109 protein-coding genes and 1 other RNA gene (1 of these 110 running past the window's edge) are annotated in these 112,854 nt (G+C 64.6%); 70 read left to right on the top strand and 40 right to left on the bottom strand.

What is annotated here, in order from left to right; all coding sequences use genetic code 11:
* The 9 genes from IVA75_RS31540 to IVA75_RS31500 form a co-directional block, all read right to left on the bottom strand.
* Window positions 1-254, bottom strand: partial view of a sorbosone dehydrogenase family protein gene (locus tag IVA75_RS31540; protein ID WP_247288035.1) — the 5' portion only. It extends 1,051 nt beyond the left edge of the window; the window shows 254 of its 1,305 coding nt (coding positions 1-254); the start codon lies at window positions 252-254; its stop codon lies off the left edge, out of view.
* Window positions 255-396: 142 nt separating this feature from the next.
* A complete protein-coding gene (locus IVA75_RS31535) occupies window positions 397-606 on the bottom strand; it encodes a hypothetical protein (RefSeq protein WP_247288036.1) in 210 nt (69 codons plus the stop codon).
* A 277-nt stretch (window positions 607-883) separates the two neighbouring features.
* Complete coding sequence (locus IVA75_RS31530) at window positions 884-1,510, bottom strand: isoprenylcysteine carboxylmethyltransferase family protein (protein ID WP_027570745.1); 627 nt, start codon at window positions 1,508-1,510, stop codon at window positions 884-886.
* A 30-nt stretch (window positions 1,511-1,540) separates the two neighbouring features.
* A complete protein-coding gene (locus IVA75_RS31525) occupies window positions 1,541-2,572 on the bottom strand; it encodes an NAD-dependent epimerase/dehydratase family protein (RefSeq protein WP_247288037.1) in 1,032 nt (343 codons plus the stop codon).
* Window positions 2,573-2,601: 29 nt separating this feature from the next.
* Window positions 2,602-3,138 (bottom strand): Mpo1-like protein, encoded by a 537-nt coding sequence (locus IVA75_RS31520; protein WP_051462979.1) that lies wholly within the window; start codon window positions 3,136-3,138, stop codon window positions 2,602-2,604.
* A gap of 154 nt (window positions 3,139-3,292) precedes the next feature.
* Window positions 3,293-3,964: an OmpA family protein gene (locus tag IVA75_RS31515; RefSeq protein ID WP_027570748.1), complete on the bottom strand. Its 672-nt coding sequence runs from the start codon at window positions 3,962-3,964 to the stop codon at window positions 3,293-3,295.
* The gene (locus IVA75_RS31510) at window positions 3,964-4,380 is read right to left on the bottom strand and encodes a hypothetical protein (RefSeq protein ID WP_027570749.1); all 417 of its coding nucleotides are present in this window, start codon (window positions 4,378-4,380) and stop codon (window positions 3,964-3,966) included. Before IVA75_RS31510 ends, IVA75_RS31515 begins: the two co-directional genes overlap by 1 nt.
* An 88-nt stretch (window positions 4,381-4,468) precedes the next feature.
* Complete coding sequence (locus IVA75_RS31505; RefSeq protein ID WP_247288038.1) at window positions 4,469-4,759, bottom strand: type II toxin-antitoxin system HicB family antitoxin; 291 nt, start codon at window positions 4,757-4,759, stop codon at window positions 4,469-4,471.
* Between the two features lie 7 nt (window positions 4,760-4,766).
* Window positions 4,767-7,358: a UvrD-helicase domain-containing protein gene (locus IVA75_RS31500; RefSeq protein ID WP_247359593.1), complete on the bottom strand. Its 2,592-nt coding sequence runs from the start codon at window positions 7,356-7,358 to the stop codon at window positions 4,767-4,769.
* Between the two features lie 241 nt (window positions 7,359-7,599).
* Between IVA75_RS31500 and IVA75_RS31495 the strand changes: the two genes are divergently transcribed.
* On the top strand, window positions 7,600-7,773 hold the full coding sequence (locus IVA75_RS31495) for a DUF1328 domain-containing protein (protein ID WP_007613448.1): 174 nt from the start codon (window positions 7,600-7,602) through the stop codon (window positions 7,771-7,773).
* A 5-nt stretch (window positions 7,774-7,778) separates the two neighbouring features.
* Here IVA75_RS31495 and IVA75_RS31490 read toward each other — a convergent pair whose 3' ends face one another.
* Window positions 7,779-8,285 (bottom strand): thioesterase family protein, encoded by a 507-nt coding sequence (locus tag IVA75_RS31490; RefSeq protein WP_247288040.1) that lies wholly within the window; start codon window positions 8,283-8,285, stop codon window positions 7,779-7,781.
* 87 nt (window positions 8,286-8,372) lie between these two features.
* Between IVA75_RS31490 and IVA75_RS31485 the strand changes: the two genes are divergently transcribed.
* Window positions 8,373-9,797, top strand: a complete 1,425-nt coding sequence (locus tag IVA75_RS31485; protein WP_063995261.1) for an FAD-linked oxidase C-terminal domain-containing protein — start codon at window positions 8,373-8,375, stop codon at window positions 9,795-9,797.
* Between the two features lie 50 nt (window positions 9,798-9,847).
* Window positions 9,848-10,210 carry a hypothetical protein gene (locus IVA75_RS31480; RefSeq protein WP_247288041.1) on the top strand — a complete coding sequence of 121 codons (363 nt, stop codon included), beginning with the start codon at window positions 9,848-9,850 and terminating at the stop codon, window positions 10,208-10,210.
* Window positions 10,211-10,216: 6 nt separating this feature from the next.
* On the opposite strand, the gene IVA75_RS31475 is transcribed toward IVA75_RS31480, so the two are convergent.
* Together IVA75_RS31475 and IVA75_RS31470 are read right to left on the bottom strand one after the other, a co-directional pair.
* The gene (locus IVA75_RS31475) at window positions 10,217-11,884 is read right to left on the bottom strand and encodes a SulP family inorganic anion transporter (RefSeq protein ID WP_247288042.1); all 1,668 of its coding nucleotides are present in this window, start codon (window positions 11,882-11,884) and stop codon (window positions 10,217-10,219) included.
* A gap of 246 nt (window positions 11,885-12,130) precedes the next feature.
* The gene (locus IVA75_RS31470) at window positions 12,131-13,618 is read right to left on the bottom strand and encodes a caspase family protein (protein ID WP_247288043.1); all 1,488 of its coding nucleotides are present in this window, start codon (window positions 13,616-13,618) and stop codon (window positions 12,131-12,133) included.
* A 428-nt stretch (window positions 13,619-14,046) separates the two neighbouring features.
* Between IVA75_RS31470 and IVA75_RS31465 the strand changes: the two genes are divergently transcribed.
* Genes IVA75_RS31465 through IVA75_RS31455 form a run of 3 tightly spaced genes read left to right on the top strand, consistent with a single transcriptional unit; the run spans window position 14,047 to window position 17,941 of the window.
* A complete protein-coding gene (locus IVA75_RS31465) occupies window positions 14,047-15,078 on the top strand; it encodes a TRAP transporter substrate-binding protein (protein WP_247288044.1) in 1,032 nt (343 codons plus the stop codon).
* A 7-nt stretch (window positions 15,079-15,085) separates the two neighbouring features.
* Entirely contained in the window at window positions 15,086-16,951 is a 1,866-nt protein-coding gene (locus tag IVA75_RS31460) for a TRAP transporter large permease subunit (protein WP_247288045.1), read from the top strand.
* Window positions 16,952-16,963: 12 nt separating this feature from the next.
* Window positions 16,964-17,941, top strand: coding sequence for a hydroxyacid dehydrogenase (locus tag IVA75_RS31455; protein WP_247288046.1), 978 nt, complete (start codon window positions 16,964-16,966; stop codon window positions 17,939-17,941).
* Between the two features lie 7 nt (window positions 17,942-17,948).
* Here the strand turns inward: IVA75_RS31455 and IVA75_RS31450 are convergent, their stop codons facing one another.
* Window positions 17,949-19,115 (bottom strand): ABC transporter substrate-binding protein, encoded by a 1,167-nt coding sequence (locus IVA75_RS31450; protein ID WP_247288047.1) that lies wholly within the window; start codon window positions 19,113-19,115, stop codon window positions 17,949-17,951.
* Between the two features lie 314 nt (window positions 19,116-19,429).
* Here IVA75_RS31450 and IVA75_RS31445 point away from each other — a divergent pair, with 314 nt between their 5' ends.
* The 3 genes from IVA75_RS31445 to IVA75_RS31435 all read left to right on the top strand — a co-directional run bounded on the left by IVA75_RS31445 (window position 19,430) and on the right by IVA75_RS31435 (window position 25,951).
* Window positions 19,430-21,820: an EAL domain-containing protein gene (locus tag IVA75_RS31445; protein WP_247288048.1), complete on the top strand. Its 2,391-nt coding sequence runs from the start codon at window positions 19,430-19,432 to the stop codon at window positions 21,818-21,820.
* 100 nt (window positions 21,821-21,920) lie between these two features.
* Entirely contained in the window at window positions 21,921-23,213 is a 1,293-nt protein-coding gene (locus IVA75_RS31440; protein ID WP_247288298.1) for an MFS transporter, read from the top strand.
* Between the two features lie 152 nt (window positions 23,214-23,365).
* Entirely contained in the window at window positions 23,366-25,951 is a 2,586-nt protein-coding gene (locus IVA75_RS31435; RefSeq protein ID WP_247288049.1) for an EAL domain-containing protein, read from the top strand.
* A 29-nt stretch (window positions 25,952-25,980) separates the two neighbouring features.
* On the opposite strand, the gene IVA75_RS31430 is transcribed toward IVA75_RS31435, so the two are convergent.
* A complete protein-coding gene (locus IVA75_RS31430; RefSeq protein WP_247288050.1) occupies window positions 25,981-26,784 on the bottom strand; it encodes an isocitrate lyase/phosphoenolpyruvate mutase family protein in 804 nt (267 codons plus the stop codon).
* 57 nt (window positions 26,785-26,841) lie between these two features.
* Window positions 26,842-27,675, bottom strand: a complete 834-nt coding sequence (locus IVA75_RS31425) for an alpha/beta hydrolase (RefSeq protein WP_247288299.1) — start codon at window positions 27,673-27,675, stop codon at window positions 26,842-26,844.
* 19 nt (window positions 27,676-27,694) lie between these two features.
* Between IVA75_RS31425 and IVA75_RS31420 the strand changes: the two genes are divergently transcribed.
* A complete protein-coding gene (locus IVA75_RS31420; RefSeq protein ID WP_247288051.1) occupies window positions 27,695-28,360 on the top strand; it encodes a MarR family winged helix-turn-helix transcriptional regulator in 666 nt (221 codons plus the stop codon).
* A 114-nt stretch (window positions 28,361-28,474) separates the two neighbouring features.
* Window positions 28,475-28,930, top strand: coding sequence for a hypothetical protein (locus tag IVA75_RS31415; RefSeq protein WP_247288052.1), 456 nt, complete (start codon window positions 28,475-28,477; stop codon window positions 28,928-28,930).
* A gap of 77 nt (window positions 28,931-29,007) precedes the next feature.
* Here the strand turns inward: IVA75_RS31415 and IVA75_RS31410 are convergent, their stop codons facing one another.
* The 4 genes from IVA75_RS31410 to IVA75_RS31395 all read right to left on the bottom strand — a co-directional run bounded on the left by IVA75_RS31410 (window position 29,008) and on the right by IVA75_RS31395 (window position 31,209).
* On the bottom strand, window positions 29,008-29,436 hold the full coding sequence (locus tag IVA75_RS31410) for a hypothetical protein (RefSeq protein ID WP_247288053.1): 429 nt from the start codon (window positions 29,434-29,436) through the stop codon (window positions 29,008-29,010).
* A gap of 16 nt (window positions 29,437-29,452) precedes the next feature.
* Window positions 29,453-29,806 (bottom strand): hypothetical protein, encoded by a 354-nt coding sequence (locus tag IVA75_RS31405; protein ID WP_081747982.1) that lies wholly within the window; start codon window positions 29,804-29,806, stop codon window positions 29,453-29,455.
* A gap of 60 nt (window positions 29,807-29,866) precedes the next feature.
* A complete protein-coding gene (locus tag IVA75_RS31400; RefSeq protein WP_247288054.1) occupies window positions 29,867-30,403 on the bottom strand; it encodes a hypothetical protein in 537 nt (178 codons plus the stop codon).
* 194 nt (window positions 30,404-30,597) lie between these two features.
* Window positions 30,598-31,209, bottom strand: a complete 612-nt coding sequence (locus IVA75_RS31395) for a TetR/AcrR family transcriptional regulator (protein ID WP_247288055.1) — start codon at window positions 31,207-31,209, stop codon at window positions 30,598-30,600.
* 129 nt (window positions 31,210-31,338) lie between these two features.
* Between IVA75_RS31395 and IVA75_RS31390 the strand changes: the two genes are divergently transcribed.
* The 4 genes from IVA75_RS31390 to IVA75_RS31375 all read left to right on the top strand — a co-directional run bounded on the left by IVA75_RS31390 (window position 31,339) and on the right by IVA75_RS31375 (window position 38,018).
* The gene (locus tag IVA75_RS31390; RefSeq protein ID WP_247288056.1) at window positions 31,339-32,568 is read left to right on the top strand and encodes a cytochrome P450; all 1,230 of its coding nucleotides are present in this window, start codon (window positions 31,339-31,341) and stop codon (window positions 32,566-32,568) included.
* A 139-nt stretch (window positions 32,569-32,707) separates the two neighbouring features.
* Entirely contained in the window at window positions 32,708-36,367 is a 3,660-nt protein-coding gene (locus IVA75_RS31385; RefSeq protein WP_247288057.1) for an AsmA-like C-terminal region-containing protein, read from the top strand.
* 273 nt (window positions 36,368-36,640) lie between these two features.
* Window positions 36,641-37,756: a DUF2336 domain-containing protein gene (locus tag IVA75_RS31380; protein ID WP_247288058.1), complete on the top strand. Its 1,116-nt coding sequence runs from the start codon at window positions 36,641-36,643 to the stop codon at window positions 37,754-37,756.
* Between the two features lie 19 nt (window positions 37,757-37,775).
* Window positions 37,776-38,018: a hypothetical protein gene (locus tag IVA75_RS31375; RefSeq protein ID WP_247288059.1), complete on the top strand. Its 243-nt coding sequence runs from the start codon at window positions 37,776-37,778 to the stop codon at window positions 38,016-38,018.
* A 49-nt stretch (window positions 38,019-38,067) separates the two neighbouring features.
* Here IVA75_RS31375 and IVA75_RS31370 read toward each other — a convergent pair whose 3' ends face one another.
* On the bottom strand, window positions 38,068-38,967 hold the full coding sequence (locus IVA75_RS31370) for a LysR substrate-binding domain-containing protein (protein WP_027570775.1): 900 nt from the start codon (window positions 38,965-38,967) through the stop codon (window positions 38,068-38,070).
* Between the two features lie 229 nt (window positions 38,968-39,196).
* Here IVA75_RS31370 and IVA75_RS31365 point away from each other — a divergent pair, with 229 nt between their 5' ends.
* The 4 genes from IVA75_RS31365 (at window position 39,197) to IVA75_RS31350 (ending at window position 42,433) form a co-directional block, all read left to right on the top strand.
* Window positions 39,197-39,982 (top strand): carboxymuconolactone decarboxylase family protein, encoded by a 786-nt coding sequence (locus tag IVA75_RS31365; protein WP_027570776.1) that lies wholly within the window; start codon window positions 39,197-39,199, stop codon window positions 39,980-39,982.
* A 169-nt stretch (window positions 39,983-40,151) separates the two neighbouring features.
* The gene (locus IVA75_RS31360) at window positions 40,152-40,547 is read left to right on the top strand and encodes a cupin domain-containing protein (protein WP_027570777.1); all 396 of its coding nucleotides are present in this window, start codon (window positions 40,152-40,154) and stop codon (window positions 40,545-40,547) included.
* Window positions 40,548-40,611: 64 nt separating this feature from the next.
* Entirely contained in the window at window positions 40,612-41,817 is a 1,206-nt protein-coding gene (locus IVA75_RS31355) for an MFS transporter (RefSeq protein WP_247288060.1), read from the top strand.
* A 130-nt stretch (window positions 41,818-41,947) separates the two neighbouring features.
* Window positions 41,948-42,433 carry a DUF417 family protein gene (locus IVA75_RS31350; protein ID WP_247288061.1) on the top strand — a complete coding sequence of 162 codons (486 nt, stop codon included), beginning with the start codon at window positions 41,948-41,950 and terminating at the stop codon, window positions 42,431-42,433.
* Window positions 42,434-42,448: 15 nt separating this feature from the next.
* Here IVA75_RS31350 and IVA75_RS31345 read toward each other — a convergent pair whose 3' ends face one another.
* Window positions 42,449-42,946, bottom strand: a complete 498-nt coding sequence (locus IVA75_RS31345) for a GNAT family N-acetyltransferase (protein WP_247288062.1) — start codon at window positions 42,944-42,946, stop codon at window positions 42,449-42,451.
* Between the two features lie 162 nt (window positions 42,947-43,108).
* Between IVA75_RS31345 and soxC the strand changes: the two genes are divergently transcribed.
* Genes soxC through IVA75_RS31325 form a run of 4 tightly spaced genes read left to right on the top strand, consistent with a single transcriptional unit; the run spans window position 43,109 to window position 45,795 of the window.
* A complete protein-coding gene (soxC, locus tag IVA75_RS31340; RefSeq protein ID WP_247288064.1) occupies window positions 43,109-44,380 on the top strand; it encodes a sulfite dehydrogenase in 1,272 nt (423 codons plus the stop codon).
* Window positions 44,367-44,915: a cytochrome c gene (locus tag IVA75_RS31335; protein ID WP_247288065.1), complete on the top strand. Its 549-nt coding sequence runs from the start codon at window positions 44,367-44,369 to the stop codon at window positions 44,913-44,915. The genes soxC and IVA75_RS31335 overlap by 14 nt, the downstream gene beginning before the upstream one ends.
* 10 nt (window positions 44,916-44,925) lie before the next feature.
* Window positions 44,926-45,396 carry a DUF302 domain-containing protein gene (locus IVA75_RS31330; protein ID WP_247288067.1) on the top strand — a complete coding sequence of 157 codons (471 nt, stop codon included), beginning with the start codon at window positions 44,926-44,928 and terminating at the stop codon, window positions 45,394-45,396.
* A 45-nt stretch (window positions 45,397-45,441) separates the two neighbouring features.
* On the top strand, window positions 45,442-45,795 hold the full coding sequence (locus IVA75_RS31325) for a hypothetical protein (RefSeq protein ID WP_247288069.1): 354 nt from the start codon (window positions 45,442-45,444) through the stop codon (window positions 45,793-45,795).
* 89 nt (window positions 45,796-45,884) lie between these two features.
* Here IVA75_RS31325 and IVA75_RS31320 read toward each other — a convergent pair whose 3' ends face one another.
* Window positions 45,885-46,862, bottom strand: a complete 978-nt coding sequence (locus IVA75_RS31320) for an alpha/beta hydrolase (RefSeq protein ID WP_247288071.1) — start codon at window positions 46,860-46,862, stop codon at window positions 45,885-45,887.
* 261 nt (window positions 46,863-47,123) lie between these two features.
* On the opposite strand from IVA75_RS31320, the gene IVA75_RS31315 reads away from it, so the two are divergent.
* Window positions 47,124-47,738 carry a TetR/AcrR family transcriptional regulator gene (locus IVA75_RS31315; RefSeq protein WP_247288300.1) on the top strand — a complete coding sequence of 205 codons (615 nt, stop codon included), beginning with the start codon at window positions 47,124-47,126 and terminating at the stop codon, window positions 47,736-47,738.
* Between the two features lie 181 nt (window positions 47,739-47,919).
* On the top strand, window positions 47,920-49,095 hold the full coding sequence (locus IVA75_RS31310) for a GAF domain-containing sensor histidine kinase (protein ID WP_247288072.1): 1,176 nt from the start codon (window positions 47,920-47,922) through the stop codon (window positions 49,093-49,095).
* Window positions 49,096-49,324: 229 nt separating this feature from the next.
* Here IVA75_RS31310 and IVA75_RS31305 read toward each other — a convergent pair whose 3' ends face one another.
* The 7 genes from IVA75_RS31305 to ssrA all read right to left on the bottom strand — a co-directional run bounded on the left by IVA75_RS31305 (window position 49,325) and on the right by ssrA (window position 54,907).
* Window positions 49,325-51,196 (bottom strand): ferrous iron transporter B, encoded by a 1,872-nt coding sequence (locus IVA75_RS31305; RefSeq protein ID WP_247288074.1) that lies wholly within the window; start codon window positions 51,194-51,196, stop codon window positions 49,325-49,327.
* Window positions 51,197-51,216: 20 nt separating this feature from the next.
* On the bottom strand, window positions 51,217-51,492 hold the full coding sequence (locus IVA75_RS31300) for a FeoA family protein (RefSeq protein ID WP_007600961.1): 276 nt from the start codon (window positions 51,490-51,492) through the stop codon (window positions 51,217-51,219).
* A 140-nt stretch (window positions 51,493-51,632) separates the two neighbouring features.
* Window positions 51,633-51,887, bottom strand: coding sequence for a ribbon-helix-helix domain-containing protein (locus tag IVA75_RS31295; protein WP_007600962.1), 255 nt, complete (start codon window positions 51,885-51,887; stop codon window positions 51,633-51,635).
* On the bottom strand, window positions 51,884-52,072 hold the full coding sequence (locus tag IVA75_RS31290; protein ID WP_027570789.1) for a DUF4169 family protein: 189 nt from the start codon (window positions 52,070-52,072) through the stop codon (window positions 51,884-51,886). The genes IVA75_RS31295 and IVA75_RS31290 overlap by 4 nt, the downstream gene beginning before the upstream one ends.
* A gap of 275 nt (window positions 52,073-52,347) precedes the next feature.
* Window positions 52,348-53,820 (bottom strand): class II fumarate hydratase, encoded by a 1,473-nt coding sequence (gene fumC, locus IVA75_RS31285; protein ID WP_247288301.1) that lies wholly within the window; start codon window positions 53,818-53,820, stop codon window positions 52,348-52,350.
* Window positions 53,821-53,907: 87 nt separating this feature from the next.
* Window positions 53,908-54,426 carry a ClpXP protease specificity-enhancing factor SspB gene (locus tag IVA75_RS31280; protein ID WP_247288075.1) on the bottom strand — a complete coding sequence of 173 codons (519 nt, stop codon included), beginning with the start codon at window positions 54,424-54,426 and terminating at the stop codon, window positions 53,908-53,910.
* Between the two features lie 114 nt (window positions 54,427-54,540).
* Window positions 54,541-54,907: a transfer-messenger RNA gene (gene ssrA, locus IVA75_RS31275) on the bottom strand.
* 83 nt (window positions 54,908-54,990) lie between these two features.
* Between ssrA and IVA75_RS31270 the strand changes: the two genes are divergently transcribed.
* The 11 genes from IVA75_RS31270 (at window position 54,991) to IVA75_RS31220 (ending at window position 64,688) form a co-directional block, all read left to right on the top strand.
* The gene (locus IVA75_RS31270; protein WP_247288076.1) at window positions 54,991-55,608 is read left to right on the top strand and encodes a chromate transporter; all 618 of its coding nucleotides are present in this window, start codon (window positions 54,991-54,993) and stop codon (window positions 55,606-55,608) included.
* Entirely contained in the window at window positions 55,605-56,135 is a 531-nt protein-coding gene (locus IVA75_RS31265) for a chromate transporter (RefSeq protein ID WP_027519544.1), read from the top strand. The genes IVA75_RS31270 and IVA75_RS31265 overlap by 4 nt, the downstream gene beginning before the upstream one ends.
* 95 nt (window positions 56,136-56,230) lie before the next feature.
* Window positions 56,231-56,992, top strand: coding sequence for a tripartite tricarboxylate transporter TctB family protein (locus IVA75_RS31260; protein ID WP_247288077.1), 762 nt, complete (start codon window positions 56,231-56,233; stop codon window positions 56,990-56,992).
* Window positions 56,993-56,999: 7 nt separating this feature from the next.
* Window positions 57,000-58,565, top strand: a complete 1,566-nt coding sequence (locus tag IVA75_RS31255) for a tripartite tricarboxylate transporter permease (RefSeq protein ID WP_007600973.1) — start codon at window positions 57,000-57,002, stop codon at window positions 58,563-58,565.
* Between the two features lie 222 nt (window positions 58,566-58,787).
* Window positions 58,788-59,582, top strand: coding sequence for a thymidylate synthase (locus tag IVA75_RS31250; RefSeq protein ID WP_247288078.1), 795 nt, complete (start codon window positions 58,788-58,790; stop codon window positions 59,580-59,582).
* A 5-nt stretch (window positions 59,583-59,587) separates the two neighbouring features.
* Window positions 59,588-60,073, top strand: coding sequence for a GNAT family N-acetyltransferase (locus tag IVA75_RS31245; RefSeq protein ID WP_247288079.1), 486 nt, complete (start codon window positions 59,588-59,590; stop codon window positions 60,071-60,073).
* Window positions 60,073-60,582, top strand: coding sequence for a dihydrofolate reductase (locus IVA75_RS31240; RefSeq protein WP_247288080.1), 510 nt, complete (start codon window positions 60,073-60,075; stop codon window positions 60,580-60,582). Before IVA75_RS31245 ends, IVA75_RS31240 begins: the two co-directional genes overlap by 1 nt.
* Window positions 60,583-60,736: 154 nt before the next feature.
* Window positions 60,737-61,873, top strand: coding sequence for an FtsH protease activity modulator HflK (hflK, locus tag IVA75_RS31235; RefSeq protein ID WP_027570796.1), 1,137 nt, complete (start codon window positions 60,737-60,739; stop codon window positions 61,871-61,873).
* Complete coding sequence (locus tag IVA75_RS31230; protein ID WP_018454336.1) at window positions 61,870-62,766, top strand: protease modulator HflC; 897 nt, start codon at window positions 61,870-61,872, stop codon at window positions 62,764-62,766. The genes hflK and IVA75_RS31230 overlap by 4 nt, the downstream gene beginning before the upstream one ends.
* A 71-nt stretch (window positions 62,767-62,837) precedes the next feature.
* A complete protein-coding gene (locus tag IVA75_RS31225) occupies window positions 62,838-63,044 on the top strand; it encodes a DUF2065 domain-containing protein (protein WP_007600979.1) in 207 nt (68 codons plus the stop codon).
* 144 nt (window positions 63,045-63,188) lie between these two features.
* A complete protein-coding gene (locus tag IVA75_RS31220; RefSeq protein ID WP_247288081.1) occupies window positions 63,189-64,688 on the top strand; it encodes a Do family serine endopeptidase in 1,500 nt (499 codons plus the stop codon).
* Between the two features lie 131 nt (window positions 64,689-64,819).
* Here the strand turns inward: IVA75_RS31220 and serB are convergent, their stop codons facing one another.
* Complete coding sequence (gene serB, locus IVA75_RS31215; RefSeq protein ID WP_027570798.1) at window positions 64,820-65,725, bottom strand: phosphoserine phosphatase SerB; 906 nt, start codon at window positions 65,723-65,725, stop codon at window positions 64,820-64,822.
* Between the two features lie 11 nt (window positions 65,726-65,736).
* On the opposite strand from serB, the gene miaA reads away from it, so the two are divergent.
* From miaA to IVA75_RS31160, 11 genes are all read left to right on the top strand, one after another.
* Window positions 65,737-66,693, top strand: a complete 957-nt coding sequence (gene miaA, locus IVA75_RS31210; protein WP_247288082.1) for a tRNA (adenosine(37)-N6)-dimethylallyltransferase MiaA — start codon at window positions 65,737-65,739, stop codon at window positions 66,691-66,693.
* Window positions 66,694-67,023: 330 nt separating this feature from the next.
* Window positions 67,024-68,799, top strand: a complete 1,776-nt coding sequence (locus tag IVA75_RS31205; RefSeq protein ID WP_027570800.1) for an acetolactate synthase 3 large subunit — start codon at window positions 67,024-67,026, stop codon at window positions 68,797-68,799.
* A gap of 4 nt (window positions 68,800-68,803) precedes the next feature.
* On the top strand, window positions 68,804-69,787 hold the full coding sequence (locus tag IVA75_RS31200; protein ID WP_247288084.1) for a threonine dehydratase: 984 nt from the start codon (window positions 68,804-68,806) through the stop codon (window positions 69,785-69,787).
* Between the two features lie 23 nt (window positions 69,788-69,810).
* Window positions 69,811-70,353 carry an acetolactate synthase small subunit gene (gene ilvN, locus IVA75_RS31195; RefSeq protein WP_027519532.1) on the top strand — a complete coding sequence of 181 codons (543 nt, stop codon included), beginning with the start codon at window positions 69,811-69,813 and terminating at the stop codon, window positions 70,351-70,353.
* Between the two features lie 3 nt (window positions 70,354-70,356).
* The gene (locus tag IVA75_RS31190) at window positions 70,357-71,046 is read left to right on the top strand and encodes a class I SAM-dependent methyltransferase (protein ID WP_247288085.1); all 690 of its coding nucleotides are present in this window, start codon (window positions 70,357-70,359) and stop codon (window positions 71,044-71,046) included.
* A 69-nt stretch (window positions 71,047-71,115) separates the two neighbouring features.
* Window positions 71,116-72,012: an EamA family transporter gene (locus IVA75_RS31185; RefSeq protein ID WP_247288086.1), complete on the top strand. Its 897-nt coding sequence runs from the start codon at window positions 71,116-71,118 to the stop codon at window positions 72,010-72,012.
* Between the two features lie 2 nt (window positions 72,013-72,014).
* Complete coding sequence (locus IVA75_RS31180; protein WP_027570804.1) at window positions 72,015-72,617, top strand: LysE family translocator; 603 nt, start codon at window positions 72,015-72,017, stop codon at window positions 72,615-72,617.
* Window positions 72,618-72,764: 147 nt separating this feature from the next.
* Complete coding sequence (gene ilvC / locus IVA75_RS31175) at window positions 72,765-73,784, top strand: ketol-acid reductoisomerase (RefSeq protein WP_247288087.1); 1,020 nt, start codon at window positions 72,765-72,767, stop codon at window positions 73,782-73,784.
* Window positions 73,785-74,261: 477 nt separating this feature from the next.
* On the top strand, window positions 74,262-75,113 hold the full coding sequence (locus tag IVA75_RS31170; protein WP_247288088.1) for an SDR family oxidoreductase: 852 nt from the start codon (window positions 74,262-74,264) through the stop codon (window positions 75,111-75,113).
* A gap of 62 nt (window positions 75,114-75,175) precedes the next feature.
* Complete coding sequence (locus IVA75_RS31165; protein WP_247288089.1) at window positions 75,176-75,466, top strand: DUF1330 domain-containing protein; 291 nt, start codon at window positions 75,176-75,178, stop codon at window positions 75,464-75,466.
* Window positions 75,467-75,698: 232 nt separating this feature from the next.
* Window positions 75,699-77,411 carry a sulfatase-like hydrolase/transferase gene (locus tag IVA75_RS31160; RefSeq protein ID WP_247288090.1) on the top strand — a complete coding sequence of 571 codons (1,713 nt, stop codon included), beginning with the start codon at window positions 75,699-75,701 and terminating at the stop codon, window positions 77,409-77,411.
* A 5-nt stretch (window positions 77,412-77,416) separates the two neighbouring features.
* Here IVA75_RS31160 and IVA75_RS31155 read toward each other — a convergent pair whose 3' ends face one another.
* Window positions 77,417-78,976, bottom strand: a complete 1,560-nt coding sequence (locus tag IVA75_RS31155; RefSeq protein WP_247288092.1) for a glycine betaine ABC transporter substrate-binding protein — start codon at window positions 78,974-78,976, stop codon at window positions 77,417-77,419.
* The gene (locus tag IVA75_RS31150) at window positions 78,973-79,755 is read right to left on the bottom strand and encodes an ABC transporter ATP-binding protein (protein WP_247288094.1); all 783 of its coding nucleotides are present in this window, start codon (window positions 79,753-79,755) and stop codon (window positions 78,973-78,975) included. Before IVA75_RS31150 ends, IVA75_RS31155 begins: the two co-directional genes overlap by 4 nt.
* A gap of 132 nt (window positions 79,756-79,887) precedes the next feature.
* On the opposite strand from IVA75_RS31150, the gene IVA75_RS31145 reads away from it, so the two are divergent.
* Window positions 79,888-80,706, top strand: a complete 819-nt coding sequence (locus IVA75_RS31145) for an ABC transporter ATP-binding protein (RefSeq protein WP_027570810.1) — start codon at window positions 79,888-79,890, stop codon at window positions 80,704-80,706.
* The gene (locus IVA75_RS31140) at window positions 80,706-81,491 is read left to right on the top strand and encodes an ABC transporter permease (protein ID WP_247288095.1); all 786 of its coding nucleotides are present in this window, start codon (window positions 80,706-80,708) and stop codon (window positions 81,489-81,491) included. The genes IVA75_RS31145 and IVA75_RS31140 overlap by 1 nt, the downstream gene beginning before the upstream one ends.
* A gap of 39 nt (window positions 81,492-81,530) precedes the next feature.
* Here the strand turns inward: IVA75_RS31140 and IVA75_RS31135 are convergent, their stop codons facing one another.
* Window positions 81,531-81,980 carry a cupin domain-containing protein gene (locus IVA75_RS31135; protein ID WP_247288096.1) on the bottom strand — a complete coding sequence of 150 codons (450 nt, stop codon included), beginning with the start codon at window positions 81,978-81,980 and terminating at the stop codon, window positions 81,531-81,533.
* A gap of 137 nt (window positions 81,981-82,117) precedes the next feature.
* Here IVA75_RS31135 and IVA75_RS31130 point away from each other — a divergent pair, with 137 nt between their 5' ends.
* The 18 genes from IVA75_RS31130 to IVA75_RS31045 all read left to right on the top strand — a co-directional run bounded on the left by IVA75_RS31130 (window position 82,118) and on the right by IVA75_RS31045 (window position 103,076).
* Window positions 82,118-83,143, top strand: coding sequence for an ABC transporter substrate-binding protein (locus IVA75_RS31130; protein ID WP_027570813.1), 1,026 nt, complete (start codon window positions 82,118-82,120; stop codon window positions 83,141-83,143).
* A gap of 29 nt (window positions 83,144-83,172) precedes the next feature.
* The gene (locus tag IVA75_RS31125; RefSeq protein ID WP_247288097.1) at window positions 83,173-83,877 is read left to right on the top strand and encodes an NUDIX hydrolase; all 705 of its coding nucleotides are present in this window, start codon (window positions 83,173-83,175) and stop codon (window positions 83,875-83,877) included.
* A 95-nt stretch (window positions 83,878-83,972) separates the two neighbouring features.
* Window positions 83,973-85,295 carry an ABC transporter substrate-binding protein gene (locus IVA75_RS31120; RefSeq protein ID WP_247288098.1) on the top strand — a complete coding sequence of 441 codons (1,323 nt, stop codon included), beginning with the start codon at window positions 83,973-83,975 and terminating at the stop codon, window positions 85,293-85,295.
* A gap of 31 nt (window positions 85,296-85,326) precedes the next feature.
* Entirely contained in the window at window positions 85,327-86,097 is a 771-nt protein-coding gene (locus IVA75_RS31115) for an ABC transporter ATP-binding protein (protein ID WP_247288099.1), read from the top strand.
* Window positions 86,097-86,801, top strand: coding sequence for an ABC transporter ATP-binding protein (locus IVA75_RS31110; protein ID WP_027519516.1), 705 nt, complete (start codon window positions 86,097-86,099; stop codon window positions 86,799-86,801). Before IVA75_RS31115 ends, IVA75_RS31110 begins: the two co-directional genes overlap by 1 nt.
* Window positions 86,802-86,814: 13 nt before the next feature.
* Window positions 86,815-87,696 (top strand): branched-chain amino acid ABC transporter permease, encoded by an 882-nt coding sequence (locus tag IVA75_RS31105; protein ID WP_027519515.1) that lies wholly within the window; start codon window positions 86,815-86,817, stop codon window positions 87,694-87,696.
* Window positions 87,693-88,712 carry a branched-chain amino acid ABC transporter permease gene (locus tag IVA75_RS31100; protein WP_247288100.1) on the top strand — a complete coding sequence of 340 codons (1,020 nt, stop codon included), beginning with the start codon at window positions 87,693-87,695 and terminating at the stop codon, window positions 88,710-88,712. Before IVA75_RS31105 ends, IVA75_RS31100 begins: the two co-directional genes overlap by 4 nt.
* A complete protein-coding gene (locus IVA75_RS31095) occupies window positions 88,672-89,622 on the top strand; it encodes a polyphosphate kinase 2 family protein (RefSeq protein WP_247288101.1) in 951 nt (316 codons plus the stop codon). Before IVA75_RS31100 ends, IVA75_RS31095 begins: the two co-directional genes overlap by 41 nt.
* Window positions 89,623-90,591: 969 nt before the next feature.
* Window positions 90,592-92,922 carry a mechanosensitive ion channel domain-containing protein gene (locus IVA75_RS31090; protein WP_247288102.1) on the top strand — a complete coding sequence of 777 codons (2,331 nt, stop codon included), beginning with the start codon at window positions 90,592-90,594 and terminating at the stop codon, window positions 92,920-92,922.
* A 98-nt stretch (window positions 92,923-93,020) separates the two neighbouring features.
* Window positions 93,021-94,019: a tripartite tricarboxylate transporter substrate-binding protein gene (locus IVA75_RS31085; RefSeq protein ID WP_247288103.1), complete on the top strand. Its 999-nt coding sequence runs from the start codon at window positions 93,021-93,023 to the stop codon at window positions 94,017-94,019.
* Between the two features lie 321 nt (window positions 94,020-94,340).
* Window positions 94,341-95,993 carry an NAD-dependent malic enzyme gene (locus IVA75_RS31080; RefSeq protein WP_256469496.1) on the top strand — a complete coding sequence of 551 codons (1,653 nt, stop codon included), beginning with the start codon at window positions 94,341-94,343 and terminating at the stop codon, window positions 95,991-95,993.
* Window positions 95,994-96,165: 172 nt separating this feature from the next.
* A complete protein-coding gene (locus IVA75_RS31075; protein ID WP_027570822.1) occupies window positions 96,166-96,558 on the top strand; it encodes a BlaI/MecI/CopY family transcriptional regulator in 393 nt (130 codons plus the stop codon).
* A complete protein-coding gene (locus IVA75_RS31070) occupies window positions 96,555-99,074 on the top strand; it encodes a M56 family metallopeptidase (RefSeq protein ID WP_247288104.1) in 2,520 nt (839 codons plus the stop codon). The genes IVA75_RS31075 and IVA75_RS31070 overlap by 4 nt, the downstream gene beginning before the upstream one ends.
* A gap of 167 nt (window positions 99,075-99,241) precedes the next feature.
* Window positions 99,242-100,693 (top strand): DUF1800 family protein, encoded by a 1,452-nt coding sequence (locus IVA75_RS31065; protein WP_247288105.1) that lies wholly within the window; start codon window positions 99,242-99,244, stop codon window positions 100,691-100,693.
* A gap of 2 nt (window positions 100,694-100,695) precedes the next feature.
* Window positions 100,696-101,946, top strand: a complete 1,251-nt coding sequence (locus IVA75_RS31060; RefSeq protein WP_247288106.1) for a DUF1501 domain-containing protein — start codon at window positions 100,696-100,698, stop codon at window positions 101,944-101,946.
* A gap of 29 nt (window positions 101,947-101,975) precedes the next feature.
* Window positions 101,976-102,197, top strand: coding sequence for a hypothetical protein (locus IVA75_RS31055; RefSeq protein ID WP_247288107.1), 222 nt, complete (start codon window positions 101,976-101,978; stop codon window positions 102,195-102,197).
* Window positions 102,198-102,291: 94 nt separating this feature from the next.
* Entirely contained in the window at window positions 102,292-102,807 is a 516-nt protein-coding gene (locus tag IVA75_RS31050) for a septal ring lytic transglycosylase RlpA family protein (RefSeq protein WP_247288108.1), read from the top strand.
* Window positions 102,808-102,920: 113 nt separating this feature from the next.
* On the top strand, window positions 102,921-103,076 hold the full coding sequence (locus IVA75_RS31045) for a hypothetical protein (RefSeq protein ID WP_247288109.1): 156 nt from the start codon (window positions 102,921-102,923) through the stop codon (window positions 103,074-103,076).
* A 21-nt stretch (window positions 103,077-103,097) separates the two neighbouring features.
* On the opposite strand, the gene IVA75_RS31040 is transcribed toward IVA75_RS31045, so the two are convergent.
* The 3 genes from IVA75_RS31040 to IVA75_RS31030 all read right to left on the bottom strand — a co-directional run bounded on the left by IVA75_RS31040 (window position 103,098) and on the right by IVA75_RS31030 (window position 106,583).
* Window positions 103,098-103,403 carry a hypothetical protein gene (locus IVA75_RS31040; RefSeq protein ID WP_247288110.1) on the bottom strand — a complete coding sequence of 102 codons (306 nt, stop codon included), beginning with the start codon at window positions 103,401-103,403 and terminating at the stop codon, window positions 103,098-103,100.
* 87 nt (window positions 103,404-103,490) lie between these two features.
* Entirely contained in the window at window positions 103,491-103,763 is a 273-nt protein-coding gene (locus IVA75_RS31035; RefSeq protein WP_018457466.1) for a hypothetical protein, read from the bottom strand.
* Between the two features lie 129 nt (window positions 103,764-103,892).
* Complete coding sequence (locus IVA75_RS31030; RefSeq protein ID WP_247288112.1) at window positions 103,893-106,583, bottom strand: alpha/beta hydrolase fold domain-containing protein; 2,691 nt, start codon at window positions 106,581-106,583, stop codon at window positions 103,893-103,895.
* 226 nt (window positions 106,584-106,809) lie between these two features.
* On the opposite strand from IVA75_RS31030, the gene IVA75_RS31025 reads away from it, so the two are divergent.
* Both IVA75_RS31025 and IVA75_RS31020 read left to right on the top strand, forming a co-directional pair.
* A complete protein-coding gene (locus IVA75_RS31025; RefSeq protein WP_027519501.1) occupies window positions 106,810-107,019 on the top strand; it encodes a hypothetical protein in 210 nt (69 codons plus the stop codon).
* A gap of 80 nt (window positions 107,020-107,099) precedes the next feature.
* A complete protein-coding gene (locus tag IVA75_RS31020; protein ID WP_247288114.1) occupies window positions 107,100-108,560 on the top strand; it encodes a carboxylesterase family protein in 1,461 nt (486 codons plus the stop codon).
* Window positions 108,561-108,577: 17 nt separating this feature from the next.
* Here IVA75_RS31020 and IVA75_RS31015 read toward each other — a convergent pair whose 3' ends face one another.
* The gene (locus tag IVA75_RS31015) at window positions 108,578-108,757 is read right to left on the bottom strand and encodes a hypothetical protein (protein ID WP_247288116.1); all 180 of its coding nucleotides are present in this window, start codon (window positions 108,755-108,757) and stop codon (window positions 108,578-108,580) included.
* Window positions 108,758-108,913: 156 nt separating this feature from the next.
* On the opposite strand from IVA75_RS31015, the gene IVA75_RS31010 reads away from it, so the two are divergent.
* Window positions 108,914-109,711, top strand: coding sequence for a class III extradiol ring-cleavage dioxygenase (locus IVA75_RS31010; protein WP_247288117.1), 798 nt, complete (start codon window positions 108,914-108,916; stop codon window positions 109,709-109,711).
* Window positions 109,712-109,755: 44 nt separating this feature from the next.
* Here IVA75_RS31010 and IVA75_RS31005 read toward each other — a convergent pair whose 3' ends face one another.
* The 3 genes from IVA75_RS31005 to glgC are packed head-to-tail and all read right to left on the bottom strand — an operon-like array spanning window position 109,756 to window position 112,766.
* Window positions 109,756-110,016 (bottom strand): SemiSWEET transporter, encoded by a 261-nt coding sequence (locus IVA75_RS31005; RefSeq protein ID WP_007601071.1) that lies wholly within the window; start codon window positions 110,014-110,016, stop codon window positions 109,756-109,758.
* A gap of 36 nt (window positions 110,017-110,052) precedes the next feature.
* Entirely contained in the window at window positions 110,053-111,507 is a 1,455-nt protein-coding gene (glgA, locus tag IVA75_RS31000) for a glycogen synthase GlgA (RefSeq protein ID WP_027570832.1), read from the bottom strand.
* Window positions 111,504-112,766, bottom strand: a complete 1,263-nt coding sequence (gene glgC, locus IVA75_RS30995; RefSeq protein ID WP_027570833.1) for a glucose-1-phosphate adenylyltransferase — start codon at window positions 112,764-112,766, stop codon at window positions 111,504-111,506. The genes glgA and glgC overlap by 4 nt, the downstream gene beginning before the upstream one ends.
* Window positions 112,767-112,854: the final 88 nt, after the last annotated feature.

The following is a 112,854-nucleotide window of genomic DNA, read 5'->3' as shown; positions in this document are numbered from 1 at the left end:
CAGCGCGGATGGTCGAGACCGGTCGCGAACGCATTGACCTTGAGCCCGGGTGCGACCGTCGGCTTCTGTCCCTCGCTCCAGCCCCGCGCCGTCGGCATCTTCAGTGTCGGGATGGCGCCTTGCGGCTTTGCTTCGGGAATGGCGGGCGACTGGCCCCAGGCCGGCGCAGGCACGGTGCCCGACAGCTTTCGCCATTGCAGCGCGATGCCGCCGAGAAGCGCAACGAACTGCGCAAAGATGCTGGAAAAAGTCATGAGAGGCCCCTGTTTGCGCGCGCATCCAACGGGCTGACGGGGCAGACGTCAACCTGTGTGGAGCGCCGCGGGGCTCTATTCCCGTGGAATGGCAGCCGCTCGAATTTGCATGGGACGAATGCCGCCAGGATGGGCCCGGAGATCAGCGGCCGATCTGCCGCTCTGCCCGGCGCGCCGCGCGAAAACCATCCAGATGATGGATGTTCGGCGCGAGCGCCGCCTCCCTGGAGAGGAGATGATAAACGCGCGCCACCGTGCGCTGCTTCTGCTTCGGCCGCCCGGGCGGCAGCGCCCGCGCCTTGCGGACGGCGGCGATCGCGTGCTCGCGAAAATAATCGTAGGCGTCGGACATGGCTCGATGCTCTGCGGTCACTGCAGGTGTCAAGGGGCTAACGGCCGCAGGCAGCAGGGGTTCCTGACAGCAGGTGTGTTGCGCACACAGCTTCCTCAGCGTCGTCCTGGCGAAAGCCAGGACCCATACCGCGGAATCCATCGACTGTGTGCGGCCTCAGTTCCGGCAGTCCCCGCCAAACCGCTCCCTGGGGTAATGGGTCCTGGCTTTCGCCAGGACGACTCCGGAGGTGCAGCCGCGCTACGCTTGTGATGACAGCGTTGAAGCGATACTCGCCTCAGCGCGGCGACAGGAACGGGATGATCATCGGGACGCGGCGGCAATAGGCGCCGTAGGCGTCTTCGCCGAGCTCCTTGGACAGGAACACCTCTTCCATCCGGCCCTTCTGCCACATGCCGAGCGAGATCAGGATGGCGCCGAGCATCGCAGTTACGGTGCCGACCGCGATGCCGGTCACCAGCATGCCGAGGATCAGCCCGGTGTAGATCGGATGGCGCACGATGCCGTACGGGCCGGTGTCGATGACGCGGTGGTCTTGCTTGTGAGTGATGGTGTTGGACCAGAACTGTCCAAGATGCAGCCGTCCCCACCAGGTGAAGGAGATGCCGGCCAGCACGATCAGCGCCACGACGTAGACAGCATTATTGCTGAACACCCAGAGCGGCTTCTCGCCGAGCACCTCGGCGGTCCAGGGCGTGAACAGGATGCCGCCGACCAGGATCGGAATGCGATAGCGGCCGGACTCCAGCGTCATCACCTGCTTCTGGGTACGGCCTTGCCAGAACGAGGCGCCGACCCAGCTTGCGAGCCAGGCGAGCCAGATCAGGGCGAGCAGTTGCGTCGGCCAGGTCGTGGTCCAACCACCCCAGGCGACAGAGAGAAGCTTGCTGAAATCGAAGGACATGCGGAAAGGTTCTTTGGGTTGGGCGGCAGCTCAGCTGGCGCGCGAGGAGAGCGCGTGATGCTCGATGGCGCCGGAGGCAAGCGCGCCGCCGCGGGCGAGAAGATGGGTGATGGTTTCGCGCAGGACCGGCTCGATCGGGCGCGGCGCGTAGCCGAGTTCGGTGCGCGCCTTGTCGATCGAGAGGTCGCTCGCGGCGAGCGCGATGCGCACGCCCTCGGCGGTGCCGTTGGGCGGCCGGCGCGTGATACGATCGGAGAGATATTCGAGCATGATGCCCGACAGTTCGGCCATCTTGCCGGGAACGACGACCGGGAATTGCCGGCGGCCGCTCATCGCGGACATCATCCGCAGAATCTGGCCGAGCCTGACGCAGTCGCCGCCGAGGATGTAGCGCTGGCCGTTACGTCCGCGTTCCATGGTCAGCACGAGGCCCATGGCGACGTCGCGGACGTCGACGAGATTGACTAGGAAGTCGAGATGCGGCTGCACTTTCTTCTGCAGGAAGTACCACAGCATCGCGGTCGGCGGCGTCAGATTATGGTCGGCGGCACCGATCGGCATGGTCGGGGTGCCGATCACCAGCGGAAAACCTTCAGCTGCGGCCTTCGCGGCGCAATGCTCGGCCAGCGATTTCGACCGCGTGTAGGCGCCCGGCATCGCATCGGCCGGCTGCAGCGCCTCTTCGGCGGGAACACCGTTGAGGTCGGAATAGGGGAACAGGATCGATTCCGTCGAGCAGTGCAGGAAGCGCGAGACGCCGCGCTTCATCGCGGCCGCGAGCACGATCTCGGTGCCGCGACAATTGACGTCGTGAAAGGCCTGCTTGTCGGCGACCCACATGCCGGGCAGGCCGGCGAGATGATAGACCTGATCGACACCCGCAATTGCGGCATCGACCGCGGCGCCGTCCAGCACCGAGCCACGGGCATATTCAACGTCGGCATACGGCGTGGCCGGCGCACGAACATCGAGAACACGCACCCGCTGCCCACGGGCGCGGAGCGCTTCTACGAGATGATGTCCGATGAAGCCGCTGCCACCGGTAACCAGTACGAGAGCCATGCAGAAGGTTTGCTGTTTCGCGTCTAGAACTATCGGGTTGAAAGGGAATTGGTCGGAACAGGCGCCAGAATCGCGGCAAGGTCGCGACGGAAGCCCAATGCGATGAATAATTTTGCCATGACAAACATCGGTCCAAGCAGAAAATGCGTGGGGTGGTCGACCATCGACGGCTGCCGCTCCTCGAAAACCTTGTGGCCGACGATTTGCGACGCGACGCCGAGCCCGATCAGCACCGCAAAAATCGACCACATCATGACGATCGAGACCTGATTGCCGATCGCGGTTGCGACCGAAAGCAGCACGATCATCGCGGCGAGGATGCCCAGCCCGATCCCGGCGTCCAGCATCAGCCAGTAGACCAGCACCGGCAGGGCCAGAATCACGGCCAGACTGACCTCGATCCCGAACACCGGGAAATGCACCAGCGTCAGCGGCAGCACGGCGCCGGTGAAGAGCAGGAGGATGCCGACCACGTGCATCGCGCAGTTCCAAGGATCGCGATGATATTCGACGTAGTCGGCCAGCTGGTGTCGAAAAGAACTGGCCATCTCGGTCTCGTGCAGCATGGGGTCGGGAAGGACGAAAAAAGCCTATAGCACCTGATAGGGCGGTGCACAAACCGGCGCTATTGTCGCGCAAGGCCACGCTGTCGCGCTGTGAGACAGGTCACAAAATGATCAAGACTTCAAAGGGTTCCGCCAGCCGCCGTGGCGCGTCTGCTCAGTGTTTCTTGGCGGGCTTTTTCGCCGCAGGCGCAGGTGTCGCAGCCGGATGCGCAGGCGCTTCCTCGGGTACCTTGGCGTAGGTCAGGATTTGCAACTGGGCGTTGGCGGCCGCGGTTGGCCTGGCCCGGTCGAGAAACTGCTCCTCGCCGAGGCCGATCGGATGCAGCCGCTTGGTCGAGATCTTGAACGTGTTCACCAGCACGTCGCGAATCGCGTCCGCCCGGCGCTGGCTCAGGATCGCGTTGGCCTCGCGCGTCTTCGCGTTGGATTCCACGTGGCCGACGATCAGGAACGTGTAGGGCAGCAGCGAGGCATGGACCAGCGCGTCAGCGAGGCGCCCGACGGTCTGGTAGGACGCCGGCTGGATGATCGGCGTGTCGGCGTCGAACTGGATCTGCGCGGTGAAGGTCGGCAAATTGACCAGATCCGGCGCGATCAGCGGCCGGTTCACCGGACCGGGATCGTTCTTGATCCTGGCCTTGGCCCGCTCCATCACCTGCAGCTTCAGCGCGGGAAGATCGATCTCGGCGGCTTGTTCGAAATGGTTGAGCTTGCCGACGATGTCGTCGCGGGTCGGCGGCGCCGTCTGCGCTTCTGCCGCGCCCGCAAGCAAGGTGAGGCCGAGCGCGATGGTTATTCCGACGATGGAAAGCCGGTTCGCTGGCATCACCGATACCCCGCGTCGTCGACGGCCTTCAGGCAGTTGTTGCTGATGCCCTTGGGCGTCGAGACCAGGCAGGGGACCGCCTTGCTGGTCTCCTTGGTCGAGCCGCCGCAGACCTTAACGATCTCGCGCTGGCAGACGTTCGCCACGGTGACACGGGCTGCGACGCGCTTCTGGATGGCGTCGAAGGCACCGAGATAGTCGCTCTGGCACTGTTGCGAGAGCACGTCGCGGTTGCGCGAGAGGCACTCCTTCAGGCGGGTCGAATCCGGGTTGACGCCGCGGCAATTGGCAACGATTTCCGCACCGCAACTTTTCGCAAGCATCCCGATCGCATCGCCAAAGCTCATGGTCTCCGCCGCCGCAAGCGACGGCATAACCAATGCCAGCAAGATCAGTGTGATGGAGCCCCGGACCATGGCCGCATCTGATACGGGGAAGTTCGCGGTGGTCAAGGGCTGTTCGGGCGAGAAGTGTCGAGAGTCCGACCAGTGCGGCGAACAGTCCTCACTCCGTGGCCTCAGTGAGGGGTGGCCATTCGATCAGGGCGACCGTGTGCTTCCCGAGCTCGTCGGCCACATCAGGGTCGGCCTTGAGCTCGTCCAATGTCCGCGGCGGGGGAAGCTGGCGGCCGTCCGCGATCAGTTCCTGTGCATAGAACGCGAGTGCCTCGGGCGCATTCTCCAGGGCCTCATCGACGTCGTCGCCGCCGGAAATGCAGCCGGGCAGGTCGGGAAACCACAGGCCGACGGCTTCGTCCGGGCCGGCGTCCTCGATGATGGCGATGTAGTGCGGCATGCAGGCCTCACGCCCGCTGCACAAAACTGTCCACGACCTTCTTTTCCCCCGCCTTGTCGAAGGCGATGGTGAGCTTGTTGCCGTCGATCTTGGTGATGCGGCCATAGCCGAATTTCTGGTGGAAGACGCGGTCGGAGAGGGAGAATTCCGAGGTCGTGCCGGTGGATTTGGCCACCAGCTCGCCCTCGATCGTCAGCGGCCCGCGGCGACGCGAGGAGAAGCTGCCGAAATCGGGCGAGGACGACTGGGACGAAAACGACGAGGCTTGTTCCTCGAAGCTGCCGCGGCCGCCATTGCCGCCCCCGCCGCCGCCACGATTGCGATTGGCCTGGGCGCGCTGCCAGCCGGGGGTCGAATAGGTGGAGCCGAACGCTTCCATGTCGTCGAAGCGGGAGGCGCCGTAGCCGCCGGTGCCGCCCCAGGCCGAACCGCCCTTGGATTCTGTGATCTCGACATTGGCGGCCGGCAGTTCGTCGAGGAAGCGCGACGGGATCGTGGTCGACCAGGTGCCGTGGATCCGGCGGTTGGTCGCAAAGTAGATTTTGGCGCGGCGGCGGGCCCGGGTCAGGCCGACATGGCCGAGCCGGCGCTCTTCCTCGAGACCGGCGCGGCCCTGTTCGTCCAGCGTGCGCTGGCTCGGAAACAGGCCTTCCTCCCAGCCGGGCAGGAACACGTTGTCGAATTCCAGCCCCTTGGCCGAATGCAAGGTCATCAGCGACACCGCGTCCTCATCGGCGCCGCTGTCGCGGTCCATCACCAGCGAGATGTGCTCCAAGAACCCTTGCAGGTTCTCGAACTCCTCCATCGAGCGCACCAGCTCCTTGAGGTTTTCGAGCCGGCCCGCGGCGTCCGCCGAACGGTCCTTCTGCCACATCTCGGTGTAGCCGCTCTCGTCGAGCACGATCTCGGCGAGCTCCGTGTGCGAGGTGACCTCGCGCTGGGCGCGCCAGCGGTCGAACTGGGCGACGACGTCGCGTAACGAGCCGCGCGCCTTCGGCTTCAGCTCGTCGGTCTCGACCACCGCGCGCGCCGCCTCGAACAGCGGAATGCGGCGCTTGCGGGCGTGGTCGTGCAACATCTGCACGGTGGCATCGCCCAGGCCGCGCTTGGGCGTGTTGACGATGCGCTCGAAGGCGAGATCATCGGCCGGCGAATTGATGACGCGCAGATAGGCCAGCGCGTCGCGGATTTCGGCGCGCTCGTAGAAGCGCGGGCCGCCGATGACGCGATAGGGCAGGCCGAGCGTGACGAAGCGGTCCTCGAACTCGCGCATCTGGTAGGACGCGCGAACGAGAATCGCGATCTCGTTGAGCTTGTCGCCCTGGCGCTGGATCTGCTCGATCTCCTCGCCGATGCCGCGGGCTTCCTCTTCCGAATCCCACGAGCCTGTCACCGTGACCTTCTCGCCGTCATGGTCTTCGGTGCGCAGCGTCTTACCGAGCCGGCCTTCATTGTGGGCGATCAGGTGCGAGGCGGCGGCGAGGATGTGGCCGGTCGAGCGGTAGTTGCGCTCGAGGCGGATGACCTTGGCGCCGGGAAAATCATGGTCGAAGCGCAGGATGTTGTCGACCTCCGCGCCGCGCCAGCCATAGATCGACTGGTCGTCGTCGCCGACGCAGCAGATATTTTTGACGTGGTTTTTTTCGTTCGCCGGATTCGGCGCCTCATCGTCATTCTCGGCATCACTCGGCCCACGCGAAGCGTCGAGCCCCGGTGATCCATCTCGCGAAGAATCGATGGCTTGCCGGGGCAAGCCGGGCAATGACGGATTGGACGATGGCGCCTGTGACAACAACCGCAGCCACAGATATTGCGCGACGTTGGTGTCTTGATACTCATCGACCAGGATGAATTTGAAGCGCTGCTGGTACTGCCGCAGGATATCCGGGTGCTCGCGGAAGATGCGGATGTCCTCGAGCAGCAGATCGCCGAAATCGGCGGCGTTCAGGATCTTCAGCCGCTCCTGGTAGCTCGCATAGAGCTTGCCGCCCTTACCGTTGGCGAACACGGCGGCTTCGCCCGACGGCACCTGCGACGGCGTCAGGCCGCGATTCTTCCAGCCGTCGATGAGGCCGGCGAGCATGCGCGCGGGCCAGCGCTTGTCGTCGATATTGTCGGCTTGCAGAAGCTGCTTGAGCAGTCGGACCTGATCGTCGACGTCGAGCACGGTGAAGTTCGACTTGAGCTGCGCCAGCTCGGCGTGGGTCCGCAGGATGCGCCCGCCGATGGAGTGGAAAGTGCCGAGCCACGGCATGCCTTCGACCGCATGGCCCAGCATCTGGCCGAGCCGGTGCTTCATCTCGCGCGCGGCCTTGTTGGTGAAGGTCACCGACAGGATCTCGGCGGGGCGGGCGCGGCCCTGGCTCAGGATATGGGCGATGCGCGTGGTCAGCACGCGGGTCTTGCCGGTGCCGGCGCCGGCCAGCACCAGAACCGGGCCGTCCAGCGTTTCCACAGCCTCGCGCTGCTCCGGATTGAGCCCGGACAGGTATTGCGGGCCCACCGAGGCCCGCGCACGCGCGGCGATGCCGCCGGCTGCGGGCTGGTGGTCGGGGACGCTCTGGGACGTGATCTTGCTCGGCTCGGTCATGCGAATCATTTGCCCCACGTTGGCACCGCGGGGTGGTGAAAGGGGAGCCTTCTTAACAGGGATTGGTCCCTATATGGGGCCGCGGGCGGAGGTTTTCCACGTGCGCGGAAAGCCAATTTGTTCCTGCGGGTCAGGCGAATTTCCGGCCCTAGCGGCTCGGAACCATTGTTCCGAATTGGCGATTGGTTCTGCAAGTGAGGCGCGTCAGCCGCGCCGATCGCAGACAGACATCGAAACAGAGGTTCGGATCATGCTTAGCTGGGTAGTGACGTTTCTGGTTATCGCCCTGATCGCCGGTATTCTGGGCTTTGGCGGCCTCGCCGGCGCGTCGATCGAAATCGCCAAGATCATCTTCTTCATCGCGGTCGTGTTGTTCCTGGTCTCGGCCGTTGTCGGTCTGGCCCGCGGCCGCACCAGGGTCTAGCGCGCTTACCGCTTCGAGGGCATCGCCACGTTCCGGCCGATGCCCTCGGGCCGTGGCACCGCGCTGTGGGTCTTGACCACCGCTGCGATGCGCTCGCTTATGTCTGGCGGAAAAGCCGCCACCTTTCGTGAGCCCATGTCGATGTGAAGCGACATGTTTTCGGAGGTCGCCGACAGCCAGCCCTCGGTGGCGTGTCGTAGCTCCTGGAAGGTGTGAAGCCGCTTTTCGTCGGCTTCCAGCAACCAGACCGAGACCTGCACGGGATCGCCGAGGTGGATTTCGCGCAGATACCGCACGTGGCACTCGGCAGTGAAGGTCGAGCCGCCGCGCTCCTTCATGTAGCCCGGCCCGATCCCGAGCGTCAGCCACATCTGGTCGATCGCGCGGTCGAACATCACGTTGTAATAGGCCATGTTGAGGTGGCCGTTGTAGTCGATCCATTGCGGCTCGATCTGCATGATCGAGGCGCGGAACGGTGCGCCCTCGATCGTTGTGGCAGCAGTCTCCGGCATGTGTCCTTCCCCAGCTATGCATCCGGTCGCTTGACTTGACCGGTGAGATGTCCTTTGCCACGGTTCGTCTCGTCGGGAGGAACGTCCGTGGGTACGACCATCACCAATAATCCGCCGCGGCCGGCGCCGAAAGCCCTCGCGAGCGCGCTGGAGCAGCTTGCCGCGCGGTTCGGCAACCGCCTCATCACCTCGCAGGCCGTCCGCGAGCAGCACGGCCATACCACCACATGGATCGTGAACCAGCCGCCGGACGGCGTGGTGATGGCGCAGGAGACCGCCGACATCCAGGACGTGGTGCGGATCTGCGCGAAAAACGGCGTGCCCGTCATCGCCTTCGGCACCGGCACCTCGCTCGAGGGCCAGGTCAACGCACCCGCCGGCGGAATCTGCATCGACCTGCGCGACATGAACAAGGTGCTCGCGGTGCATGCCGAGGACCTCGACTGCGTAATCCAGCCCGGGGTCACCCGCAAGGCGCTCAACGAGCATCTGCGCGACCAGGGCCTGTTCTTCCCGATCGACCCCGGCGCGGACGCCTCTCTCGGCGGCATGGCCTCGACCCGCGCCTCCGGCACCAACGCGGTGCGCTACGGCACCATGCGCGATAGTGTGCTGGCGCTGAAAGTGGTCCGCGGCGACGGCGAGATCATCACGACCGGCACGCGCGCGAAGAAATCATCCGCCGGCTATGACCTGACGCATCTGTTCGTCGGCGCCGAGGGCACGCTCGGCATCATCTCGGAACTGACCATCCGCCTGCGCGGCATCCCCGATACCATCGCGGCCGGCGCGGTGTCGTTCGAGACCGTGCACGGGGCGTGTCAGGCCGTGATCCTGGCGATCCAGACCGGCATTCCCGTGGCGCGCATCGAGCTGCTCAACGCCGCGCAGGTGCGGGCCTGCAACGCCTATTCGAAGCTGACGCTGCCGGAAACGCCGCTGCTGCTGATGGAATTCCACGGCAGCGAGATCGAGGTCGGCGAACAGTCCAAGGCCTTCGGCGAGATCGCAAAGGACTGCGGCGGCGGCGATTTCTCCTGGACCACCAAACCGGAGGATCGCACAAAACTGTGGCAGGCGCGGCACGACGCCTACTGGTCGGTGAAGGCGCTGCGGCCCGGTGACAGCATCGGCGTGGTCGCGACCGACGTCTGCGTGCCGATCTCGCGCCTTGCCGAATGTGTCGGCGAAACCGAGGAAGATCTCAAGCGGCTCAACCTGTTGTCGCCGATCGTGGGCCATGTCGGCGACGGCAATTTCCACTGCTCGCTGGTCTGCGACACCAACGATGCCGACGAGATGGCCCGCGGCGAGGAGTTCATGCATCGGCTGGTCGAACGCGCGCAGGCGATGGACGGCACCTGCACCGGCGAGCACGGCATCGGCCAGGGCAAGCAGAAATACCTCAAGGCGGAGCTCGGCCCCGAGGCGATCGATGCGATGCGGGCGCTAAAAAAGGCGCTCGATCCGCAGAACATCTTCAATCCCGGCAAGATCGTACCGGAGGCGTAGCGCGCAGGCTCACCGCCGTTTATGCTCGCTCCCTCACCACGGAGCAGGCAATGCAGTGGTTCGCGCGCAAGACGCGTCAAGACATCTGGGACGAGGCGATCGAACGGCCGCTCGGCGATATCGAGGCCGCCGAGCGCATCCGTGCGATCTGTGACGCCGCTGCGGCGAGCGCGGCAGGGTCTGCGCGCAGCGACAAGCGCGACAGCGAGCGCTACGAGCGCGCGGCGAAGGTCGCGATGGAAATCGCGATGAAGATCGCGGACGGACTGATGCGCGACGACGCAGTCCGTCGCATCGTCGATCTCTGCATGAAGGCGAACGACCTCAAGACGGCGCAAATCCTGTTTCGCGCGATCCATGCCAGCTGGATCCGCGAAACGATCCAGCGGGATCATCCGACATTGGCGCAGTGAGCGCAGTTATTTCGCCAGCCTGCGCACGGCCTCGTCGACACTGTGGAAGACGTTTTCCCGGGGCAGGGCCTCGAACAGTTTGAACCGCTCGAATGCGTCCTGCGCGCGCACCGATTCCAGCCGGGCCAGCGCGACCGTGACACCCTGTTCGCTGCACGCCCTGAACACATCGAGCAGGATCTGCGCGGCGGTGAAGTCGATCTCGACCATGCCGCTCGCCTCCAGCACCAGCAGCTGCGGAGGCGTCGCGCCGAGCACCTTGGTCACGTCGCTGCGAAAGCCGGGCGCGTTGAGGAACGACAGCGGCGCCTGCAGCCCGATCACGGCGACTCCGGCGATGCGCTCGCCGGCGATGTGCGGATGCGCCGGCCACCAGATCGTGGTGCCCGGCACGCGCTCGAACTCGACGAGCCGCGCGCGCGTCGTGCTCCAGATGCCGTGCAGCAGCGACAGCACGATGCCGAGGAACGCACCCTGCTGGATCGGCAGCACGATGATCAGCGCGGCGGTGGCGGCGATCAGCAGGAATTCGCTCGGGGATTGGCGATAGATCGTGACGATCTGCTTCACGCGGATGATGCGCAGCGCGACGAACAGCAGGATGCCGCCGAGGGCTGCGTCCGGAACGTGCTGCAGCAATCCCGTTCCAAACGCGAGCAGCGCCAGTACGATTGTCGCCGCGGCGAGACCCGCGAGCTGCGATTGTCCGCCGGTCTCGGCGACAATGCCCGTCCGCGGCGGGCTGGCATTGACCGGAAACGCGCCGAACAGGCCCGACAGCGCGCTGCCGGCACCCACGCCGAGAAAATCGCGATCGACATCGGCCGGCTTGTCGGGATCGGACGGGAACGAGCGCGTCGTCGCCGCGGTCTGCACCATCACCACGACCGTGATGACAAACGCGAGCGGCACGAGGCGGACCCATTGCTCCGGTGCAAGCTCGGGGAAGGTCGGCCGCGGCAGCGTGCCCGGCACGAGGCCTACGACATTGACGCCCTTGTTCTCGAGGCCGAGCGCGATCGTGGCCAGGGTCGCGGCGACGAGCCCGATCAGTGCGCCCGGAATTTTTGCGCTGATCTTCTCAGCGACGAAGACCACGGCAAGCACGCCGAAGCCGATGCACAACGTGAAGGGATTGCTGCGGCCGAGCTCGCTTGCGAGCACACCGATGCGATCGAGCGTCGGTCCGCCCGGCGAGTCCAGGCCCAGCACGCCCGGCAATTGCGACACGATGATGTGGACGGAGATGCCGGCGAGGAAGCCGACCATGACGGGCACGGACAAGAGATTGGCGATGCCGCCAAGGCGGAAGGCGCCGCCCGCCAGCATCATCGCACCGACCATCAACGCCAGCGCGATTGCGAGGCCCTGATACTCAGGCGAGCCGGCGGCAGCCAGCGCCGCCAGTCCGCCGGCGAAGATCGGCGTGATCGTGGAATCGGCGCCGCAGGACAGGAAGCGGTTGCGGCCGAGCATCGCAAAGCCGAGCGATCCCGCCATGAAGGCGAAGAAGCCGATCTGCGGCGCGAAGCCGCCGAGCCGCGCCGTGGCCATCTGCTCGGGAATCGCGATCGCCGCAAGCGTCAGCCCCGCCATCAGGTCGCCCGGGAGGGAATAGGACGCGAGTGAGCGAAACAGCGGCCAAGCTGGCTTGGCGTGAGCGTCGTGTGGCATCGATGTGGAGTCCCCGGAAAGCCTGGCGCCAGTCGGTTAGACTACAGCATTTCCGTATCGGGAAGCAGCAGACGCAGTTTATCTCCATCCGTCGTCACTGCGAGCGCAGCGAAGCAATCCAGCATCCCTCCGCGCAAAGACTCTGGATTGCTTCGCGGAGCCTGTCATCGGGCCGTGCTTCGCGCGGACCCGGTGGCTCGCAATGACGGAGGACAGATCTGTCCTCCGTATCTCGCGAGTGGGGTCTCAGTACCGGCCGCGGTCGTTGTGATAATCGCCGCCGCGGCCGCCGCCCATTCCTATGCCGATCCCGACACCGATGCCAATGCCTTGCATGATGGCGCCTGGCGGCGGGCCGCGATCCGGTGGCGGCGCGCGCTCGTAGATCACCTCATCAGGCGGCGGCCGGCGTTGCCTGGGCGGCGTGTCGACCACCTTGCGCTTCGGCGGGGTGTCGTCGACGCGCTTCTTGATCACGGGCGCGACCGCCGGGTTGACCGGCGAAGCCGGCGGTGTGGGCGTCGAGCACGGGCAGGTCGGGGCCATTGCGACGGCGACCGGGGCAGGAGCGGCCGCGACCACAGCAGGCAAGACGTAGTTGCGGTTCTGCACGCGGAGCAGCAGCCGGCGTGCGGTCGCAGCCAGATCGCTGTTGTCCCAGTTCGTCAGATAAGCCTCGAACGAGGCGCGGGTGTTGATCGCGGTGGCGCGCTCCCACGCCAGCATCTGGCGCCGGCGCTCCACGATCGTGCGCAGGCGCGGGGTACGGGTATCCTGGGCGTACAACTCGATATAGGCCTGATACGCCGGCACGGTGTCGTCGGTGATCACCATCTCATAGGCGACCATGGCCGGCTTGCCCTGCAAATCCTTGCGCCAGTCCTCGAGGCTGCGCGTGCCGCTCGCAAGTGCCATGGAGGATGCGCCAGGAAGCGCAGCCTGACTGCCGCTGCCGTCGCCGCCGAAGAACTTGAAGTCGGTCGTCAGCGACGAGCTTTCCCAGGGGATCTGGCGTCCGTCGGTCGATTGCGCCACGGCGACGCGAATGCGCTTGAACACTTCCTCGATCGGCAGATTGGGCTGCTTGGCGACGGTCAGCGCCGCGGTGGTGTAGGGGCTGTCGATGCCGGAGCCATCCTCGGCTTCGGAGCCCGGCGAGGTCGAATAGGAAATGAAGGAGCCCGGCGCGCCGGCCTTGGTGTCGACGATTGCAAGCCCGTGGCCGGCGCCGCTGAGCGCCGGGAACGGGTTGTTGCGGCAGGCATCGAGCATGAAGATGCGGGCTCGTGTCGGCAGCGCGCCGAGCGTGTTGAGCAAATCGTTGAGCCGCACACCCTGCAGCGGAATGTCGGCTTCGCGCTTGGGGTCGAGATCGACGGGAACGAGATAGTTCTCGCCGTCGATCTGGAGGCCGTGGCCGGCATAGAACACCAGCGCGACGGTGTCGGCGCCGCTGGCGCTGACCTTGCCGGCGAAATCCGAGATCGCCTGACGCATGTCGTTCTGCGCCAGATTGGATGCCGTGGTGACGGTGAAGCCGGCATTGCCGAGCAGCTCCGTCATGCCCTTGGCGTCGTTGGCTGCGTTGGGCAGTTCCGGCACGGTGCGATAGGCCGATTGACCGATCACGAGTGCGAGCCGCGCTTCGGCCGCGGCATCCGTGGGCGTCGTCAATTGCGTGAGCGCGAGAAGAGCGGATCCAAGAAACAAATTGCGAAGAACTGGACGGCGCATGGTGTCACCTCCATCGGCAATGCGCGCGATGATGTCACCTTTTCTAGGTGGCCGCCATGCGTCTGTCTGTGCAGTGGATCACGTTGAGCTGCGGCAAAATGGGGCAGGAGGTCTGCCAGAGCCAGTGCGGCATCGTTCTGGCGCCATCCATGTGAATTGCGCATTGATCCATGCGCCAATTGGATTGATTGCCGATGCCGCGCGAAAGCATCCTCTCGCACAATGGACCCGATGCCGGTCTAAGCGAGAATCCTGCAAAAAACACGGTTGTTTCGCCGCGCGCTGACGCCGTCGATCCTCGCGACACGCCGCTTTGCGACCACCGGCCGCAAGCCTTGCCTGCGCCGTCGCTTTGGCCATACAGTCCGCGCAACGGGCTGCGGCAACGACCGTCGCTCGAAAAATAATAATTGGGGAGAAACCGCATTATGTCCATCGTGCCCGTGAACCGTCGCGCGTTCATCAAGTCGTCGACGGGACTTGCCGCCGGCCTCGTGTTCTCCCCCGCACTCATCGGCCGCGCCGAAGCCGCGACCTTGAAGCTGAAATGCTCCTCCTCGCTGCCAAACGATCCCAAATTCGCCAACGGCCGCGTCTATTACGACAATCTCGTTAAGAACCTGAAGGCGAACGGCCTCGGTGAACAGGTCGAGGTCGCGTTCTTTCCCGACAACCAATTGGGTCAGGAAATCGACGTCATCAACTCGGTGAAGCTCGGCGTCATCGATCTCATGGTCTCTGGCTCGTCGATCTCGGCCAATCTGGTGCCGCTGGTCGGGACCTTCGATCTCGGCTTCCTGTTCTCGAGTTTCCCGCAGCAGACCAAAGCGTTCGATTCGGGCGCCGCCAAGCCGATCGAGGACGCGCTGCTCAAGGGCAGCAACATCCGCATCATCGCCTGGGCGTATAATTTCGGCTCGCGCAGCGTGCTGGCGCGGAAGCCGGTGAAGACGCCGGAAGATCTCGCCGGTCTCAAGATCCGCACCCTGCCGAATCCCGTCATCACGGAATGCCTGCGCCTGATGGGCGCCGCCGCGACGCCGCTGGCCTTTGGCGAAATCTACACGGCATTGCAGGCCGGCGTGCTCGATGGGCTGGAGCACGATCCGCCGACCATCCTGGCGAGCAAGTTCTTCGAAACGGCGAAATTCTATTCACTGACGCAGCACAATTTCTCGCCGCTCGCGATCTATTTCAGCGACGCGACCTACAATCGCATGGATCCGAAGCTGCGCGAGGGTTTCCTCGACGCCGCGAAGAAGGCTGCGGCCGACACGCGCACCCACGGGCTCGCGGTCGAGAAGGAGGCGCTGTCGGCTTTGACCGAGAAGGGCGTGACGGTGGCCGAATGCGACCGCGAGGCGTTCAAGAAGCGCGTCGCGCCGCAGATCGAGAACTTCATGAAGGCGCGGCCGGACTCCAAGGCCGTCATCGACATCATCCGCGCCACGCAGGCCTGACGTGGCAATGACAGCTGCCGTACCTCTCTCGGGCGGCCGCCACGGGAGCATCGCCCTGCTGCTTCGCGTCAGCGACGCGATCGCGGCCATTCTGCTGGCCGCGGATCTCGTCGTCGTCTGCGGTTCCGTGCTGCTGCGCTTCTGCTTCAACGCGCCGGTGGAGTGGTCCGACGACGTCGCGCGCGGCCTGATGGTCGGCTCGGCCTTCTTCGGCGCGGCGAGTGCGCTCGCGCGCGGCGAGAATGTCGGCGTCTCCTTCTTCCGCGACCTGGCTCCGGTACGGCTGCGCGCGCTGGTCGATGCCGCGAGTGCGCTGCTGGTGGTGCTGATCTCGGGCTACGTCGCCTACAACGCCATCAAGCTCGGCTCGCTGACGGCGGGCCAGACCACCGGATCCGGCTTGCCGCTGGAGCTGACCTTCTACCCGATGGGCGCCGGCGCGCTGTTCATGACGGTGTTCGCGATCGACCAGCTCTGCGCCAGGCCGCTCCCTGATATCGTCAGAGGCCTCGTCGCGATTGCCGTCGTGACCGGCCTCTATCTCGCCTGGGATTATCTGTCGCCGGCCACGGTGCCGTCAGCGGGCACGCTGATGCTGATCGGTTTCTTCGCGACGTTGGTCGGCGGCTTGCCGATCGGCTTTGCGCTGGCGCTGGCCGCGCTGATCTTCATCTGGGTGGAGGGCGCGCTGCCCGGCGTGATCTTCGCCCAGCAAATGGCGCGCGGCATCGACAATTTCGTGCTGCTCGCGATTCCGTTCTTTATTCTCGTCGGCTACCTCATGGAAGCTAACGGCATGTCGGTGCGGCTGATCGAGCTGTTGCAGCGTGGGGTCGGGCGCATGCGCGGCGGCCTCAACGTCGTGATGGTAGCCTCGATGGTGCTGTTCTCCGGCATCTCGGGTTCGAAGATGGCCGACGTCGCGGCGGTCGGCTCCGTGCTGATTCCGGCCGCGCGCCGCTCCAAGCAGAACCCGGGCGGTGCCGTGGCGCTGCTCGCGGCCTCCGCGGTGATGGCGGAGACCATTCCGCCCTGCATCAACCTGATCATCCTGGGTTTCGTCGCGAATTTGTCGATCGGTGGCCTGTTCGTCGCAGGGCTGCTACCGGCGGCGCTGATGGCGCTGGCCTTGATCGCGGTCTCCATCATCTTCGGCAAGACTCCAACTGAGACGCCAACTGATGCCGAGGACATCGCGCCGCAGATGCCGGTGTCGGGCCTGTGGAGCGGCGCGATCGCCTCGTTCGGCCTGATCTTCATGATCTTCTTCGGCTTTAAGAGCGGCTTTGCAACCGCCACGGAAATCTCGGCCTTTGCCGTGGCTTATGCACTCGTCGTCGGCAGTGTGGTGTTCCGCGAGCTCAGCTTCACATCGGCCGCGCACAGCTTCGTCCAGGGCGCGACGCGCGCGGGGCTCGTGCTGTTCATCGTTGCCGCAGCGCAATCGCTGGCGTTCACGCTGACCCTCCAGCAGGTGCCGCATGCGGTCGGCGATTTCATGCTGGGATTGTCCAAGACCAGCGGCACCTGGCTGTTCATCCTGCTCGCAATCGGCGTGTTGATCGTGATGGGCTCGGTGCTGGAGGGCGCGGCCGCGCTGATCATCTTCGGGCCGTTGCTGCTGCCGGTGGCCGTCCAGCTCGGCATTGATCCCCTGCATTTCGGCGTGGTGCTCGTGATCGCGATGGGCATCGGCCTGTTCGCGCCGCCGCTCGGGCTCGGGCTCTACGGCGCCTGCCTGATCGGCAATGTGCCGATCGAGCAGACGGTGAAGCCGATCATGGGCTATCTTGGCCTGTTGTTCCTTTGCCTGCTTGTGATCGCGTTCGTGCCATGGCTCAGCACGGCGTTGCCGCGCGCGTTCGGCTACTGAAGGAGTCTTGCCGTGAAAGTCCTGCTGGCCCACACGCCGGAGATGCGCCGCAATTACTATGGCGATCGCAGCCTGAACGGTTTGCGCGCGACCGCCGAGGTGATCCTGCACGAGAGCGATGAGACGCTGGTCTCAACCAGCCTCGTGCGTGCTGCGCAAGATGTCGACATCATCGTGGCCGATCGCATGACTGAGGGACGCGGCGAGATTTTTGCGCAACTGCCGCGCCTGCGCGCCTTCGTCCGCTGCGCCGTCGACATCCGCAACGTCGATGTCGAGGCCGCCTCGAAGGCCGGCGTGCTCGTGACCCGCGCCGGGCCTGGCTTCGTGCAAGCCGTTGCCGAGCTCGCGCTCGGCTTCATGGTCGATCTCTCCCGCGGCGTATCCCCGGCGACGGCCGACTACCAGGCAGGCCGCAAGCCGGAAGCGCGGATGGGACGGCAGCTCGCCGGCAGCAAGATCGGCATCATCGGCTATGGCAGCATCGGGCGCTATCTCGCCGACATTGCCAAGGTGATGCGCATGGAGGTGCTGGTCGCAGATCCCTTTGCGACCGTGAGCGACAGCGCCATCCGGCAGGTCAGCCTCGATGAGCTCCTCGCCGCGTCCGACTATGTCGTCTGCCTTGCCATCGCCAATGAGCAGACCGAGAACTTGATCGGGGGGGCGGCACTGGCGCGGATGCAGAAACATGCTGTTTTCATCAATCTCTCGCGCGGCAATCTCGTCGACGAGGCGGCGCTGGCGAAGGCGCTGCTCGAGAATCGTATCGCGGGTGCCGCGATGGATGTCGGCCGCGCGCCCGACCAGATGCCAAGCCCGGAGCTTGCGAAGCTTCCCGACGTCATCGCGACACCGCATGTCGGCGGCCTGACGCCGCAGGCGATCGAATACCAGTCGCTGGAAACCGTGCGCCAGGTCGAGGCGATCGTCAAAGGCGAGATCCCGCAAGGCGCCGTCAACGCCGACCGCTGGACGCGTCGGCCCTGATCCGGCTCTACAGCCGGTCCACTGCTTTGAACGTCCCGTCCTTCTGGATCACCGTCAAAAACACCGTCGGCGGCGCGTCGAGCATGCGCATGCCGACGGTGACGGTGCTGCCGCTGATGTCGAAGCGGCCGACATCGTTGATGGCGCGCAGCAGGTTCGCGCGCGTCGGTTGCGGCCCGGCTTGTTCCAGCGCCGCGGCGGCGAGGCGGCCGGTGAGATAGCCTTCGAGCGACACGAAGTCCGGTGTCAGCGCCGGGTCGAACGCCGTCTGCGCCGCCTGGTAGTCGGCGACCAGCTTGAGCGAGCGGTCCCAGGGAAACGGCACGACCTGGGTGACGACGACGCCTTCGCCCTCGGGGCCGAGCTCCCGGGCGAGCGCCACGGCGCCGACGAAGGAGATGTTGACGAAGGTCGGACGAGCACCGCTGCGGTGCGCGAGCTTGATGAACTCCGCGCAGGGACCGTAGGTCCCGACCATGACGATCGCCTCGGGTTCGACGCGCTTGATCGTGCGCCAAGCCGACGCGACGGCGCGGGTGTTGCGCTCGAAGGTGCCTTCGGCGGCGAGCTCGAGACCGCGTTTGGCAAGCGCGCGCTTCACGCCGGAAAGACCGTCGCGCCCGAAGGAATCGTCCTGGTAGAAAATGGCGATGCGGGTGAAATGGCGATCCTCCGTGAGGTGCTTGACCCACGCCTCGGCCTCGGCGGCATAGCTCGCACGGATGTTGACCACGTTCGCAAGCTCGAGGTCGCGCAAGAATTCGGCGCCGCTGAACGGACCGATGAAGGGCACGTTCCTGGCGCTGGTGATCGGTATCGTCGCCATCGCGGTCGGCGTGCCCACCGCGCCGATCAGCGCGAACACCTTGTCGTCCTCGATCAGCCGCAGCGTCTGCGCCACCGAGCGGTCGGGATCGTAGCCGTCGTCGCGGCTGATGAGCTGGAGCTTGCGGCCATGGACGCCGCCTTTGGCGTTGATCTCGGTGAAAGCTGCGACGATGCCCTGCCGCATCCGCTGTCCGAGTGTGGAGGAGGGACCCTCGAGGGCTGCGGCCTGGCCGAACAGGATCGCATCCTCGCTGACGCCGATCTCGTCGGCTTTTGCCGGCAGCATGGTTGCTGCCAGGAGCGCGACGGTGATCACGATGAATGTCGCAGATCGAGATCGATACATCAAAAAGTCTACGGGTGCGGGGAGTGGTTTCGGGTAAAGCTATCGCCGCAGGATGAATCGCCGATGTATCGGCGGCTCCGTACTACTCCGGGGAAAACCGGCAACTTATTTCGACAAAGCCCGCATCATCCTGCACTTCATTAACTAAGCCGGCTGATGCAGAAAAGCCGCGTTCCGAAATTGTGCAGTTCTTAACCGGGGTCCTGTTCCGATAGTGGCTCCGGCGGCTCAACCAGAGGTTCGGTTGGCCGGGAGAGGGGACGGCGGTTTCTGGAATGGGCGGTCGGGATCAGAACGATCAGGATCGGGGACGTATGACCGGATGGTGGCGTGCCGCGCCGCTGCTCGGGCTCTATCGCCCTGCACTCGTCGCAGTCGGCGTTGGTCTTCTGTTCTCGGTCGCGGGTGCGGCCGCTGTGGCGCGATGGGAAGGCCGCGTCAACAAGATCGAGTTCGAAAACGCGGCCGAGACCGAAGTGATCGTCATGCAGAACGGCATGGGCGAGTACATCTCCAGGCTCGTCGCGTTGCGCACGCTGTTCGAATCGACCAACCAGGAGATCACCCGCAGCGAATTCGAGACCTTCAGCGCCCGCCTGTTCGAGCGCCATCCCGGCATGCTGCGCATCTCCTGGGTGCCGCGCGTGAACCGCAAGGAGCGCGCCGAATACGAGGCCGCGGCGATCACGGACGGCGTGTCCGGCTATCGCATCAAGTCGCTCCAGGGCGATGCGTTCGCGACCGCGCCGCAGAGCGACGAATATTTTCCGGTGCTCTACTCGACCCAGCCGAAGACGTCTCCGGTCTACGGCATGGACTACGCGACCATTCCGGAGCGCCGCGAGATCCTCGAGCGCGCACGCGACACCGACCGCGTCTCGGCCATTCGCACCCGCCTCTACGAGCCGAAGGCGGGCGGCCGGTTGCCCGACGTACTCGTCGCCATTCCCGTCTACGCCAAGGGAACATCGCGCGACACCGTCGTGGACCGGCGCCGCAATCTCGCCGGCTTCGTCGTCGGCGTCTTCGACCTGCCGCTGCTGATCCAGTCCATTCGCGCGACCACCGGGGCAAGCCCCGCGGTCAGCGTGAACGTCTATCCGCCGTTTACGGCGCAGATCGTCGGCCTGGAGGCCATGCTGCCGGATTATTCGTCGGCCGCGACGGCGCCGCAGTCGATGCGGGACGTCGCGCGGACCCTGCACTGGTCGGGCAATCTCAAGATCGGCGGCATGGATTGGCAGGTGCGGGCGGTTCCGGCTGCCGGCGGTCCGCTGGAGACGACTTACGATCGCGCGGGCGCGGTGCTGATCGTCGGCATGCTGCTGACGCTGTCGCTTTCGACCTATCTCATGCTCGCGAGCCGCAATTCGCAGCGGCTGTCGCTGGCGAACCGGCGGGTGCTCGAACTCGCCCAGACCGACACCCTGACCGGATTGCCGAACCGCGCCTTCTTCCTCGCCCGGCTCGACGAGCTCAATGGCCGTTTGATGGACGCCGGTCCGACCTTCTCTATCCTGATGCTCGACCTCGATCGCTTCAAGAACGTCAACGACTCGCTCGGTCACGGTGCGGGCGATGCGTTGCTGCGTCAGGTCGCACAGCGGCTGAAATCCGCGCTGCGCGCCAGCGACGTGCTGGCCCGGCTCGGCGGTGACGAATTCGCCATCATTCAGGAAGCGTGCGAGGATCAGCGCGTCTGCTCGACCGAACTGGCGGGGCGGATTGCCAAGCTCGTCGCCGAGCCGTTCCTTCTTCCCGGACATCGCGTCGAGATCGGCACCAGCATCGGCATTGCGATCGCGCCCGATCACGGCACCGATCAGGAGCAGCTGCTGAAGAAGGCCGACCTTGCGCTGTACCGCTCGAAATCATCGGGCCGCAACTGCTTCACCATCTACGACAAGGCGATGTCGGCCGAGCTCGAGGCGCGCAGCACGCTGGAAGGCGATCTGCGCGACGCCATCGCCCGGTGCCAGCTCGAGGTGCACTACCAGCCGTTTGTCGACGCCCTCAGCGGCGCGCGGCGCGGCTTCGAGGCGTTGGTGCGCTGGCGGCATCCGACGCGCGGCTTGATTCCGCCGGACCAGTTCATCCCGCTTGCGGAGGAGACCGGGCTGATCGTGCCGCTCGGCGAGTTCGTGCTGCGACGCGCCTGCGCGGACGCGGCCGGCTGGCCGTCCGAGCTCGCGGTCGCCGTCAACCTGTCGCCGATCCAGTTCAAGGAGGCCGAGCTGTTCGAGATGATCAGCGCGGCGCTCGCAGATTCCGGGCTGCCGCCGCAGCGGCTGGAGATCGAGATCACGGAATCCGTGCTGCTGGAACGCGGCGTCGAGAACCACGCCTTCATGGAGCGGCTGAAGAGCATCGGCATCGCGCTCGCACTCGACGATTTCGGCACCGGCTATTCGTCGCTCAGCTATCTGACCGCGTTCCCGTTCGACAAGATCAAGATCGACAAGTCGTTCATCCGCAACCTCACGCATCAGCCGCGCAGCTCCGCCATCATCTCCTCGATCGTGACGCTGGCGCGCGGGCTGGACATGTCGGTGACCGCCGAAGGCGTCGAGACCCGCGAGGAATACGAACGGCTGAAGGCGCTCGGCGTCAATTTCGCGCAAGGCTATCTGTTCGGCCGCCCGCACCCAATCGAACGGATTCTGTTCGACGCGGCCGCCAAACCGCCCCAACGCGACGCCGCCTGAGGGCGGCCGCCCAAGGATCGCTCAATGGGGCATGCGCGAAAAGCGCTTGACCCGGGCAGCCCCGGATGGTCGGAAGGACCGTCCAGGGATGAAACACACAATGCGGCTTCCGTTCTTCTACGGCTGGGTCGTGGTCGCGGTGACCTTCGTCACCATGGCCATCGGCGTCAACGCTCGCACCGCCTTCTCGCTGTTCTTTCCTCCCATCATCTCTGAATTCGGCTGGGAGCGCGGCGTCACCGCGGGCGCATTTTCCTTCGGCTTCGTGGTGTCGGGCATGGTCAGCCCGCTGATCGGCCGGCTGATGGATCGCGCCGGCCCGCGCGCGGTGATGGAGCTCGGCGTGGTTCTGATGGGTGGCGGGCTGCTGCTCGCGCCGCTCACGAGCCAGCCATGGCATCTCTATGTCACCATCGGCGTCATGGTTGGCGCCGGCTCGGTGTGTCTCGGTTATTCCGGGCAGTCGCTGTTCCTGCCGAACTGGTTCATCCGCACCCGCGGCCTCGCCATCGGCATCGCCTTCGCCGGGGTCGGCATCGGCTCGGTGACGCTGCTGCCGTGGGTGCAGCACATGATCGAAGGGACCGGCTGGCGCACCGCCTGCACGGCGATGGGCCTGATGATCCTGATCGTGCTGGCGCCGATCAATCTGTTCCTGCACAGGCGCCCCGAGGATATCGGCCTGCGGCCCGACGGCGATGCGGCCCCGGCCGTGGGCGCCGCAAAACCCGTCTCCAACATCGTCGATCCCGTCTGGGCCGGGACTGAATGGACACTCCGGAAAGCGGTCGCCACGACGCGGTTCTGGTGGATCGCGCTCGGCTATTTCTGCGGCCTCTACATCTGGTACGCGGTGCAGGTGCACCAGACCAAATTCCTGCTCGACATCGGCTTCAGCCCGGGTGTCGCGGTGTGGGCACTCGGCATCGTCAGCCTGCTCGGCATTCCCGGCCAGATCCTGCTCGGCCATGTCTCCGACCGGATCGGGCGGGAATGGGTGTGGGCGATCAGCTGCGCGGGTTTTGCGATCTCTTTCGCGGCGCTGATGGCCCTGAAATTCCAACCGTCATTGTGGCTGGTCTATCTCATGGTGTTCACGCAAGGCGCGCTCGGCTACGGCCTGACCTCGATCATGGGCGCAGTGGTGTTCGAGATTTTTCAGGGCAAGCACCAGGGCAGCATTTTCGGCACGATCATGCTGGCGGCATTGGCCGGCGGCGCCGCCGGTCCCTGGGTCACCGGCTTGCTTTACGATCGGGTCGGCGACTACACGCTCGCCTTTGGCGTTGCCATCATCGTAAGCGGGCTGTCGGCGCTTTCGATCTGGCAAGCTGCGCCGCGCAAGGTGCGCGCCGTCGCCGGCAAGCTTCAGGTGGGCGCCGGCGCCGAATAGGTTCCGTACGCAGCGGATTACCCTCGCTTCTTTTGCGGAACATTAAGCATGTCGCGTCTTGGCGCGGCGCGACCGGGCTGCAAAAAGGTCTTGGACACCATCGCGGCACTAGCCTCGGTTGCTGTATCTTCCCGATGCCTCCGGGTCTAGCGATGTCCGCCTCCGATTGTGCCATGACAGAAACTCCGGAAGTGCTGTTGGCCGCGCTCGAACGCGCCGACGAGGGCATCGTCGTCGTCGACAGCGCGCGTCGCATCACGCATTTCAATGCCGGTGCAGAGCGGATCTGGAATCTCGCACGCGCTGATGTGCTCGGCCGCGACGCCGAAATTCTCACCCTCAAATGCCTTCAGGCCGAACCGTTTGCGGAGTTCCGGGACGAGATCAGCCTGGTGCGCCGTGACGGCAGCCGGATCCGCGCGGCCATCTCGCTTTCATCCATTGCAAGTGGCGGCATTGCCTATCGCATCGTCTTCGCGCGCGACGTCACAGCGGACGCCGAGCGCCGCATCAGGATCGGGCTTCTCCACGCCGTCTCCGACCAGACCAACCGTGCGGTGCTCATCACCGATACCGACCAGAACATTGTCTACGTCAATGCCGCCTTCACGACGCTGTTCGGCTACACCAGCGAGGAAGCCGAGGGCCGCCGCGCCAGGGGCCTGCTCGCGGGCCGCCACACCGATCGCAAGGCCGTTGCGAAGCTCGTCAAGCGCCTGATGGATGGCGGCCACCGCGGCGAGGTCGAGATGCTCGCCTATGACAAGGACGGCGAGGAGATCTGGGTCTGCGCCCGCATCGATGCCTTCCGCGACAAGAAGGGCCAGGTCAAGCACTTCTTCGCGCTGCTCGAGGACATCACCGAGACCAAGCAGCTGCGCTCGCTGCAGCAGCTCATCATGGGCGCGCTCGCCGACGAGGTTCCGATCGGCGAGATCGCCGACCGGCTGTGCCGCCGTGTCGAGCAGATGGCGCCCGACGTCGTCTGTTCGCTGCTGCACATCGATGCCGCGGGCCTGATCCATCCGCTCGGCGGCCCAAGCCTGCCCGAGGACTATTCCCGCGCGCTGGACGGCGTGGCCATCGGCCCCAATGTCGGCTCGTGTGGAACCGCGGCCTTCTACGGCGAGCCAGTGCTGGCGACCGATCTGGAGACCGACCCGCGCTGGCAGCCGTACAAGGCGATGCCGCTCGCGATTGGCCTGCGCGCATGCTGGTCGACGCCGGTCAAGGCCAAGGACGGACGGGTCATCGCCACCTTCGCCTTCTACTACCGGGAGCCGCGCGCGCCGAGCAATTGGCATCGGCGCATCGTCGAGGCCTGCGTCAATCTCGGCGCCTTCGCGATCGAGCGCAAGGAAGCGCGCGCCGAGATCGCACGGCTCGCCTATCACGATATCCTCACCGGCCTGCCGAACCGCGCGCAATTGCGGCGCCTGATCACCACCGCCATCGATGCCTGCCCGACCGGCAGCCACGTCGCGCTGGCCTTCCTCGACGTCGATCATTTCAAGGACGTCAACGACACGCTCGGTCATGCCGCCGGCGATGAGCTCCTGATCCAGCTGGCGCAGCGCCTGCGCGAGCAGATCGGACCCGAGGACATGCTGGGGCGACTCGGCGGCGACGAGTTCGTGATCCTGCTGCCGCGTCGCAACGCCGAGGGTGCCGAGCGCGTCGCGGCCGGAATCACCGAAGCGCTGGCCGCGCCGCTGCGGCTCGGCTCCAGGCAGTTGCAGATGTCGGCGAGCATCGGCGTCAGCCTCTATCCCGATCACGCCACCGACATCGACACCTTGATGCAGCAGGCGGACGCGGCCATGTACATGGCCAAGCAGGCCGGCCGCTCGACCCATCGCCTGTTCAGCGCCGAGATGAACGGGCTCACCGAGCAGCGGCTGGCCTTGATTGCGGCGCTGCGCCGCGCCATCGCCGAGGGCGAGCTGACCCTCAGCTATCAACCGCAGATTCGCAGCTGCGACGGCGCGATCCATGGCGTCGAGGCGCTGGCGCGCTGGCATGATGCCGAGCTCGGCGACGTCTCGCCGGCAAAATTCATCCCCCTCGCCGAAGAGTGCGGCCTGATCGAGCAGATCGGCCTGTGGTCGGTGCGCGAGGCCTGCCGGCAGATGGCGAGCTGGCGCCGCGCCGGGCTCGAGATTCCATCCGTGTCCGTGAACCTGTCGCCGATCAATTTTCGCAACGTCACGCTGGCCGCGCGGCTCAAGGACATCCTCGCTGAATACGATCTGCCGGCGGATGCGCTGATGCTCGAGATCACCGAGGGCGCGTTCATGCAGGACAGCGTCGCCGCGCTCGAGACGATGAACGCGATCCGGGAGCTCGGCGTCGGGCTTTCCGTGGACGATTTCGGCACCGGTTATTCCAGCCTGAGCCGGCTCGCCCATCTGCCGATCCGCGAGCTGAAGATCGACCGCAGCTTCATGCGCGACATCGAGCGTGACGCTGGCGCGCTCGCGATCGCCACCGCCGTGGTGCGCGTCGGCCAGGGCCTCGGCATGACCGTCGTCGGCGAAGGGGTCGAGACTGAGGCGCAGCGCAAGGTGCTGGCCGAACTCGGCTGCGACGTCGTGCAAGGCTTCCTCTACGCACCCGCACTCGCGCCTGTTGCCTTCGAGCGCTGGTTGATCGAGCACTGCGCCGAGCAGGCGCAGGCGATGCTGGCTCGTCTCGACATTGCACCGGCCGGCGCGACCGCAGTGAAGCGGTCAGCGTAGAAGCGACTTTCGGCGGGTGATGTCCGGGCTCAGGCATCCGGTTGCAGGAACGTGCCGTATTGCTTGGTCGCGGCGACCGCGGCCGCGGCCTGTCCGATCATCCGCATTGCTGCCATCATAGGCCACGGTCCAAGACTCACCCGCCGAACGCCGACGCGAGCCAGATCCGGAAGTGCGGGAACGCCTTGTGTCACCATGATGTTGACCGGCAGAGGCGTGAGCTGAACGAACCTTTCAATGAGCGCGAGGTCGGTGAGGCCGGGGACGAAAATTCCGTCGGCGCCGGCCTCGGCATAGACCTTCGCTCGCCCCGCCGCTTCGTTCATGCACTCGTCCGGCGATCCGAATTTCAGCAAGAACGGATCCGTTCTCGCATTGATGAACAGCTGAACTCCCAGATCTTTTGCAGCGTGCCGCACGGCCTTGATCTTGGCGGCATGGAGCTCGGGATTGACGAGTTGCCGCTTTCCCCCTGATAGCCCGTCCTCGATATTGATGCCGACGGCGCCGGCTTTCAAAATCTCGGTCGCCGATCTGGCGGCAGCCTCCGGGGTGTCGCCATATCCGGCCTCCAGATCGATTGAGACTGGAACAGACACGGCCGCAGTCATCCGCGACACCAGGCCGGTCACCATGTCGAGCGGGACATTTTCTCCGTCGGCGTATCCAAGTGCGGAGGCGACCGCCCCGCTGCTGGTCGCGATGGCCGGAGAGGTCTTCGCGATGGCTTTGGCGGTGGCGGCGTCCCAGGCGTTGAACAGGATGAGCGGATCGCCCTTCCTGTGAAGGGCATGAAAGGTCTCGGCATATTGCTGTTGTGTCTTGGCGTCCATTGCGCGTACTCCGGATTAGAGAACTCAAAGGATGTTGTGGGCGACCGCCCTCTGCGTTCAGTCAGGCGCGTGCGTCTTGAACCAGTCCATGATCAGGCCGGTGACTTCTTCCTCACGCTCGAGGTGCGGGAAGTGCCCGACATCGGGCAGGACAATCCGCTTGTGCGGCCCCTTGAACAGCGGCTCCTCCTTGACCGAGTACCTCGCTGTCGGATCGTTGCTGCCATAGATCGTCAGCGTCGGCGTGTGCATGTCATTGATCGGCAGCCGGCGCGCGAGCCCCGCATCGGTCAGGCCTCCGTAATATTTAAGCGCTGCGGCCATCGTGCCGGGCGAGCTGAGCGTCTCCTTGATTGAACGGATGTGCTCGGCATTGTTGAATGTCGGCGACCACAGCTTCCAGAGATAGTCGACGAAGGGAAGTCCCTCGGTACTGACCGCGGATTCGGCGCCGGGAAGCTGGAAGAAATAGACATGGAAGACGGCTCGAACGAGCTCCGGATCCCGTCTGATGCTCGAAATTGTAATTGGATGTGCGGTGTTCATGACTACGGCGGCCTTGATTGCCGATGGCGCCGTTGCCAGCGCCTGAAAGGTCGAGGTGCCGCCCCAATCCATGCCGACGACGCGCGCCTGTCCGTCGTCACTCAGCGCCGCGATGAGGGCTTCGAGATCCTTGCCCAGTGCGATCGGATCGAAAACTCCGTCCGCCGGAATCTCGGTCGGCGCATAGCCGCGCAGGAACGGCGCGACCGCACGATACCCTGCATCCGCGAAGACCTGCAGCTGCTTTCGATACGACCAGGCATTATCGGGAAAGCCGTGCAGGAACATGACAAGGGGGCCGTCGCCCTGCTCGAGATAGGCGAAGCGCACGCCGTTGGCCTGCACGTATTTCAAGGCGGGTTCAATGCCTCTGGTATTCGCTTGGGCATTCGCTTGTCGTGCCGCGCTCCCAGTATTCATCGTCATTCTCCATGTCATCGCGCCCCGCGATCGAAATATGTGCGGAGCGCACATATTCGTCAAGTTGTTTTTTGTGCGCTCCGCACATATTGTCCTGCTCATGGAAAACGGAATCGCAAATTTGCTAGGGGCGCTTTCGCTCGCCGTCATGGATCGGATCGAGCAGGGCGCGCGCGAGGTCATCGGCCGCGGAGGCGAGACGCCTGCGGCACTGGTCGTCATCGGCTATGGCCAGGGCATGACCAACGACAAGCTGCGGCGGATTCTTGGCCTGTCGCATTCGGGAACGGTCCGGCTGGTGGACCGTCTGGTGTCGGATCGGCTGGTCGAACGTCGGCCCGGACAGGACGGCCGCGAGGTTGCTCTGCACCTGACCGCGAAGGGCGCCGCAACCCGCAACGACTTGATGACCTCGCGAATATCGGCGGTCGCGTCGCTTCTGGATGTGCTGTCGCCGGCTGAAACGAAACGACTCGAAACGCTGCTCCATGAGTTGTTGTCTCGGCAGGATACGTCCGAGATGGATCGCTTCACGATCTGCCGCATGTGCGACGACAGCGTTTGCACGAATTGCCCCTTGCCCACGGACAAGGGCAAACGCGCTCGCTAGCGGGCGGGCTCGACACAATCATCCGGCTTGGGCCCAACGCGCGTTCACGTCGCGGAAAGGAACGTCCGGCGCTTCTCCACGTTATCGGCCGTCGAGCGCAAACCGGGCCACACGATGAAGAAGATCGCCACCATCCTTGTCATGCTCTGTAGCTTGCCGGTTGCCGCCGGTGCGGAGAGCTGGAGTGGCTATCGCATTCCCGAGACCGGGACCAACGTCGACATCCCGTCGTCGATCTTCACGGAGCAAGCCGGTCGACCCGACGGGTATGGCATGCAGTACCGGACCAGCGACGGCCGCGCGGATTTGACGGTGCAGGCCGTTCCGAACGACGGCAGCTCACCGGCCGCTTTCCTGGCGCGAAAGAATCCGCCGCCCGGCATCACCTACAAGCGCATCACGCCGCGCTTCTTCGTGGTGTCCAGCACCCGGGGCGGCAAGATCTGGTACGACCGCTGCAACTTTGGCCGTCGCTACGTGCATTGCGTGCTGATCAACTACCCCGCTTCCGAGAAGCGGCAGTGGGATGCGCTCGTGACCCGCGTCAGCCGTACGCTGAGCGGCGGTTGATCCGCTCACAAAGAAAAAACCTGCTCACAAAGAAAAAACTGCCCGCAAGTCGCGGGCAGCAGTCTCGTGAGGATGGTTCAGCGCACGTTCGTCGATGTTGTCGACATGGTCGGCTTGGAGCCTGGCACGTGCGACATGGTCTTGGTGGTGGACCCGACCTCCTCGCCCGCCTTCACTTTGGTGCGGGTGTGGGAGCGGCTGAACGTGCCACCCTCATGCGCCTGCGCGCGCGCATTGGAATTGAGCACCGGACCGTTGCCCTTGTTCATGCTGGTGCCGGACTGCGCCTTGCCGTTGGCAGACGCGGCGCTGCCGCCCGCTGCAATCGACGAGCCGGTCTGTCCGGAGCCCGAGGTCGACGTGCCGCCGGTGCCGAGCGTGCTGGCCGAGGTGCCGCCGGCGGCAGCCGAACCGCCGGTGCCACCGGTCATGCTGGTTTGTGCCGACAACGGCGCGGCGGCGGCGAGCAGGAGTGCGACCGACGAGGTCGCGATCAACATTCTCATCTGTCAAATCCTTTTGCTATGGCGACGATGTCGAGATGGTGCAGCCGTTGACTGTGACGGTGCTCGCGCTGGTCGAACCGGGGCCGCCGGCCGTCGAGGACGAACTCGACACGTTGCCGCCACCGGCCTGGACGTGCACCGACGATCCGCCGGCCGAGCTCGAGCTCGAGAGCGAGCCGCTCGATGAGGTCGAGCCGGTTGTGCCCGAACCCGATGACCCCAGCGCGGTGATGCTGCCGTCGGGATGTTTTTCCACCGTGACCCGGCAGGTCTCGCCGGATGCAGTCTTGCCGGTTTTCTGCATGGTTTCCCCCACAGCGGCGCTGCTTATCAAAGTCAAAACTGCGATCGCAACGATTGGTCTGTTCATGCCAGTCCTCCTCAGGAAGGACGAAGGAGCGGCATTGCTGCCGCTCCGCCGGCCGGGATGTCAGTCCTTGTCCTTCTTCATCTCGTCCTTGTGGTGGCCTTTGCCCTTTTCCATGCCCATGTCGCTGGAATGTCCCGCGGAGGAGCCGGCCGCTCCCACGGTCGAGCCGCTCTTGCCGCCGCCGGCCGAGGAGCCGCCGGTGCCGACTGTCGATGCCGAGTTGGAGCCGGAGCCTGCCGCAGAGCCGCCGGTGCCGACGCTGGACGAGCTCTTGCCGCCGCCGGCCGACGAACCGCCGGTGCCGAGCGTCGAGGCCGAGCCTGAGCCGCTGCCGGAGCCCGCGGCGGAGCCGCCGGTGCCGATCGACGAACTGCTGGTGCCGCCGCCGGCCGACGAGCCGCCGGTGCCAAGCGTCGAAGCCGAACCCGAGCCGCTGCCCGAACCCGCCGATGAACCGCCGGTGCCGACGGTCGAGTTGCTGGTGCCGCCGCCGGCTGACGAGCCACCCGTGCCGACCGTCGAGCTGGACTGCGCCATCGCGAGCGCCGTACCGGCCAGCAGCGCGGCTGCGGCCACAGACAATTTCAGAATCCTCATCGCTGTCTCCTCCAATGATCAAATTGCCAAAACAGGCTCGGGATAAAGTGGCAAGGTGAGGAAACGTTCCTTGGATGGGGTACGGTGATGTGGAAAATGCGCGCGTATAATCGCTGCCAGGTTCCAGCGGCGCAGCGCGGCGCGCCGATGTCGAGTGGGAACAGTGAAGCTCGACGATCTGAGGACAACAAGCGCTAGTCCGACGACAATCCCGTCCTGCGCCGCAGATCCGTGATCGCGCGCAGAAAGCTGTCGGCCGGCGTCGTCTCCGGATCGATCAGGCGGTGCAGGCGAAAGCCGTCTTCCAGCGCCAGCACGACGGAGGCCATCCATGGCGGATTGAGCGTGTCGCCCCTCGCGTTGCTCTTCAGCGTGGCCTCGACGATGTCGGCGACCAGCTTGCGCCGCGCGCGCAGGCGCTTTGCAAGCTCCGGTCGGCGCTTCTCCGCGCGCGCGACAAACAGGATCATCTCCATGTGGAGCAGCGGCGAGCGGCCGAGCGGGTCCTGCCTTGTGCGGTCCATCGCCTTCAGCGCCGCGATGAAGTCGTCGAGATTGTCGTGCTGCGCGAGGATGTCCTTGTTGCGCCGGATTGACTGCGCGACGTGGTCCTCGAGCATGGCGATGATCAGCTCGTCCTTGCTCTTGAAGTTGGAATAGAACGCTCCCCGGCTGAATCCGGCCGCCGCCGCGATCGCCTCGATGCTGGCGCCGCCGATGCCGTCCTCCTCGAACACGCGCGCGGCCGCCTCGAACAGCTTGTCGCGCGTGTCGTCCCTGGTCGGCCTGGTTCTCACCCTTGACATCGGAGCAGGTTAGGGCAGAATGCAACTCGATACAACAATGTATCGAGTTGATAATTCAGGGATGGTTACGCTGCGCAAGAGGGGCTGCCCGGCGTATGCGATTCATGCGGCAACCGACATGAGGTCACCATGAACGAGCACGTGCAGGGCGCCGGCGGTCCGCTGTTCAATCCGCTGTCGCCGGACTTCATCCGCGATCCCTATCCGCATTATGACCGGCTCCGCGCGATCTATCCGATTCACGTGACGCCGTTCGGCCAGTTCGTCACCAGCCGCCATGCCGATGTCAGCCTCGTGATGCGCGACAAGCGTTTCGGCAAGGATTTCGTCGAGCGCTCCAAGCGTCGCTATAGCGAGAAGATCATGGAGGAGCCGGTCTTCCGCAGCATGAGCCACTGGATGCTGCAGGCCGATCCGCCCGACCACAGCCGCCTGCGCGGCCTCGTCGTGAAGGCCTTCACCGCCCGCCGCGTCGAGGACATGCGGCCGCGGATCCAGGAGATCGTCGACCAGACCATCGATGCCGTGATCGACCGCGGCCATATGGACCTGATCGAGGATTTCGCCTTCCGCCTGCCTGTCACCATCATCTGCGACATGCTCGGCATCCCCGAGGACCATCGCGAGACTTTCTATAACAGCTCGCGCGACGGCGGACGGCTGCTCGACCCAGTGCCGCTCTCGCCGGAGGAGATCGCCAAGGGCAACGCCGGCAACATGATGGCGCAGATGTATTTCCAGCAGCTGTTCGAGCTGCGTCGCAAAAATCCCGGCGACGATCTCATCACTCAGCTGGTGCAGGCCGAGGAAGACGGCAACAAGCTCACCAACGAGGAGCTGACCGCCAACATCATCCTGTTGTTCGGCGCCGGCCACGAGACCACGGTCAATCTGATCGGCAACGGCCTGCTGGCGCTGCATCGCAATCCGGACCAGCTCGCGCTGTTGAGGGCGCGGCCGGAGCTGATGGTGGGCGCGATCGAGGAATTCTTGCGCTACGATTCCTCGGTGCAGATGACCGGGCGGGTCGCGCTGGAGGATATCGACGATCTCGGCGGCGCGAAGATCCCCAAGGGCGAGACCGTGCTCTGCCTGCTGGGGTCGGCCAACCGCGACCCGGCGGTCTATCCTGACCGGCCCGACCGGCTCGACGTCACCCGCCAGAATGTGAGGCCGCTGTCGTTCGGCGGCGGCATCCATTTCTGCCTGGGAGCCCAATTGGCCCGCCTCGAGGCCGAGATCGCCATCGCCACGCTGTTGCGGCGTCTGCCCGACCTGCGCATCGACGACGTCGAAAACCCGGAATGGCGGCCGACCTTCGTGCTGCGCGGCCTGAAGCGGCTGCCCGCGAGCTGGTGATAGCCGCCCGCGTTAACCTCCGCGCGCAACAGTCGCTGTGACTTCGCCACACTTCCCCCTATATAAGGGGCTGTTCCGGTACGTCTGAGGCCCTGCGGCTCAGGCAAGGCCCGCATCCGGTTTGGCCGAGGGGAGACCCGTGCAGACGACGCTGCTCGGATTGGCGATTGCCTTTATCTTAGCGCTGCTGGCCGCTCTGATCGGGCCTTACTTCGTCGACTGGAACCAGTTCAGGCCCCAGTTCGAAGCGGAGGCCGGCAGGATCATCGGCGTGCCGGTGCGGGTGGCGGGCGAGCTCGACGCGCGGCTGCTGCCGGCGCCGACGCTGCGGCTGCGCGGGGTCACCTTCGGCGGCAACAACGATCTCGGCCGCCTGCGCGCCGACAAGCTCGACGTCGAGTTCAGCCTGAGCTCGCTGATGCGCGGCGAATGGCGTGCCACCGAGCTTTCGGTCAACGGCATGGCGGTCGATCTCGGCCTCGACGCGCGCGGGCGGGTCGATTTGCCGTCCACCGCGAGCGGCAGTTTCAATCTGGCATCGCTGGCGATCGAGCGGCTGAACCTCACCGGCCGCATCGCCCTGCATGATGCCGCCAGCCGTTCGACACTGGAGCTCAACGACATCGCCTTCTCCGGCGACGTGCGCTCGCTGGCCGGCTCGGTCCGGGGCGACGGCAGTTTCACGGCCAGCGGCGTGCGCTATCCGTTCCGCGTCTCCTCCGGCCCGAGCGCCGACGGCAACGCCACCCGCCTCCACCTCAACATCGATCCCGGCGAGCGCGCCATCCTGGCCGATCTCGAAGGTGTGCTTGCCTTCGACAACCGCCTGCCGAAATTCGACGGCGCGCTGACGCTCGCCGTGCCGGCGCCGAAGAAGCCGGCCGAAGCGGGGCCGATGCCCTGGAAGCTCACCACGAAACTCAAGGCCGATCCGGCCGGCGCCAAGTTCGAGCAGGTCGATGCCAGCTTCGGGGCCGAAGACTCCGCGCTGAAGCTCGGCGGCGTCGGCGATATCAGGTTCGGAGCGTCGCCGCTGCTGCGCGCGGTGCTGTCGGCGCGCCAGGTTGATGCCGACAAGCTGACGGTCAAGAACGATGCCGAGCCGCAGCGCATCCTGCCGGCGCTGCGTGCTGGCCTCGCCGCAATCCCGCAGGCGCCGATCCCGGCACAGATCGAGTTCAACTCCGACCAGATCATGCTCGGCGGCCGTCCGCTCCAGAACATCACGGCCGAGCTTGCGACCGACGGACGATCCTGGACCTTCCAGCGGCTGGATCTGCGCGCGCCGGGCCAGACGCAGCTCTCGCTCAACGGCGCGACGCCCGGCGCCGACAGTTTCAGCGGCCGTCTCAGCGTCGATTCCTCCGATCCCGATACGCTGGTGGCCTGGCTCCAGGGCCGCAGCGAGGTCAACCGCCGCAGCACGCGGCCGCTGCGCCTTGCCGGCGACGTGACCATCGCGGCCAACCATTTCGCCATCGACAGGCTGAAGGCCGAGATCGAGGGCGGCGCGGTCGAAGGCCGCATCGCTTTCGTTCAGACCGGCGCGAGCAAGGGCTCGCGGATCGACGCGGAGCTCAAGGCCGACCGCCTCGACCTCGATGCCGCCGCAAGTTTTGTGCGCGCGCTTTCGGGGCCGCAGGGCGAATGGCCGGAGGAAGCGAAGCTGTCGCTCGATATCGGCCGCGCGATCTCGGCAGGCCAAGAGCTGCGGCCGTTCACCGCAAAACTCGGCTACGGCCCGGCATCGCTCTCGCTGGAGCAATTGCGGTTCGGCCAGGCCAGCGGCGTGACCACGGAAGCGAGCGGCAGCTTCGACCGCGCCAAGGCAACGGGCAAGCTCGCGCTGAAATCCTCCGCCAATTCGCTGCGCGATCTCACCGCGCTGCTCGAGCCGTTTGCGCCGTCGGTGCGCGCGCGCTTCGACGCCATCCCGTCGCTGCCAGGTGCGACCCGCCTCAAGCTCGACCTCAGCCTCGACAAGAACACCGAGCACGCCGATCGCAACGACGCGCGCGCGGTAATCGAGCTCGACTCGCCGCAGCTCAAGGCCAGCGCGACGCTGGCCGCGCAGACGCCGGTAGCCGCCGTCAACGGCATCGAAATCGAGCGCTTGCGCAACAGCGACTTCACGCTGGATTCGAAAGTCTCGACACCACAGGGAAGTCCGCTGCTGGCGTTGCTCGGGCTCGATCGCGTGGTCGCCGCAGGCGAGGGCGCTTCGCAGTTCGAAGGCCGCTTGAGCGGCGCGTGGCGTCATCAGCTGCAATTGAATGCAAAGCTCAGCGGCGGCGGGCTGGACGCGGACGCACAAGGCACCGTCGAATTGTCGGAGCCGAAAGGCAGCGTGAATTTACGCGTGCGCAACGCCAATCTGGCCCCGCTGTTCGGGACCAGCCCGGCCGATAAATCCGTGCAGAGCGTCAATCTGTCCTCGCGCGTCAGCCTTTCCGGCAACCGCCTGACCTTCAACGATCTCGACAGCACCTTGGCGGGCTCGCATCTGCGCGGTCATCTGGCGGTGACGCTCGATCAGGAGAAGACCGTCGACGGCGAAGTCGGCCTCGATTCGCTCGACCTCGTGCCGGCGCTCGCGATGGCCATCGGCGCGGCCGGACACGATGCCAATGCGCCGTTGAGTGCCGGGCTTCTCGGCGGCTGGCGCGGCCGCGTCGCCTTCCAGGCCTTGCACGGCACGTTGCCCGGCGGCATCGAGCTGCGCCCCTTCGGCGGTACGATCCGGAGCGACGGTCAGTCGCTCGCGCTCGACGCAATGAAGGGCGGCCTCGGCGGCGGCGAGCTGTCGGCGAGCCTTGATGCGCGCACTGGCGCCAACGGTCTGACGTTGAACGCGCGCATCGAGCTCGGCAATGTCGACGCGGCGGCGCTGCGCTATCGCGACCTCGCGCTGCCGAAGGGACGTGCCTCGGCGCAGATGGCGCTGACCAGCCAGGGCCGCAGCGTCGCGGCCCTCACCGGCGCGCTCGCCGGCAACGGCACGGTGACGCTTGATTCCGCGGAAATCTCCGGCCTCAATCCGCGCGCCTTCGAGATCGCCATCCGCGCCAGCGACGGCGGCCAGGTCGCCGACGACAATCGGCTGCGCCAGCTGGTCGAGCCCGCGCTGTCGGCGGGGCCGATTGCAGTGGCCTCGGCGCAGATCCCGTTCACGATCCGCGACGGGCGGCTGCGCGTCGGCGCAACGTCGTTGGAGGCGAAGAACGCGCGCGCCATCGTCTCCGGCGGCTACGACATTCCCGCCGACCAGGCCGACATCCGCGCCAGCCTGACGCCGATCATGACCGGGCTCTCCGGCGCGCCGCCGGAGATCCAGCTGTTCGCGGCCGGTCCCCCCGACAGGCTCAATCGCACCGTCGATCTCGGGCCGCTGTCGTCCTGGCTTGCGGTGCGCACGATCGATCGCGAGACGCGCCGGCTGGACGCCATCGAGCGCGGCGAGCCGCCGCCGGCGACCGCCGCGCTGCCGACCCTGGTGTCGCCCGAACCGACGCCGGAGCCGTCGCTGCTGGATGTGCCGATGCCCGGCCGCGATCCGCGCCGTGCGGCGCCGCCGAAGCCCAAGGCCGATATCAGGGTTGCGCCGACCCCGAAGGCGCCGCAGGCCGCTCCCGCAGCGCCAAGCCCTCCACTTACAAGCCCTCAACTCACAAGCCCGCCGCTTGCGAGCCACCAGATCGCGCCGTTGCCCCCGCCGATCGACGTGAGGCCGGCTCCCGGCCCGCCGCCCGCAAAGCCCAAGCCAAAGCCGCCGCTGGTGCTGACGCCACAGAATCCGTAGGCGACAGTCCGTCATGCCCGGGGCTTGTCCCGGCCATGACGCCGCAGAGGCATCAGTGCCCCAAGCCTTTTCAGCTAGCGGGAGAGAGGGGCGCAGCTTCCTCGCGACGCACCGGTAAACCCATTCCCTCGCTTTTTAACGAATTTTGCTCGGCAAAACTGATCTGCCGACTTTACCGGATTCTCGCGTTTGTTCCCTAGTCTCTATTCCCAGAGGAACTCGGCGTCCTGCCGGCACAAGCAGGATGGCTAGCCAAGAACTGGGGTCATCGGGATGAACGGCGCGACAACACTTCTGCAGGATCTGGACGACGCGATCGCACGCGGCACCGACGAAAGCCGGACCAAGGCGTTGTGGCACGCGACCGACATTCTGATCACCGGCCGCTACAGCGACGACGAGATCAGCACGTTCGGCGAAGTCATCGGCCGGCTCGCCGACGAGATTGAGGTCGCCGCACGGGTGCAGCTCTCCGAGGTCATGGCAGCCTGCGATCACGCACCGCTCAATGTCATTGCGCAACTCGCGACGGCCGACGAAATCGAGGTCGCCGGTCCCGTGCTGCGCGACTCCAATCGTATCGACGAGAAGCTGCTGGTCGAGAGCGCCATGACCAAAAGCCAGTCGCATCTGCTCGCGATCGCCCAGCGCAAGTCGATCGGCGAGGCCGTCACCGACGTGCTGGTCAAGCGCGGCGACCAGGAGGTCGTGACGTCGGTTGCCCGGAACGAGGGCGCGCGCTTCTCCGGCTCGGGCCTTCTGCACATGGTCCGCCGCGCCGAGGGAGACTCGATTCTTGCCGAGCAGCTTGGCCTGCGCAAGGACGTGCCGCGTCACATCTTCCAGCAGCTGATCTCGAAGGCGTCAGAAGACGTCCGCCGCCGGCTCGAGCACGAGCGCCCGGAAATGATGGCGCAGATCCAGAGCTCGGTAAGCGACGTCACCGGCGATCTGCACTCCAAGTTCGGCCCGTCCTCGCGCAGCTATTTCGTCGCCAAGCGCGTGGTGACGACGCAGTACCGGCAGGGCAACCTCAACCAGGACTCGATCTCGAACTATGCGCGTCAGCACCGCTTCGACGAGGTGCAGATCGGCCTGTCGCTGCTGTCGTCGCTGCCGGTCGACGTGATCGAGCGTGCGATGATGGACCGCAATCGCGAGATGATCCTGGTGCTGTGCAAGGCGCTCGATTTCTCCTGGGACACCACCATGTCGCTGCTGTTCCTCGGCGCCAAGGATCACCTGATCACGGCGCGCGAGCTCCACGATAACGAACGCGATTTCGGCAAGCTCAAGATCGAGACCTCGCGCAGCGTCTTGAAGTTCTACCAGTCGCGCAAGACCGCGGGTGCCGACGCGGGCCGTCAGCCCGAGCTCCAGGTACACTGAGCGAGAGGGAGTATCTGCAATGTTGCCTCAATTCGGCACCGCCGTTCGCAAGAAGAACCTCAACAAGGCCGCAGCCGGCGAGATCGGCGGCGGAGCCGCGGACCAGGCCTCGGTCGATGCCGCCTGGCTCGTGCTGGAAGCCGCCAACGACCTCGGTGACCATGCCGCTATCGAAGCCTGCCGCCGCGTCATCGACGCCGAGCTGAACGGCACGGCCGCCGGCAGCGCGGATGTCGATCTCGTGCTGGGGTATTTCAGGTAGCAGTCGTGCCCGGCCGAGGATTGTCGGGCACCGTGAGCGGCTGTGAGTTCTACTTGCCGCGATATCGAAGGGTCTCGACGAGCAGCGAGAATGCCGGTGAAGGTTGGCGCCGACTGGGATAATAAAGGTGGTAACCCGAGAACGGCGGACACCAATCCGACAGCACCCTGATCAGCCGGCCCTGCGAGATATATGGCTGCACGTGCCCTTCGGTGAGGTAGGCAAGTCCGAAGCCTTTGAGCGCGCCCTCCAGCAGAAGCCCTGCGCTGTTGAACACGAGCTGTCCTTCCACGCGCACGTTGAGCTCCCGACCGTTCTTCTCGAACTCCCAGGCGTAGAGGCTGCCGCCGTGAGTCGGTAGGCGCAGATTCAGGCAATTGTGCCCAGTTAGATCCTGAGGCGTCCTGGGTCGCTTGCGTTCAGCGAAGTAGGACGGCGATCCAACGACGGCCATTCGAAGATCGGGGCTTATTCGCACAGCGATCATGTCCTTGGCGACGAGCTCGCCCGGACGAATTCCCGCGTCGACCTGCTGCGCCACGATGTTGGTGAGCCCGTAGTCGATGATCACTTCGGCGTGGATGTCTGGATACTGGGGAAGAATCTTCCCCAGCGCCGGCAGCAGGATCTCGGCGGCGGCGTACTCCGTCGCGGTCAGCCGTACGGTTCCCGCGGGCTTTTCCCGGAGTTCGCTCAAGGCGGCGAGATCAGCATCCATCTCCGTGAATTTGGGCCCGAGGCTCAGGAACAGCCGTTCTCCGGCTTGGGTTGGTGTGACACTCCGGGTCGTTCGGTTGAGAAGACGGACGCCCAGGCGTTCCTCCAACTTTCGGACGATCTGGCTCAGCGCCGATTGCGTCATACCAAGCTTGGCTGCGGCACGCGTGAAGTTGCGCTCCCTCGCCACGGCGAGGAAGGCCAGGATATCGCTGGCGTCATCCCGGTTCATTGATAAGCCTGTCTTATGACTGCATTCGAATTTTATCACCTAATCGGACCGAGGCGGAAGCCTTACTTTCTCATCAACATGAGGGGCCACTTGATCTCGTCATCGCCCAAGGGCTCGCCAGCCCGCGATCGGATTGGTCGCAGCCGGGCGCGATCGACGTCCGAACTCTGCCCAGCACTCGTCGCCTTGTAGCTGATGGCGCACCGGCAAATCTGGAAGGATCCACGCGATGAGAATGCTCGCAGCGGCCTTGTTTTCATTCTGCCTGTTTGCTGACGGCCCGGTCGCGGCCAAAGACGCATCCAGCGACGGAGCAAAGACCATATCAAAGCCGGAAGACATCCGTGCGGTCGCGCCAGCCCTCGAAGGCTACGCGCAAAAATTTGTCGATGGCGATCTGTGGAAGCGACCGGGTCTCTCGCCTCGGGACCGCAGCATCGTCACCGTCGCAGCTCTCATCGCCCGTGGTCAGACGGTGGAGCTGCCATACTATCTGGGTCTCTCGCTGGAGAATGGCGTGAAGCCGTCGGAAATATCGGAGATCATCACGCATCTGGCCTTCTACACCGGCTGGGCCAACGCGATTGATGCGATCCCGGCTGCGAAGCAAGTGTTCGAGAGCCGCAACATCGGCGCCGATCAGCTCCCGCCCGCGATGGGACCGCAGCTGCCGCTCGATGAAGCGGCGGAGAAGCAGCGGGCAACGCGCGTCGGAGAGCAGTTCGGGCAGATCACGCCGAGCCTTGTCCAGTATACGACCGACGTGCTGTTCCGCGATCTCTGGCTCGGGCCGGCGCTGGCTCCGCGCGACCGCAGCCTGGTGACCGTGAGCGCGCTGATTGCCACGGGTCAGGTTGCGCAGATCACCTATCATCTGAACCGCGCAATGGACAACGGGCTGACGCGGGAGGAAGCCGGCGAGGTGCTCGGCCATCTCGCCTTCTACGCCGGATGGCCCAATGCTTTCTCCGCGGCACCTGTCGTCAAGGACGTCATCGAGAAGCGACCGCGCTGAAACAACGAAAATGCCTCGGTCGACAATCCCGCTCGCGATCCTCCACGAGCGGAGACATGCCATGGTGACGCGCAGAGACATACTCGTTGGCGGAAGCGCCTCCGCCCTCGTCGGAATCCGCCTGACCCCGGCGCGGGCGTCCGAAGCACTGAAGGAGACTGCAATGGACATCGACATCAAAAGAAACGGATCTCGCCCTTCCCAGAAGGGCCCTGAAGACTGGTTCACCGGGACAGTGCGCATTGACCCGTTGTTCGCGGCTCCCGAGCCTGCACGCGTGAGCGGCGCCCAGGTCACTTTCGAACCTGGCGCACGCACCGCCTGGCACACGCACCCGCTTGGGCAGACGCTGATCGTGACAGCAGGGCTCGGCTGGGTGCAGCGGGAAGGCGGTCCTGTCCAGGAGATCAGGCCCGGCGACGTCATCTGGTTCCCTCCAGGGTTGAAGCACTGGCACGGCGCCTCGGGCACCACAGCCATGACGCACATTGCCATCCAGGAATCGCAGGACGGCCGAGCGGTCGACTGGATGGAGAAGGTCGGCGACGAGCAGTACCGAATGTGAAGACACTTCATCGGGCGCATCATCTGACCCGAGCAAGCGCGCCCAGTCGATCGGAAGAGGTTTCATGAGCGTACAACTCGCCCCAAAAAACGAGACGCTGTCGCCCGGTCCGGCATGGAGCGCGGTCTTTGCGTTGACCCTCTGCGTCGGGACATTGATTGCGTCCGAGTTCATGCCAGTCAGCCTGCTGACCCCCATCGGGACCGGTCTCCACATGACCGAGGGGCAGGCGGGCCAGGCCATCGCAGTCTCCGGACTGTTCGCCGTCTTAGCCAGCCTTGCGATCTCCTCGGTGACGCGGGGCATTGATCGGCGCAGTCTTCTGCTGGGCCTCACCTCGCTAATGATCGTTTCGGGGCTGATGGTGGCGCTGGCGCCGAACGCGCTGGTGTTCATGGTAGGGCGCGCGCTGATCGGGGTCGTCATCGGTGGGTTCTGGTCGATGTCGGCGGCCACCGTGATGCGCCTTGTGCCGGAGCAGCAGGTCGCGGCCGCCCTTAGCCTCCTCAATGGTGGCAACGCGCTGGCGACAACGATCGCCGCGCCGGTCGGGAGCTTTCTAGGTCAGTTCATCGGCTGGCGAGGCGCCTTCTTCTGCGTCGTCCCGCTCGCGATCATCACCCTGGTCTGGCAATACGCGACATTGCCCTCGATGCCTTCGGAGCGCGACGCCGCGGGGAACGTATTCGGGTTGCTCCGCCAGCGCTCTGTCGGCATTGGGATGCTCTCGGTCGCTCTCCTGTTCATGGGCCAGTTCGCGCTTTTCACCTATTTGCGGCCATTTCTGGAGACCGTGACGCGCGTAGACGTCTCCACGCTCTCGGCCATCCTGCTCGTGCTCGGAGTCGCGGGCCTGCTGGGGACCTACCTCATCAGCTTCCTTCTGAGGCGGAGCCTGCAAGCACTTCTGATCGGGATGCCGCTTGCGATGGCGGCCCTTGCCCTCGGCTTGATCGCCTTCGGAAGTTCAACCATCGTTGTCACCGTGCTGCTGGCCGGTTGGGGCCTCATCGGCACGGCCGCACCGGTCGCCTGGTGGACCTGGATGAGCAGGGCGCTGCCTGAGGATGCGGAGGCGGGCGGCGGGCTGATGGTCGCGGTGATCCAACTCGCCATCACGGCGGGCGCCTCCCTCGGAGGATTCTTGTACGACAGCAGTGGATACCGGAGCGCCTTCATTGCCGCCGCCATCCTGCTCTGCGGCTCCGGACTTCTAGCTTTTGGGGTCAGCACGGTGCGAGATCGGGAGAAGGAACGACGGGCCGCCTGAAAGCATCGCACGCATCCGTGATCTCCGAAACCTGCCGACGCGGGTAACGACGGAAGCTCCGCTTCGTACAGCCTTCAGCGAGCGTATTCTCGCAGAGCTGATGGATGTGCAACCGGGGAGACATGGTCGGATGAAAGAGTTCAACGTCGCTGAGGTCGGGGGCGGTTCCTATCGTCCTCTCGCCATTCTCCGCTGGGTCATGGTGATCATATTCGTATCGTTTGGCATGCAGAAATTCACGCCGCAGTCCGCCCAGGGGATCGCGCAGTTCATCAGCAACAGCCCGTTCATCTCCTGGCTGTCGGTGTTCGGCCTGAGGGGAGAGGCCTATGTGCTCGGCGTCGCTGAATTCGTGATTGCAGCGCTGCTCGCGGCAGGCAGCTTCAGCCCGGTTTCGTCCGCGCTCGGTTCATTGATGGGCATGGTGACCTTTGCGATCACCTGGTCATTCTTCTTCACGACGCCCGGCGTCGTTAAATGGAGCCTTTCATCCGATCCGATGGCGTGGAATCTGACCGGCGAATTTCTGTTCAAGGACATCGTCCTGCTGTGCGTGTGCGCGGTGTTGTTTCTGGCCTCGCTGCCACGATCGGTTGTCCGGCTGCGCACGGAGTGATCGTCAGGCCGTCTCTCAGCGACGAATCCGGTAGAGAACGCCGTTCTCGCCGTGACGGAACGTGCTTCGCTCGAGGAGATAGTTGGCCTTCTCCAGAACGCGGCGCGATGCGCCATTGCCGACATAGACCAGGCCGATGAGGGACGGCAGCTCGTGGTGTAACAGTCCGATATCCGTCAGCGCGGTCGCGGTCTCGCTTGCCAGTCCATGGCCCCAAAATTCGCGCTTGAACGCGTAGGCAATCTCGACCTCGTCGATATCGTCCACCAGGATGTGCCGGATGCCCGCTCGCCCGGCGAATGCCCCGTCTTTCGTTCGCAGCACCCACAGCCCGAAGCCATACTGGTCCCAATGGGAGATATTTGCGTCCAGATAGGTCTTCGTCCTCTCCGCCGGGCGGACGCCGCCGAGATAGCGCGAAACGTCCGCATCGAGATGCAATGCGACGAGATCGGCGAGATGATTTTCGTTCAGCCTCTCGGCGGTCAGGTTCTCGGTGCTGAAATGATCCATGGACCCGGATAGCCGCTTTCGGAGCAGGGCAGGATGACGCGCCTTCGCCGCCCCTCATGATTTCTAACACATCCTAACGGGCAATTTCGGCGGCATCCGGTCAATGTATCCATGGAAAAGCGGTGGAATTTCCAAACAAGCACGAAGGTCGACGGAGATTGCATGACGTCCAAAACGCAAATCGAATCACTGCAACGGCCCGCGAGCGTCTCGCGCCGCGGTTTCGTGGGAGGCCTGTCGGCGGGCGTTCTGGGGGCGGTTGCGACCGAAGCGGCGGCGGCGCAAACCCTGGCCGAAATCCCTGATCGCGGGCCCGGCGCCGATCTCGGTGCGCACAGCGAACGATCGCGCTTCGTCAAGATCGATCGCATTCCCGAGGCAACACCAGGCAAGCGCAACGTCGACCCCAGTGATGCCATCAACTCCAAGACGCCGCATCAGAAGCTGGTGGGCAACATCACGCCAACCGATCTGCATTACGAGCGCAGCCATTCCGGGGTGCCGGACATCGATCCCGCGCAGCACCGTCTGCTCATCCATGGCCTGGTTCAGAAGCCGCTGGTGTTCAGCGTCGACGATCTCAAGCGGATGCCGTCCGTCACGCGCGTGGTCTTCATCGAATGCACCGGAAACGGATGGGAAAACTGGAAGAAGGCAGACCCTGACCTGACGGTGCAGAACACGCACGGCCTCGTCAGCACCAATGAGTGGACTGGCGTTCCGCTGAAGTTCCTCATTGGTCTCGCGGGCAAGGAGAAGAACTCGAACTGGATGCTCGCGGAGGGAGGCGACGGCGCGGGCGTCGACCGCAGCATTCCGTTGACCGACGAAATCGTGAACGAGGCCTTTGTCGCCTACGGTCAGAACGGCGAACCACTGCGCCCCGCGCACGGGTTTCCAATGCGACTGGTGATGCCGGGTTTCGAGGGCAACCTCAACATCAAATGGCTGCGCCGTCTCAAGTTCGGCACTGAGCCCTGGATGACCCGCTGGGAGACGGCGCGATACACGCAACTGCTCGCCAACGGCAAGGCCCGCCAGTTCCAGCTGAGGATGGAAACCAACTCCGTCATCACACAGCCCTCGGGCACGATGCAGATCCAGCCCGGCTACAACATTATCTCCGGTCTGGCCTGGAGCGGCCATGGCAAGATCGCCAAGGTCGAGATATCGACCGACGGTGCGAAAAGTTGGAAACAGGCGCAGCTGAATCAGCCGGTGCTGTCCAAGGCACAAGTTCGATTCCAGATGGACTGGGTCTGGGACGGCAAGCCGACAAGGATCGCGAGCCGCGCGACCGACGAGCAAGGCAACGTTCAGCCGGACCGGCAGTCTTTCATCGCCACGATGGGGAGCAATGCGCTGTTCCACTACAACGCCCAGCAGACCTGGAGCATCGACGAGGCCGGGAGGGTCCGCAATGTCCTCGCATGACAATCGGCTCGTCGCAGCGGCTCTCGCGCTCGGCCTGCTCGCGGCGCCCGCATTTGCATTCGATTTAGGCCGTCCCGCGACTCCGGAGGAGATCAAGCTATGGGACATCGACGTCACACCCGATGGCAAGGGGCTGCCTGTCGGCAGCGGCACGGTTGCGCAGGGTAAGCAGGTCTTCGCCGACAATTGCGCGGCCTGTCATGGCGACAACGGCCAGGGCGGGATCAAGGATCGTCTGGCCGGTGGGCAGGGCACACTCGCCTCCAGCGCGCCGGTCAAGACCGTCGGCAGCTTCTGGCCCTATGCGACGACCTTGTACGACTACATCCACCGCGCGATGCCATATCCCACACCGGGTTCGCTCAGCACCGACGACACGTATGCCGTCACCGCCTACATCCTGAGTCTGAATGGCATCGTTCCCCCCGACGGCAAGGTTGATAAGGACAGCTTGCCGAAGATCAAGATGCCCAACCGCGACGGCTTCATTCCGGACCCGGAATTCGATCCGGCAAAACTATTCCGCAAGAAATGAGCGTGTGATCATGAGGGTTTCGGCGCTGCTCAAGATCCTCGTCCTGGTTGCTGCGACATGTTTATGGGAGACCCAAGCAATGGCCGTCGATGGACTGATCACGATCAGGAGCAGTTTCGGGCCTGAAGAGACGATGAAGCGGCTGGAAGCCGAGGTGATGGCCAAGGGCCTCACAATATTCGCTCAAGTCGATCATGCCGCGGGCGCCGCCGCTGCCGGCCTGCCGTTGCGCCCGACCAATCTCATCATCTTCGGGAACGCCAGGGGTGGCACGCCCTTGATGCAGCAGTCGCAGACCAGCGGCATCGATCTGCCGCTGAAGGCGCTGGTCTGGCAGGACGAGCAAGGTGCGACGTGGGTGTCCTACAACGATCCGGCGAATCTCGCCGGGCGTCACGGCATCGGCGAGCCGGCCAAGGCTGCAATCGTCGCCATGACGGCGGCCCTGCATGCGATTGCGACCAAGGTCACCGCCCCCTAAATTGACGGGACGGCCGTGCGACGCGTGCTCCCTGAGGAGAGATCCATGAACAGCACAGACGGGCAACCGGAATCACCCGCTCCCGGAGACGGCAAGATCGCGAGATGGGCGGTCATAGCGGTGCTGTGCGCTTTCCTCGTCGGTGCCGGCGCGCTCGGCTATCTCGGCTGGTTCAGCACGACGACCGAGGTGCCGGCATCGGGTTATGTCGCACTGGTGCTCGGTGTCGTGTTCTCGCTGGTCGTGGGCATCGGCTTGATGGCGCTGGTGTTCTACAGCAGCCGCAAGGGTTACGACGAACCGGCGGTGCTGATCCGGGAGCCGGAGAATGATTCGGACGAAGACGGCGTCAGCGCAGGCTCCGGTCCACCGACCGAGCCCACTGAGCGAGCCCACTGAGCCGGATGCTCGCATCGAGATGCAGTGTGACGAGGTCGGCGAGGTGATCTTCGCGAAGCCTCGGTGCGCTTAGCCTCGCAAGTCCGGGCTCAGCTTTCTGAATCTTTCAACCAGGAGGCAATCGTCTGATTCAGGTAATCAGGCACTTCATGCTGAATGAAGTGGCCAACGTCAGGCACGATCTTGACCGTGAGATTGTCGGGATTTTCAATCCATGACTTTTCCAGATCAATCGTGCTTAGCAAAGCGTGGCTCTCCTCGATTCCGTGCAGATGCAAGACCGGGCATTTGATCACGGCACCGGTGAGCTTCTTCATGGTTGGGTCGAAAAGATTGAGCCCAAGCTGGGAAAACGCGTAGTTGGCTTTGTAATAATTCATCATGGACGAGATGGAAGATTTCGCGAAAGCCTCGACGTATCGACTCCTCACCTGTGGATCAACAACCCAGTATGCCAAATCCTGCGCAGTCAAATTGTCGCCTTTGCCTCGAGCGAAGAAGCGTGTGGCGTAGGCGCTGGCCTTGGCCTGCGCGATAGGATGGTTCCAAGGGAGCAATTCCCTCGTGATGGCGCCAGGATGAGGAACGCTGAGGACGACAAGTCTTTCGATCAGGTCCGGATTTTGCCCGGCTAATAGCCACGACAAAGCGGCGCCCCAGTCGTGCCCGATCAGGATGGCCTTGCGACCGTTTCTCTCTGCATTGATCACGGCACGGATGTCATCAAGGAGAACCGGAAACTTATAGTTCTCGACGCCTTCCGGCCGATCGCTCAAATCGTATCCGCGCAGATCGAGAGCGACCACCTGATAATCTGCTGAAAATGCCTGGATCTGATTTCGCCAGGAATACCAAAAGTCGGGAAATCCGTGCACGAACACCATCAGCGGTTTTTGATTGGAGCCCATGGTGACGTAGTGGATTTTCGTTCCTGCATTTTCCGCATATCTGTGCAGAAGGTTCGGATCCTTATCGATATCAACCGCCGGCTCGCTCAAAGCGACAGGGATTTTGTTGTGCCAGACGGCATCGCTTGACGTTTCTCCGCAAACGACGCGAGTGGACATCGCAGCTCCTAAAAGCATCATCGCGCAGGATCTAGAGGCCATCTCAGTGGTCCCGTTCGCTGGAACAGTTGCCGAAATCGAAGTTGCTTGAGCTCATTTTGAGTATGTCCTGCGCAGCAATCTATGGGGGCGTAGGCCAGATGTTGCAACTTCTGGAAGTGAACTTGATAGCCGTGACACGGCGGGCGCATTTACTATGGTGATCGCCATAATATGGCGATCACCATAGCGGTGTCAAGCCATGCGTGTTATGCTGACGGGATGCCCCGTAAGACTGACGCCCGCGATCGCGCGATTGCCACTGCCGAGCGACTGTTTCGCATCCAAGGCTACACTGCGACGGGATTGAGCCAGATCATCGAAGAAAGCGGCTCGCCCAAAGGATCGTTCTATTTTCATTTTCCGCGCGGTAAGGCCCAGCTCGCAGAAGAAGCAATCGATCATTACGTTGCGACTAGAATGGCTGTGTTGGGGGCGATCTCGGCGAATACGACGGGCGATGCCCTGAGTTTTGTTCGCCAGATTTTCGGCGCGTTCGCGGCCGAGATGGTCGCCTCTGATTTCCAGTATGGATGTCTCATGCAGAATCTGGCGAATGAGCTTCCTGCACTCGACGCTGAACTGACCAAACGGGTCGCGCGCGGATTTGCTGATTCAACCGAGATCGTCGCGGAGCATTTCAGAGGGTGCGGTTTCACGTCCGCGCGCGCATCTTCGACCGCTTCCGCATTGGTCGCTGCCGTCGAAGGCGCACGTACGATCGCCCGTCTGCAACGCACAGCGGCTATATTCGACGCGCTGGCGGATGTGAGTGTCCAGGGGTGGGCGGCCCCCGAGGGGAGACCCGAGGTCAGCTCCCGGCGGCGCGGACGGTAGCTGCAACGGCCGACTTCCTTGCCGTTGCAATTGGCATGAAACGATGTTCACCGCGTCGTTCCAGGCGAGCGGCATCGAATGACATTGACGCGGAATAACGGGCAGTGCTTCCTACCATTGCAAGGACGCGCTTTCGTTGGGGGTGACGGTCGTCCAGCGAATGTTCCGACGCGGAGTGGCAATGGATTTCGAGCGCGACATAGCCAAGGTCAGCGGAATCGCTGCGGTCTCGACCATCCTCGACGTGGTCAGCCGGACCACCGGCATGGGGTTTACGGCCGTTGCCCGCGTCACCGAGGACAGGTGGATCACCTGTGCCTCGCGTGATGAACTTGCGTTCGGGCTGAAACCCGGTGACGAGCTCAAGGTCGAAACCACGATCTGCCACGAGATCCGGCAGAGCCGTGAGGCTGTTGTCATCGACAACGTCAGCGAAGATGCCGCGTACTGCACGCATCACACGCCCACGCAATATGGCTTCCAAAGCTACATCTCCGTGCCGATCATCCTTCCCGACGGTTCATTCTTCGGAACTCTTTGCGCGATCGATCCGAAGCCGCGCAAGCTTCGGACCCCGGAAGTCATCGGCATGTTCAAGCTGTTTGCCGAGCTGATCGCGTCTCACCTCGACGCGGCCGAACGCGTCGAACTGATCGAGAACAGGCTCGCGCTGGAACAACGGAATGCCAAGCTGCGCGAGCAGTTCATCGCCGTGCTCGGGCACGACCTCCGAAATCCTCTCGCCTCGATTCAAGGCGGCCTGCGGCTTCTGAACAAGAAGGTCGATGAGGAGGGGCAGAACTGGATCAACCTTCTGCAAGGAAGCGTGGCCCGGATGGCGGGCCTGATCGACAATGTCATGGACTTCGCCCGCACGCGGCTCGGCGCTGGGATGCAGCTCAAGCTGAGAGAGCAGGCACTCGAGCCTGTCATCAAGCAGATCGTCGCGGAGTTCGAGAACGTGCATCCGGATCGGGTCATCGAAACGGTCATCAACGTCTCCGGGACTGTCAGAATCGACGCCGGCCGCATAGGCCAGATGCTGTCCAATCTTCTCGGCAACGCGATTTCCTATGGAGACGCCAACGAGCCGATCAGGGTCCTGGCGCAGGCGACCGGAGCTGGCTTCGACATCAGCGTTGTCAACAAAGGTGCGCCAATTCCGGCGGAAGCGATGCCGCGCCTTTTCACTGCGTTCGACCGCGGCGACGTTCAGCCGAACCAACAAGGGCTTGGACTCGGACTGTACATCGCCCAGGAGATTGCGCGCGCCCATGGCGGGTTGATTGTCGCGTCGTCGATGCGGGATGAAACGGTGTTCACGGTGTCGATCCCGGGAACACAGGCCAGCGGCTGAGGAGGCGCGCCATGCTTTGGTATCCTGCCGTCACCGCGCGTCTCACCAATTCTCCGACAATGCCATCATGCGCCTGTTTTGCCCGACGGTGCAACCGGCCTTGTGCGCCAGGCGTTGGTTCTGGCCAGCTGCGGTCAGCTGATTTTAGCACACGCGTAAGCCATTGATTTCACAACCTCCGTCTACTGTGCATGGGGTTGTTTTCGCGCTTTTTGGTTTCGAGACGTGGCTAGCCCGCTCCGAACGCGACCGCGACGTTGTAAGTCAGGAGGCTCGCGGCATAGGCCAGCACCAGCATGTAGAAGAAGGTGACGGCCATCCAGGTCCAGCTTCCGGTCTCGCGCCGGATCACGGCCAGCGTGGATGCGCATTGCGGGGCGAAGATGTACCACGCCAGCATCGACAGCGCGGTCGCGAGCGACCATTTCGTCGCCAGCACCTGGCCGATCTGCTCGGCCGCTTCCTTGCCGCCTTCGATCGCATAGACGGTGCCGAGTGCCGCGACCGCGACCTCGCGCGCCGCCATGCCCGGGATCAGCGCGACCGCGATCTGCCAGTTGAAGCCGACGGGGGCGAGCAGCGGCTCGAGCGCCTTGCCGATGATCGCGGCCAGGCTGAAGTCGATCGCCGGTTCGGTTGCCCCCGCGGGCGGCTGCGGGAACGAGGCCAGAAACCAGATCAGCACCATCATCGAGAAGATCGTGGTGCCGGCGCGGTGCAGGAACATCTTGGCCCGCGTATAGACGCCGATCGCGATCGATTTCAGCCGCGGCACCTTGTAGTCCGGCAGCTCCAGCATGAACGGCGCCGGCGCATAGTCGCGCAGCATGAAGAATTTGATGAGGAACGAGACGGCCAGCGCGCTGGCGATGCCGACCGCGTAGAGGCCGAACATCACGAGGCCCTGGAGGTTGATGAAGCCCCAGACGTCCTTGGCCGGAATGAAGGCGGAGATGATCAGCGTGTAGACGGGAATGCGCGCCGAGCAGGTCATCAGCGGCGCGATCAGGATCGTGGTCAGCCGGTCGCGCTTGTTGTCGATCACGCGCGTCGCCATGATGCCGGGGATGGCGCAGGCAAAGCTCGACAGCAGCGGAATGAAGGCGCGGCCGTGCAGGCCGGCGCCGCCCATGATGCGGTCCATCAGGAACGCGGCGCGCGCCATGTAGCCGAAATCTTCCAGCAGCAGGATGAACAGGAAGATGATGATGATCTGCGGCAGGAACACGATGACGCTGCCGACGCCTGAGATCACGCCGTTCTGAAGGAAGCTCTGCAGCAGGCCGGCGGGCAGGGTGGCGTGCACGAACTCGCCGAGGGAGTCGAAGCCCGAGTTGAGCAGCTCCATCAGCGGCTGCGCCCAGGCGAACACCGCCTGGAACATCACGAACAGGATAGCCGCGAGCACGATCAGGCCGCCGACGGGATGCAGCACGATCGCGTCGATCCGCGCGGTCCAGGTGTCGGGCCGGCTGGGCAGGCTGACGCAGTCGGCGATGATGCGGTCGGCTTCGCGCTGGGTGGCGCGCAAATCGGCCACGCTGAGCGCTCGCCAATTGTTCTCGCCCGGCTCGGCGGCGAGCTTCGCCGAAATCTCGTCGGTCAGCGACAGCAGGTCGGCCGTGCCGCCCTTGCGCACCGCGATCGAGGTGACCACGGGCACGCCGAGTTCCTTGGCGAGCCGCTCGACGTCGACAGTGATGCCGCGGCGGGTCGCGATGTCGAACATGTTGAGCACGAGGATCATCGGACGACCGGTGCGCTTGAGCTCCAGCAGCAGGCGGATGGTCAGGCGCAGATTGGTGGAATCCGCCACGCACAGCACGAGGTCGGGCAGGGCCTCGCCGGAAGCCTTGCCGAGCACGAAGTCGCGGGTGATCTCCTCGTCCGGGCTGCGGCCGCGGAGGGAATAGGTGCCGGGCAGGTCGACCACGGAGACCTGGCGGCCCATGGGCGTGACGAAGAAGCCTTCCTTGCGCTCGACGGTGACGCCGGGATAGTTCGCGACCTTCTGCCGGCTGCCGGTCAGCGCATTGAACAGCGAGGTCTTGCCGCTGTTTGGTGTGCCCACCAGGGCGAGATGAAGTAGGGGCAATTCCATGAAGTTGGGGTCCGGTCGCTTCAGGCGACGATGATGGCCATGGCTTCGCGACGGCGGACCGCGATGGTGATGCTGTCGACCCGCACGGCAATCGGGTCGCGCCCGACCAGCCCCTCGTGCAAGACCTCGACCCGGGCGCCCTCGACGAAGCCGAGCTCGATCAGCCGGCTCTCGAGCTCGATGTCCGAGAGCGCCGAGCCTGCGTCCTTGGGGGAAAGGTGCTGGATGACGCCGGTATAGCCGCGCTGGGCCAGGCCCAGCGGCATCTGCGGACGCGTATCATGGATGTCGGTCATGCCCTGTATTTTCAATGCAGGGCATCGAGGTCAAGCGCGCTCGGTCGCTGAAACTGCACCTTAGAGTGATTTTAAATTACCAGCTTCGTGACGGAGGCGATTGGCGCCAAGATCGGGCGCCAAGCTCGGCACCAAGACGGCTACTGGGCCGGGACCTTTTCCGCCTGGATGGCGGCCATGGCGCGGCTCTTGAAGTAGTCGAGCACGAACAGGCGGATCGCCGAGGACAGATTGCCCTGCTGGCGGTTGCCGTCGATCTCGCCGACCAGCTCGGACAGCGTCATGTTGCGCAGGCCCGAGATCTCCTTCATGCCGTTCCAGAACGCCTCTTCCAGGCTGACGCTGGTCTTGTGACCGGCGACGACGATCGACCGTTTCACGACGGGCGACTTCATGGCTGCTCCTCGCGATCGATCTGGTGCTGGTCCAGGTGCGCCTTCGCCTGGTCCGCGCGCGTCTCCTCCGCCGACCGCTCCGCCTTCGTGCGGCCGAACTTCGTTCGGTTGGCGTCCGCCTGCTTCGCCGTGGCTTGCCGCTCGGCGCGCTTCCGGAAACGATTCAGGTTGATGACGTTCCCCATGTCGCGTCTCCATCATCCGATCCTCCGTGGGCAGGATGAAACATTCAGAAACTGTGCGCCGCACTGCGCCCAATGAGACTTGATCGCCATTCGCTTGTCCTCGTCAATCGACCCTTGGGCCATCAAACGATGAATTCCGCCCCGTGGGGGCGGAGGGGCTGCGTAACACGCAATCCCGCCGCGACATTGACGGTAATCAAATCCCGTCCTTTAAGCCCTACATTTAATGGAGCTTGGGGCTCCGTATCATTACGGATGGCTATCGGAATTCGGAATTATCCCGGGCTGGTCATCTTCTCGGGGCGCACCAGGCGGTCGAACTCCTCCGCCGAGACGAAGCCGAGCCGCAGCGCCTCTTCCTTCAGGGTGGTGCCGTTGGCATGCGCCGTCTTGGCCACCTTGGCCGCGTTGTCGTAGCCGATCTTGGGGGCGAGCGCCGTCACCAGCATCAGCGAACGCTGCATCAGTTCCCTGATGCGCTTCTCGTCGGCGCGGATGCCGCTGACGCAATGCTCGGTGAAGGAGCGCGCCGCGTCCGCCATCAGCCGGATCGAGTGCAGCATGTTGTAGGCCAGCACGGGCTTGTAGACGTTGAGCTCGAAATGGCCCTGGCTGCCGGCAACCGTGATCGCGGTGTGATTGCCGAACACCTGGCAGCACACCATGGTCATCGCCTCGCACTGCGTCGGATTGACCTTGCCCGGCATGATCGAGGAGCCCGGCTCGTTCTCCGGCAGCATCAGTTCGCCGAGGCCCGAACGCGGGCCCGATCCAAGCAGGCGAATGTCGTTGGCGATCTTGAACAGGCCTGTCGCGACCGAGTTGATGGCGCCGTGCGCCAGCACATAGGCGTCGTTCGAAGCCAGCGCCTCGAATTTGTTGGCGGCGCTCGTGAAGGGCAGCTTGGTAATCCCGGCAACGTGCTTTGCGAACAGTTTTGCAAAGCGCGGCTTCGAATTGAGGCCGGTGCCGACGGCGGTGCCGCCCTGCGCCAGCGGATAGAGCTCCTTCACCGCGACCTTGAGCCGGGCGATGCCGCTTTCGACCTGTGCGGCATAGCCGGAAAATTCCTGGCCGAGCGTCAGCGGCGTCGCGTCCTGGGTGTGGGTGCGGCCGATCTTGACGATCTTTGCGAACTCCTTCTCCTTCTTGCGCAGCGCGCGCAGCAATTCGCCGAGGGCAGGGACGAGATCGGCGGTGATGCGGCTTGCCGCCGCGATATGCATCGCGGTCGGGAACGAGTCGTTCGACGACTGGCTCATGTTGACGTGATCGTTGGGATGCACCGGCTTCTTGGCACCGAGCTCGCCCCCCAGGAGCTCATTGGCGCGGTTGGCGATGACCTCGTTGAGATTCATGTTGCTCTGCGTGCCCGAGCCGGTCTGCCACACCACCAGCGGGAAATGATCGTCCAGCTTGCCCTCGATCACCTCGCGCGCGGCGCGGATGATGGCATTGGCGCGGCGCTGGTCGAGCAGGCCGAGCTCCTGGTTGGATTGCGCCGCGGCGAGCTTGACGATGCCGAGCGCATGCACGAGCGAGATCGGCATGCGATCGATGCCGATGCGGAAATTCTGGCGCGAGCGTTCGGTCTGCGCCCCCCAATAGCGATCGGCGAGGACCTCGATCGGGCCGAAGCTGTCGGTCTCGGTGCGGGTTGCCGGGCGCGAGGAGCGGTCGGTCTTCGCGCGAGAAGTTTTCGAGCGGGAAGTCTTCGAGAGGGAAGTTTTGGCCATGAGCACATCCATTCCGCCGCGCGAAATGCCACGCGGCCTCATCATGTGCCTCTATATAGGGAGTTTGGCCGCCCGCGAGGGGCGCCAGTCCGATCTAGATCATTTCTTGCGGAAACGATCCAATCGCACGACTTCGGCGCCGCCCTGGTTCGGAGCCGCCGGCTCCTCAGTGCCTTCCGCCGGTTCAGTGGCAGGCGTCGGCACCGCGACCGCGGACGGGGCGGGAGCGGCCGGCAATGTCTCGGCCGAAACGTCGGCGACATCGGAGGTGTCGAACTGGAGGCCGAATTTCACGGACGGATCGAGGAAGCTCTTGATGGCGCTGAACGGCACGATCAGCCGCTCCGGAATGCCGCCGAAGGACAGGCCGACCTCGAAGCGGTCCTCGAGCACGGTCAGATCCCAGAACTGGTGCTGCAGGATGATCGTCATCTCTTCCGGATATTGGGCCAGCAGCCGCGACGACAACTTCACGCCCTCGGCCTTCGACACGAAGGTGATGAAGAAATGATGCTCGCCGGGCAGTCCCTGGGACGCGGCGTCGGTCAGCACCTTGCGCAACACGCCGCGCAGCGCGTCGCGGGCCAGCACATCGTATCGGATATGATCGGTCGCCATGGTGGTCCTGTTGCATTCCAGGAGCTGGGCCCTGCCGGCCCGACTCGCCAAGCCGCAATAGTACCGCGCCTGACGGGTCAACAGGAGTCCCCGCGGGGTAGGAAATAAGAGGTAAGTGGAGGCTTCTGTTGCCAGGTGCCTCCGAACCCCGCCTAACGGAGCTTAACCCGTTAGGACTTCAGAATGGTCTTTCAAACTGCGTTACGCAGCCTGAGCAACCGGAGCAAAGTTGTCGTTGGCAACTATTGCATAGCCCGATAACGGCGGAACAATACCGAGAAAAAGAACGCCCTTTACGCCCTCGTCGATCCTATTTCGCCCCCGCCAAAGCCCGCTTTCAGGGCCAGCCCACTGGTGGGCTTTGGTGGAGGCGCCGGGTACCGCCCCCGGGTCCGAATGGTTTATTGCGACGACCGTTTATTTCCATAGCCGGCGAACCGGCACTCCCAATATAGGGGGCAAATGTTTCAAATAACAGGTGTTCGAGCGACCATTCCGAGGTTCCCTTGGGATAGGTTCCCGGCAGGCTTGGCCGCGTGCCGGCCGGCGTTCTAAGCTCCTGACATGTCCGAGGATTCTGCACCGGCTACCCAAAAACGAGATCACGAGCCGGACCGTCCCGCCACCAGCGCCGTTCCGCCGGGCTTGCTCGCGCTGTTCCTGGCCTTCGGCCGGATGTCGCTGGCGGGCTTCGGCGGGGTTTTGGTCTTCGCCCGGCAGGCCATCGTCGAGCAGCACCGCTGGATGACGGCGGACGAATTCAACGAGACGTTTGCGCTCTGCCATTTTCTGCCCGGGCCCAACATCGTCAATCTGTCGATGGTGTTCGGCGCGCGGCTGCGCGGGATCGCCGGCGGCATTGCCGCCTTCGCGGGGCTGCTGCTGCCGCCCACGCTGATCATGACGGTGCTCGCGATCGTCTACGCCCGGTTCGGCGATGTGGAGGTGCTGCGCCGCATTCTCGCGGGCATCTCCTGTGCGGCCGTCGGTCTCTTGATCGCGGTGGTCTTCCGGATGATGACGCCGCTGCTCAAGCGGCTGGACGCCGTCGCGCTCATCCTGATGCTGGGCGTCTTCCTCGCCATCGGCGTCCTTCGCCTGCCGCTCCAGGCCGTGCTCTTGGTCGCGATCCCCGTCAGCGTCAGCGCCATTTTCCTGATGCGGCGGAAGGTAGCAGCATGAACGCGGAGAACCCGATCTGGGCGCTAATCTCGACCTTCGGTCTGATGTCGCTGTTCGCAGTCGGCGGCGCCGCAGCGGCGGTGCCCGAGATGCATCGCATCGCAGTCGATGTGCATCACTGGATGACCGACAAGCAGTTCGCCGACGCCTATGCGATCGCGCAGCTCTCGCCAGGTCCGAACGTCCTTATCGTCACGTTAATCGGCTATGCCGTCGCCGGCATCCCCGGCGCCCTGGCGGCGACCCTGGCCATGTGCCTGCCCACCGCGCTGCTTGCCTATTATGTCAGCCGGCTCCTCAACCGGCCAAGCCAATCGCGCTGGCCCGGGCTGATCCAGGCTGCACTGGTTCCGCTCTCGATCGGCTTGATGGCGGCGAGCGCCCTGATCCTCGCCGAGTCGACCGATCGCACGCTTGCTGCGCTGCTTCTGACCGCGACGGTTGCAGTGGTCGCATCCGTCTCGCGCATCAATCCACTTTGGATTTTGCTCGTCGGGGGCTTGTTGGGTTTTGCTGGCATTGTGTAATGAAAATGGCTAGGCAGGGATCCGGGCGGGGGCATCGATTTCCAGCCGATTAGAACAACAGTGCTCGTGGCTTACGGGTCGCGGAGGAGACATGCATGGCCGATACGATGGGCCACTCGGCGACAGCCAACCGAAACACCTCGGTGGTGATCAGCTTTTGTCTGCTGGCCATAGCGCCACAGATTTTCGAATTCATCTGGTCGTTCGGGACGATGTTTGGTTGGGGCGCCGGACGCGGCCCGGCCGCCGTGGTGATCAGCCACGCTACGGCGCTGCTCGCGGGGGCGCCCGGCGCCTTGCTCGGGGCGGTCGGCGGTGACACCAAGAAGGCGTCATCCGATGTGCTGCTGGCGCTGATCTATTCCTACCCGATCTTTGCGGTGGCGATTCTCACGATCTTCATGACGATCAGGTCGGCGCAGGATTATGTCGGCGGGATCGTGCTGATGGCGCTCGCCCTGTTCGCACTGTGGGCCTCCAGCGATTTGCAGGGGATGCGCGGCTTCTCCTTTGGCGCCGGCACGGCGCCGCGGATGTTTGGCGGACTGCTCGTCGCACTTGGCGCGGGCATTGCGTTGACGGGACTGCTGACCGACGGGCCGAGCATGGCGCACTATGCCTGGCGCGGGCCGCTCTTCGTGATGATCTCGATCGTCTTCTTCGCGCTGGCGATTCGTCCGCTTGGGGTCGTGGTTACGGCGTTCGTGAGCTTCCTGGTCTCGGCGATGGGCACGCATGAAACGCGCTGGGTCGAAGCGATTATCGTCGGTGCCTGCTTGACGCTCGGCTGCGCACTGCTCTTCCCCTACGTGCTCGGGCTGCCGATGCCGATGTTCCCGCGCTTCCTGGTTCAGTGAGGGTGTGATGTTCGATCTCTTCCACAATCTGGGCCTCGGTTTCGGTGTGGTGTTTCAGATCTCCTGGTGGTCACCCTGGTGGCTCTACGGACTGTCGCTGCCGATCTCGATCAACATTCTCATGTGCCTAATTGGCGCATTGGTCGGCACGCTGGTCGGCGTGCTGCCCGGTATCGGCACCGTCGCAACCGTGGCGATGCTCCTGCCCATCACGTTCGGATTGCCGCCGGTCGGCGCGCTGATCATGCTCGCCGGCATCTATTACGGCGCCCAGTACGGCGGCTCCACCACCTCGATCCTGGTCAATATTCCCGGTGAGGCGACGTCGGTCGTCACCGCCATCGACGGCCATCAGATGGCGAAGCAGGGCCGTGCCGGCCCGGCGCTGGCGATCGCGGCGATCGGCTCGTTTTTCGCCGGCTGCGTTGCGACAGTGCTCATCGCCGTGCTCGGCGCGCCTCTGACCAAGCTCGCGCTGGCGTTCGGTCCGGCCGAATATTTCTCGCTGATGGTGCTCGGCCTGATCTTCGCGGTGGTGCTGGCCAAGGGCTCGGTGCTGAAGGCGATCGCCATGATCGTGTTCGGCCTGATGCTGTCGATGGTCGGCTCCGACATCGAGACCGGCGCCTCGCGCATGGCGTTCAACATTCCGGAACTCGCCGACGGTCTCGGCTTTGCGACGGTGGCGATGGGCGTGTTCGGTTTCGCCGAGATCATCCGCAACCTCGACGCCGGCGCCGAGATGAACCGCGACCTCGTGCAGCAGAAGATCACCGGCCTGATGCCGACCAGGAAAGACCTGATCGACTCGGCGCCTGCGATCCTGCGCGGCACCGTGCTCGGCTCGATCCTCGGCATCCTGCCGGGTGGTGGCGCTGTCATCGCGTCCTTTGCGTCCTATACGCTCGAGAAGAAGATCGCCAAGAACCCGTCGCGGTTCGGCCGTGGCGCGATCGAGGGCGTGGCGGCACCGGAAAGCGCGAACAACGCCGCGGCACAGACCTCCTTCATTCCGCTGCTGACGCTCGGCATCCCACCCAACGCCGTGATGGCGCTGATGGTGGGCGCGATGACCATCCACGGCATCGTGCCGGGTCCGCAGGTGATGCAGAAGCAGCCGGAGCTGGTCTGGGGCATGATCGCCTCGATGTGGATCGGCAATCTGATGCTGATCATCATCAACCTGCCGCTGGTTGGAATCTGGGTGCGGCTGCTGCGAGTCCCCTACCGGCTGATGTTCCCCTCGATCGTGATCTTCTGCGCGATCGGCATCTACTCGGTGAACAACGCGCCGGTCGACGTCATCCTCGCAGGCGTGTTCGGTCTGGTTGGCTACTGGCTGATCAAGCACGACTTCGAGCCGGCGCCGCTGCTGCTCGGCATGGTGCTCGGACCGCTGATGGAAGAGAACCTGCGCCGTGCACTGCTGATCTCGCGCGGCGACTGGAGCGTGTTCCTGACGCGTCCGCTGTCGGCCGTGCTGCTCGCGATCGCGGCTTTCCTCCTGGTGCTCACGGTGCTGCCCGCGTTGCGTGCCAAGCGCGACGAGGTGTTCACCGAATCCGAGAACTAAGGGCGCCGCGCCTGCGTCGGCGCGCCGTGGCTCGAATCCAAGCAGGCAAGTTGGCCAGCAGGATCAATCTGATAGACGAGGGGCGGGACGTGAGTTCCGTCCCTTGTCGTTTGCATCGGGAACGCTCACTTTTCCGGGTATAATGCGTTTGGATGGCGAATCGCCGCTGTCGCAGCGCGGGGGCGGCCGCTAAATTCGCCGCCTCCCCAAAGGCTTACGCACATGCACCAGTATCAGGACCTGCTCGAGCGGATTCTTTCAGACGGCGCCGAAAAGACCGACCGGACCGGCACCGGCACGCTGTCGGTGTTCGGCCATCAGATGCGCTTCAACCTGTCCGCCGGTTTTCCGATGCTGACCACCAAGCGCCTGCCGCTGAAGGCGATCGTGCATGAGCTGTTGTGGTTCCTGAAGGGCGATACCAACATCAAATATCTGCGCGACAACGGCGTCACCATCTGGGACGAGTGGGCCGATGCCAACGGCGATCTCGGCCCCGTCTACGGCCATCAGTGGCGCTCCTGGCCCGCGCCGGACGGACGCAGCATCGATCAGATTGCGAACGTGATCGACATGATCAAGCGCAATCCGGACTCGCGCCGCCTGATCGTCTCGGCCTGGAATCCGGCCGAGGTCGACAAGATGGCGTTGCCACCGTGCCACTGCCTGTTCCAGTTCTATGTCGCCAATGACAAGCTGTCGTGCCAGCTCTATCAGCGTTCGGCTGACGTGTTCCTCGGCGTGCCCTTCAACATTGCCTCCTACGCGCTGCTCACCATGATGGTGGCGCAGGTTACGGGCCTCAAGCCCGGCGACTTCGTGCATTCGTTCGGTGACACCCATCTCTATTCCAATCATCTGGAGCAGGCGAAGCTCCAGCTCACGCGCGCGCCGCGCGCGCTGCCGGTGATGCGGATCAACCCCGACGTGAAGGACATCTTCTCCTTCCGCTACGAGGACTTTGAGCTCGTCGGCTACGATCCGCATCCGCACATCAAGGCCGCGGTCGCGGTCTGACGCCGATGTCGCTCAACATCCGCCGTGTGCGTCCCGGCGAAGCCGGGCTGGTTCTTGCTTTCATCCGCGAACTCGCCGAGTACGAAAAGCTTTCGCACGAGGTCGAGGCGACCGAGACTGACATCGCCGACGCACTGTTCGGCGAGCGACCGCAAGTCCATTCCGCCCTCGCCGAGTGGAACGGTGAGCCGGTCGGCTTCGCGGTGTGGTTTGCGAATTTCTCGACGTTCAGCGGCCGCCCCGGCATCTATCTCGAAGATTTGTATGTGCGGCCGTCGCATCGGGGCAGGGGCCTCGGAAAAGCCCTGCTCGTGTACCTTGCCAGGGAATGCGTCGAGAACGGCTGGTCGCGGCTGCAATGGGCGGTGCTCGACTGGAACGCGCCGTCGATCGCGTTCTACAAATCGCTCGGTGCCGTCATGCTGGACGACTGGACGCTGTGTCGCGTCACCGGGCCTGCGCTGACACGGCTTGCCGGGAGCGCGTCCTGATGGAGATCGTCTTCGTCGTCGCGATCGCGGAGAACGGCGTCATCGGCGCCGGCAACGCCATGCCGTGGCGAATGAAATCCGACATGGCGCGCTTCAAGGCGCTCACGATCGGCAAGCCCGTGATCATGGGCCGCAGGACCTTCGAATCCCTGCCCCGGCCGCTTCCCGGCCGCACCAACATCGTCGTCACGCGCGATGCGGATTATCGCGCCGCCGGCGCCATCGTGACGACATCGACTGCTGAGGCAGACGCCATCGCGCGCGGCGATGCCCTGCGGCGTTCGGTCACCGAGATCGCCGTGATTGGCGGCGCCGAAATCTTCCGGCAATGGCTCGATCGCGCCGATCGCCTCGAAATCACGGAAGTGCATGCCCGCCCCGAGGGCGACACGCATTTCGGCATCGACAGGGCCGAGTGGGATGAGGTGGAGCGCATCCGTCATCCTGCCGGACCCCACGACAGCGCCGACTACTCCTATGTGACATATCGTCGGCGGGCGGGCCATTAACCGCATTTGCCAATGTTAACATTGACTTTTCTGCCCCCAAGCTTAGCTCGGAGGGCGGCGATGGCTGCGTTGTAAGGGACCTGCCTGTCCCCTATAAAGCCGGACCGGACAAAGCGGGCGGGGGGCAATTTCACCCTGCCGAGGAGAGATTCGAATGCCGTGGAAGAATCAGGGCGGTGGCCCATGGGGCTCGGGTCCGAAGGGACCATGGGGCAACGGCCCGCAACCGGTCGGGCCAAGGCCGCCGGATCTGGAAGACCTTCTGCGGCGCGGCCAGGATCGGCTGCAGCAGATCATGCCGGGTGGTTATTTCTCCGGCATCGGCATCACGCTGATCGTGCTGCTCATCGTCGCGTTCTGGCTGCTGTCGGGCTTCTTCCGGGTGCAGTCCGAAGAGCTCGGCGTCGTGCTGCGCTTCGGCAAGCATGTCCGCACCGTAGAGCCCGGCCTGAACTACCATCTGCCCTATCCGATCGAGACCGTGCTGCTGCCAAAGGCCTTGCGCGTTTCCACCATCTCGATCGGCATGACGCTGATCGACGATCCGGCGCGGCGCGGCCGCTCCATTCGTGACGTGCCGGAAGAGAGCCTGATGTTGACCGGGGACGAGAACATCGTCGACGTCGACTTCACCGTGCTCTGGCGCATCAAGCCCAACGGCGTCGGCGATTTCCTCTTCAACATCCAGAATCCCGAAGGCACCGTGAAGGCGGTCGCCGAGAGCGCGATGCGCGAGGTGATCGGCCGCTCGCAGATCCAGCCGATCCTGACCGGCGCGCGCAACGTCACCGAACAGGGCGTGCAGGAACTGATCCAGAAGACCCTGGACAGCTACGGCGCCGGCATTCAGATCAGCCAGGTGCAGATGCAGAAGGTCGACCCGCCGGCGCAGGTGATCGACGCCTTCCGCGACGTCCAGGCGGCGCGCGCCAATCTCGAGCAGCTGCAGAACGAGGCGCAGACCTATGCCAACCAGGTCGTGCCGCAGGCACGCGGACGCGCGGCGCAGATCATGCAGGCCGCCGAAGGCTACAGGGAGCAGACGGTCGCCGAGGCCAAGGGCCAGAGCTCGCGCTTCCTGAAGGTTTACGAGGAATACAAGAAGGCGCCCGACGTGACGCGTGAACGGATTTATCTGGAGACGATGGAGCGCGTGCTCGGCGGCTCGGAAAAGCTCATCTATGACGGCGGCCAGTCGGGCCAGGGCGTCGTGCCTTATCTGCCGCTCAGCGAACTGACGACCAAGCGGCCACCTGCAACCGGCCAGCAGACGACCGGAGGCAACCGATGAGATCTCCGGTCACAGGCATCGTCACGCTGCTCGGCCTCCTGCTCGTCGTGATCGTGGGCTATATGTCCCTGTTCACGGTGGCGCAGACCGAGCAGACCATCGTGCTGCAGTTCGGCAAGCCCGTCGACGTCGTCACCGCTCCCGGCCTGCACTTCAAGGCGCCGTGGAATTCGGTGATCAACATCGACAAGCGCATCCTCGATCTGGAGAACCCGTCGCAGGAAGCGATCGCGTCCGACCAAAAGCGGCTTGTGGTCGACGCCTTCGCACGTTACCGCATCAAGGACGCGCTTCGCTTCTATCAGAGCATCGGCTCGATCCAGGCCGCCAACATCCAGCTCACCACGCTCTTGAACGCGGCGCTACGCCGCGTGCTCGGCGAGGTCACCTTCATCAACGTGGTCCGCGACGACCGCGAGAAGCTGATGCAGCGCATCCGCGATCAGCTCGACCACGAGGCCGACGGCTACGGCATCCAGGTCGTCGACGTCCGGATCCGCCGCGCCGATTTGCCGGAGCAGAACAGCCAGGCGGTCTATCAGCGCATGAAGACGGAACGCGAGCGCGAAGCCGCCGAGTTCCGCGCGCAGGGCGGCCAGAAAGCACAGGAGATCCGCTCCAAGGCCGACCGCGAGGCGACCGTGATCGAGGCGGATGCAAGGTCGCTGGCCGAGCAGACGCGCGGCGTCGGCGATGCCGAGCGCAACCGTCTGTTCGCCGAAGCCTACGGCCAGGACGCGGATTTCTTCGCCTTCTACCGCTCGATGGCGGCCTATGAAACCGGGCTGCGCGCGAACGACACCCGCTTCCTACTGCGCCCGGACTCGGATTTCTTCCGGTTCTTTGGTAACCCGTCCGGCAAGACGGCGACCACGACGCCAGCGAAGCCGTAAGTGAGACAAGGGCGGCAGGTCTGGCCGCCCTTCGTCCAGACAAGAACAGCACAACGGGAGGTTCCAATCCGATGAGGTCCATTGCGTTCACCGACTTCCTCATCGGTTTGGGCATCCTGTTCGTGCTGGAAGGCTTGATGTTCGCGGCAAGCCCGGCCTGGATGCGCAAGGCCATGAAAAGCGCGATGGCCACGCCGGACAATGTCCTGCGGGCGGTTGGCATCGGTTCGGCCGTGGCCGGCCTGGTCCTGATCTGGGTTATGCGACGTCCAATTTAGCCGTCGCACCAACGCCAAAGTGAAGGCGAGGGACCGGTTTTCGCCTTATTATCCGGGTCTTGAGGCCCGTTAAGGTCCGCGCTTGCGCCATCCCCCCGTTCGAGCGCAGTCTTGACGTCGAATCCTGATTTCCTGGAGATCACAATGACCGCTGCCACCATTGCCCCGACCCGTTTGCGCTTAGGGCTGGCCGCGCTCGCCGTCGGCGTTTTCAGCGCACTCGGCACACCGGCCTATGCGCGCGGACCGGATGGCATCGCCGACGTCGCCGAGAAGGTGATCGACGCGGTCGTCAACATCTCGACCTCGCAGACCGTCGAAGCCAAGGGCGGGGGCGGCGGCAATGCCATGCCGCAACTGCCGCCCGGTTCGCCCTTCGAGGAGTTCTTCGACGACTTCTTCAAGAATCGCAAGGGTCCCGGCGGCGGCAGCAAGGGCGGCGAGAATAGCCCGGCGCCGCGCAAGACCAACTCGCTCGGAAGTGGCTTCATCATCGACACATCAGGCGTCGTCGTCACCAATAACCACGTCATCGCGGACGCCGACGAGATCAACGTCATCCTCAACGACGGGACCAAGATCAAGGCCGAGCTGGTCGGAGTCGACAAGAAGACCGACCTTGCCGTGCTCAAGTTCAAGCCGTCGAAACCGCTGGTGTCGGTGAAGTTCGGCGATTCCGACAAGCTGCGCCTCGGCGATTGGGTCGTCGCGATCGGCAATCCATTCAGCCTCGGCGGCACCGTGACGGCCGGAATCGTCTCGGCGAAGAACCGTGACATCTCCTCAGGTCCCTACGACAGCTACATTCAGACCGACGCCTCCATCAACCGCGGCAATTCCGGCGGTCCGCTGTTCAACCTCGATGGCGACGTCATCGGCGTCAACACGCTGATCATCTCGCCGTCCGGCGGCTCGATCGGCATCGGCTTCGCCGTACCGTCGAAGACAGTGGCGGGTGTCGTCGACCAGCTCCGCCAGTTCGGCGAATTGCGCCGCGGCTGGCTGGGCGTGCGCATCCAGAGCGTCACCGACGAGATCGCCGAGAGCCTCAACATCAAGCCGCCGCGGGGCGCGCTGGTTGCCGGCGTCGACGACAAGGGCCCTGCCAAACCGGCCGGCATCGAGCCCGGCGACGTCGTCGTCAAGTTCGACGGCAAGGACGTCAAGGACCCCAAGGATCTCTCTCGCGTGGTCGCCGACACCGCGGTCGGCAAGGAGGTCGATGTCGTCATCATCCGCAAGGGTCAGGAGGAGACCAAGAAGGTCATGCTCGGCCGGCTGCAGGATCCCGACAAGGTGCAGGCCGCAGTGAAGACCGACGAGCCCGCACCTGAAAAGACCGTGACACAGAAGGCGCTCGGCCTCGATCTCGCGGCGCTGAGCAAGGATCTGCGTACGCGCTACAAGATCAAGGACAGCGTCAAGGGCGTGGTCGTCACCAATGTCGACGCTAATTCGGATGCCGCCGAGAAGCGCCTCTCCGCCGGCGACGTCATCGTCGAGGTGGCGCAGGAGAGCGTCTCCAGCGGCGCCGACATCCAGAAGCGGATCGACCAGCTCAAGAAGGACGGCAAGAAGTCGGTGCTGCTGCTGGTCTCGAACGCCGACGGTGAGCTGCGCTTCGTGGCGTTGAGCGTGCAGTAAGCACGGCGCAGTTCTGTAGGGTGGGCAAAGCGAAAGCGTGCCCACCACTTTTCCACCACTGCTGCAAGAGTGGTGGGCACGGCGCAAATGCGCGTTTGCCCACCCTACAGCAGTTGGGCGTGCGGTAAGACTTACGCCTCCACGAACTCCTCGCGTCGATACCCCTGCGCGTACAGCAGCGCGGTGAGATCGCCATGATCGATCCGCGCCGCCGCAGCGGCGGCCACCGCGGGCTTGGCGTGATACGCCACGCCCAGCCCCGCCGCCTGGATCATCGCGAGATCATTGGCGCCGTCGCCGACCGCCAGCGAGTCGATGTCGTCGAGATCGAACGACTCCATTAGATCCACCAGCGTCGCGAGCTTTGCCGCGCGCCCCAAAATCGGCTCCTTCACCTCGCCGGTGAACTTGCCGTCGCGGACGACGAGCTCGTTGGCGCGGTTCTCCTGGAAGCCGATCCTGGTGGCGACCGCGCTGGTGAACAGCGTGAAGCCGCCGGAGACGAGGCAGGCATAGGCGCCATGGGCGCGCATGGTCGCGACCAGTTCGCGACCACCCGGCGTCAGCGTAATGCGCTTGGCCAGCACCTCGTCGACGGCACTGGCGGGGAGGTCCTTCAGCAGCGCAACGCGCTCGCGCAGCGCCGGCTCGAACTCGACCTCGCCGCGCATTGCGCGTTCGGTAATGGCTGCCACATGGGCCTTCACCCCGACGAAATCGGCGAGCTCGTCGATGCATTCCTGGCCGATCATGGTGGAATCCATGTCGGCGAGAAAAAGCTTCTTGCGCCGGAAGCCGACTGGCTGCACCACGATGTCGATGGGCAGGTCGCCGCGAAGCTCGCGGAGCCGCTGTTCGATGGCGTGACGGTCGCCTTCGAGGTTACTGTCGGCGCCGAAGGGGATATCGACTGCAACCCCGTCGAACAGCCAGTGCGCGGGAGCTGCCTGAGGCAGCACGGCGCGGGCGCCGTCGACGATGGTGGAGTCGAGCGCGGGGTTATTCGGGTTGCAGATCAGCGTGGCAACGAGGGACATTTGAGGTTTTCGTGAGCGAGGGGCAAGTCGGCAGAAGGCATGTTGGCAAGGCGGTGCTTATCGCAGGCCCGACCGCCAGCGGCAAGTCGGCGCTGGCGCTCGAGCTTGCGCTCGCTGCGGGCGGGGTCGTGATCAATGCCGATTCCATGCAGGTCTATCGCGACCTCCGCATCATCACCGCGCGCCCCACAGATGGCGACGAGGCGCGGGCGCCTCATCGCCTGTACGGCCATGTCGATGCGGCCGTGAATTTTTCGGCTGGCGCCTGGGTGGGCGACGCGGCCAAGGCGCTCGAAGTGGCGAAAGCCGAAGGCCGCCTGCCGATCTTCATCGGCGGGACCGGGCTGTACTTCAAGGCGCTGACGGCGGGCCTTTCCGTGGTGCCGCCGATCCCTGTCGAGGTGCGCGAGGACGTCCGGTCGCGGCTGGAGCGGAACGGCGTGGAGGCGCTGCACGCAGAACTTGCGGCCTCCGATCCGCGGGCGGCCGAGCGATTGAACCTTCGCGACCGCACGCGCATTGCGCGCGCGCTCGAAGTGGTCGAAGCCACCGGCCGTTCGCTGCTGGACTGGCACGATGAGGGCCAGCCGCCGCTCTTGCCCAAGGACAGTTTTCGCGCGGTGTTCCTCGCGCCCGAGCGCGACGAGCTCTATGCGCGCATCGACGCCCGCTTCGATGCCATGTTGGGTGCCGGCGCGCTGGAGGAGGTCGAGCGTCTCGCTGCCCGAAACCTCGATCCGCTGCTGCCGGCGATGAAAGCTCATGGCGTGCCGGCCCTGGTCCGGCATCTGCGCGGTGAGCTCAGCCTGGAGCAGGCGGCCACCATCGGCCGCGCCGACACCCGCCACTACGCCAAGCGGCAGTTCACCTGGTTCCGGCATCAATTGCCCGAATTCGAGTGGGTGAAGCCGGAGGAGATTCGGGGCTGGCTGGCGGCGATCGTGAACGCGGCACAGGACCAAGGCTGACACGCTTTTGTGCCTCCGCTCCCGAATTTACCTCTCGCCCAACCCCGGGAACACCGCTACACTGCCAAAATCGCGCGGGAACGGCTGCATTGCCTTGACATCGGGGCGCCGGCCGTTATGTTTCGCGCAACCTTTGGGAAGCTGGGCACCTGCCATGCGTAACATTATTACCAAACTCCTTATCGCCGTCGTACCCAGGCACACCGCCGGGGGTGGCTAGCTGCCATCCACATGACAGGCGGTGTGCATGGGCCCTCTTCGGGGCCTTTTTTATTTCCGAAAGCCCGACACGAACGAAGCCGCTGACAACAGCGCATCCGGAGCAAGCCAATGAGCGACAAGAGCCACGATCCGAACCAGATGACCGGCGCCGCGATGATCGTCCGCGCGCTCATCGATCATGGCGTGACCGACATTTTCGGCTACCCCGGCGGCGCGGTGCTCCCGATCTACGACGAGATTTTCCAGCAGAGCGAAGTCCAGCACATCCTGGTCCGCCACGAGCAGGGTGCGGGTCACGCCGCCGAGGGCTATGCGCGTTCGACCGGCCGGCCCGGCGTTGCCCTGGTGACCTCCGGTCCCGGCGCCACCAACATGGTGACGCCGCTCACCGACGCGCTGATGGACTCGATCCCGCTGGTCTGCATCTCCGGCCAGGTGCCGACGCATCTGATCGGCAACGACGCGTTCCAGGAATGCGACACCGTCGGCATCACGCGCCCCTGCACCAAGCACAATTGGCTGGTGCGCGACGTCAACGATCTCGCAAAGGTGCTGCACGAGGCCTTCTACGTTGCGACCACGGGGCGACCGGGCCCGGTGCTCGTCGACGTGCCCAAGGACGTGCAGTTCGCGACCGGCACCTATCATCCGCCGCGCAAGTCCGACGTGCATCGCTCCTACGCGCCGCGGGTGAAGGGCGATGCGACGCAGATCCGCAAGGCCGTGGCGCTGCTCGCGGGCGCCAAGCGCCCCGTGATCTACAGCGGCGGCGGCGTGATCAATTCCGGCCCTGAAGCCACCAGGCTGCTGCGCGAGCTGGTCGAGGTCACCGGCTTTCCGATCACCTCCACGCTGATGGGCCTCGGCGCATATCCCGCCTCGGGCAAGAGCTGGCTCGGCATGCTCGGCATGCACGGCACCTACGAAGCCAACATGACCATGCATGATTGCGACGTCATGCTGTGCGTCGGCGCGCGCTTCGACGACCGCATCACCGGCCGCGTTGATGCGTTCTCACCGGGCTCGAAGAAGATCCACATCGACATCGACCCGTCCTCGATCAACAAGAACATCCGCGTCGACGTGCCGATCATCGGCGACTGCGGCAACATCCTCGGCGACATTCTCCAGGTGTTCAAGGCGGAGGCGAAGAAGCCCGACATCAAGGCGTGGTGGCAGCAGATCGCGCAGTGGCGGGCCCGCAACTCGCTGTATTACAGGAAGAGCAACGACGTCATCCTGCCGCAGCACGCGATCCAGAGCCTGTTCGAGGCGACGCGCGGCAAGGACACCTACATCACCACCGAGGTCGGCCAGCATCAGATGTGGGCTGCGCAGTTCTACGGCTTCGAGGAGCCGCATCGCTGGATGACCTCGGGCGGTCTCGGCACCATGGGCTACGGCTTGCCGGCCGCGGTCGGCGTGCAGGTTGCCCATCCCGACAGCCTCGTCATCGACATCGCGGGCGATGCCTCGGTGCAGATGACGATGCAGGAGATGTCGACGGCGGTGCAGTACGAGCTGCCGATCAAGATATTCATCCTGAACAACCAGTACATGGGCATGGTGCGGCAGTGGCAGCAGCTGCTCCATGGCAACCGCCTGTCGCATTCCTACTCGGAGGCGATGCCGGATTTCGTCAAGCTCGCGGAAGCCTATGGCGGCGTCGGCATCCAGGTGCACAAGCCCGGCGATCTCGACGGCGCCATCCAGGAGATGATCTCGGTCAAGCGCCCGGTGCTGTTCGACTGCCGCGTCGCGTCGCTGGAAAACTGCTTCCCGATGATCCCCTCCGGCAAGGCGCACAACGAGATGCTGTTGCCGGAGCAGGCGAACGACGAAGCGACCGCAAAGGCGTTCGCCGGCGGCAAGGCGCTGGTGTGATGTTATGTTCGACCTGAACGAGCTCGAACGCGCGCATGCGATCGTGGGGCAGGCGGTGCCGCCGACGCCGGCGCACGCCTGGCCGCTGCTTAGCCAGCGGCTCGGCACGCGGATCGTGGTCAAGCACGAGAATCATACGCCGACGGGCGCCTTCAAGGTGCGCGGCGGGTTGGTCTATCTCGATCGGCTGAAGCGCGAACGGCCGAACATTCCGGGCATCATCTCGGCGACGCGCGGCAATCATGGTCAGAGCCTCGCCTTTGCGGCGAGCCGCCATGGTGTGCCTGCCGTGATCTATGTGCCGCGCGGCAATTCGGTCGAGAAGAACCGCGCGATGAAGGCGTTCGGCGCCGAGCTCGTTGAGCATGGCGAGGACTTTCAGGCCGCACGCGAGGAAGCCGGGCGCCACGCGCAGTTCGCCGGGCTGCACATGGTGCCGTCGTTCCATACGGACCTGGTGCTGGGCGTGGCGACCTATGCGCTTGAATTGCTCCGGGCCGCGCCCGATCTCGACATCCTCTATGTGCCGATCGGGCAGGGCTCGGGGATCTGCGGCTGTATCATGGCGCGCGATCTGCTCGGCCTGAAGACCGAGGTCGTCGGCGTGCAATCGACCGAGGCGCCGTCCTACGCGCTGTCGTTCGCGGCCGGTCATATCGTGACGACCGAGACCAGCAATACGCTCGCGGACGGCATGGCGACGCGGATTCCCGATCCTGAAGCGCTCGCGGTCATCCTCAAGGGCGCCTCGCGTATCGTCCAGGTGACGGACGATGAGATCGCGCTCGCGATCCGTGCGCTCTGGACCGACACGCACAATCTCGCCGAAGGCGCCGGCGCCGCCGCGCTCGCCGCAGCGCTTCAGGAAAAGACCAAGCTACAGGGCAAGCGCGTCGGTCTCGTGCTGTCCGGCGGCAATATCGATTTCGATCTGTTCCGCGGTTGGGTCGGCACGGAAGCGCCGGTCGCTCGTCGGGCGACGGCGTAACGACGAGAATGAAGGGGACGACAATGAACCAGCCCGCATCCGCCTATTTCATCGAGGAACGCCACGACCCGAACGAGACGCACACGCTTTCGGTGCTCGTGCAGAACGAGCCCGGCGTGCTCGCGCGCGTCATCGGCCTGTTCTCGGGGCGCGGCTACAACATCGAGAGCCTCACGGTCTCGGAGACCGAGAGCCAGAAGCATCTCTCGCGCATCACCATCGTCACGACGGGCACGCCGATGGTGATCGAGCAGATCAAGCATCAGCTCGACCGCATGATCCCTGTGTATCGCGTCGTCGACATGACGCTGACGAAACGCTCGATCGAGCGCGAGCTTGCAATGGTCAAGGTTCGCGGAGAGGGCGAGCATCGCGTCGAGGCGTTGCGGCTGGCGGACGCGTTTCGCGCCCGCGTGATCGACGCCACCACCGAGAGCTTTGTGTTCGAGATCACAGGCAACACCGACAAGATCAATCAGTTTATTGACCTGATGCGTCCGCTTGGCCTCGTCGAAGTGTCGCGCACCGGTGTTGCCGCGATTGGTCGCGGGCCTGAAGGAATGTGAGCGATGCTGGCGCGCGACTGGTATTACAACGAGCGGAACCGGATGGGGATCGGGCCTGCAGTGGCCTCGATCTACGACAGTCACGACGATGCCGATCTACGGGCGCGCGCGGCGCTGAAAATGCTTGGGGTCCAACGCGGCTGGCGCATCGCCGACATCGGTTGCGGCAACGGCGTGCTCGCGACCGAGGCCGCGCTGATGGGCGCCGAGGTCGACGCCATCGACATCTCGCCCGCGATGCTGGCCCTCGCCGAGATCTACGCGCGCGACCGCAAGGCGCCCGTGCGCACGCAGTCCGCCGGCCTGCTCAGCTTCGCCTACCGGCCGGAATCCTATGACCTGATCGTCAGCGAGTTCACGCTGCACCATCTGCCGGATTTCTGGAAAGCGGTGGCGATGTCGCGGATCTGTCGCGCGCTCAAGCCCGGTGCCACTTTCTATTTGCGCGACATCGTCTACGCGTCGATGCCCGATGCGCTCGAACGCGACGTCGAGCAATGGGCCGACTTCGAGATCAAGAACCACGATGTCCCGCGTGAAAGCGTCGTCACTCACATGCGCGACGAATATTCCACTTTTGGCTGGGTCATGGAACGGATGCTGACCGACGTCGGCTTCACGCTGGTCTCGGCCGATTACCACGCCCCGATGCACGGCACTTATCTGCTGCGGAAACCCAATTCTTCCATCTAAAGGCCGGCGAGTAAGGCTCGACCAGAACAACAAACAGGGCTGCACGACAGGGCAGAACCGGGAACGACAATGAAGCCGGCCGACATCCTCATCGCCATCCTGGTGGCGGTCATCTGGGGGCTTGCCTTCGTGGCGAGCCGGATCGCGCTCGACGAATTTTCGCCGGAGCTGATGACGGCGATGCGCTTCACCATTGCCGCGGTGCCGTGCCTGTTCATTCGCAAGCCGAAGGTCGCCTGGTCGCTCCTGATCGCGATCAGCTTCACGCTCTTTCTCGGCCAGTTTCTGAGCCAGGCCTATGGCATCGCCCATGGCGTGCCGGTGGGGCTGACCAGCGTCGTCGTCCAGAGCCAGGCGCTGTTCACGATCGGCTTTGCCGCGATCGCATTCGGCGAGCGGCCGACGCCGGTGCAGACGCTGGGCATCGCCATCGCAGCCCTCGGCCTTTTGATGATCTGCGGCACGGTCGGCTATGATTTCAGCGTCGGTGCCTTCGCCGTGCTGATGATCGCGCCGGTCAGCTTTGCGGTCGGCAATATCCTGCTGCGCGGCGCCCGCGGCGTGCCGATGTTCGATCTGTTCGCCTGGTTGTGCCTCGCCACCGCGGTCCCGCTGTTCGCGCTCACGCTGATCGTCAACGGACCGACGCCGACCTGGCAGTCGCTGATCCACATGTCGCTCACCGGCCTCATTTGCCTGCTGTTGATCGGCGGCATCTCCACCAGCATCGCCTATTGGCTGTGGGGCCGGCTGCTGCGTGACTATCCCCCTGCGCAGGTGGTGCCGTTCGCGCTGCTGGTGCCGTTCGTCGGCTCCGCCGCGTCCAGCATCGTGTTCGGGGAGCGGTTCGGCCCGCTGCGCCTCGCCGGCATGCTCACCGTGATCGGCGGTATCGCGGTGATGGTGCTGGCGAAGCGCCCCGAGGCGGTACCCCAGAAAACCGCAGCCGAAGGCCGCGTGAGGTGAGCATGTCCCAGTCGCTGCTGTATGCCTTCCTCGCCTTCATGGCCGTGATGTATTTCACGCCTGGGCCGAACAACATCATGTTGCTGTCCTCAGGGCTGACCTATGGCTTCCGGCGCACGATTCCCCACATCGCCGGCGTGGTCATCGGCTTCGCCTTCATGATTGCAGCGGTCGGCCTTGGGCTTGGCACCGTCTTCCTGGCCTATCCGATCCTGCAGACCATTTTGAAATATGCCGGCGCCGCCTACTTGCTCTACCTGGCCGCCGTGATCGCTTTCTCGGGCCCGGCCAAGCCGGACGAGGGGGATGGCCGCGGCCCGATGACTTTCCTGGGCGCCGCCATGTTCCAATGGATCAACGCCAAAGGCTGGGTGATCGTGATCGGCACCATCACCGCCTATGCGGCGATCGCCCAATTCCCGCTCAACATCGCGATCCAGACCTTGATCAGTCTGCTCGTGGGCACGGTCTCGACGGTGGTCTGGGCCTTCTTCGGCACCGCACTGCGGCCCGTCCTGACCTCCGTGCGGCTGGTCCGCGCCTTCAACATCCTGATGGCGATCCTGCTGCTGGCGTCGCTCTATCCCGTCGTCATGGATGCATGATGCCCCGGCTTTCCATGCAGAAACGGGTTTCCCAGGGGGCCGAAAATGCTCTAGACAGCCCCCGAAATCCGCAAATTTCACCGTCCGAGACCTGACTAACAAGACCTGACCAACGGCCGATTCCGGCCCCTGAACGAGGAAACGACCATGCGTGTTTATTATGATCGCGACGCCGACCTGAACCTGATCAAGGGCAAGAAGGTCGTCATCGTCGGCTATGGCAGCCAGGGCCACGCCCATGCGCTGAACCTGAAGGATTCCGGCGTCAAGGACGTGGCGATTGCGCTTCGCAAAGGTTCGGCCTCGGCCAAGAAGGCGGAAGCTGCCGGCTTCAAGGTGATGGAAGTTGCCGAGGCCGCCAAATGGGCCGACCTCGTCATGATGCTGACCCCGGACGAGCTCCAGGGCGACATCTACCGCGAGCACCTGCACGACAACATGAAGAAGGGCGCAGCGCTCGTCTTCGCGCACGGTCTCAATGTCCACTTCAACCTGCTCGACCCGCGCGCGGACCTCGACGTGCTGATGATCGCGCCGAAGGGCCCCGGCCACACCGTGCGTTCGGAATACCAGCGCGGCGGCGGCGTGCCCTGCCTGATCGCGATCGCCAAGGATGTCTCGGGCAACGCCCACGACCTCGGCCTGTCCTACGCCTCTGCCGTCGGCGGCGGCCGTGCCGGCATCATCGAGACCACCTTCAAGGAAGAGTGCGAGACCGACCTGTTCGGCGAGCAAGTGGTGCTCTGCGGCGGCCTGGTCGAGCTGATCAAGGGCGGCTACGAGACCCTGGTCGAAGCCGGCTACGCCCCGGAGATGGCCTATTTCGAGTGCCTGCATGAGGTGAAGCTGATCGTCGACCTGATCTATGAAGGCGGCATCGCCAACATGAACTACTCGATCTCCAACACCGCCGAGTACGGCGAGTACGTCACCGGTCCGCGCATCGTCACCGACGAGACCAAGAAGGAGATGAAGCGGGTTCTGAACGACATCCAGTCCGGCAAGTTCGCCCGCGACTGGATGCTCGAGAACAAGGTCAACCAGACCTCGTTCAAGGCGACCCGCGCCAAGCTCGCCGGGCACCCGATCGAGGAAGTCGGCGCCAAGCTGCGCGACATGATGCCCTGGATCAAGAAGGGCGCGCTGGTCGACAAGTCGAAGAACTAAGTCGCGGCCTTCGGATACGGCGTATCGGTTACGCCGCAGCCGGACACGCGAGCGAAAACACAAGCTTCGTTCGCCGAACCAATTCTTAAATCTTTCGCGGCTATATTCGAGCGAGATCGCAACCAGCGGTCTCGCTCTTTTCGTCTCGCGCGAAGCATTGCTGCTTCATTCAAATTCTTCGCGAGCTGAAGTGCTCCCTGAGCACGAAGAACTGACGCTTAAACCACATTCTTGGTCTCGCGTTGTTTTTCGGAATTTCTCAGAAGCTCCCGATTCTCAAAAACCGAGCGTCTTCAGAGTCAAAGATTCGGCTCTTCATCCATATCTTCACGGTGCAATCGATCTCACGTCGCGACGTTCGCGCCTCGCTTCAACTTAAGAATTGACATCGGCGGCGTTTCCTTGAGCGGTGGACGGCATTGCGCCGCGGCACCTTTCCACTGCATGATCGCGGGAGCTCTTCGGGGGGAAAAGACCATGCGATCCGTCGTCGTCACCGGCGCGTCCACCGGGATTGGCTGGGCCATTGCTAAATTTCTGATCGGGCGCGGCTATCGTGTTTTCGGTAGTGTCCGCAAGCAGGCCGATGCGGACCGGCTCACGGGTGAGTTCGGTGCGAACTTCACGCCGCTGCTGTTCGACGTCACCGACGAGGCGGCGGTCCTCGCGGCTGCGCGAAAAGTCCGCGAGGCGCTGGGCGGCGAGACGCTGGCCGGTCTCGTCAACAATGCCGGCGTCGCGGTCGCCGGTCCCGTGCTCGAATTGCCGGTCGACGACTTCCGCCGGCAGATGGAGATCAACGTCATTGGCCCGGTCATCGCGACGCAGGCCTTTGGGCCGCTACTCGGCGCCGATCCGTCGCTGAAGGGGCCGAAGGGCCGGATCGTGATGATCAGCTCGGTCGCGGGCAAGAACGGCAATCCCTTGTCGGCGCCTTACAGCACCTCCAAGCACGCCATCGAAGGCCTGTCGGAGAGCTTGCGCCGCGAGTTGATGCTGTTCGGCATCGACGTCATCATCGTCGCCCCCGGCGCAGTGAAGACGCCGATCTGGAGCAAGGCCGAGCAGATCGATCTCTCGGTCTACCAGAACTCGCCTTATCTGCCGGCGCTGAACAAGGTCATGGCGTTCATGATGAAGCTCGGCGAGACGGGGCTGCCGGCCGAGCGGATCGCCGAGGTCGTTTTCGAGGCGCTCACCGCCGGGAGGCCCAAGGTTCGCTACCAGATCACGCCGGACCGGATGCGACATTTGATGACGGCCGCGCTGCCCAAGCGTGTGGTCGACCGTATCATCGCCAAGCGGCTTGGGCTGCTGCCGCAGGGCTGAGCCTCCGAGGCGAGACCATTGCCAGACAGGTGATCGATTTCCGATCGTGGGAGCGTCTTGAGATGCCGGCTTATGTGATTTTCGACGTCGAGATCAGGGATTTGCAGCAGTACCAAAGCTTCATGTTGGGCGTGAAGCCCGCGCTGGAGGCCGCTGGAGCCAGATATCTGGCGCGAGGGGGCGCCCACAAGGTCTACGAGGGAGACTGGCAGCCCCGCAGGATCGTTCTGCTGGAATTCCCATCCGTCGCAGCCTGGGAGGCGTTCTACGGAGGCGCGAGCTACCAGGGACTCAAAGCGGTCCGGGACGCTTGCAGTTCTGCCCGCCTGGTCAGCGTCGAGGGCCTCGACTAGACGGCAAGTCGGTTCTGCACTGCGGGATTTGCCCTGGGGACGGATTGGATGCGGAGACCAATCGGCTTCCGCTAACATTAAGCGAAGGTCGGATCGCGACGCGCGTTGCTTGTCCGTGACCGTTCAATTACAGTTTTGTGACACGGTGCAGGCCTTCCGGCTGCGCCGAACGCCGCAGGCCCGGTCAGCCGGCTCGGCATCACCGTGCCGGACCAGCAGTTGCGTGTCGTCGATGGCGTCCGCGCCCAATCCAGGTCCTTCTGCCACGACCGCCGTGCTGGCGAGCGTCGCCGCGCTCGGTATCTGGCGGCTGCTCGCGGTTGCGGCGCCGCATCTCGCGGCGCTCGTGCTGATGTACGAGACCGAGACGGATTTCGGCGCACGGCTCTCCTTCGTGCTGGCCTGGGGCATCCTCAACTTCTTCTGGATCACGCTGCTGCGGCGGCCGGCGCTCTCGGGTGCGCTGTCGCTGACCATGGTCGTGGTGCTGGTGCTGCTGTCGCGGCTGAAGCACGACGTCGTGCAGATGACGGTCAACTTCATCGACCTGATGATGATCGACCGCGACACGGTCGCGTTCCTGTTCACGATCTTCCCGAATTTGCGCTGGTCGGTGATCGGGGCCGGCCTCGTCACGCTGCCGCTGATGTATGCGCTGTGGTGGCTCGACCCGTTCCGCATCCGTAGGCTACCGGCACTCGCCTGCAAGCTCGCCTGCCTCGCCGCGCTGGTCGGCTATTCGCTCTATCATCCGGACGAGGCCTGGCGCGGCTATTACGACGACGGCTATCTCTCGAAGTTCTTCCGCTCCGGCGTCAGCGCGGTCTCCGACTTCGCGCAATACGGCTTCATGGAGTCGGCCGCTTCGACCAACGAACGGCTCAACATGCCGCTGGTCGATGCCTGCCATCCCGCCGGCCGGCGGCCGAACATCATCATGGTCCATGATGAATCGAGCTTCGACATCCGCGCCGCGCAGGGCATCAAGGTGCCGACCGGCTACGGTAGCCATTTCAAATCCTGGGACGGCAAGGAGCGCGCGTTTCTGGCCGAGAGCAATGGCGGGCCGAGCTGGTTCACCGAATACAATGTGCTCGCGGGGTTGTCGTCGCGCTCGTTCGGCCGCTTCGCCTATTTCGTGACGCGCATTGCAACAGGCCGTGTCGAGCGCGGCCTGCCGCTGGCGCTGCGCCGCTGCGGCTACGACACGATGTCGCTCTACCCCGCCAATGGCGGCTTCATGGCCGCGCGCAGCTTTCAGGTGACGACCGGCATCGAACGCTTCCTCGACTCCAAGGATCTCGGCGCCAAGGATGTCGAGCCGGATAGCTTCTTCTACGACAAGGCGCTCCGGCTGATGGGTGAGCGATCGCCGAACAAGCCGCTGTTCACCTTCATCTATCTCGGCGCCAATCATTTCCCCTGGGAGACGCGCTTCCGCCCGGATCTGCTGCCGAACTGGCGCGCACCGGGCAATGTGCCGTCCATCGACGAATATCTGCGTCGGCAGGCGATGAGCGCCGAGCAGTACAAGGCTTTCCTCGCGAGCTTGAAGAAGAATTTTCCCGGCGAGCCTTTCCTGATCGTGCGCTATGGCGACCATCAGCCCGAGTTCGCGCCCGGTATCCTCGAGCCCGGGCTCGACGAGGGTGCAATCGGCAAGAAGCTCGACGCCTACGACCCACGTCTCTACGCGACCTATTACGCGATCGACGCCGTCAATTTCGAGCCGGTGAAGAGCGAGGCCGTGATGGACACGGTCGATGGTCCGTATCTGCCACTGGTCATCCAGGAAGCCGCCGGCATCCCGCTCGATCCGTCCTTCGCCGAGCAGAAGGAGATCATGCTGCGCTGCAAGGGCATCTTCTACGGCTGCAAGGACGGCGCCGAGGCGCGCCGGCTGAATCGGCTGCTGATCGATGCGGGGTTGATCCGGGGGCTGTAGCCGGCCTACCGCCCACCCACCTTCTCCCACAGCCATTTCGCCACGGCATCCGGCGACGAATTCGCATCATTGCCGGCGGCGCGTAAATTGGCTTCGCGCATGGTCGCGATGTCGATCTTGCCGAGCAGCGGTTTCAGCGCGGCCTGCAGCCGCTCGTCGCCGGCCCGTTTCGGGGCCAGCAGCAGGATGGCGTCGTAGGGCGGGATCGCGTGCCTGGGATCGTCGAGCGCAACGAGATCGTATTTTGCGATCAGCCCGTCGCTGGTGTAGCCCGCGATGACATCGACCTCGCCGCTGGCGACCGCCGCATACATGAAGTCCGGCTGCATCTGGCGCTGGGCGCGGAACGAGAGCCCATAGGCCTTTTGCAGCGCCGCCCATTCGGGTCGCGAGAAGAACTCATAGTCGCCGGCGATCGACAGGGTCGAAGCATGCGCGGCGAGATCGGTGATGGTACGGATGCCAAGCGCCTCGGCGCGTTTCTTAGGGATCACCAGCGCATAGGCGTTCTCGAATCCGAGCTCGCCGAGCAGGGTGATGTTCTCCTTCGCAAGCGTCGTCTGCAGCTCCGCCAGCAGCTCCGCCCGCGGTTGGATGTCCGTGCGGTGAAGCTGATTGGCCCAGAGCGTGCCGGAATAATCGACATAGAGATCGATATCGCCGGCCTTCAATGCCTCGAAGATCACGCTCGAGCCGAGACCGGATCGTGCGACGGCGGAAAGGCCGGAGGCCTGCAGCCGGTCGCGCATCAGCGCCGACAGCACATACTGCTCGGCAAACGTCTTGGCGCCGACGACATAGCTGTTCGGTGAGCGCTCTATCGTCGGCACCAATGTTGCGGCGACCAGTGCCGCGATCCCGGCCGCGCCAAGCGCTGTACGCGCGCGGCTGCGCCGGCGCAGGCCGCTCTCGATCAGGCCGAGCAGTTGATCGACCGCGAGCGCAAGCAGGGCCGAGGCAAAGCAGCCGAACAGCACGAACACCCAATTCTGGGTCTGCAGCCCGGCAAAGATGTAATTGCCGAGGCTGGTCTGCCCGATCGGGGTCGACAGCGTCGCGGTGCCGATCACCCACACGGCGGCGGTACGGATGCCAGCCATCATCACCGGGAGAGCCAGCGGCAGTTCGACCATCACCAGCGACTGCCGTGCGGTCATTCCGACGCCTTTGGCAGCCTCGATCAGCGCGGGATCGATGCCGTTGAGGCCGGTGATGCCATTGCGCAGCACCGGCAGCATCGAATAGAGCGCCAGCGCCAGCATCGCCGGCAGGAAGCCGAAAGCGGAGAAGGAGACGCCGAACCAGGCCAGCGCCACGGAGGCCGCGAGCAGCAGGAGCGGATAGAACAGCGCGAGCAGCGCCAGCCCGGGCACCGTCTGCACGATGCTGGCTAGCGCGAGCAGGACGGCGCGCGGCGTTGGGCGGTTGCGCGTCAGGATCGCCAGCGGCAGGCTGACGATCAGGCCGAGCGCAAGTGCGGCGAGACTGACCCGTACGTGGTTGCCGAGATAGTCGGGCAAATGCCCCAGCGCCTCGCCCCAGCGCGGATCGGTGAAAAGGCTCATGCCGCCCCGCTCTGTGGCAGTAGCGCGTTCAATCGCTCGACCTGGCGTCGCGGCGTCCGTAGCAGCTCCAGCACGTAGGCGTCGCTGCTTTTCGAGAGCTCCATTGGCGTGCCCTGCGCCAGCAGCTTCCCGCTGCGCATCACCGCGATGCGGTCGGCCAGCAGGATCGCTTCCGTCATGTCGTGGGTGATCATCACGGTGGTCAGGCCGAGCTTGCGGTGCAGCTCGCGAAAATCGTCGCCGAGCGCATCGCGGGTGAGGGGATCGAGCGCGCCGAAGGGCTCGTCCATCAGCACGATGCGGGGCCGTGCCGCAAGCGCCCGCGCCACGCCGACGCGCTGGCGCTGGCCGCCCGAGAGCGCATCCGGCAACCGCTCGCGATGAGCGGCCCGGTCGAGCTGCACGAGCTCGAGCAACTCATCAACCCGCGTTGCGATATCCGCCGCCGGCACGCCGAGCAGTTTTGGCGTGATCCCGATATTGTCCGCGACGCTCAGATGCGGGAACAGCCCGCCGCTCTGGAAGACGTAGCCGATGCGGCGCCGCAGCGCGACCGGATCGACGGATTGCACGTCGTCGCCCTCGACCGTGATCGTGCCGCCATCCGCCTCGATCAGGCGGTTGGCGAGCCGCAGCAGCGTCGTCTTGCCCGAACCCGAGCCGCCGACGACGGCCACAAACTCGCCTTCGGCGATGTCGAGTGACACATCGTCCACGGCCTTGAGCGCGCCGAAGCTCTTGGTGACGTGGGCATAGCCAATCATCGGCCTGGATGGCATCGGGCGGGGCTCACTACGCTAACCCGCCCGTGGGGCAGGGGATGACGAGGCCCATGCGTACCACGCTTGGCGGCTTGATTGAACTTGGCCGCGCGAGCGGCTAAGGCATCGGGCCAAGTTCGGAGGGAACACATGATAACGCCTACGGCAGTGGCGCTGGAAGATGCCAAGGTCGCGTTCCAGCTGGGGGACGGGCGGGTCTATACGGCGGTGGAGAAGGCGCATCTGACGGTGGCGCAGGGCGAGTTCGTCGCCATCGTCGGCCCGACCGGCTGCGGGAAATCAACACTGCTCAACGTCGCGGCCGGGCTGCTGAAGCCGGCTGCCGGGAGCGTCAGGATATTCGACCAGCCGCTCGCCGGGCTGAATCGGGATGCCGGCTATCTGTTCCAGGCCGATGCGCTGTTCCCCTGGAAGACCGCGCTGGACAACGTCGCGATCGGGCTCGAAGTCAGCGGCACGCCGCGCGGCGAGGCGCTGCCGCGGGCGCAGACATGGCTGACCTCGGTCGGCCTGGGTGCCTTCGCCAACCGCTATCCGCACATGCTCTCGGGCGGCCAGCGCAAGCGCGTGGCGCTGGCGCAGGTGCTGATCCGCGATCCAAAGATCCTGCTGATGGACGAGCCGTTCGGGCCGCTGGATGCACAGACCCGGCAGGTCATGGGCAACCTGCTGCTCGACCTCTGGAACGCCGATCGCAAGGCCGTGCTGTTCGTCACCCATGATCTGGAGGAGGCGATCGCGCTCGCCGACCGCGTTGTGATCATGTCGGCGGGGCCGTCCTCGCGCATCATCGGCGACTGGCGCGTGAGCCTGCCGCGCCCGCGCGACATTTTTGAAGTGCGGCTGGACAAGGAATTCCATGCGCTTCATCGCGAGATCTGGAGCGTGCTCAAGGACGAGGTCATGAAGGGCTACGCGCAATCCACGCAAGCGGCGGAGGCGGTGTGATGTCGCGCGTGACGCTGCTCCTGCTGCAAGTGCTGGTCGCGGTGGTCTGCCTCGCGCTGTGGCAATTGCTGTCGACCGTGCCCGTGTTCGGCAAGATCCTGCTGCCGCCGTTCTTCTTCTCCAATCCGGTCGATGTCTTCGCCCAGATCGTCAAATGGTTCTCGTCCGGCGTGATCTGGAAGCATCTCGGCATCACGCTGACGGAATCGATCCTGGCCTTCGTCATCGGATCGGCCGGCGGCGTGCTGATCGGCTTCTGGTTCGCGCGCCAGCCGTTGGTCGCCGCGGTGTTCGATCCCTACGTGAAGATGGTCAACGCACTGCCGCGTGTGGTGCTGGCGCCGATCTTCGCGCTGTGGCTGGGGCTGGGCATCTGGTCCAAGGTCGCGCTCGGCGTGACGCTGGTGTTCTTCATCGTGTTCTTCAACGTCTATCAGGGCGTCAAGGAGGTCAGCCGCACCGTGCTCGACAATGGCCGCATGCTCGGCATGAGCGAGCGGCAGCTGATGCAGCACGTCTATTGGCCCTCCGCGCTGTCGTGGATGTTCTCCTCGCTGCACACGTCAGTGGGCTTTGCCGTGGTCGGTGCGGTCGTCGGCGAATATCTGGGATCGGCGGCGGGGCTCGGCTATCTCATCCAGCAGGCCGAAGGCATATTCGACGTCGCCGGCGTGTTCGCCGGCATGTTCGTGCTGTCGGCCTTCGTCATCCTGATCGACTTTGGCGTGACGTTGGTGGAGCGGAGACTGCTGGTCTGGCGCCCGACCGTGGACGGACGGGGCTAGGCCGCGAGGGGCCCGCGCACCGCGCGAGCCCCGGATCGATCAGTCCAGCAGTTTGGTGTCGTCGGGGGCCTGCGGCGGCGTCTTGATCGCGATCGCCTTGACCTGTCCGCTGATCGGCTTGGTGCCGCCATGCGGCGTCCCCTTCGGGATGATGACGAGGTCGCCCGGCTTCACCGTGACTTCCTTGTCGCCGAACCAGATCGTGCCGGTGCCCTCTAAAATGTACTGGATCTCGTTGGTGTTGGGATGCATGTGCTTGGGCACATTGCCGACCTGGATCGAGATGGTGGCGCCGTCGGCGCTCGCGAACATCTTGGAACGGAAGCCGACGGCGTTCGCGTTCCCGAGCGCGTCACCCTCCATCTCGCCGGTGTGGATGATCTGCGGCGTGATGTTCTCCGCGGCCAGCGCCGGCCGAAGCAGGTGGGTTGCGCCGCATCCGGCGGCAAAAGCGGTGGCGATCGACAGTCCGATTGCAAGGCGATTCATGGATGATCCTCCCCATCAAGAATTGTTCTTGTGGGCGCATGCTATTGCGCCGAAAGGCCGATGGCCAGCGCCTTCGGTCCTGCTTCTCAAGCCAGTCCGGCTGCTCTATGGTGCCGCCAGCCGAACGGAGGAAACCAATGAAGAACACGATAGCCAGGCTCGCGGGCGCGTTGATCGCGCTGACGCTCACCACCGGTCTTGCCGCGGCGCAAAGCAAGGTCACCATCGCGATCGGCGGCGGCTCCTGCCTGTGCTATTTGCCGACGGTGCTGGCAAAACAGCTTGGCGAATACGACAAGGCCGGCCTCAATGTCGAACTCGTGGACCTCAAGGGCGGCTCGGACGCGCTCAAGGCCGTGCTCGGCGGCAGCGCCGACGTGGTCTCCGGCTATTTTGACCATTGCGTCAACCTCGCAGCCAAGAAGCAAGAGCTTCAGGCGTTCGTCGTCTATGACCGCTATCCCGGCCTCGTGCTGGTGGTTTCGCCCTCGCACACCAACGAGATCAAGTCGATCAAGGACCTCGCCGGCAAGAAGGTCGGTGTCAGCGCGCCCGGCTCTTCTACGGACTTCTTCCTCAAATATATGCTCAAGAAAAATGGCGTCGATCCCGCCAGCACCGCCGTGATCGGCGTCGGCCTCGGCGCCACTGCGGTCGCCGCCATGGAGCAGGGCCAGATCGACGCGGCCGTAATGCTCGATCCCTCCGTGACCGTGCTCCAGGGCAGCCACAAGGATCTGCGCATCCTCTCGGACACCCGTACGCAAAAGGATACGCTCGAGACGTTCGGGGGCGAATATCCGGGCGGCGCGCTGTACTCGACCGCTGCCTGGGTGGCCGGCCACGAGAAGGAGACGCAGGCGCTGACCAATGCGATCCTGGGCACGCTCGCCTGGATCCACTCGCACTCGCCCGAGGAGATCATGGCGAAGATGCCGGAGGAGACGGTCGGCAAGAACAAGGACCTCTATCTCGCGGCGCTGAAGAACACGATCCCGATGTTCTCCGAAACCGGCAAGATGGACCCGAAGGGCGCCGACGCAGTGCTCGCGGTTTTCAGCGTCGGCTCCCCCGACGTGGCGAACGCCAAGATCGACGTCAGCAAGACCTTCACCAACAAATATGTCGAGCAGGCCAAGAAGACCACGGGGAGCGCCAAATAACTGACGCCAAGGCTCGGTAACCAAGCGTCATGACGTCACTGACAATCCATCGGGTCACGACGCTTGATCTTGCCGTCCGGCCGATCGTCTGGCCGTTCGCGGTGGAGCGGCGTGACGAGATCGCCACGCATTTCGCCGAGAAGCAGCGCGAGCGGCCAAAGATCTGGAACGGTCGCGTCCTGATCGGGCGGGATGCCGTGTTTACCGACGGCCATCTCGCCGCGACCTATTTCGAGACCGATTTCGCGAGCTTCCTCGCCTGGCGCGACTGGGGCTTTCCCGACAAGGCCGTGTTCAACGGTTTTGGCATGGGCGCGCTGCGTAGCTCCGACGGCGCATTCGTGATGGGCGAGATGGCGCAGCATACCGCCAATGCAGGCCGGATCTATTTCCCATCGGGCACGCCCGATCTCGACGACGTCAGGGGCGACACGCTGGACATTCCCGGCAGCGTGATCCGCGAACTCGAGGAAGAGACCGGCCTCACCGCGGCCGACTATCGGGTCGAACCGGACTGGCACTGCGTCGTCACCGGCCCCACGATTGGGATGTTGCAAATTATCAACCTGGACATGCCGGGTGATGTGGCGCGTGCGCGGATCGAAGCCAATCTGGCGCGCGAGGCCGAGCCGGAGCTGTCGGCTATCCATCTCGTGCGCGGAATGAGCGATCTCACGCCGTCCATGCCGCGATTTGTCACGGCCTTCGTCGAGCAGCAGTTCGCGTTGCGCTGACGCGCGAGGCTTGACATCGCTGCGCCCAGCCCATGTGATGGGCAAAAATACAAAAGCAAAAAGAATGCAATGCACAATCGGCCAGGGAGGTTTTGATGCGCGTGCGCATGGCTGCCCGTTTGGTACGTGGGCTGTTGGTCGCGATATCAGCGACGGGCTTGGCGCTGTCCGCCCAGGCCCAGGATCAAGGCAAAGAGAAGAAGATCAAGATCGGCGTCGTTTTCGATTTGACCGGGCCTCTCGCCGGCGGCGGCTCTGAACTCGGTTATATCGGCGCAAAGATCGTCCTCGACCATTTCGCCAAGACCGGCGTCGAGGGTTACAAGATCGAAGCGGTCTATGCCGATGCGCAAAGCAAGCCCGACATCGCGATCAACGAATCCGTCCGCCTGCTCGAGCAGGAAAAGGTCGACATGGTGCTCGGCTTCTTCTCCTCGGCGCAATGCGTGCCGGTCGCAGCCCGCGTCGAGCAGCTCAAGAAGTTCATGTGGATGACGACCTGCATCTCGTCGGCGGTGTTCAACGAGAAGGGCTACAAATACGTCTTCCGCCCGCAAGCGAGCGGCGACCAGTTCGGCATGATGACGATGGATTTCATCGCGCAGAACGCCAAGGCGAAGTTCGACAAGGAGCCGAAGGATCTGCGCGTCGCGATCATTCACGAGGACGGCGCCTATGGCGTCGACGTGTCCCGGGGCAACGAGGCCGGCGCGAAAAAGGCGGGCTTCAACGTCGTGATGAAGGAAGGCTATTCGGCCACCGCGCCTGACCTCTCCGCGCTGGTGACCAAGTTGAAGCGCGCCAAGCCCGACGTCATTTTCCACACCGGCTACAACCCCGATATCACGCTGTTGCTGCGTCAGGCGCGCGAGCAGGGGCTGAAATTCGGCGCGCTGATGGGGCATGGTGCGGGTTACGGGGTCTATGAAAAACTGAAGGAAGGCATGGGGGCCGATGCCACCTACATCTTCAACACCGACCCGATCTCGATCTGGCTTGCCAACCAGAAGACCATGGATCCCAAGCTCCCGCCTGTGATCAAGATGGTCGGCGAGGAATTCGACAAGATCCGGCCCGGCGTCGCCATCCGCTCGGCGCATGTCGGCATCGGTGCGTCCAACACTTATGTGTTCATGAATGACGTGCTGCCGCGTGCGATCAAGAAGTACGGTGGCGTCGATCCAGATGCGCTGCGCAAAGCTGCGCTCGACACTGATATTCCCGAGGGCGGCACCATGCTCGGCTTCGGCGTCAAGTTTTACGGCGAGGGCACGCCGATGGCCGGACAGAACGAGCGCTCGTTCCCGGTCGTGATCCAGTACATCGACGACAAGTCCTCGGTGGTGTGGCCCAAGAGCCAGGCGCAGCGCGAGGCCGTGCTGCCGCTGCCGAAGGGCACCACCTACAGCAACCAGTAGCGCAAATGCGCGCAGAGAGGAGAGCGGGACGGTGCTGGAAGTCAGCGGGCTGGTGAAGCGGTTTGGCGGCTTCACCGCCGTCAACAATGTGTCGTTCAAGGTCAGCCAGGGCGAGATCCTCGGCCTGATCGGCCCCAACGGCTCGGGCAAGAGCACGATCTTCAATATGCTCTCGGGCACGCTGGCGCCGACGTCCGGTTCGATCCTGTTCGACGGCTCCGAGATCGCAGGCCTTCCGCCGCACCGGATCATCAACAGCGGCATCGGCCGCACCTTCCAGATCCCGCGGCCATTCCGCCGCCTGACGATCTTCGAGAACGTCGCGCTGGCCGGCTTCTACGGTCAGGGCCGCCATAGCCGCGTCAAGGCGGAGGAGGCGGCCGAAAGATCGCTGGCGATGGTCGGCCTGCCGACCGATCGGCATGCCAGCGTGGATGGCCTCGGCGCAGCCGGCCTGAAGAAGCTCGAGCTGGCGAAAGCGCTCGCCACCGCGCCAAAACTCCTGCTGGCCGACGAGAGCCTCGGCGGCCTCGACGAGGCCGAGATGGGGCAGGCGGCCGACATGTTGCGCAACATCCGCGACGAACTCGGCATCACCATCATCTGGGTCGAGCACATTATGGGCGTGCTGATGCGCGTCGTCGATCGCGTCATGGTGCTCGATCACGGCGAGAAGATCTCGGAAGGATTGCCAAGCGCCGTTGCCGGCGATCCCCGTGTCATCGAGGTCTATCTCGGCACCGATGCCGAGACCACGCAGGCCGCGGCCGCCGCAGCGCGCCGCCGCGCGGGGGTTCAGTGATGCTTGAGCTCCGCGGCGTCAATGCCGGCTATGGCACCTTCCAGGCACTGTTCGACGTCGATCTCGACGTGAAGGCGGGCGAGGCTGTCGGCGTCATCGGGCCCAACGGGGCCGGCAAGACCACCCTGATGCGCGTCATCTCCGGGCTGATCCGTCCCTCGCGTGGCTCGATCAGAATGGAAGCCGTCGACGTCGTGGCCACGCCGCCGCACAAGATTGTCAGCCTCGGGATCGCGCATGTGCCGGAGAACCGGCGGCTGTTTCCGCAGCTCTCGGTCGACGACAATCTCAAGATGGGTGCCTTCATGCAGGAGGCGCGCGGCCACTATGCCGAGCGGCTGGACGTGGTGTTCGAGCTGTTTCCGCGCCTGAAGGAGCGCCGCCACCAGATGGCCGGCACCATGTCCGGCGGCGAGCAGCAGATGTGCGCGATCGGCCGCGCGCTGATGTCGAATCCAAAGCTGCTGCTGCTCGACGAGCCGTCGGCGGGGCTCGCGCCGGTCGTGGTGCAACAGGTGTTCGAGCTGGTGAAGCGGATCCGCGCCAGCGGGCTGACCGTGCTGATCGTCGAGCAGAATGTGCAGCAGGTGCTGAAGGTGGTCGATCGCGCCTATCTGATCGAGGCGGGCACGATCAGGTCCTCAGGCACCTCGGCCGAGATGCTGGCGAGCGACACGGTCAAGGAAGCTTATCTCGGGGTGTGAGGTTCATGCGGGCATGCAAGCATTTCTGGACATTTTCGACATCTATCTGCTGGAGGCCGTGATCAACGGCATCCTGCTCGGCGGCGTGCTGGCGCTGCTCGCGCTCGGGCTCAATTTGATCTTCGGCGTCATCGACGTGACCTGGATCTGCTATGCCGAGCTGGTGATGATCGGCATGTACGCCATGTACTTCCTGGTGCAGTATTACGGCATCAGCTATTTCCTCGCCGCGCCGCTCACCATCCTTCTGGTCGCCTTGCTCGGCGCGGCGCTGCACTACCTCGTGATCGCGCCGCTGCTCACCGCGCCGCCGATCAACCAGTTGCTGGCGACCGGCGGGGTGCTGTTCGTGCTGCAGAGCTTTGCCACCGTCGCCTTCGGCATCGACTTCCGCAACCTCGGCATTCGCCTGCCGGTGCTCGCCTTCGGCGACATGAATTTCAGCTACGCACGACTTCTGTCCTTCCTGGCCGCGCTGGTCGGCATGGTCGCGGTCTATCTGTTCATGACGCGGACCTTCACCGGCACCGCGATCCGCGCAATCTCGCAGGACCGGCAGATCATGGCGCTGATGGGCGTCGATACCAAGCGCATCTATCTCATCACCTCGGCAATCGGCGGGGGGCTGGCCGGGCTCGCCGCCTGCCTCCTTGTGCTGCAATATGACGTGCATCCCTTCGTCGGCCTGTCGTTCGGACCGATCACGTTCCTGATCTGCGTGCTCGGGGGCCTCGGCAATTTCATCGGCGGCTTCATCGCCGCCTTCGTGTTCGCCGAGATCATCTCGCTCGGCGGCCTGTTCTCCGATCTCGAATGGGGCTATGTGCTCGCCTTCGCCTTCTTCATCGTCATGATGTTCATCCGGCCCGCGGGCCTGCTCGCGAGGCGCCGATGATGGAGCGGGGACGGCTTGCTGCCTGGGCGGTGGGATTGGCGGCGCTGGTCGCGCTGCCTTTCGTCTATCGCGATCCCTATCATCTGCACATCCTGGTGCTGATCCTGATCTGGTCGTTCGCCTATACGTCCTGGTCGATGATGGGGCGGTTCGGCCTCGTCTCGCTCGGCCATGGCGGGTTCATGGGAATAGGCGCCTATGTCACCGCGCTACTCTGGAATCACCTGGGATGGTCGCCCTGGATCGGCATCCCCATCGGCATGGTCGCGGCCGGCGCGCTGGCGCTGATCGTCGGCTATCCCTGTTTTCGCTTCCGCATCACCGGGCACTATTTCGTGCTGGTGACGCTCGCGCTCTCCGGCATTGTGCTCCAGGTCATCACGGCGACACGCGACTACACCGGCGGCTCGCTCGGCTACACGCCGAACCGGGCGGCGGGCAACAAGCTCTGGTCGCTGCAATTCGACGACAAGATCACCTGGTACCTGATCGCGCTCGGGGTCTGGCTGTTCGGCATCGTGGTCTGGCACTGGGTCGACCGCAGCATGGCCCGCTATGCGCTGGAGGCGATCTCGGAGGACGAGGACGCCGCGGCTGCCGCCGGCGTCGACGTCACCGCGGAGAAGCTGAAGATCACGCTGCTCAGCGCGCTGATGACGGCGCTCGCCGGCGCGATCTACTGCCAGTACCAGATGTTCATCACGCCCGACACCGTCAGCGGCATCGCGGTGTCGCTCCAGATGGTGTTCGCGGCCATCGTCGGCGGCCTGTTCGTCTCGCTCGGCCCGACCTTCGGCGCCGTCATCACGATTATGCTGGCCGAGACCCTGCGCATCGGCTTCGGTACCAAGGCGGTCGGCTGGGACAATCTGGTCTACGGCGTGCTGCTCGTGCTTTTCATCATATTCCTTCCGAAGGGCATCCTTGGTAGCTTGCTCGATCGATTGAAGCCGCAACGCAAGGTGCCCCGCGCTCATGAGCAAGAAGTCGTCCAAATCGCTCGCCCAGGAGCTTGACCGCTACATCACGCCATTCCGCTACGATGGGTCGGGCAAGTTTCATCTCAAGGACCACAAGACCGACGAGAAGGGCGACCTCGACAAGGAGAAGGCCCAGGAGATTCTCGATGCCAACATGAAGCGGCTGATCGCGTTTCAGGAGAAGCTCTACGCCCAGGACCGCTGGTCGGTGCTGATCGTGTTCCAGGCGATGGACGCCGGCGGCAAGGATTCTGCGATCAAGGCGATCTTCGAGGGCATCAATCCGCAGGGCTGCGCAGTCAGTGCCTTCAAGGCGCCGAGCAGCAAGGAGCTCGATCACGATTTCCTCTGGCGCCACGCGATCGCGCTGCCGGAGCGGGGCCATATCGGCATCTTCAACCGCTCCCACTACGAGGAATGCCTGGTGACGCGCGTGCACCCGGAGATCCTCGCCAAGGAGAAGCTGCCGCAAAAGCTCCTCACCAAGAACATCTGGAAAGAGCGATTCGAGGACATCTCTGCGTGGGAGCGCTATCTCTCGCGCAACGGCACCGTGGTGCTGAAATTCTTCCTCAACCTGTCCAAGGACGAGCAGCGCGAGCGCTTCCTCGATCGGCTGGAGGATCCGTCCAAGCAGTGGAAGTTCTCCATGGACGACATCAAGGAACGCGCGCTGTGGCCGCGCTACCAGGCGGTCTATCAGGACATCGTCCGGCACACGGCAACGTCTCATGCGCCGTGGTATGTCGTGCCGGCCGACCACAAATGGTTCGCCCGCGTCGTGATCGGGTCGGCCATCGTCGCGGCGCTCGAAAAGCTCGATCTGCGCTTCCCCCGCGCCGACAAGGCCTCGCTGGGCGAGTTCGACGAGGTGCGCAAGGCGCTGGAGAAAGAGGAGAAGGCGGACAAGAAACTAAAAACGCGAAAACAACCCCATGCACAGTAGACGGGGATAACGAAATCAATGACTTGAAGGTCTGCGCGAGGCTTGCGGATTCATTGCGGATTTAACGAAATCGTTTGACCTGTCGGGCAAAACAGGGGCATGATGTCATCATCCCAAATTCCTCAGGACCCGCGCGCCCACCAGTGGCAGAAGCGCTCCACATTGACGGGAAGGGCAGTCTCGTAACTCGCCCACTTTTCGTATTTCGCTGCAGCGAATCCGTCGCAGTGAGATGGAACGCACCCTCAAATGTGATTTGTGCGCCATTGATCTTGCTTGACAGTCCTGCGTCACGGGAGGACCATCGCAATGGTCGCAAACAAGCGACGCGCAACGTCCACATCAAGAGCAAGGGGAGGTCTATGACACCACCTCCGCAGATCCAGCCGCGGTAAGTGCGATGGAGCTCGTTCGGACTATCGCATAGCGGCAGAAAACCGCGAACGGCACGCCGGGCCAAGGTTTAGAGGGCTGCATCAGTGTGGCATAGCCCCTACCTGCCCGGCGCTGTATTCTGCAGCACATCGATTGCATCACACCGAATTATGTCGGATGGCCGTGACGCGGCCGCCGCGCTTTTGACATCCTGATTCTCTCCTCCTCCTCGTCGCGTCATTCCGGGCCGACTCCCGGAATGACGCAGGGCTATTGCATATCGGGGCGATCGCAGATGACGTCTCGGCGGCCCCCGAGCGAGCGCCTTGTCCTTCGAGACGTCCGCTTCGCGGCCTCCTCAGGATGAGGCTTAACTGCATCCATCTGCATTGAAATGCTGCCGCATACGCATCGCTCGCCTTGAGACCGCGGTTCCGGCTTCCTGCACCGCGGCAAATGCCAAGAGAATGTCGCCTCATTGGCCAACTTCCGACACAGCGCCCGGGCGAATAGCGTCAATCCGACATGATGCATGTGCTTCGGCGGTGACGGTCCCGACGTCGCCGTCGCATTCATTTTCCCAGGGAATCCCTCGTGTCGCATAAGCTTGCCTCCGCGCTTCTCGCCGCGCTCTTGATCGCGATCTCATCTCTCTCCAGCACCCGCGCCGCGCCGCCTGCACCTGCGGCAAACAGCGCTGCCGCGTTGTCGCGCGACGAGGCCAAGCGCGCGCTGGAGACGCTGCAGGACGACAAGAAGCGCGCGCAGATGATCGACACGCTGCGCGTGATCGCCAATGCGTCCGGTCCACAGCAGTCCGCGCCCGAGCCAAAATCGCCGATCCCGCTCGCGGCCGACGGCCTCGGTGCGCAGCTCATGCTCACCGTGTCCGAGGAGATCGGCGAAATTTCGCGAGACGTCGCCGATATGGCCAGGACGCTCACCCACTTCCCGGCGTTCTACTACTGGATCGTGCGGACCGCGAACGATCCCGCGGCCTACAATCTCCTGATCGAGATTGGTTGGAAGCTCGCGCTGGTGTTCGGCTGCGCCTTCTGCGCCGAATGGGTGATCTTCCATCTGATCCGCCGCCCCGTCGCGTTCCTGGAAGGGCGCATGCCGCAAACGGCGCGCCTGCCGGTGCAGGTGTTGCCCATTGCCGATCCGCCGTCATCGGTCGCCGATGTCACCCCGGCGCCCGAACTGCAAATGCGCCGCCACAGCCTGGCGCGGGCCTGGCAAATCATGCTGCGGCTGCCGCTCGTGCTGGGACGCTTCCTGCTCGAGCTGCTACCCGTGTTGGTCTTTGTCGGAGTCGCCACGGCGCTGCTCGGCACCGAGATCGGCGAGCCCACCACCGTCCGCCTCGTGATCCTCGCCGTCGTCAACGCCTATGCGTTCTCGCGCGGGCTCATCTGTGTGGTCTGTGTGCTGGCGGGACCGTTCGGCTTGTTTCCGGTCAAGGCCGAAACCGCCGCTTATATCGAGATCTGGGCGCGCCGTATCGTCGGCGTGGGCGTCTCCGGCATCGCCTTTGCCAATGTGGCGCTGCTGCTCGGCCTGCATCGCGCCGGCTATGCCGCGCTCTTGCGCATGGTGATGCTGGTCGTGCATCTCTTCATTGTCGTCATCATCCTGCAATGCCGCCGCCAGGTCGCCGAAGCCATCCGCGCGCCGGCCGACCGGCAGGGGATCGCGGCGCGACTGCGCAACCGTATCGCGGGCGGCTGGCACTATCTTGCCATCGCCCTCGACCTCGCGCTGTGGGCGGTGTGGGCGCTGAACATCCGCAACGGCTATTCGTTGCTGCTGCAATATTTCGTCGGCACCATCACGGTGGCGCTGATCACGCGTGTCGCCATCATGCTGACGCTGGGCCTGATCGACCGCGGCTTCCGCATCAAGCCGGAAATCCTCCAGCGGTTTCCGGGCCTCGAGATCCGCGCCAACCGCTACCTGCCGCTGCTGCGCAAGATCGTATCTGGCGTGATCGCCTTCATCGGCCTGGTGGCCGTGCTCGAAGTCTGGGGCGTCGACGCCATCGTCTGGTTCTATGGCGGCCAGATCGGCAGCCGGCTGATCTCGGCGGTGGTGACGATCGGACTTGCTGTGTTCATCGCAGCTGCGATCTGGGAAGCCAGCAACGCGCTGCTGGACCGCCAGATCAATACGCTATCGCGCGATGGGCACTATGCCCGCGCCGCGCGGCTGCGGACCTTTCAGCCGATGCTGCGCACGGCGTTGCTGTGCGTGATCGCGACCGTCGTCGGCCTCACGGCGCTCAGCGAGATCGGCGTCAACGTCGCGCCGCTGCTGGCGGGCGCCGGCATCGTCGGCATCGCCATCGGCTTCGGCTCGCAGAAGCTGGTGCAGGATCTCATCACCGGGCTGTTCCTGCTGCTGGAGAACACCGTCCAGGTCGGCGACAGCGTCAGCGTGTCCGGGCTATCGGGCGTGGTCGAGAACGTCTCGATCCGCACGATCAGGCTGCGGGCCGGCGACGGTGCCGTGCACATCGTGCCGTTCAGCGCGGTCACGACCATCACCAATGCCAGCCGTGGCGCCGGCAACGCGTCCGTCAGCGTCAACGTCGCCTACAAGGAGGATACCGACCGCGCCGGCCAGATCCTCAAGGACATCGTCGACGAGATGCGCCGCGAGGTGGAATTCCGCAGCCTGATCCGCGGCGATCTCGAGCTCTGGGGCATCGACAAGGTCGACGGCGCCATGGTGTCGATCGTCGGCCAGATCCGCTGCACCGAGGCCGGCCGCTGGCCGGTGCAACGCGAATTCAACCGTCGCATGAAGCAGCGCTTCCAGCACAACGGCATCGAGGTCGCATCGGCCACCCAGACCATCCTGATGCACATCGCGCCGCCGGCTGACAACGCCGCTCATCTGACGCCGCGTCGAGCCGCAGGATAGTGGCGCGGTAAACTTACCGCTTGCCTTGGTCGAACCGGCAGCGTTCACTTCGCCCCAGCCCGCTGACGACATGCGGGCGGCAAAAAAGGGTGGATGGAATGCAGGGGCGGTGGGCTGGACTGCGCGGTCATGTGATCGTCATTTGTGCGTTGTTCGGATGTGCGGCGTGGACCGCTCCTGCGAGCGCGCAGCCGTTTCCGTCGCGGCCGATCACCCTCGTGGTGCCGTTCGCGGCGGGCGGTCCGACCGATACGCTGGCGCGCATCCTGTCCGAACGCATCGCCGCCGAATTGCACGCGACGATCGTGGTCGAAAACGTAGCGGGCGCCTCCGGCAGCATCGCCGGCGCCCGGGTCGCGCGCGCAACGCCTGATGGTACCACGATCACGATCGGTCATTGGGGCACGCATGTGCTCAACGGCGCGATCTTCAAGCTACCCTATGACGTGATCGCCGATTTCGAGCCGGTCGCGACGATCGCGATGGGCACGCAGCTCATCGTCGGCCGGAAGTCGCTCGAGGCCAACACTCTGAAAGAGATGATCGCGTGGCTGAAGGCCAACCCCGGCAAGGTGACTGCCGGCACGGCCGGTGCGGGCACAGGTGCCCACGTCGCCGGTGTCTTCTTCAAGGAGAGAACCGGCACCGACTTCCAGTTCGTGCCCTATCGCGGCGCGGGGCCCGCCATGATCGACCTCGTGGCCGGGCAGATCGACATCATGTTCGATCAGGCCTCGAACTCGCTGCCGCATTACAAGAACGGTGCGATCAAGGCGTTCGCGGTGACGTCGCCGACGCGGCTCGCCTCCGCGCCCGATATCCCGACGGTCGACGAGGCGGGGCTGCCCGGTCTCTACATTTCCTACTGGCACGGCATCTGGGCGCCGAGAAATACGCCGAAGGAGATCGTCACGAAGCTCAACGCGGCCATCGTCACCGTGCTTGCCGACGCTTCCGTCAAGCAGCGGTTTGGCGAATTGGGACAGGAGATTCCTCCGCCCGATCAGCAAACACCCGCAGCGCTTCGAGCCTTCCAGAAGGCCGAGACCGAGAAATGGTGGCCGATCGTGAAGGCCGCCGACATCAAGGCTGAGTAACGCTGTCGCCCATACCACTGACTCATCCTGAGGAGCCCGCGGAGCGGGCGTCTCGAAGGATGCGCCGCGGAGAGCAGGGCCTGCATGATTCGCCCGGCGATGCAAAGCATCGTCCGGAGACGCGCGTTCCGCGCTCCTCACCATGAGGGGCGAGAGCCTCGCGGCGTTAACCTTTTTCGTGCGCACGACGAGCGGTCTGTCACCAAAACCTCGCTGCGGTGCGGGATCACAATGCTTGCCGCAGTTTTCTGCGTCCTTGATCTCAGGTGAGTGCTGGCCGACAATGCTCGCCCTTCAATAAGAAACTCCCTGGGGGAATTCGTGAATAGACCTGCTCGGGTCAGCGCCCATTCGACATCGTCCGATTCCGTGCACGGCATGGCGCTGCTGCGCGATCCCCTGCTCAACAAGGGCACCGCCTTCACAGCGCAGGAGCGCGATGCGCTCGGCCTGCGCGGACTGCTGCCGCCGTGCGTGCTGACGATGGAGACCCAGGTCGAGCGCGTGCTCGTCAACCTGCGCACGCTGCCGACCGATCTCGAAAAATATGTTGCGCTGAATGCGTTGCATGACCGCAACGAGGCGCTGTTCTTCCGCGTCGTCGTCGACAATATCGACGAGATCCAGCCGATCATCTACACGCCGACGGTCGGGCTCGCCTGCCAGAAATACGGCCTGATTTTCCAGCGGCCACGCGGCATGTTCATCTCCTCGCGCGATCGCGGCCAGATCGCCGAGATCCTGAAGAACTGGCCCTATCCGGCCAAGCTGATCGTCGTCACCGATGGCGAGCGCATCCTGGGCCTCGGCGATCTCGGCGCCAACGGCATGGGCATTCCGGTCGGTAAACTCTCGCTCTATTCGGCCTGCGCCGGCGTGCATCCCGAAACATGCCTGCCGATCGTGCTCGACGTCGGCACCAACAACGAAGAGCTCCTGAAAGACCCGTATTATCTCGGCCTGCGCGAGCGGCGGCTCACGGGCGAGGCCTATGACAGCTTCGTCGACGAGTTCATGGTCGCCGCGCGCAAGACCTTTCCGGGAGTGCTGATCCAGTTCGAGGATTTCGCCAACCACTCGGCGTTCAAGCTGCTGCACAAATACCGCGATGAGGCCTGCGTCTTCAACGACGACATCCAGGGCACGGCCGCGGTTGCGCTCGCCGGCCTGTTCTCGGCCTTGCGCGTCAACGGCGGCAAGCTGAAGGATCAGCGCATCCTGTTCCTCGGCGCGGGCGAGGCCGCGACCGGCATCGCCGATCTCGTGACGTCCGCCATGATGGCGGAGGGCGCCTCCGAGGCCGAAGCGCTCCGCCGCAACTGGCTGGTGGATTCCCGCGGCCTGGTCGTTGGCGGCCGTGAAGGCCTGTCCGGTCACAAGCTCCGTTATGCCCATGCCGACCAGGCGCCGATCGCCGACTTCCTCACCGCGATCAGGACGCTGAAGCCGACGGCGATCATCGGCGTTGCCGCGGTCGGCGGCGCCTTCACGCCCGAGGTGCTCAAGGCAATGGCCGAGCTCAACGAACAGCCGATCGTGTTCGCGCTCTCCAACCCGACCTCGAAGGCCGAATGTTCGGCGGAGGACGCCTACCGCTACACCGGGGGCCGCGCGCTGTTTGCCTGCGGCAGCCCGTATGATCCTGTGAAGCTGAACGGCCGCACCTTCGTGCCGCGCCAGGGCAACAACTCCTACATTTTCCCGGGCGTCGGCCTCGGCGTCATCGCCAGCCGCTCGCGGCTGGTGACGGACGAGATGTTCATGGCGGCCGCCCATACGCTGGCCGATTGCGTCGGCAAGGACGATCTTGCGCAAGGCAGCCTCTACCCGGCGCTGCCGCGCATCCGCGAGGTCTCGGTCCGCATCGCTGCCGCCGTCGCCGATGTCGCCTATCAGCGCGGACTCGCGGACGGACCCGCGCCCAACGACGTGAAGGGATTGGTTCAGTCCCAGATGTACGAGCCGAAGTACTGAAGCCTCCGCATCGTCATGCCCGGGACAAGCCCGGGCATGACGACCGCCTAAAGCAAGCCCCGTTCGGTCAGCATCCGATACCATTTCAGGTAGAAACCCCGTTGCGCGGCGCGGCGGTATATGCGACGCTCTGTAGCGCTACAAGAAAATTCGAAAACCAAGGTAAGCCGCCATGGACGATCGTTTGCCCGACCTGGGCGACCTCGAGCACGAGGTCATGCAACTGGTTTGGGCCCATGGTCCTGTCACGGCCGAAATTGTGCGCGAAAAGCTGTCGCGTCGGCTGAAGGAATCCACCGTGCGCACGGTGCTGCGCCGGCTGGAAGAAAAGGGCTATGCTCGGCACACGGTGGACGGACGCACCTATGTCTACCACGCAGCCGAAGCGCGCGCGCGGGTTGCGGCCAAGGCGGTGCAGCGCATCGTCGACTGGTTCTGCAACGGCTCGATGGAGGAGGTCCTCGTCGGCATGGTCGACAATGCAATGCTCGACCAGCAGCAGCTGCGCACACTGGCCGACCAGGTCGCCAAGGCGAAGAAGGCGAGGGGAGTGAAGAAAGAATGATCGCAACTCTGGCGGAGGCGGCGCTGCGCTCCCTTGTGCTGGGAGGCGTCGTCTGGTTCGGCCTCAACCTGTTTCGCGTGCGCAATCCGCACGCTCACATGACGGCGTGGGTCGTCGTGCTGCTGGCATCGCTGGCGATGCCCGTGGTGATGCATTGGCCGACGGTCACGATCACCCGGCTGCCATTGTCGGTATCGGTGCCGGCTGATGTCCTGCCGGCTGACATCTCGATGTTCGAGATGCCGCAGCCCATGCAGCCGATCGCGCCCGGCGCGGCGATTGCTTCCCCGGCGCAGAGCGGCGTCTCGATCAATTGGTGGCTTGTCGCCACAATCGTCCATGTCGCCGTCGCCAGCCTGTTGCTGCTGCGGCTGGCCATCGGCCTCTATCTGACCTGGCGCCTGGCGCGCGCGGCAAGGCCGATCAATGGTCCGCACCTGGTCGACGCCGATGTGCGCGTCAGTCGCGACGTCGGCGGTCCCGTCACGTTTGGCTCGACCATTCTGGTGCCGCCGCAATTTGCCGGCTGGGACGCCAAGAAGCGGCTCGCGGTGCTCGCGCATGAGGGCGCGCATGTCGCCAACCGCGATTTCTATATCCTCCTGCTCGCCTCTCTCAATCGCGCGGTGTTCTGGTTCAGCCCGTTCGCCTGGTGGCAGCTCGCGCGTCTTGCCGAACTTGCCGAGATCATCAGCGACGCCGAGGCCATCGAGGTGATCGACGACCGGCTGTCCTATGCGGAAATCCTGCTTGATTTCGCAAGCACGGTAAACCCGCGGCCGCTCGAGCTCGCGATGGCGCGGGCCTCGACCGTGCGCGCCCGCGTCGAGCGCATCATCGCGACTGCCGCGATGCCCGTCGCGGTCGGCTGGCGCAAGCGAGCGTGGATCGCGGCCGCGATCGTCCCGGCCGTGGTCGTGTCCGCCGGCATGATCGCCTATCGTACCCCGGAGCCTGCGCCGCTCGCCGCGGAAAGCGGCGAGGTGCCGGCCCAGCATTACCGCCCCTTCGTCAATTTCTACGCCATGGGTCCGGCCTCGGTGTTCGCCATCTTCCGCGAAGGTGACGATCTCTCCGGCCAGCTCACCGGGCAGCGCCGGCTGCGCCTGACGGTCGACAGCGACGGCACCGCGTCCTACATGGCTTCGTCGAGCGAGATCACGTTCCCGCTCGATGCGGAACGTCGCTCCTCCGAACTGATGCTGCGGATCAACGGCCGCGACGTGCGCGCGGTGCGTGTCGCCGAGATGCCGGCGCCGACGACTGAACCTGCCTCGCTCGATCAATATGTCGGCTGGTACAGGATTGCGCCGAACCGCGTGCTCACCGTGCGCCGCGATGGCGACCGTCTCTGGTTGCAGGAAACCGGGCAGGGCACGACGCAAATCCTTGCCGAGGGCACTGATGCCTTCTCCTTCCGCGGCGACCATCTCGTGATCTTCCTGCGCGACGAGCAGTCGAGGGTCTCGCGCGTGTTGCTACAAAGTGCGGTTTTCGGCGCCCGTCTTGCGGCCCGCGTCGATGCGGCGGTGGCTCAGGCGGTCGAAGCGGATTTCGCGCGCCGCCTTGCCGAAGTCCCCGATCGCTTCAGGGAGCAGGTCCCGGCCGTCGGCGGCAAGGAGATGATTGTGCGCGGGATCGAGGATCTGCGCGCCGGCACGCCGAACTACGACCGCATGAGCGCGCCGCTCGCCGCCAAGCTCCACCGCCAGCTCAATGAAATGCACGCGACGTTCGTTGCGCTCGGCGGGCTGGAATCGATCTTCTTCCGCGGCGTCGGACCCGGCGGCTACGACATCTACGGCGCGAAGTTCGAGAACGGGACGGCCGAATTCCGCCTGCTGCTCGAGCCCGACGGCAAGGCCGGCGATGTCATCTTCAGAGCCGACGGCAACGACGAGCTCGGTGGCATCGTGCCTTGCTCTGAGGAGGCGAACGTGCGCGGTCGCGCCGGCACCTCGCCGATCAGGATCATGGTCTATAACGAGATGGGCGACGACATCCAGGTCTTCAATCTCGATGCCGACGGCAATCGGAGGACGCAGAGCGTCGTCAGGCCCAACATGACCTGGGCCTCCACCACCACCGTGAACAATCCGTGGGTGATTGCCGACAAGTCGGGACGGTGTATGGAGATCCTGGTGCCGGGTCGGCAAACGCGCTTCCACAATGTCGAGGCCTCAAACCTCGGCGCGCGTCCGGGTCGCGCGGCACGGCGCGCCGTTCCGATCGCCAATGGTGAGGAGATGCTGCGTCGCTACATCGAGGGCGTCGGCAGGGGACAGCCCGACTACGAGCGCATGACGTCCGAGGTCGCCGATATCACACGCGCGCAGCTTCCGTTCGATCAGGCGATTCTAACGCGGCTGGGTGCGCTGCGTGCGGTCTCCTTCCGCGGCGTCACCGCGCTCGACAGCGACATCTATGTCGCCCAGTTCGCCAACGGTTCGGCGGAATGGCGCATCGGCGTCAGAAACGGCACGATCACGAAGATCGCGCTCGGGCCCAATTTCTAGAAGGATCGCCGCCGCTGATCTGCAGGACCGGCGGCTCCCGAGTTGTTGACGGCGCTCTCTCAATCTCCGCTTGCCGGTCTTTGTCGTGAATGCTACAGTATGTAGCATTACGCTTCGTAACTTCCCGCCGACACCGTCGGCAGGCTCGCAAGAATTGGGCATTCGCCATGAGCAGTTCTGCAAAGGCCGAGGCCGTGCTGGCACTTCATCGCTTCGGGATGGGGCCGCGTCCGGGATCGATTGCGGCTCTCGGAACCGACCCGCGCGGCGCGCTGATAGCCGAGCTCGACCGCCCGCTCGTCCTGAACGCCGCCGCGAGCCTTCCCTCCAGCGCAAAGGCCTATCGCACCGTGGCCGATGCCAATGCGCGGCGCGCCGCGCGCGCCAAGCAGGCCCAGCAGCAAGCTAAAAAGCAGCAGGTGGCGGCGACGCCGACCACGTCGGAAGACCAGACGCAAGGCCAGGGAGCGGACAAGGATGCCGCCGAGATGGCGGCCAAGCAGGCGGCCGAGGCCGTTCCGGATCCCGGACGTCCGATCTATTTGCAGGAAGCCAAGCTGCGTACGGAAGCTGCGCTTGCCGCCGACATCGGCTTTGCCGAGCGGCTGGTGTGGTTCTGGTCGAACCATTTCTGCATCTCAGCCAACAAGATCCAGAGCATGTCCGGCGCCTATGAGCGCGAAGCCGTTCGCGCCAATACGCTCGGCCGCTTCGTCGATCTCCTGTTGGCCGTCGAGGGCCATCCGGCGATGCTGTTCTATCTCGACAATCTCGGCTCGATGGGCGCGAACTCGATCGCCGGCATCAACCGCAGCCGCGGCCTCAACGAGAACATCGCGCGCGAGATTATGGAGCTGCATACGCTCGGCGTGCGCGCCGGCTACACCCAGGACGACGTCATCAGCTTCGCCAATGTGTTGACGGGATGGACGCTGGTGCCGCCCGGCGACAATCCCGAGCACGGCGGCGAATTCACCTTCAATCCGCGGCTGCACGAGCCCGGCGGACAGATTGTGCTCGGCAAGCGCTACGAGCAGGAGGACGTTGAGCAGGGCCGCGCGGTGCTGCGCGATCTCGCCGCGCATCCGGCGACCGCGACCCATGTCGCGACCAAACTCGCACGACATTTCGTGGCCGACGAGCCGCCGCCTGTGCTGATCGAGCAGATGGCGAAGATTTTTCGCGACGCCGAGGGCGATCTCAAGCAGGTCGCGATCGCGATGGTGTCGTCGGACGAGGCGTGGCGCGGGCCGCCGTCGAAACTCAAGCGTCCCAGCGAGTGGGGCGTCGGCATGGTGCGCGCGACCGGCATCACGACCGTCGATCCCGTCCGCTTCACCGGCGGCCAGGAGCTGCTCGGTGAAGGGCTGTGGCGGCCATCGGCGCCCAAGGGTTATCCGGAGGACGAGGCAAGCTGGATCGACGGCATTGGCCGGCGGCTCGACATCGCCAACAATTTCGCCGAACGCATCGCGACCACGGCCGATCCGCAAGTGATCATCGAGGACGTCTTCGCATCGGAGATATCAGCCGAGGTGAAGCAGGCGGTCGGCCGCGCCGAGAGCCGGCAGCAGGCGTTGGCGCTCTTGTTCATGTCGGCGGATTTTCAGAGGAGGTGAGCATGGGCGTCGTCAATCATTTGCCCACGCGGCGCGAGCTTCTGGTCGGGTCCGGCGCGCTGTTCGCGTGGAGCCAGATGCCGCGGATCGCGCGCGCCGAAGGGCGCGATCCGCGCCTGCTGGTCATCGTGCTGCGCGGCGCGCTCGACGGCCTTGGCGCGGTTGCGCCGGTGGGCGATCCCGACTGGATCTCCTTGCGCGGCGATCGCGCGCTGGTGCTGGACGGCAAGCCGCCCGCGCTGCCGCTCGATGCTTTCTTCGCGCTCAATCCGGCGATGCCGAACCTGCATCGGCTCTACAAAAGCGGCAAGGCTGCGATCGTCCATGCCACCGCGACGCCCTATCGCGAGCGTTCGCATTTCGACGGCCAGGACGTGCTGGAGAGCGGGCTCATCAAGCCGGGTATGACCAGCTCGGGATGGCTCAACCGCGCACTGCTCGCGCTGGAATCCGGCGGGCGTGTCGACCCGCGCGGCAGCCGCGCACTCGGCATTGGCTCTGTGACGCCGCTGGTGGTGCGCGGTTCGGCGCCTGTAATGACATGGGTGCCGCAGCGATTGTTGCCGGCGAGCGAGGACACGCAGAGCCGCTTGCTCGATCTCTACCAGCACACCGACCCGAAGCTTGCGACCGTGCTCCAGGCCCGCATGAGGCTCGCGTCGCTCGGCGGCGCATCGGGCGCGGGCGATCCGATGTCCGACGATCCAACCTTGGCGCCGCCCGGCATCGCGCGCGTCCGCGCCTATTTCGCCGAAGCCGCCGGCACGGCCGCGCGCTATCTCGCAAAGCCTGATGGTCCGCGTGTCGGCGCCATGGGCTTCGTCGGCTGGGACACGCACATCGCCGAAGGCGCGGCCTCGGGCCAGCTCTACAATCTGCTGGGCGCGCTCGACGGCGCCTTTGCCGCGATCGAGAGCAACATGGGAGAGGCGTGGCGAGAGACGGTCGTGGCCGTCGTCACCGAGTTCGGGCGAACCGCGCGCATCAATGGGACGCAGGGCACCGACCACGGCACGGGCACGGTCGCTTTCTTGATGGGTGGCGGGCTTACCGGTGGCCGCGTCATCGCGGACTGGCCGGGTCTGAAGCCGGCGCAACTCTTCGAGGATCGCGATCTCAAGCCGACCACGGATTTGCGCGCAGTGTTGAAGGGCCTGCTGAGGGATCATCTGCGTGTCGAGGAGAAGGTGCTCGCAGAAGCCGTCTTCCCCGGCAGCGCCGACGTCAAACCGATGGGAGGCCTCGTCGGCTGACGACGGGCTCTCGCAACCGGATCGGGTTCATGATGTGCACGCTGACACAACGGGAGCTCGACTTTCTCGCCGGCCTGAGGACCGGCTGGCGGCAACTCTATCGGCGCGAACTCGCACGGCTCTTGAAGGGCGACGCCGAGCCTGGCGAGGTTCCTCCGGAGACGCGCCCGATCTGGCGCGTCGTATCGGGCTTATCCCAGGAGTCTGTCTCGATTCAGGACAAGCCAGTGTGGTGGAATCGCCACAGCTAAACCTGAAACGGCTGCGGCCGCAGGCGCGCTTTCGTTCCGACAAGGTTCTGCCCTCATTGCCCACCGAAACTCGGGGTCGTTCGGAGGGCGCATCATGTCTCGATTTGCACGTGCCGAAACTGCCCGGATTTCGCCGGCAACCCTGTGCCGGATACTGCTCGCCATCATCGGCGCGGCGTCGCTTGCGGCGTGTGCGCAATCGCCGGTCGGCCGCCAGAAGGCCGATCTCGGCACCCACCGCCAAGCCGCTGTCGAACGACCGCACAGGGTGGCGGCGCTGCATCCACGTCCGATCAGCCGGGCGCGCGTCCCCGACGGTGATGCAAAGCAAAGCGTCTCGCATGGCGTCGCCAGCTTCTATTCGGACACGGAGACGGCGAGCGGCGAGCGGTTCGACAAGAACGAATTGACCGCGGCCCATCCCAGCCTGCCGTTCGGCACAAAGCTGCGCGTCACTGACGTTTCATCCGGTCGCTTCGTGACCGTCAGGATCAACGATCGCGGGCCGTATGTTCGCGGACGCGTGGTTGACATCTCGCCCTCCGCGGCGGAGGCGCTCGGCATGGTCGACAAGGGTGTCACCAATGTCAGGCTCGACGTGGTGCAATAATTTGCAGTGACATCGATCCGAAGCGCTGTGCTTAACCGGCTGTTAGCCGCCTCCAGCCACCATGGATACCCAATCATTCGGGACTCCAGATTGAAGCTCTTGGGAGGCGGCGTTTGACCACGATCCAGTATCTCGAAGATCAGGCCGCACGCGCCGAGCGGCTGGCCAAACGGATCACGGATACATTGACGATCGAAAAGCTCCTGACCTTCGCGGACGAACGCCGCCGCGAGATCGAGGTCATCGCCGGCAAGTACCGGCGCGCCTGATTTTCATCATCCAACGCGCGCTCAGCTGTGGCTCTCGACGAAGTCGCTGAGATAGTCGGGCAGCGTCATGCCATCAATGTCGCAGCGCGCCCGGATCTCACCGGCGACGTCGGTCGAGATGTCCTTCATCCAGTGCTCGAGCGTGTTGAACGAGATGACCTTGACGGGGTCGTTGAAGCAGCCGGCGACGAGCTCGCCAATCGTGGCGTCGAGATCGCTTCGCTCGACACGGATTTCGGTCGCCTTGTCGAGGCGGTCGATCACCACGAACAGGGTCTGGTCCGCGCCATAGGGCACGACAGGGGCTGGCACGCCGGTTTCAAGCATCTGAGGCACTCACGCCTTCGCTCCGATCACCATCAACGGGAAAAACCGGTAGAAGGTTCCCGCGCTCAGCCGGTGCTTCTGCGAGGATCAGAGAAATTCGCGCAGCCGCGCCAGCTCGGTGATGTGCTCAGGCGAGAGGATGTCCGTGACCAGCGGTGGTTGCGCGATGGTGCGGATCTCATAGAGATGCCTGGTCGCCGCCGGCTTCGCCATGAACGCCGAGATGCATTCGTCGAGCGTGCCCTCGATCACCTGATAGGACGCTCTGTCCGATCGCCTCTGGTTCGCAAGCGACGGCCATTTATGCAGCACCGCAAGGACACCAAAATCGACCTTTGAATCCCCAACCACGTCCCCCATCGTTCCGCCTCACGCAAAAAGAACCCCGGCACACGATCGTGCGTACCGGGGCCTACACCCATTACTGCATCTCAATGCCACAGCACAAAACGCGATGACCGGGAAATTGTTCCCGGCCGATGTTTGCTTTCAGCTCGCGGCCGCCGCGATCTTATGCCCCGGGCTGGTATGAACCTGACTGCGATCGTCGCCGCGGCTGACCTCCGGTGGCAACCCTGCGAAGCGCCGCAAGGCCTCGGCCATCTGCACCCGGCCCGGCGCGCCGGTGATGATCACGTCCACCATCGTGAAGGACGAGTGGAAATGACCGCGGGCCTTGAGTTGCTCGACCGGGACACCGGCGGCCGCCATGGCCTCGGCATAGGCGATGCCTTCGTCGCGCAGCGGATCGAATTCGCAGGTGACGACGAAGGCCGGCGGCAGGCCTGCGACCTTGCCGCGGAGCGGCGAGGCGCGGGGATCGGTGCGGTCGGCCGGCGAGCAATAGAGGTCCCAGAACCAGTACATCAGCGAACGGGTCAGGAAATAGCCGGTCGCATTGTCGTTGTAGGAGGGGCGGTCGAAGGTGCAGTCGGTGACCGGGCAGATCAGGAGCTGGCCCGCGATCTCCGGCCCGCCGCGATCGCGTGCAAGCTGACAGGTGACGGCGGCGATGTTGCCGCCGGCACTCCAGCCCGCGACCAGCACCGGGCCCGGCCTGCCGCCGAGCTCAGCTGCGTGCTCGGCGATCCAGCGCGTCGCCGCATAGCCGTCTTCGGCCGCAGTCGGGAAACGATGCTCGGGCGCATGACGATAGCCGACGCTGACGAGCATCATGCCGGTCCGCCGCACCATGTCGCGGCAGAACGGCTCGTCCGACTGCTCGTCGCCGAGCACCCAGCCGCCGCCGTGGAAATAGACCACGACCGGATGCGGCCCTGATGTTGCCGGTTTGTAGACCCGATAAGGCAAGGGACCGTCGGCGCCGGGCAGCGTGCCGTCGACGATCTCGCCGATCGGCCGTCCAGCGGGACGGCCCTTGTTGAACTCATTGACGAAGGCGCAGGCGCCTTGCGCGCCCATCGACTCGATCGGCGGCAGGTTGAGCGAGGCAAGCAGGTTAAGCACCAGCCGCACTTCGGGCTGCAGGCGCACCACCTCGCCGTCATTGCATTGCGCGGCGACGTTGGGACCGGTCAGCTTGAAGCCGAGCATGCCGCGGCTGACCACCTCGTCGCAGATGCTGCGATAGGGACCGACGCCGCCGGTATAAGGCATCAGGCCCTGCACCTTGCCGGGCACGTTGGCGCCCGTGTACCAGGTGTTGGCGAGCCGGTGCAGCGTCACCATCGAGCAATCGGCCATGTGCCTGTTCCAGCCGGCCTGCGCCGACTCCGTCGGCTCGATCGTGGTGAACCCGGCGTCGCGCAACGCCTTGAGCCGATCGACGACCCAGTCGACATGCTGCTCGATCGACACCGCCATGTTCGACAGCACCGACGGGCTGCCGGGTCCGGTGATCATGAAGAAGTTCGGAAAGCCCTCGACCGTGAGCCCGAGATAGGTCTGCGGCCCCTGCGCCCAGACATCGGTGAGCGATCTGCCGCCACGGCCGGTGATCGGATGCACGGCGCGGATCGCGCCGGTCATGGCGTCGAAGCCGGTCGCGAACACGATCACGTCGACATCAACGCTGCGCCTTGCCGTCGTGATGCCGCTTGCGGTGATCGCCTTGATCGGCTCCTGACGCAGATTGACCAGCGTGACGTTCGGCCGGTTGTAGGTCGCGTAATAGTTGGTATCGAGGCAGGGCCGTTTGGCGCCGAACGGATGATCGTCCGGCATCAGCGCCGCGGCGGTCTCGGGGTCTTTGACGGCGGCGCGGATCTTCTCGCGGATCAGGTCCTGGACGATCTTGTTGCCGTCGATGTCCACCGCCTGGTCGGCCCAGAGCTGGGTCAGGATGTGGACGAGGTCGCCGGCCGCCCACGCGCGTTCGAACCGCTCACGACGCTCGACATCGCTTAATTGCCAGCTCACGACCGTCTGCTGCGGATAGGGTACGCCGGCCATCGACTGGCGCGCCTGCTCGCGATAGGCCGCGCGATCGCCTTGCAGCAGGCTCATGCGATCGGAAGGCGCTGGGCCGTTATGCGCCGGCAGCGCGAAGTTCGGCGTACGCTGGAACACGGTCAGATGTGCGGCCTGTTGTGCGATCAGCGGGATCGACTGAATGGCCGACGATCCCGTGCCGATCACCGCGACGCGTTTTCCGGCGAGATTGACGCCGTCATGCGGCCAGCGTCCGGTGAAATAAACCTCGCCCTTGAAGTCCTTGACGCCGTCGATCTCCGGCGGCTTCGGCGCCGAGAGGCAGCCGGTGGCCATGATGTAATGGCGGCAGGAGACCGGCGCGCCATTGTCGGTGGTGAGCTGCCAGCTTCCGGTGGCCTCGTCCCATTTCGCTTCCGTGACCTTGGTCTTGAAGCGAATGTCGCGCCTGAGACCGTAACGGTCGGCGACGAAGCCGAGATAGCGCAGGATCTCGGGCTGGGTCGCGTATTTCTCCGACCAGGTCCAGGCGGTCTCGAGGTCCGGATCGAAGGTGTAGCTGTAATCGATGGTCTGGATATCGCAGCGCGCACCGGGATATCGGTTCCAGTACCAGGTGCCGCCGACGTCGCCGGCTTCTTCGAGGCCGACCGCCGTCAGGCCGGCTTTGCGCAGCCGATGCAGAAGATAGAGGCCGGCAAATCCGGCACCGACCACGGCAACATCGACCTGCTGGCTGGTTCCGCGCCCCGCGTCAGAGGCACGCGCAGCAACCATTGCATCAGGCATGGCATTTCCTCCCGTGTGTTTTGTTTTGCCGGCAGGCTATCGCTGCAGGTTCGGCTTGTCATCACGGCATGTGCAATCTTCGGTAGCCATTTGCGGCGTCATCATGGCCGCGTGAATGTTGCGGCAGCACACGCATCGCGATGCACAATGGCCGTGATTTCCCGGGCTAATCAGGGTCGATCCACCTGTGTATGCTCTTGTTTTGCCACGCGTGCCGACGGGCGTCATGACAGAGTTGAGTGAGCGGACCAAAGCGAACATGGACGTTGTCCTGGAGGAGACGTGCCGCCAACTGCCGCACGGCGGCGATCACGACAGCCGCAGGTTCATCGCCGAGCGGCTGATCGAGGCGGCGCGGTCCGGTCACACCACGCTCGGTGAGCTCGGCATCATCGCACGCCACGCACTGGCGGAGCTTGCCGCCAAGCGGAGCTAGGCGCGGCCGCGGCGCTTGCCTCGCAGCGGGCCACGGACATAACCTGCTCAAATCCTTCCGCGCATCGAGATGCTCCGAAGATGCGGTCCGTGTTCGCGCTTTTTGCGACGTCTCTCGTCCTCTGTTGCGCCGGCTCGGCCGCGGCCCAGCCGGTTGGCCAGTTTCCGTTTGCGCTGACGCGCGAAGGACAGATGCTCGGCGCCGTCGAAGGCGAGGTAGCCTCGTTCAAGGGGCTGGCCTATGCGGCCGCGCCGATCGGGCCGCTGCGCTGGCGTCCGCCGCAGGCTGCACCAGAGAGTTCGGAGATGCGCACCGCCTATGCGTATGGCGCGCCGTGTCTTCAGCCGTCGCTGCCGGGATCGAGCGAGGATTGCCTCACGCTGAACGTGTTCCGTCCGTTCGGGGTCGATGGCCCGCTGCCGGTGATGATGTTCATCCACGACGGCGCTTTCGTCAGCGGCACTGCGAATGATCCGCTGTTCGATGGTGCCAGGCTCGCGCAAGCCGGTCTCATCGTGGTGACCGTGAATTTTCGCCTCGGCGTGCTCGGCTGGCTCACCGATCCCGCGCTGTCGGAAGACGGTTCCGGCAATTACGGCCTGATGGACCAGATCGCGGCGCTGCATTGGGTGCATGATAACATCGCGGCCTTCGGCGGCGATCCCACCAACGTCACCTTGTTCGGCAGTGGCGCGGGCGCGACCTCGATCGCGCTGCTCATGCTGTCTGAGCAATCGCGTGATCTCTTCCAGAAAGCCATTCTGCAATCGATTCCTGGCCGTGCGCGCCTGCGTTCGGCACAAGAGGCCGAGATTGTGGGGCGGCAATTCATGGCGGCGCTGGGGCGACAGGCCGATTTGCGCGCCGCCGACCCGCGACGCCTGCTTGCCGTCGAAACGCATCTGCTGGAAAAATCGCCGCGCAGCTTCGGGCCGACGATCGATGGACGTCTGGTCAGCGAGGAGGTCGCCGCAGGCTTCGCGGCCGGACGTGAGAGCCGCATCCCCCTGATCATAGGCTCGAACGACGACGAGACCGGTTTCGACGGCGAGCTGGATGTCCGGGAAGAGCTGGCATCGTCAGGCGCCACCAGCGATGAGCTGCGCAGGCTCTATCCCGACCTCGCCAAACCTTCCAGCCGCGCGGCAAGGTTCTACACCGACAAGGTCTTCTCCGAGCCGGTGAGACTGCTGGCGCGCCTGCATGCCGCCAGCGGTGCGCCGACCTTTCGCTATCGCTTCGCCTATGTGCCGGAGGCACGGCGCGCAAACCCCGAGGGCGGTCACGGGCGGGAATTGCAGTTCATCTTCGGCGTGGAAGGCATGCCCGGTGCAGGTATCCTGTCACGAGGCGATCGCGAGGTCGCACACCGCATGCGCGCCTACTGGATCAATTTTGCCAAGAGCGGCGATCCCAACGGTGCGGACCTGCCGCGTTGGGATGCGGCCGCAGGCAGCGATCGCCTGCTGCTGATCACGAACGATCGCATCGCGAGCGGAGACGACTCCTGGTCGGAGCGCCTGGACCGGTTCGGGCGTTAGGGCATGTTGAGTTGGACTTAAGCCGCGAGCTCGACACGCGGCGCGGGGCTCAGCCGGTCTTCCTCCAGATAATCCATCGCGCCGTCTTTCTCGACGGCGTAGAACTGCTGGCCTTCCTTCGACTTGTAGGCGGCGCGAACGACGCCGCGGCGGCGCTTGTCACTGTTGACGACGTCCCCCAACGCAAACTTCTTCATTTCACGTCCCTGGCTGCTGGCCGACCCCTTCGGCTACGCCGGATTCTGGGCGGAAAATCGTTAACGTCTTGCTAACCATACGGGTTTGCCTATGCTCGCGGCCGATCGCGCGGGCAGCTCGCACGCGCATGTTGGCAATGAAACGAGCCTTCGCCCATGGTGCGACTTCCGACTTTCTTCCTGTCACATGGTGGCGGTCCCTGGCCGTTCATGGAAGACAGGCGGGTGCAATATGCGAAGACCGCCGAGGCGTTCGGCCGGCTGCCGCAGCTCTTGCCGGGGAAGCCCAAGGCCGTGCTCGTCATCACAGGACATTGGGAGGCTGACGCCTTCACCGTGTCGACCTCGGCGCATCCGCCGATGGTGTACGATTATCACGGTTTCCCCGAGCACACCTATCACCTCAAATATCCGGCGCCGGGGCGGCCCGAGCTCGCCGCGGAGGTGAAGGCGCTGCTCATTCGCGCGGGCGTCGATTGCCGGGAGGATCCCAACCAGGGCTTCGATCACGGCACCTTCGTGCCGCTCGGGCTGATGTATCCGAACGCCGACATGCCCATCGTGCTGCTGTCGCTGAGATCGAGTTACGATCCGGCCGAGCACATCAAGGTCGGGCAGGCGATTGCCTCGCTGCGGGACGAAGGCATTCTGATCGTCGGCAGCGGGCTCACCTATCACAACATGCGCGGGTTCGGCCGCGCGGAGTCGAAGCCGATCTCGTATGATTTCGAGGCGTATCTGAACGAGGCGATTAGCCACAAGGACGCAGCGCGCCGCAACGCGATGCTGGTTGACTGGGAGAACGCACCGAGCGCGCGCCTGGCCCATCCGCGCGAAGATCATCTGCTGCCGCTGATGGTGGCCGCCGGCGCCGCCGGCAGCGACGCGGGCCAGCGCGTATTCGTCGACGAGGTCGCGAATGTCGCGATGGCTTCGTATGTGTTCGGGGGGTGATCTTCTCCTCTTCTCGCAAGCGAGGAGAGGTGAAGAAGAGTGGCTCACCCGTATTTCAGCTTCATGAACAGGATGCCGCCGGCGAGCACGATGGTGATGGCGTTTGCGGCGACGAGGGGCGCATCGCCCGACAGCAGGCCGTAGACGAGCCAGAGCGCCAGGCCCAGCACCATGACCAGGAACATGCCGAGCGAAATATCACCGGTGGAGCGGGTCTTCCACACTTTGATGGCTTGCGGCGCGTAGGCCACGGTGGTGCAGGTCGCGGCGGCAAAGCCGATCAGCTTGATCAAGAACGGGTCCATGGCGGCTCTATAGCATTGATTCGACGATGTCGGGCCTCAGGCGCGCGCGGTGATGAGGCTGCGATAGAGCGCGGCATAGTCGCCGGCGCGGTTGCGCCAGGACACGTCGGTCGCAAGGCCGCTCAGTTGCAGGCGGCGCCAGGTCAGCTTGTCGTGAAAGGCGATGTTGGCCTTGCGCAGCGTGCCGGCGAGGGCATCCGCGGTGACGGGTGCGAACTTGAAGCCGGTGGCATCGTGACCCGATTTATCGGCCTCGCCGATATCGACGATGGTATCCTCGAGGCCGCCGACCCGCGAGACGATGGGCACGGCGCCGTAGCGCAGCGCGCAGAGCTGGGTCAGGCCGCACGGCTCGAACCGTGATGGCACGATGAGCGCGTCCGAGCCGGCCTGGATCAGATGCGCCATGATCTCGTCATAGCCGATCACGACGCCGATGCGGCCGGGGTTCGCGCGCGCAACGGCCTGATAGCGATCCTGCAGATCGCGGTCGCCGCTGCCGAGCAGCGCGAGCTGCATGCCTTCGCGCAAAATGGTCGGAACGGCTTCGAGCAGGAGATCGAGCCCCTTCTGCCAGGACAGGCGGCTGATGACGCCGAGCAATGGCGTTTCGTCCGAGGAATCCAGATTGAACTGTTGCTGCAGCACCGCCTTGTTCGCGGCCCGGTACGTGAGGTCCTCCGCGCCGAAGCGGTAGGCGATGTGCGGATCTTCTTGCGGATTCCAAACGGAGACATCGATGCCGTTGAGGATTCCGCTCAGCACGTTCGCGCGGGCGCGAAGCAGGCCGCCGAACCCCATGCCGCCTTCGTCGCTCTGGATCTCCTGCGCATAGGTCGGCGAGACCGTGGTGATGCGATCGGCGAATTGCAGGCCCGCCTTCAAAAAACTAATGCCGCCGAAATATTCGAGGTCGTTGACGCCATAGGCGCGCCAGGGCAGGCCAATCGAACCGATCAGCTCGGGTGCGAACTTGCCCTGATAGGCCATGTTGTGGATGGTCATCACGGTGGCGGGCCGCGGCCGGTTGTCGTAGTGCAGATAGGCTGGCGCGAGCCCGGCCTGCCAATCGTGGGCGTGCACGACGTCGGGGACGAAGGCGGGAACGAGGCCGTGGCCGATGTCGGCCGCGATGCGCGAGAGCGCGGCGAACCGCATGCCATTGTCCGCCCAGTCGACACCTTCGGCCGTCACGTAGGGGTTGCCAGGCCGTGCGTAGAGATGCGGCACGTCGAGCACGAACAGATCGAGGCCGTCATGCGAGGCGGCGAGCAGACGACCGTGTCCGCCGAAATAATCCGGCCAGCGCCGGATTTCGTCGGCTCCCCCCAGCACCCGCATCACGTCGGGATAGCCCGGCATCAACGTGCGCATCTCGACGCCATGCGCCTTCAGCGCGATCGGCAGCGCGCCCGCGACATCGGCGAGGCCGCCGGTCTTGACGATGGGATAGACCTCAGAGGCGACCGCGAGGACGCGAACAGGCGTCATGTATTGAGCCTGTCGAGCATCGGCTGGGTGATGAGCGAAATGCCCTGCTCGGTGGTGCGGAAGCGCTTTGCGTCCAACTCGGGATCCTCGCCGACGACGAGCCCTTCCGGGATCTCGACGCCGCGATCGATCACGACGTTCTTCAAACGCGCGCCGCGGCCGATGTTCACGTACGGCATGATCACGGCGTTCTCGACCTGAGCATAGGAGTTGACGCGCACGCCGGTGAACAGCAGCGAGCGCCGCAGCGAGGCGCCGGAAATGATGCAACCGCCCGAGACCAGCGAGCTCACGGCTTGGCCGCGCCGGCTCTCCTCGTCGTGGACGAATTTTGCCGGTGGCGTGATTTCCGAATAGGACCAGATCGGCCAGGCGCTGTCGAACAAATCGAGCTCGGGGACCACGTCGGTGAGGTCGATATTGGCGGCCCAATAGGCGTCGACCGTGCCGACATCGCGCCAATAGGCGCGCGGGTCGCTGCCGGAGCGGACGCAGGAGGTCGAGTACTGGTGCGCCATGGCGCGGCCGTTCTTGACGAGGTAGGGGATGATGTCCTTGCCGAAATCGTGGTTGGAATTCGGATCCTCGGCGTCGCGCTTGAGCTCCTCGAACAGGAATTTCGCGTCGAACACGTAGATGCCCATGCTGGCGAGCGAGACGTCCGGCTTGCCGGGCATCGGCGGCGGATCTTTCGGCTTTTCAAGGAACTCTTTGATCCAGCCGTTCTCGTCGATATGCATGATGCCGAAGCCCGAGGATTCTGTCCGCGGCATCTCCAGGCAGCCGACGGTGACGTCGGCGCCGCTCTCGACATGCTGGCGCAGCATCACCTCGTAATCCATTTTATAGATATGGTCGCCGGCGAGAACCACGATGAAGCGGCAGGCGTGGGATTCGATGATGTCGATGTTCTGGTAGACTGCATCGGCCGTGCCGACATACCACATGTTTTCGGAGACGCGCTGGCTCGCCGGGAGGATGTCGAAGCTCTCGTTGCGCTCGGGACGGAAGAAGTTCCAGCCCATCTGAAGGTGCCGGATCAGGCTGTGCGCCTTGTACTGGGTGGCGACCGCGATGCGACGGATGCCCGAGTTCACCGCGTTCGACAGCGCGAAATCGATGATGCGGGATTTTCCGCCGAAATAGACCGCGGGCTTGGCGCGCCGGTCGGTCAGCTCCAGCAGCCGGCTGCCGCGTCCGCCGGCCAGGACGAACGCCAGGGCCTGACGGGCAAGCGGCTCGGGTCTCGCGGCACTCATGTCATTCTCCCACAACTCTGGCGCTCGCGAGAAGCCTCCCGGCCGCGCACATTGGAACCGATAGTAACGGCACGAATAGTCAATCGGG

It is taken from the genome of Bradyrhizobium sp. 134, from assembly GCF_023074155.1.
In the GTDB taxonomy this organism is placed as follows: Bacteria; Pseudomonadota; Alphaproteobacteria; order Rhizobiales; family Xanthobacteraceae; genus Bradyrhizobium.
This window is presented reverse-complemented; position numbering and strand designations above follow the sequence as displayed.

Coding starts and splice junctions, on each gene's coding strand:
- soxC (WP_247288064.1), top strand. CDS start 43,109: ATGACGTCCAAAACGCAAATCGAATCACTGCAACGGCCCGCGAGCGTC.
- IVA75_RS31335 (WP_247288065.1), top strand. CDS start 44,367: ATGTCCTCGCATGACAATCGGCTCGTCGCAGCGGCTCTCGCGCTCGGC.
- IVA75_RS31330 (WP_247288067.1), top strand. CDS start 44,926: ATGAGGGTTTCGGCGCTGCTCAAGATCCTCGTCCTGGTTGCTGCGACA.
- IVA75_RS31205 (WP_027570800.1), top strand. CDS start 67,024: ATGAGCGACAAGAGCCACGATCCGAACCAGATGACCGGCGCCGCGATG.
- IVA75_RS31300 (WP_007600961.1), bottom strand. CDS start 51,492: ATGACCGACATCCATGATACGCGTCCGCAGATGCCGCTGGGCCTGGCC.
- ilvC (WP_247288087.1), top strand. CDS start 72,765: ATGCGTGTTTATTATGATCGCGACGCCGACCTGAACCTGATCAAGGGC.
- IVA75_RS31255 (WP_007600973.1), top strand. CDS start 57,000: ATGTTCGATCTCTTCCACAATCTGGGCCTCGGTTTCGGTGTGGTGTTT.
- hflK (WP_027570796.1), top strand. CDS start 60,737: ATGCCGTGGAAGAATCAGGGCGGTGGCCCATGGGGCTCGGGTCCGAAG.
- IVA75_RS31095 (WP_247288101.1), top strand. CDS start 88,672: ATGAGCAAGAAGTCGTCCAAATCGCTCGCCCAGGAGCTTGACCGCTAC.
- IVA75_RS31185 (WP_247288086.1), top strand. CDS start 71,116: ATGAAGCCGGCCGACATCCTCATCGCCATCCTGGTGGCGGTCATCTGG.
- IVA75_RS31500 (WP_247359593.1), bottom strand. CDS start 7,358: ATGATTCGCATGACCGAGCCGAGCAAGATCACGTCCCAGAGCGTCCCC.
- IVA75_RS31480 (WP_247288041.1), top strand. CDS start 9,848: ATGCAGTGGTTCGCGCGCAAGACGCGTCAAGACATCTGGGACGAGGCG.
- IVA75_RS31065 (WP_247288105.1), top strand. CDS start 99,242: ATGAGCAGTTCTGCAAAGGCCGAGGCCGTGCTGGCACTTCATCGCTTC.
- IVA75_RS31295 (WP_007600962.1), bottom strand. CDS start 51,887: ATGAAGTCGCCCGTCGTGAAACGGTCGATCGTCGTCGCCGGTCACAAG.
- IVA75_RS31085 (WP_247288103.1), top strand. CDS start 93,021: ATGCAGGGGCGGTGGGCTGGACTGCGCGGTCATGTGATCGTCATTTGT.
- IVA75_RS31015 (WP_247288116.1), bottom strand. CDS start 108,757: ATGAAGAAGTTTGCGTTGGGGGACGTCGTCAACAGTGACAAGCGCCGC.
- fumC (WP_247288301.1), bottom strand. CDS start 53,820: ATGGATGTGCTCATGGCCAAAACTTCCCTCTCGAAGACTTCCCGCTCG.
- IVA75_RS31110 (WP_027519516.1), top strand. CDS start 86,097: ATGCTTGAGCTCCGCGGCGTCAATGCCGGCTATGGCACCTTCCAGGCA.
- IVA75_RS31020 (WP_247288114.1), top strand. CDS start 107,100: ATGCGGTCCGTGTTCGCGCTTTTTGCGACGTCTCTCGTCCTCTGTTGC.
- IVA75_RS31505 (WP_247288038.1), bottom strand. CDS start 4,759: ATGCCGCACTACATCGCCATCATCGAGGACGCCGGCCCGGACGAAGCC.
- IVA75_RS31140 (WP_247288095.1), top strand. CDS start 80,706: ATGTCGCGCGTGACGCTGCTCCTGCTGCAAGTGCTGGTCGCGGTGGTC.
- glgA (WP_027570832.1), bottom strand. CDS start 111,507: ATGACGCCTGTTCGCGTCCTCGCGGTCGCCTCTGAGGTCTATCCCATC.
- IVA75_RS31355 (WP_247288060.1), top strand. CDS start 40,612: ATGAGCGTACAACTCGCCCCAAAAAACGAGACGCTGTCGCCCGGTCCG.
- IVA75_RS31410 (WP_247288053.1), bottom strand. CDS start 29,436: ATGAGAATGTTGATCGCGACCTCGTCGGTCGCACTCCTGCTCGCCGCC.
- IVA75_RS31430 (WP_247288050.1), bottom strand. CDS start 26,784: ATGGACGCCAAGACACAACAGCAATATGCCGAGACCTTTCATGCCCTT.
- IVA75_RS31180 (WP_027570804.1), top strand. CDS start 72,015: ATGTCCCAGTCGCTGCTGTATGCCTTCCTCGCCTTCATGGCCGTGATG.
- IVA75_RS31290 (WP_027570789.1), bottom strand. CDS start 52,072: ATGGGGAACGTCATCAACCTGAATCGTTTCCGGAAGCGCGCCGAGCGG.
- IVA75_RS31165 (WP_247288089.1), top strand. CDS start 75,176: ATGCCGGCTTATGTGATTTTCGACGTCGAGATCAGGGATTTGCAGCAG.
- IVA75_RS31305 (WP_247288074.1), bottom strand. CDS start 51,196: ATGGAATTGCCCCTACTTCATCTCGCCCTGGTGGGCACACCAAACAGC.
- IVA75_RS31420 (WP_247288051.1), top strand. CDS start 27,695: ATGCCTCTGGTATTCGCTTGGGCATTCGCTTGTCGTGCCGCGCTCCCA.
- IVA75_RS31535 (WP_247288036.1), bottom strand. CDS start 606: ATGTCCGACGCCTACGATTATTTTCGCGAGCACGCGATCGCCGCCGTC.
- IVA75_RS31525 (WP_247288037.1), bottom strand. CDS start 2,572: ATGGCTCTCGTACTGGTTACCGGTGGCAGCGGCTTCATCGGACATCAT.
- IVA75_RS31320 (WP_247288071.1), bottom strand. CDS start 46,862: ATGTCCACTCGCGTCGTTTGCGGAGAAACGTCAAGCGATGCCGTCTGG.
- IVA75_RS31405 (WP_081747982.1), bottom strand. CDS start 29,806: ATGAACAGACCAATCGTTGCGATCGCAGTTTTGACTTTGATAAGCAGC.
- IVA75_RS31240 (WP_247288080.1), top strand. CDS start 60,073: ATGGAGATCGTCTTCGTCGTCGCGATCGCGGAGAACGGCGTCATCGGC.
- IVA75_RS31075 (WP_027570822.1), top strand. CDS start 96,166: ATGGACGATCGTTTGCCCGACCTGGGCGACCTCGAGCACGAGGTCATG.
- IVA75_RS31190 (WP_247288085.1), top strand. CDS start 70,357: ATGCTGGCGCGCGACTGGTATTACAACGAGCGGAACCGGATGGGGATC.
- IVA75_RS31060 (WP_247288106.1), top strand. CDS start 100,696: ATGGGCGTCGTCAATCATTTGCCCACGCGGCGCGAGCTTCTGGTCGGG.
- IVA75_RS31375 (WP_247288059.1), top strand. CDS start 37,776: ATGTTGCCTCAATTCGGCACCGCCGTTCGCAAGAAGAACCTCAACAAG.
- IVA75_RS31025 (WP_027519501.1), top strand. CDS start 106,810: ATGACAGAGTTGAGTGAGCGGACCAAAGCGAACATGGACGTTGTCCTG.
- IVA75_RS31460 (WP_247288045.1), top strand. CDS start 15,086: ATGACAGCTGCCGTACCTCTCTCGGGCGGCCGCCACGGGAGCATCGCC.
- IVA75_RS31070 (WP_247288104.1), top strand. CDS start 96,555: ATGATCGCAACTCTGGCGGAGGCGGCGCTGCGCTCCCTTGTGCTGGGA.
- IVA75_RS31370 (WP_027570775.1), bottom strand. CDS start 38,967: ATGAACCGGGATGACGCCAGCGATATCCTGGCCTTCCTCGCCGTGGCG.
- IVA75_RS31120 (WP_247288098.1), top strand. CDS start 83,973: ATGCGCGTGCGCATGGCTGCCCGTTTGGTACGTGGGCTGTTGGTCGCG.
- IVA75_RS31415 (WP_247288052.1), top strand. CDS start 28,475: ATGAAGAAGATCGCCACCATCCTTGTCATGCTCTGTAGCTTGCCGGTT.
- IVA75_RS31345 (WP_247288062.1), bottom strand. CDS start 42,946: ATGGATCATTTCAGCACCGAGAACCTGACCGCCGAGAGGCTGAACGAA.
- IVA75_RS31350 (WP_247288061.1), top strand. CDS start 41,948: ATGAAAGAGTTCAACGTCGCTGAGGTCGGGGGCGGTTCCTATCGTCCT.
- IVA75_RS31100 (WP_247288100.1), top strand. CDS start 87,693: ATGATGGAGCGGGGACGGCTTGCTGCCTGGGCGGTGGGATTGGCGGCG.
- IVA75_RS31150 (WP_247288094.1), bottom strand. CDS start 79,755: ATGCCATCCAGGCCGATGATTGGCTATGCCCACGTCACCAAGAGCTTC.
- IVA75_RS31280 (WP_247288075.1), bottom strand. CDS start 54,426: ATGGCGACCGATCATATCCGATACGATGTGCTGGCCCGCGACGCGCTG.
- IVA75_RS31400 (WP_247288054.1), bottom strand. CDS start 30,403: ATGAGGATTCTGAAATTGTCTGTGGCCGCAGCCGCGCTGCTGGCCGGT.
- ilvN (WP_027519532.1), top strand. CDS start 69,811: ATGAACCAGCCCGCATCCGCCTATTTCATCGAGGAACGCCACGACCCG.
- IVA75_RS31470 (WP_247288043.1), bottom strand. CDS start 13,618: ATGCGCCGTCCAGTTCTTCGCAATTTGTTTCTTGGATCCGCTCTTCTC.
- IVA75_RS31050 (WP_247288108.1), top strand. CDS start 102,292: ATGTCTCGATTTGCACGTGCCGAAACTGCCCGGATTTCGCCGGCAACC.
- IVA75_RS31170 (WP_247288088.1), top strand. CDS start 74,262: ATGCGATCCGTCGTCGTCACCGGCGCGTCCACCGGGATTGGCTGGGCC.
- IVA75_RS31475 (WP_247288042.1), bottom strand. CDS start 11,884: ATGCCACACGACGCTCACGCCAAGCCAGCTTGGCCGCTGTTTCGCTCA.
- IVA75_RS31440 (WP_247288298.1), top strand. CDS start 21,921: ATGCGGCTTCCGTTCTTCTACGGCTGGGTCGTGGTCGCGGTGACCTTC.
- IVA75_RS31380 (WP_247288058.1), top strand. CDS start 36,641: ATGAACGGCGCGACAACACTTCTGCAGGATCTGGACGACGCGATCGCA.
- IVA75_RS31040 (WP_247288110.1), bottom strand. CDS start 103,403: ATGCTTGAAACCGGCGTGCCAGCCCCTGTCGTGCCCTATGGCGCGGAC.
- IVA75_RS31325 (WP_247288069.1), top strand. CDS start 45,442: ATGAACAGCACAGACGGGCAACCGGAATCACCCGCTCCCGGAGACGGC.
- IVA75_RS31035 (WP_018457466.1), bottom strand. CDS start 103,763: ATGGGGGACGTGGTTGGGGATTCAAAGGTCGATTTTGGTGTCCTTGCG.
- IVA75_RS31230 (WP_018454336.1), top strand. CDS start 61,870: ATGAGATCTCCGGTCACAGGCATCGTCACGCTGCTCGGCCTCCTGCTC.
- IVA75_RS31135 (WP_247288096.1), bottom strand. CDS start 81,980: ATGAATCGCCTTGCAATCGGACTGTCGATCGCCACCGCTTTTGCCGCC.
- IVA75_RS31265 (WP_027519544.1), top strand. CDS start 55,605: ATGAACGCGGAGAACCCGATCTGGGCGCTAATCTCGACCTTCGGTCTG.
- IVA75_RS31125 (WP_247288097.1), top strand. CDS start 83,173: ATGACGTCACTGACAATCCATCGGGTCACGACGCTTGATCTTGCCGTC.
- IVA75_RS31520 (WP_051462979.1), bottom strand. CDS start 3,138: ATGCTGCACGAGACCGAGATGGCCAGTTCTTTTCGACACCAGCTGGCC.
- IVA75_RS31390 (WP_247288056.1), top strand. CDS start 31,339: ATGAACGAGCACGTGCAGGGCGCCGGCGGTCCGCTGTTCAATCCGCTG.
- IVA75_RS31250 (WP_247288078.1), top strand. CDS start 58,788: ATGCACCAGTATCAGGACCTGCTCGAGCGGATTCTTTCAGACGGCGCC.
- IVA75_RS31220 (WP_247288081.1), top strand. CDS start 63,189: ATGACCGCTGCCACCATTGCCCCGACCCGTTTGCGCTTAGGGCTGGCC.
- IVA75_RS31310 (WP_247288072.1), top strand. CDS start 47,920: ATGGATTTCGAGCGCGACATAGCCAAGGTCAGCGGAATCGCTGCGGTC.
- IVA75_RS31030 (WP_247288112.1), bottom strand. CDS start 106,583: ATGCCTGATGCAATGGTTGCTGCGCGTGCCTCTGACGCGGGGCGCGGA.
- serB (WP_027570798.1), bottom strand. CDS start 65,725: ATGTCCCTCGTTGCCACGCTGATCTGCAACCCGAATAACCCCGCGCTC.
- IVA75_RS31490 (WP_247288040.1), bottom strand. CDS start 8,285: ATGCCGGAGACTGCTGCCACAACGATCGAGGGCGCACCGTTCCGCGCC.
- IVA75_RS31105 (WP_027519515.1), top strand. CDS start 86,815: ATGCAAGCATTTCTGGACATTTTCGACATCTATCTGCTGGAGGCCGTG.
- IVA75_RS31365 (WP_027570776.1), top strand. CDS start 39,197: ATGAGAATGCTCGCAGCGGCCTTGTTTTCATTCTGCCTGTTTGCTGAC.
- IVA75_RS31270 (WP_247288076.1), top strand. CDS start 54,991: ATGTCCGAGGATTCTGCACCGGCTACCCAAAAACGAGATCACGAGCCG.
- IVA75_RS31245 (WP_247288079.1), top strand. CDS start 59,588: ATGTCGCTCAACATCCGCCGTGTGCGTCCCGGCGAAGCCGGGCTGGTT.
- IVA75_RS31225 (WP_007600979.1), top strand. CDS start 62,838: ATGAGGTCCATTGCGTTCACCGACTTCCTCATCGGTTTGGGCATCCTG.
- IVA75_RS31530 (WP_027570745.1), bottom strand. CDS start 1,510: ATGTCCTTCGATTTCAGCAAGCTTCTCTCTGTCGCCTGGGGTGGTTGG.
- IVA75_RS31260 (WP_247288077.1), top strand. CDS start 56,231: ATGGCCGATACGATGGGCCACTCGGCGACAGCCAACCGAAACACCTCG.
- IVA75_RS31010 (WP_247288117.1), top strand. CDS start 108,914: ATGGTGCGACTTCCGACTTTCTTCCTGTCACATGGTGGCGGTCCCTGG.
- IVA75_RS31495 (WP_007613448.1), top strand. CDS start 7,600: ATGCTTAGCTGGGTAGTGACGTTTCTGGTTATCGCCCTGATCGCCGGT.
- IVA75_RS31005 (WP_007601071.1), bottom strand. CDS start 110,016: ATGGACCCGTTCTTGATCAAGCTGATCGGCTTTGCCGCCGCGACCTGC.
- IVA75_RS31145 (WP_027570810.1), top strand. CDS start 79,888: ATGATAACGCCTACGGCAGTGGCGCTGGAAGATGCCAAGGTCGCGTTC.
- IVA75_RS31445 (WP_247288048.1), top strand. CDS start 19,430: ATGACCGGATGGTGGCGTGCCGCGCCGCTGCTCGGGCTCTATCGCCCT.
- IVA75_RS31155 (WP_247288092.1), bottom strand. CDS start 78,976: ATGAGCCTTTTCACCGATCCGCGCTGGGGCGAGGCGCTGGGGCATTTG.
- IVA75_RS31160 (WP_247288090.1), top strand. CDS start 75,699: ATGGCGTCCGCGCCCAATCCAGGTCCTTCTGCCACGACCGCCGTGCTG.
- IVA75_RS31055 (WP_247288107.1), top strand. CDS start 101,976: ATGATGTGCACGCTGACACAACGGGAGCTCGACTTTCTCGCCGGCCTG.
- IVA75_RS31510 (WP_027570749.1), bottom strand. CDS start 4,380: ATGGTCCGGGGCTCCATCACACTGATCTTGCTGGCATTGGTTATGCCG.
- IVA75_RS31515 (WP_027570748.1), bottom strand. CDS start 3,964: ATGCCAGCGAACCGGCTTTCCATCGTCGGAATAACCATCGCGCTCGGC.
- glgC (WP_027570833.1), bottom strand. CDS start 112,766: ATGAGTGCCGCGAGACCCGAGCCGCTTGCCCGTCAGGCCCTGGCGTTC.
- IVA75_RS31450 (WP_247288047.1), bottom strand. CDS start 19,115: ATGTATCGATCTCGATCTGCGACATTCATCGTGATCACCGTCGCGCTC.
- IVA75_RS31130 (WP_027570813.1), top strand. CDS start 82,118: ATGAAGAACACGATAGCCAGGCTCGCGGGCGCGTTGATCGCGCTGACG.
- IVA75_RS31315 (WP_247288300.1), top strand. CDS start 47,124: ATGCCCCGTAAGACTGACGCCCGCGATCGCGCGATTGCCACTGCCGAG.
- IVA75_RS31395 (WP_247288055.1), bottom strand. CDS start 31,209: ATGTCAAGGGTGAGAACCAGGCCGACCAGGGACGACACGCGCGACAAG.
- IVA75_RS31200 (WP_247288084.1), top strand. CDS start 68,804: ATGTTCGACCTGAACGAGCTCGAACGCGCGCATGCGATCGTGGGGCAG.
- IVA75_RS31465 (WP_247288044.1), top strand. CDS start 14,047: ATGTCCATCGTGCCCGTGAACCGTCGCGCGTTCATCAAGTCGTCGACG.
- IVA75_RS31435 (WP_247288049.1), top strand. CDS start 23,366: ATGTCCGCCTCCGATTGTGCCATGACAGAAACTCCGGAAGTGCTGTTG.